This window comes from Empedobacter sp. UBA7620, assembly GCF_002484185.1.
In the GTDB taxonomy this organism is placed as follows: domain Bacteria; phylum Bacteroidota; class Bacteroidia; order Flavobacteriales; family Weeksellaceae; genus Empedobacter; species Empedobacter falsenii_C.
Window position 1 is genome coordinate 1 of record NZ_DLJI01000031.1, and the last position, 115,343, is coordinate 115,343.

At 31.5% G+C, this 115,343-nt stretch carries 114 protein-coding genes, 1 pseudogene and 1 riboswitch (1 of these 116 running past the window's edge); of the genes and pseudogenes, 77 read left to right on the top strand and 38 right to left on the bottom strand.

Features of this window, described 5'->3' with window-relative positions:
* Positions 1–35: 35 nt before the first annotated feature.
* The 12 genes from tssD to B2217_RS06530 all read left to right on the top strand — a co-directional run bounded on the left by tssD (position 36) and on the right by B2217_RS06530 (position 12,521).
* Complete coding sequence (tssD, locus tag B2217_RS06475; protein WP_180904904.1) at positions 36–443, top strand: type VI secretion system tube protein TssD; 408 nt, start codon at positions 36–38, stop codon at positions 441–443.
* 186 nt (positions 444–629) lie between these two features.
* Complete coding sequence (locus B2217_RS06480; RefSeq protein ID WP_407932831.1) at positions 630–2,780, top strand: type VI secretion system Vgr family protein; 2,151 nt, start codon at positions 630–632, stop codon at positions 2,778–2,780.
* A 4-nt stretch (positions 2,781–2,784) separates the two neighbouring features.
* Positions 2,785–3,852 carry a LysM peptidoglycan-binding domain-containing protein gene (locus B2217_RS06485; protein ID WP_180904902.1) on the top strand — a complete coding sequence of 356 codons (1,068 nt, stop codon included), beginning with the start codon at positions 2,785–2,787 and terminating at the stop codon, positions 3,850–3,852.
* A complete protein-coding gene (locus B2217_RS06490; protein ID WP_180904901.1) occupies positions 3,852–4,931 on the top strand; it encodes a DUF4280 domain-containing protein in 1,080 nt (359 codons plus the stop codon). The genes B2217_RS06485 and B2217_RS06490 overlap by 1 nt, the downstream gene beginning before the upstream one ends.
* Before the next feature lie 3 nt (positions 4,932–4,934).
* Positions 4,935–5,540 carry a hypothetical protein gene (locus B2217_RS06495; protein WP_180904900.1) on the top strand — a complete coding sequence of 202 codons (606 nt, stop codon included), beginning with the start codon at positions 4,935–4,937 and terminating at the stop codon, positions 5,538–5,540.
* Positions 5,541–6,143, top strand: a complete 603-nt coding sequence (locus B2217_RS06500; RefSeq protein WP_180904899.1) for a hypothetical protein — start codon at positions 5,541–5,543, stop codon at positions 6,141–6,143.
* A 38-nt stretch (positions 6,144–6,181) separates the two neighbouring features.
* Positions 6,182–6,805 (top strand): hypothetical protein, encoded by a 624-nt coding sequence (locus B2217_RS06505; protein WP_180904898.1) that lies wholly within the window; start codon positions 6,182–6,184, stop codon positions 6,803–6,805.
* A gap of 196 nt (positions 6,806–7,001) precedes the next feature.
* A complete protein-coding gene (locus tag B2217_RS06510) occupies positions 7,002–7,529 on the top strand; it encodes a hypothetical protein (RefSeq protein WP_180904897.1) in 528 nt (175 codons plus the stop codon).
* Between the two features lie 743 nt (positions 7,530–8,272).
* The gene (locus B2217_RS06515) at positions 8,273–9,736 is read left to right on the top strand and encodes a helix-turn-helix domain-containing protein (RefSeq protein ID WP_291122216.1); all 1,464 of its coding nucleotides are present in this window, start codon (positions 8,273–8,275) and stop codon (positions 9,734–9,736) included.
* Between the two features lie 157 nt (positions 9,737–9,893).
* Entirely contained in the window at positions 9,894–10,760 is an 867-nt protein-coding gene (locus tag B2217_RS06520; RefSeq protein ID WP_180904895.1) for a C1q-like domain-containing protein, read from the top strand.
* Between the two features lie 10 nt (positions 10,761–10,770).
* Positions 10,771–11,574 carry a hypothetical protein gene (locus tag B2217_RS06525; protein ID WP_180904894.1) on the top strand — a complete coding sequence of 268 codons (804 nt, stop codon included), beginning with the start codon at positions 10,771–10,773 and terminating at the stop codon, positions 11,572–11,574.
* A 5-nt stretch (positions 11,575–11,579) separates the two neighbouring features.
* Positions 11,580–12,521, top strand: coding sequence for a hypothetical protein (locus B2217_RS06530; protein WP_180904893.1), 942 nt, complete (start codon positions 11,580–11,582; stop codon positions 12,519–12,521).
* Positions 12,522–12,678: 157 nt separating this feature from the next.
* Here B2217_RS06530 and B2217_RS06535 read toward each other — a convergent pair whose 3' ends face one another.
* The 15 genes from B2217_RS06535 to B2217_RS06600 all read right to left on the bottom strand — a co-directional run bounded on the left by B2217_RS06535 (position 12,679) and on the right by B2217_RS06600 (position 30,022).
* Entirely contained in the window at positions 12,679–14,403 is a 1,725-nt protein-coding gene (locus tag B2217_RS06535) for a HAMP domain-containing sensor histidine kinase (RefSeq protein WP_291122217.1), read from the bottom strand.
* Positions 14,400–15,530 (bottom strand): sensor protein KdpD, encoded by a 1,131-nt coding sequence (locus tag B2217_RS06540; protein ID WP_291122218.1) that lies wholly within the window; start codon positions 15,528–15,530, stop codon positions 14,400–14,402. Before B2217_RS06540 ends, B2217_RS06535 begins: the two co-directional genes overlap by 4 nt.
* Entirely contained in the window at positions 15,531–16,604 is a 1,074-nt protein-coding gene (locus tag B2217_RS06545) for a porin (protein ID WP_291122219.1), read from the bottom strand.
* Positions 16,604–17,170 (bottom strand): potassium-transporting ATPase subunit C, encoded by a 567-nt coding sequence (locus tag B2217_RS06550; RefSeq protein ID WP_291122220.1) that lies wholly within the window; start codon positions 17,168–17,170, stop codon positions 16,604–16,606. Before B2217_RS06550 ends, B2217_RS06545 begins: the two co-directional genes overlap by 1 nt.
* 80 nt (positions 17,171–17,250) lie before the next feature.
* On the bottom strand, positions 17,251–19,266 hold the full coding sequence (gene kdpB, locus B2217_RS06555; RefSeq protein ID WP_291122221.1) for a potassium-transporting ATPase subunit KdpB: 2,016 nt from the start codon (positions 19,264–19,266) through the stop codon (positions 17,251–17,253).
* A gap of 3 nt (positions 19,267–19,269) precedes the next feature.
* Positions 19,270–20,964, bottom strand: a complete 1,695-nt coding sequence (gene kdpA, locus B2217_RS06560; RefSeq protein ID WP_180904887.1) for a potassium-transporting ATPase subunit KdpA — start codon at positions 20,962–20,964, stop codon at positions 19,270–19,272.
* Positions 20,965–20,982: 18 nt separating this feature from the next.
* Positions 20,983–21,060, bottom strand: a complete 78-nt coding sequence (gene kdpF, locus B2217_RS16970) for a K(+)-transporting ATPase subunit F (protein ID WP_084106879.1) — start codon at positions 21,058–21,060, stop codon at positions 20,983–20,985.
* Positions 21,061–21,150: 90 nt separating this feature from the next.
* Positions 21,151–21,441, bottom strand: coding sequence for a DUF7674 family protein (locus B2217_RS06565; protein WP_114999274.1), 291 nt, complete (start codon positions 21,439–21,441; stop codon positions 21,151–21,153).
* Between the two features lie 367 nt (positions 21,442–21,808).
* Positions 21,809–23,143: a sigma-54-dependent transcriptional regulator gene (locus B2217_RS06570; RefSeq protein ID WP_180904886.1), complete on the bottom strand. Its 1,335-nt coding sequence runs from the start codon at positions 23,141–23,143 to the stop codon at positions 21,809–21,811.
* 159 nt (positions 23,144–23,302) lie between these two features.
* Positions 23,303–24,889 (bottom strand): ribosomal protection-like ABC-F family protein, encoded by a 1,587-nt coding sequence (abc-f, locus tag B2217_RS06575; protein ID WP_180904885.1) that lies wholly within the window; start codon positions 24,887–24,889, stop codon positions 23,303–23,305.
* Between the two features lie 197 nt (positions 24,890–25,086).
* Positions 25,087–25,293 carry a (4Fe-4S)-binding protein gene (locus tag B2217_RS06580; protein ID WP_180904884.1) on the bottom strand — a complete coding sequence of 69 codons (207 nt, stop codon included), beginning with the start codon at positions 25,291–25,293 and terminating at the stop codon, positions 25,087–25,089.
* 29 nt (positions 25,294–25,322) lie between these two features.
* Positions 25,323–26,717: a sensor histidine kinase gene (locus tag B2217_RS06585; RefSeq protein WP_180904883.1), complete on the bottom strand. Its 1,395-nt coding sequence runs from the start codon at positions 26,715–26,717 to the stop codon at positions 25,323–25,325.
* Positions 26,710–27,393: a response regulator transcription factor gene (locus B2217_RS06590; RefSeq protein ID WP_180904882.1), complete on the bottom strand. Its 684-nt coding sequence runs from the start codon at positions 27,391–27,393 to the stop codon at positions 26,710–26,712. Before B2217_RS06590 ends, B2217_RS06585 begins: the two co-directional genes overlap by 8 nt.
* A 3-nt stretch (positions 27,394–27,396) precedes the next feature.
* Complete coding sequence (locus B2217_RS06595; protein WP_180904881.1) at positions 27,397–28,284, bottom strand: diacylglycerol/lipid kinase family protein; 888 nt, start codon at positions 28,282–28,284, stop codon at positions 27,397–27,399.
* Positions 28,274–30,022 (bottom strand): LTA synthase family protein, encoded by a 1,749-nt coding sequence (locus B2217_RS06600; protein ID WP_180906852.1) that lies wholly within the window; start codon positions 30,020–30,022, stop codon positions 28,274–28,276. The genes B2217_RS06595 and B2217_RS06600 overlap by 11 nt, the downstream gene beginning before the upstream one ends.
* 413 nt (positions 30,023–30,435) lie before the next feature.
* On the opposite strand from B2217_RS06600, the gene B2217_RS06605 reads away from it, so the two are divergent.
* The 5 genes from B2217_RS06605 (at position 30,436) to purM (ending at position 38,628) form a co-directional block, all read left to right on the top strand.
* Positions 30,436–30,681, top strand: a complete 246-nt coding sequence (locus B2217_RS06605; RefSeq protein WP_038332385.1) for a hypothetical protein — start codon at positions 30,436–30,438, stop codon at positions 30,679–30,681.
* Positions 30,682–30,875: 194 nt separating this feature from the next.
* Positions 30,876–30,974, top strand: a riboswitch (purine riboswitch).
* 104 nt (positions 30,975–31,078) lie between these two features.
* Positions 31,079–34,786, top strand: a complete 3,708-nt coding sequence (locus B2217_RS06610) for a phosphoribosylformylglycinamidine synthase (protein ID WP_280045340.1) — start codon at positions 31,079–31,081, stop codon at positions 34,784–34,786.
* Between the two features lie 547 nt (positions 34,787–35,333).
* Positions 35,334–36,056: a phosphoribosylaminoimidazolesuccinocarboxamide synthase gene (purC, locus tag B2217_RS06615; RefSeq protein ID WP_038332381.1), complete on the top strand. Its 723-nt coding sequence runs from the start codon at positions 35,334–35,336 to the stop codon at positions 36,054–36,056.
* Between the two features lie 19 nt (positions 36,057–36,075).
* Positions 36,076–37,581: an amidophosphoribosyltransferase gene (gene purF, locus B2217_RS06620; RefSeq protein WP_280045341.1), complete on the top strand. Its 1,506-nt coding sequence runs from the start codon at positions 36,076–36,078 to the stop codon at positions 37,579–37,581.
* A 54-nt stretch (positions 37,582–37,635) separates the two neighbouring features.
* Positions 37,636–38,628 carry a phosphoribosylformylglycinamidine cyclo-ligase gene (gene purM / locus B2217_RS06625; RefSeq protein ID WP_280045342.1) on the top strand — a complete coding sequence of 331 codons (993 nt, stop codon included), beginning with the start codon at positions 37,636–37,638 and terminating at the stop codon, positions 38,626–38,628.
* A 66-nt stretch (positions 38,629–38,694) separates the two neighbouring features.
* On the opposite strand, the gene B2217_RS06630 is transcribed toward purM, so the two are convergent.
* The 7 genes from B2217_RS06630 to B2217_RS06660 all read right to left on the bottom strand — a co-directional run bounded on the left by B2217_RS06630 (position 38,695) and on the right by B2217_RS06660 (position 44,623).
* Positions 38,695–39,840, bottom strand: coding sequence for a DUF6620 family protein (locus B2217_RS06630; protein WP_280045343.1), 1,146 nt, complete (start codon positions 39,838–39,840; stop codon positions 38,695–38,697).
* Between the two features lie 13 nt (positions 39,841–39,853).
* On the bottom strand, positions 39,854–40,873 hold the full coding sequence (locus B2217_RS06635; RefSeq protein ID WP_180904877.1) for a hypothetical protein: 1,020 nt from the start codon (positions 40,871–40,873) through the stop codon (positions 39,854–39,856).
* Positions 40,873–41,121: a hypothetical protein gene (locus B2217_RS06640; protein WP_180904876.1), complete on the bottom strand. Its 249-nt coding sequence runs from the start codon at positions 41,119–41,121 to the stop codon at positions 40,873–40,875. Before B2217_RS06640 ends, B2217_RS06635 begins: the two co-directional genes overlap by 1 nt.
* 6 nt (positions 41,122–41,127) lie before the next feature.
* Positions 41,128–41,328 (bottom strand): hypothetical protein, encoded by a 201-nt coding sequence (locus B2217_RS06645; RefSeq protein WP_180904875.1) that lies wholly within the window; start codon positions 41,326–41,328, stop codon positions 41,128–41,130.
* A 19-nt stretch (positions 41,329–41,347) separates the two neighbouring features.
* On the bottom strand, positions 41,348–42,331 hold the full coding sequence (locus tag B2217_RS06650) for an SPFH domain-containing protein (RefSeq protein WP_180904874.1): 984 nt from the start codon (positions 42,329–42,331) through the stop codon (positions 41,348–41,350).
* Between the two features lie 80 nt (positions 42,332–42,411).
* Positions 42,412–43,494, bottom strand: a complete 1,083-nt coding sequence (locus B2217_RS06655; RefSeq protein ID WP_180904873.1) for a hypothetical protein — start codon at positions 43,492–43,494, stop codon at positions 42,412–42,414.
* A gap of 22 nt (positions 43,495–43,516) precedes the next feature.
* A complete protein-coding gene (locus B2217_RS06660) occupies positions 43,517–44,623 on the bottom strand; it encodes an SPFH domain-containing protein (RefSeq protein WP_180906851.1) in 1,107 nt (368 codons plus the stop codon).
* A 165-nt stretch (positions 44,624–44,788) separates the two neighbouring features.
* On the opposite strand from B2217_RS06660, the gene B2217_RS06665 reads away from it, so the two are divergent.
* From B2217_RS06665 to purD, 6 genes are all read left to right on the top strand, one after another.
* Positions 44,789–46,468: an AAA family ATPase gene (locus tag B2217_RS06665; RefSeq protein ID WP_180904872.1), complete on the top strand. Its 1,680-nt coding sequence runs from the start codon at positions 44,789–44,791 to the stop codon at positions 46,466–46,468.
* Between the two features lie 128 nt (positions 46,469–46,596).
* Positions 46,597–47,097, top strand: a complete 501-nt coding sequence (locus B2217_RS06670) for an FKBP-type peptidyl-prolyl cis-trans isomerase (RefSeq protein ID WP_180904871.1) — start codon at positions 46,597–46,599, stop codon at positions 47,095–47,097.
* Between the two features lie 159 nt (positions 47,098–47,256).
* A complete protein-coding gene (gene purN, locus B2217_RS06675; RefSeq protein WP_180904870.1) occupies positions 47,257–47,817 on the top strand; it encodes a phosphoribosylglycinamide formyltransferase in 561 nt (186 codons plus the stop codon).
* Positions 47,818–47,906: 89 nt separating this feature from the next.
* Entirely contained in the window at positions 47,907–49,418 is a 1,512-nt protein-coding gene (gene purH / locus B2217_RS06680; protein WP_180904869.1) for a bifunctional phosphoribosylaminoimidazolecarboxamide formyltransferase/IMP cyclohydrolase, read from the top strand.
* 102 nt (positions 49,419–49,520) lie between these two features.
* Complete coding sequence (locus B2217_RS06685) at positions 49,521–49,880, top strand: four helix bundle protein (RefSeq protein ID WP_180904868.1); 360 nt, start codon at positions 49,521–49,523, stop codon at positions 49,878–49,880.
* A gap of 49 nt (positions 49,881–49,929) precedes the next feature.
* Positions 49,930–51,222, top strand: coding sequence for a phosphoribosylamine--glycine ligase (gene purD / locus B2217_RS06690; RefSeq protein ID WP_180904867.1), 1,293 nt, complete (start codon positions 49,930–49,932; stop codon positions 51,220–51,222).
* A gap of 58 nt (positions 51,223–51,280) precedes the next feature.
* On the opposite strand, the gene B2217_RS06695 is transcribed toward purD, so the two are convergent.
* From B2217_RS06695 to B2217_RS06705, 3 genes are read right to left on the bottom strand one after another with little or no spacing between them, the layout of a single operon-like run.
* Positions 51,281–51,667, bottom strand: coding sequence for a hypothetical protein (locus B2217_RS06695; RefSeq protein WP_180904866.1), 387 nt, complete (start codon positions 51,665–51,667; stop codon positions 51,281–51,283).
* Positions 51,667–51,888, bottom strand: a complete 222-nt coding sequence (locus B2217_RS06700) for a VF530 family DNA-binding protein (protein WP_038332359.1) — start codon at positions 51,886–51,888, stop codon at positions 51,667–51,669. Before B2217_RS06700 ends, B2217_RS06695 begins: the two co-directional genes overlap by 1 nt.
* 51 nt (positions 51,889–51,939) lie before the next feature.
* Positions 51,940–52,884, bottom strand: coding sequence for an ADP-ribosylglycohydrolase family protein (locus tag B2217_RS06705; protein ID WP_180904865.1), 945 nt, complete (start codon positions 52,882–52,884; stop codon positions 51,940–51,942).
* Positions 52,885–53,092: 208 nt separating this feature from the next.
* Here B2217_RS06705 and B2217_RS06710 point away from each other — a divergent pair, with 208 nt between their 5' ends.
* From B2217_RS06710 to B2217_RS06730, 5 genes are all read left to right on the top strand, one after another.
* On the top strand, positions 53,093–53,989 hold the full coding sequence (locus B2217_RS06710) for a DnaJ C-terminal domain-containing protein (protein WP_180904864.1): 897 nt from the start codon (positions 53,093–53,095) through the stop codon (positions 53,987–53,989).
* A gap of 4 nt (positions 53,990–53,993) precedes the next feature.
* Complete coding sequence (locus B2217_RS06715) at positions 53,994–54,251, top strand: chaperone modulator CbpM (RefSeq protein ID WP_125349027.1); 258 nt, start codon at positions 53,994–53,996, stop codon at positions 54,249–54,251.
* Positions 54,252–54,318: 67 nt separating this feature from the next.
* On the top strand, positions 54,319–55,233 hold the full coding sequence (rlmF, locus tag B2217_RS06720; RefSeq protein ID WP_114999549.1) for a 23S rRNA (adenine(1618)-N(6))-methyltransferase RlmF: 915 nt from the start codon (positions 54,319–54,321) through the stop codon (positions 55,231–55,233).
* A 111-nt stretch (positions 55,234–55,344) separates the two neighbouring features.
* Complete coding sequence (locus B2217_RS06725; RefSeq protein WP_180904863.1) at positions 55,345–55,860, top strand: c-type cytochrome; 516 nt, start codon at positions 55,345–55,347, stop codon at positions 55,858–55,860.
* A gap of 89 nt (positions 55,861–55,949) precedes the next feature.
* On the top strand, positions 55,950–56,282 hold the full coding sequence (locus B2217_RS06730) for a hypothetical protein (protein ID WP_180904862.1): 333 nt from the start codon (positions 55,950–55,952) through the stop codon (positions 56,280–56,282).
* 66 nt (positions 56,283–56,348) lie between these two features.
* Here the strand turns inward: B2217_RS06730 and B2217_RS06735 are convergent, their stop codons facing one another.
* A complete protein-coding gene (locus B2217_RS06735) occupies positions 56,349–57,428 on the bottom strand; it encodes a TerC family protein (RefSeq protein ID WP_180904861.1) in 1,080 nt (359 codons plus the stop codon).
* 111 nt (positions 57,429–57,539) lie between these two features.
* Here B2217_RS06735 and B2217_RS06740 point away from each other — a divergent pair, with 111 nt between their 5' ends.
* From B2217_RS06740 to B2217_RS06770, 7 genes are all read left to right on the top strand, one after another.
* Positions 57,540–59,294 carry a glycoside hydrolase family 3 protein gene (locus B2217_RS06740; RefSeq protein WP_244957955.1) on the top strand — a complete coding sequence of 585 codons (1,755 nt, stop codon included), beginning with the start codon at positions 57,540–57,542 and terminating at the stop codon, positions 59,292–59,294.
* Positions 59,295–59,338: 44 nt separating this feature from the next.
* Positions 59,339–60,424: a serine hydrolase domain-containing protein gene (locus B2217_RS06745; protein ID WP_291122222.1), complete on the top strand. Its 1,086-nt coding sequence runs from the start codon at positions 59,339–59,341 to the stop codon at positions 60,422–60,424.
* Positions 60,425–60,447: 23 nt separating this feature from the next.
* The gene (gene bshA, locus B2217_RS06750; RefSeq protein WP_180904859.1) at positions 60,448–61,584 is read left to right on the top strand and encodes an N-acetyl-alpha-D-glucosaminyl L-malate synthase BshA; all 1,137 of its coding nucleotides are present in this window, start codon (positions 60,448–60,450) and stop codon (positions 61,582–61,584) included.
* A gap of 47 nt (positions 61,585–61,631) precedes the next feature.
* The gene (locus tag B2217_RS06755) at positions 61,632–62,801 is read left to right on the top strand and encodes a hypothetical protein (protein ID WP_180904858.1); all 1,170 of its coding nucleotides are present in this window, start codon (positions 61,632–61,634) and stop codon (positions 62,799–62,801) included.
* Positions 62,802–62,855: 54 nt separating this feature from the next.
* Positions 62,856–63,464, top strand: a complete 609-nt coding sequence (locus B2217_RS06760; protein WP_280045345.1) for a hypothetical protein — start codon at positions 62,856–62,858, stop codon at positions 63,462–63,464.
* 189 nt (positions 63,465–63,653) lie between these two features.
* Entirely contained in the window at positions 63,654–66,092 is a 2,439-nt protein-coding gene (gene lon, locus B2217_RS06765; RefSeq protein ID WP_180904856.1) for an endopeptidase La, read from the top strand.
* Positions 66,093–66,178: 86 nt separating this feature from the next.
* A complete protein-coding gene (locus B2217_RS06770) occupies positions 66,179–67,957 on the top strand; it encodes a WG repeat-containing protein (protein WP_180904855.1) in 1,779 nt (592 codons plus the stop codon).
* Between the two features lie 46 nt (positions 67,958–68,003).
* On the opposite strand, the gene B2217_RS06775 is transcribed toward B2217_RS06770, so the two are convergent.
* Genes B2217_RS06775 through rlmD form a run of 4 tightly spaced genes read right to left on the bottom strand, consistent with a single transcriptional unit; the run spans position 68,004 to position 70,951 of the window.
* Positions 68,004–68,243, bottom strand: a complete 240-nt coding sequence (locus B2217_RS06775) for a hypothetical protein (RefSeq protein ID WP_038332337.1) — start codon at positions 68,241–68,243, stop codon at positions 68,004–68,006.
* Between the two features lie 15 nt (positions 68,244–68,258).
* A complete protein-coding gene (locus tag B2217_RS06780) occupies positions 68,259–68,945 on the bottom strand; it encodes a DUF6048 family protein (RefSeq protein ID WP_180904854.1) in 687 nt (228 codons plus the stop codon).
* Positions 68,899–69,516: a DUF6452 family protein gene (locus tag B2217_RS06785; RefSeq protein WP_180904853.1), complete on the bottom strand. Its 618-nt coding sequence runs from the start codon at positions 69,514–69,516 to the stop codon at positions 68,899–68,901. The genes B2217_RS06780 and B2217_RS06785 overlap by 47 nt, the downstream gene beginning before the upstream one ends.
* Before the next feature lie 16 nt (positions 69,517–69,532).
* Positions 69,533–70,951 carry a 23S rRNA (uracil(1939)-C(5))-methyltransferase RlmD gene (rlmD, locus tag B2217_RS06790; RefSeq protein ID WP_280045346.1) on the bottom strand — a complete coding sequence of 473 codons (1,419 nt, stop codon included), beginning with the start codon at positions 70,949–70,951 and terminating at the stop codon, positions 69,533–69,535.
* Positions 70,952–71,371: 420 nt separating this feature from the next.
* Between rlmD and cysD the strand changes: the two genes are divergently transcribed.
* The 7 genes from cysD to B2217_RS06825 all read left to right on the top strand — a co-directional run bounded on the left by cysD (position 71,372) and on the right by B2217_RS06825 (position 80,083).
* Positions 71,372–72,280 (top strand): sulfate adenylyltransferase subunit CysD, encoded by a 909-nt coding sequence (gene cysD, locus B2217_RS06795; RefSeq protein WP_180904851.1) that lies wholly within the window; start codon positions 71,372–71,374, stop codon positions 72,278–72,280.
* A gap of 51 nt (positions 72,281–72,331) precedes the next feature.
* Positions 72,332–73,567: a sulfate adenylyltransferase subunit 1 gene (locus tag B2217_RS06800; protein WP_180904850.1), complete on the top strand. Its 1,236-nt coding sequence runs from the start codon at positions 72,332–72,334 to the stop codon at positions 73,565–73,567.
* A 197-nt stretch (positions 73,568–73,764) separates the two neighbouring features.
* The gene (cobA, locus tag B2217_RS06805; RefSeq protein ID WP_180904849.1) at positions 73,765–74,577 is read left to right on the top strand and encodes a uroporphyrinogen-III C-methyltransferase; all 813 of its coding nucleotides are present in this window, start codon (positions 73,765–73,767) and stop codon (positions 74,575–74,577) included.
* On the top strand, positions 74,567–76,225 hold the full coding sequence (locus B2217_RS06810) for a diflavin oxidoreductase (RefSeq protein ID WP_180904848.1): 1,659 nt from the start codon (positions 74,567–74,569) through the stop codon (positions 76,223–76,225). The genes cobA and B2217_RS06810 overlap by 11 nt, the downstream gene beginning before the upstream one ends.
* 19 nt (positions 76,226–76,244) lie before the next feature.
* On the top strand, positions 76,245–77,897 hold the full coding sequence (locus tag B2217_RS06815; RefSeq protein WP_180906849.1) for an NADPH-dependent assimilatory sulfite reductase hemoprotein subunit: 1,653 nt from the start codon (positions 76,245–76,247) through the stop codon (positions 77,895–77,897).
* Positions 77,848–78,651 carry a DUF2490 domain-containing protein gene (locus B2217_RS06820; RefSeq protein ID WP_180904847.1) on the top strand — a complete coding sequence of 268 codons (804 nt, stop codon included), beginning with the start codon at positions 77,848–77,850 and terminating at the stop codon, positions 78,649–78,651. Before B2217_RS06815 ends, B2217_RS06820 begins: the two co-directional genes overlap by 50 nt.
* Positions 78,641–80,083, top strand: a complete 1,443-nt coding sequence (locus B2217_RS06825) for a TSUP family transporter (protein WP_180904846.1) — start codon at positions 78,641–78,643, stop codon at positions 80,081–80,083. The genes B2217_RS06820 and B2217_RS06825 overlap by 11 nt, the downstream gene beginning before the upstream one ends.
* 58 nt (positions 80,084–80,141) lie before the next feature.
* Here B2217_RS06825 and B2217_RS06830 read toward each other — a convergent pair whose 3' ends face one another.
* Complete coding sequence (locus tag B2217_RS06830) at positions 80,142–80,924, bottom strand: hypothetical protein (protein ID WP_180904845.1); 783 nt, start codon at positions 80,922–80,924, stop codon at positions 80,142–80,144.
* A gap of 355 nt (positions 80,925–81,279) precedes the next feature.
* Between B2217_RS06830 and B2217_RS06835 the strand changes: the two genes are divergently transcribed.
* The 3 genes from B2217_RS06835 (at position 81,280) to B2217_RS06845 (ending at position 83,879) form a co-directional block, all read left to right on the top strand.
* The gene (locus B2217_RS06835; protein ID WP_180904844.1) at positions 81,280–81,435 is read left to right on the top strand and encodes a hypothetical protein; all 156 of its coding nucleotides are present in this window, start codon (positions 81,280–81,282) and stop codon (positions 81,433–81,435) included.
* A 63-nt stretch (positions 81,436–81,498) separates the two neighbouring features.
* On the top strand, positions 81,499–83,199 hold the full coding sequence (locus tag B2217_RS06840; protein WP_180904843.1) for a tetratricopeptide repeat-containing sensor histidine kinase: 1,701 nt from the start codon (positions 81,499–81,501) through the stop codon (positions 83,197–83,199).
* Positions 83,200–83,213: 14 nt separating this feature from the next.
* A complete protein-coding gene (locus B2217_RS06845) occupies positions 83,214–83,879 on the top strand; it encodes a response regulator transcription factor (protein WP_180904842.1) in 666 nt (221 codons plus the stop codon).
* Here the strand turns inward: B2217_RS06845 and B2217_RS06850 are convergent.
* Together B2217_RS06850 and B2217_RS06855 are read right to left on the bottom strand one after the other, a co-directional pair.
* Positions 83,876–84,787: a LysR family transcriptional regulator gene (locus B2217_RS06850; RefSeq protein ID WP_180904841.1), complete on the bottom strand. Its 912-nt coding sequence runs from the start codon at positions 84,785–84,787 to the stop codon at positions 83,876–83,878. The two genes, B2217_RS06845 and B2217_RS06850, sit on opposite strands and share 4 nt — an antisense overlap.
* A gap of 12 nt (positions 84,788–84,799) precedes the next feature.
* A complete protein-coding gene (locus tag B2217_RS06855; protein WP_180904840.1) occupies positions 84,800–85,186 on the bottom strand; it encodes a hypothetical protein in 387 nt (128 codons plus the stop codon).
* A 92-nt stretch (positions 85,187–85,278) separates the two neighbouring features.
* Between B2217_RS06855 and B2217_RS06860 the strand changes: the two genes are divergently transcribed.
* Positions 85,279–85,893 carry an NAD(P)H-dependent oxidoreductase gene (locus B2217_RS06860; protein ID WP_180904839.1) on the top strand — a complete coding sequence of 205 codons (615 nt, stop codon included), beginning with the start codon at positions 85,279–85,281 and terminating at the stop codon, positions 85,891–85,893.
* Between the two features lie 48 nt (positions 85,894–85,941).
* Here the strand turns inward: B2217_RS06860 and B2217_RS06865 are convergent, their stop codons facing one another.
* The 3 genes from B2217_RS06865 to B2217_RS06875 all read right to left on the bottom strand — a co-directional run bounded on the left by B2217_RS06865 (position 85,942) and on the right by B2217_RS06875 (position 87,368).
* Complete coding sequence (locus B2217_RS06865; RefSeq protein ID WP_180904838.1) at positions 85,942–86,598, bottom strand: SCO family protein; 657 nt, start codon at positions 86,596–86,598, stop codon at positions 85,942–85,944.
* The gene (locus tag B2217_RS06870; RefSeq protein WP_180904837.1) at positions 86,591–86,887 is read right to left on the bottom strand and encodes a YHS domain-containing protein; all 297 of its coding nucleotides are present in this window, start codon (positions 86,885–86,887) and stop codon (positions 86,591–86,593) included. The genes B2217_RS06865 and B2217_RS06870 overlap by 8 nt, the downstream gene beginning before the upstream one ends.
* Before the next feature lie 169 nt (positions 86,888–87,056).
* Complete coding sequence (locus tag B2217_RS06875; RefSeq protein ID WP_291122223.1) at positions 87,057–87,368, bottom strand: hypothetical protein; 312 nt, start codon at positions 87,366–87,368, stop codon at positions 87,057–87,059.
* A 248-nt stretch (positions 87,369–87,616) separates the two neighbouring features.
* On the opposite strand from B2217_RS06875, the gene ppk2 (B2217_RS06880) reads away from it, so the two are divergent.
* The 4 genes from ppk2 (B2217_RS06880) to rplS all read left to right on the top strand — a co-directional run bounded on the left by ppk2 (B2217_RS06880) (position 87,617) and on the right by rplS (position 90,546).
* Entirely contained in the window at positions 87,617–88,423 is an 807-nt protein-coding gene (ppk2, locus tag B2217_RS06880) for a polyphosphate kinase 2 (protein WP_407932333.1), read from the top strand.
* A 17-nt stretch (positions 88,424–88,440) separates the two neighbouring features.
* Positions 88,441–89,259 carry a polyphosphate kinase 2 gene (gene ppk2 / locus B2217_RS06885; RefSeq protein WP_180904835.1) on the top strand — a complete coding sequence of 273 codons (819 nt, stop codon included), beginning with the start codon at positions 88,441–88,443 and terminating at the stop codon, positions 89,257–89,259.
* A gap of 17 nt (positions 89,260–89,276) precedes the next feature.
* Positions 89,277–90,080, top strand: coding sequence for a polyphosphate kinase 2 (gene ppk2 / locus B2217_RS06890; RefSeq protein ID WP_180904834.1), 804 nt, complete (start codon positions 89,277–89,279; stop codon positions 90,078–90,080).
* Positions 90,081–90,195: 115 nt separating this feature from the next.
* Positions 90,196–90,546, top strand: coding sequence for a 50S ribosomal protein L19 (rplS, locus tag B2217_RS06895; protein WP_019975296.1), 351 nt, complete (start codon positions 90,196–90,198; stop codon positions 90,544–90,546).
* A gap of 79 nt (positions 90,547–90,625) precedes the next feature.
* Here rplS and B2217_RS06900 read toward each other — a convergent pair whose 3' ends face one another.
* Together B2217_RS06900 and B2217_RS06905 are read right to left on the bottom strand one after the other, a co-directional pair.
* Positions 90,626–91,492: a cupin-like domain-containing protein gene (locus B2217_RS06900; protein WP_180904832.1), complete on the bottom strand. Its 867-nt coding sequence runs from the start codon at positions 91,490–91,492 to the stop codon at positions 90,626–90,628.
* Positions 91,493–91,576: 84 nt separating this feature from the next.
* The gene (locus B2217_RS06905; RefSeq protein ID WP_180904831.1) at positions 91,577–92,818 is read right to left on the bottom strand and encodes an NAD(P)/FAD-dependent oxidoreductase; all 1,242 of its coding nucleotides are present in this window, start codon (positions 92,816–92,818) and stop codon (positions 91,577–91,579) included.
* Between the two features lie 88 nt (positions 92,819–92,906).
* Between B2217_RS06905 and B2217_RS06910 the strand changes: the two genes are divergently transcribed.
* From B2217_RS06910 to B2217_RS07040, 27 genes and pseudogenes are all read left to right on the top strand, one after another.
* On the top strand, positions 92,907–94,421 hold the full coding sequence (locus tag B2217_RS06910; RefSeq protein WP_038332296.1) for an HAL/PAL/TAL family ammonia-lyase: 1,515 nt from the start codon (positions 92,907–92,909) through the stop codon (positions 94,419–94,421).
* A 3-nt stretch (positions 94,422–94,424) separates the two neighbouring features.
* On the top strand, positions 94,425–95,156 hold the full coding sequence (fabG, locus tag B2217_RS06915; protein WP_291046923.1) for a 3-oxoacyl-ACP reductase FabG: 732 nt from the start codon (positions 94,425–94,427) through the stop codon (positions 95,154–95,156).
* Positions 95,157–95,161: 5 nt separating this feature from the next.
* Entirely contained in the window at positions 95,162–96,388 is a 1,227-nt protein-coding gene (locus B2217_RS06920) for a beta-ketoacyl-[acyl-carrier-protein] synthase family protein (protein ID WP_291122224.1), read from the top strand.
* Position 96,389: 1 nt separating this feature from the next.
* Positions 96,390–96,638 carry an acyl carrier protein gene (locus tag B2217_RS06925; protein ID WP_038332291.1) on the top strand — a complete coding sequence of 83 codons (249 nt, stop codon included), beginning with the start codon at positions 96,390–96,392 and terminating at the stop codon, positions 96,636–96,638.
* Between the two features lie 5 nt (positions 96,639–96,643).
* Complete coding sequence (locus B2217_RS06930) at positions 96,644–97,513, top strand: lipid A biosynthesis acyltransferase (protein ID WP_291122225.1); 870 nt, start codon at positions 96,644–96,646, stop codon at positions 97,511–97,513.
* Between the two features lie 50 nt (positions 97,514–97,563).
* Positions 97,564–98,475 carry a dialkylrecorsinol condensing enzyme DarA gene (locus B2217_RS06935; RefSeq protein WP_180904825.1) on the top strand — a complete coding sequence of 304 codons (912 nt, stop codon included), beginning with the start codon at positions 97,564–97,566 and terminating at the stop codon, positions 98,473–98,475.
* Between the two features lies 1 nt (position 98,476).
* Positions 98,477–99,616, top strand: a pseudogene (locus tag B2217_RS06940) (beta-ketoacyl-ACP synthase III).
* A 3-nt stretch (positions 99,617–99,619) separates the two neighbouring features.
* Entirely contained in the window at positions 99,620–100,060 is a 441-nt protein-coding gene (locus B2217_RS06945) for a hypothetical protein (protein ID WP_180904824.1), read from the top strand.
* Between the two features lie 4 nt (positions 100,061–100,064).
* Positions 100,065–100,520, top strand: coding sequence for an ABC transporter permease (locus tag B2217_RS06950; RefSeq protein WP_180904823.1), 456 nt, complete (start codon positions 100,065–100,067; stop codon positions 100,518–100,520).
* Positions 100,517–100,921 (top strand): hypothetical protein, encoded by a 405-nt coding sequence (locus B2217_RS06955; RefSeq protein WP_180904822.1) that lies wholly within the window; start codon positions 100,517–100,519, stop codon positions 100,919–100,921. The genes B2217_RS06950 and B2217_RS06955 overlap by 4 nt, the downstream gene beginning before the upstream one ends.
* Positions 100,905–101,906: a BtrH N-terminal domain-containing protein gene (locus B2217_RS06960; protein WP_180904821.1), complete on the top strand. Its 1,002-nt coding sequence runs from the start codon at positions 100,905–100,907 to the stop codon at positions 101,904–101,906. Before B2217_RS06955 ends, B2217_RS06960 begins: the two co-directional genes overlap by 17 nt.
* Positions 101,907–101,912: 6 nt before the next feature.
* Complete coding sequence (locus B2217_RS06965; protein ID WP_180904820.1) at positions 101,913–102,638, top strand: ABC transporter ATP-binding protein; 726 nt, start codon at positions 101,913–101,915, stop codon at positions 102,636–102,638.
* A gap of 1 nt (position 102,639) precedes the next feature.
* Positions 102,640–103,917: an ABC transporter permease gene (locus B2217_RS06970; RefSeq protein ID WP_280045355.1), complete on the top strand. Its 1,278-nt coding sequence runs from the start codon at positions 102,640–102,642 to the stop codon at positions 103,915–103,917.
* Positions 103,892–104,329: an acyl-CoA thioesterase gene (locus B2217_RS06975; protein ID WP_180904818.1), complete on the top strand. Its 438-nt coding sequence runs from the start codon at positions 103,892–103,894 to the stop codon at positions 104,327–104,329. The genes B2217_RS06970 and B2217_RS06975 overlap by 26 nt, the downstream gene beginning before the upstream one ends.
* Positions 104,302–105,450 (top strand): beta-ketoacyl-[acyl-carrier-protein] synthase family protein, encoded by a 1,149-nt coding sequence (locus B2217_RS06980; RefSeq protein ID WP_180904817.1) that lies wholly within the window; start codon positions 104,302–104,304, stop codon positions 105,448–105,450. The genes B2217_RS06975 and B2217_RS06980 overlap by 28 nt, the downstream gene beginning before the upstream one ends.
* Positions 105,443–105,982 carry a 3-oxoacyl-ACP synthase gene (locus B2217_RS06985; protein WP_180904816.1) on the top strand — a complete coding sequence of 180 codons (540 nt, stop codon included), beginning with the start codon at positions 105,443–105,445 and terminating at the stop codon, positions 105,980–105,982. Before B2217_RS06980 ends, B2217_RS06985 begins: the two co-directional genes overlap by 8 nt.
* Positions 105,983–106,011: 29 nt before the next feature.
* Complete coding sequence (locus tag B2217_RS06990; protein WP_180904815.1) at positions 106,012–106,269, top strand: phosphopantetheine-binding protein; 258 nt, start codon at positions 106,012–106,014, stop codon at positions 106,267–106,269.
* Positions 106,269–107,465 carry a beta-ketoacyl-[acyl-carrier-protein] synthase family protein gene (locus tag B2217_RS06995; protein ID WP_180904814.1) on the top strand — a complete coding sequence of 399 codons (1,197 nt, stop codon included), beginning with the start codon at positions 106,269–106,271 and terminating at the stop codon, positions 107,463–107,465. The genes B2217_RS06990 and B2217_RS06995 overlap by 1 nt, the downstream gene beginning before the upstream one ends.
* Positions 107,462–108,451 (top strand): beta-ketoacyl synthase chain length factor, encoded by a 990-nt coding sequence (locus tag B2217_RS07000; RefSeq protein WP_180904813.1) that lies wholly within the window; start codon positions 107,462–107,464, stop codon positions 108,449–108,451. The genes B2217_RS06995 and B2217_RS07000 overlap by 4 nt, the downstream gene beginning before the upstream one ends.
* Entirely contained in the window at positions 108,448–109,218 is a 771-nt protein-coding gene (locus B2217_RS07005; protein WP_180904812.1) for a polysaccharide deacetylase family protein, read from the top strand. The genes B2217_RS07000 and B2217_RS07005 overlap by 4 nt, the downstream gene beginning before the upstream one ends.
* Positions 109,208–109,834, top strand: a complete 627-nt coding sequence (locus B2217_RS07010) for a LolA family protein (protein ID WP_394368123.1) — start codon at positions 109,208–109,210, stop codon at positions 109,832–109,834. Before B2217_RS07005 ends, B2217_RS07010 begins: the two co-directional genes overlap by 11 nt.
* Positions 109,812–110,435, top strand: coding sequence for a DUF3261 domain-containing protein (locus B2217_RS07015; RefSeq protein ID WP_180904810.1), 624 nt, complete (start codon positions 109,812–109,814; stop codon positions 110,433–110,435). The genes B2217_RS07010 and B2217_RS07015 overlap by 23 nt, the downstream gene beginning before the upstream one ends.
* A gap of 56 nt (positions 110,436–110,491) precedes the next feature.
* The gene (locus B2217_RS07020) at positions 110,492–110,863 is read left to right on the top strand and encodes a 3-hydroxyacyl-ACP dehydratase (RefSeq protein WP_038332261.1); all 372 of its coding nucleotides are present in this window, start codon (positions 110,492–110,494) and stop codon (positions 110,861–110,863) included.
* Positions 110,863–111,345: a hypothetical protein gene (locus B2217_RS07025; RefSeq protein WP_180904809.1), complete on the top strand. Its 483-nt coding sequence runs from the start codon at positions 110,863–110,865 to the stop codon at positions 111,343–111,345. Before B2217_RS07020 ends, B2217_RS07025 begins: the two co-directional genes overlap by 1 nt.
* Positions 111,346–111,348: 3 nt before the next feature.
* The gene (locus tag B2217_RS07030; protein ID WP_280045356.1) at positions 111,349–112,533 is read left to right on the top strand and encodes a DUF2062 domain-containing protein; all 1,185 of its coding nucleotides are present in this window, start codon (positions 111,349–111,351) and stop codon (positions 112,531–112,533) included.
* Entirely contained in the window at positions 112,526–114,955 is a 2,430-nt protein-coding gene (locus B2217_RS07035; protein ID WP_180904807.1) for an MMPL family transporter, read from the top strand. Before B2217_RS07030 ends, B2217_RS07035 begins: the two co-directional genes overlap by 8 nt.
* Positions 114,888–115,343: the 5' portion of a lysophospholipid acyltransferase family protein gene (locus B2217_RS07040; protein ID WP_291122226.1), read on the top strand. Its footprint extends 840 nt past the window's final position; the window shows 456 of its 1,296 coding nt (coding positions 1–456); it begins with the start codon at positions 114,888–114,890; the stop codon falls past the right edge of the window. Before B2217_RS07035 ends, B2217_RS07040 begins: the two co-directional genes overlap by 68 nt.

The window sequence follows — 115,343 nt, forward strand, 5'->3', positions numbered from 1 at the left end:
AAAATTAAAATAAATCAATCTTAAAATTTACAACTATGGCTAACAATTCAAGAGGAGTCTTAAAATTCAACGGTGGTGAGGATCAAAAAATCATCAAATTAGATTATCAAGTATCAAGAACTACTGATGTTTCGGGACGTGTAGCTTCTGATCCATCTAATGCTTTAATCAAAGTAACAGTAGAAGCAACTGAAAGTTCTACGATTTTGGAGAGTTTATTAAACGGAAAATATAAACCAACTGTTGGTGATATTACGTTTAATAAAGCACACGAAGAAGGTGTTTTAATCAACTTGAAGTGGGAAAACGGTTACGTTATTCAACACGAATTAAATTTTGATGCATTAAACGACAACAATATGTTAATTTCATTTGTAGTGAGTGCAGAGAAAATCGATTACGGAACAGCTTCTTACGACGGTGTTTGGCCTTCAGCTCGATAATTTATTTCAATCGAAAATCGCATAAGTTTACTAACCAACCAACTTATGAAAATTTGAAACTCTTGGTGCGATGCGAAGGCTGCATCAGGAGTTTTTTGTTTGTAAATGAGATGTTTTAACAAAAAATTAATGCATTCTCATTCCTTAATTGTATAATTTTAAGCTAAATACCTAAACTCTATTACTATGTTTCAAGATGATAAACTTCCAAAAAATAAACCATCTGTTGATCCATCTAAACTAAAAGATGATGCAATAAATGCTTTGGACAACAAAATAACGTCGCAAGTTGATGCTAAAATTGCAAAAGTAACGGATGGAAAATTGAATCAATCGTTTGAAAAAACACAAGATTATTCGAAAATGTTCATGAATCAACCGATTGTTCCCAATGCGAAAACGTATGTGGACAAGGATTTATGGGGAAATCAACCTACTTCAAAAATATACAATGCGAAAACAATTCCTGAACATGATATACTGGGAATTAATCGTGTTGTAAAGCTTAGTTTGGTGATTGAAGGTGAAATAATCAATTTTTTCAAACATTTCAAATTGGTTCAAAGTGCAAAAAAACACCATGAATTTTCGCTAGAATTAGCGCATGATGTATTGGGTGATGCAGAGAATTACCGCTTGGAGAATGCACAGAAATTTTTAGGAAAAAGATTAACTGCAATTTTTAGATACAGCGGAGTTGAGGATAGTCCAGAACGTGTTTTTGTTGGTGTCATTACCGAAGTTGGTTTTGTACAAGAACAAGGGAGTTTAGGAAATATTCTGTTAACAGGTTATAGCCCAACAATTTTGCTAGATGCAGCTCCTCACACTCAAAGTTTTGGTGGAACAGATTCAATCAGTCTAAATAGTATTGCAGATCAAGTGATCAAACAAGGGATAAGCAAAAGTAAATTTGATTACCGCATTGCAGCAAAATATGGGAGTATTACCTATTCTACGCAATATGAAGAGACCCATTATAATTATTTGGCGAGAATGGCAGAAGCTTATGGTGAGCAGTTTTTTTATGATGGAGAGGTCTTACATTTTGGAGAACTTCCGCCTCAACAGAAACCAATTACTTTAACATACGGAAGTAGCGTAAATGATATAAAAGTGAATATGCGTGCCCAACATATTAATCCTTCATTTTATGGCTATAATAGTAGTAAAAATGAAAAATTAACGACAGGAACTTCACAAATTAGACATACTTCTGATATTGCAAAACGAGCTTACTCTATTTCAGAACAAACGTTTAAAACACCCTCGCTACGTGTTGCCCCAATCAAAGCAGCGACTTTCTTAGATATTAGTGCTTCTCAAAAAGGGACAGCTGGTAGTAAGGCAGTTGATGTTTTTGTGACGTCTGGTACCACGACGATTCCATTTTTATATCCAGGTTGTATTGCAGATATCGAAATGCGTCAAACAGATACAAATAGAACCTCTTATTTTACTAAATTAATGATAACCGAAACGACACACGAAGTTGATGCACGTGGTTATTACAACGGAACTTTTGAGGCGATTGCTGCGGATACAGGATTTTTACCTCGTCCAGAATTTAAGATGCCGAGAGCCGAAATTCAAGTAGCGAAAGTAACTTCGAATACTGATCCTAAAAATCAAGGACGTGTACAGGTGCAATTTGATTGGCAAAATGGCTATGATAAATCAGAGTTTATTCGTGTGATGACACCTGATGCTGGAGGAAGTGATAAAGTAAAAACAAACCGTGGCTTTATGGCTATTCCAGAAGTTGGTGATCAAGTAATGGTTGCTTTTCAACATCATCATCCTGATCGTCCTTTCGTAATGGGTGGTATGTTCCATGGAAAAGTTGGCGGCGGCGGTGGTCAAGGAAATAATGTGAAAAGTTTGAGTAGTAAAAGTGGTAACATTATTTGTCTAAACGATGGAGCAGGTATCGAAATTAAAGATAAAGCAGGTAATCATGTTACTTTAAGTGGAACAGGAAATTTAACGACTGAAATAAGTGCTGATTGTACTGATAATATAGGTGGAAATCAAACTATAAATATTACAAGTGCAAATAGAATTAACATTGGTACAAATAGTGTTGAAAATGTTGGAGAAAAAGGAACTTCAACTTTTGCAAGTAGTTCGGGATATTATTATGTTAAGAGTGAAACCGCAACTTTATTAAAATCAGGTGAAAGTTCCATTATATTAACAAAAGATGGAATCATTAAAATAAAAGGAAAAGCAATTATTATAGAAGGTACTGATCTTGTAAGTATTAATGGAAAAGGAGCGAAAGCATTATTTAGTACATCTACAACAATTTCAGGAAGTCAAGTTGATATAAATTAAGAGAATGGAAATTATAGAATACGAAATACAACAAGACGATACATTAGCATCAATAGCAGAAAAGCACAATATTACTGTTGAAGAATTGGTTAATTTTCATAATCAACATTGTGGGATTACGCAACAGATTATTGGAAATGAGATACCGTTTCATGTTATGCTAATTTTGATAAATGATTTTATAAATGAAGATATTTCAGAATCTAATACTAATGTTCAGATTGCACACGATTATCAAGCAAGATACAGATGTGAGCAGTCTGTTATGACTTATGTAGGTGATATTATGATGAATCATGCGGACACAAAACGAGAGTTTTTTGTAAATAAGTATCAAGAAAATGGAGAAAGTTTAGTAAAGGTAGAGTTGATAGAAAATATTATTGAAACCTATCCTGAGCAAATGAATGAAGCTGTAGAATTGATGTCTGATATAGATCTTATAGCATGTAATTTAGAGACAGGTTTAGATTCTCATTCTGGTAAAATAAAATATATCAAAAATTACAACGAAGTTTTAGAAAAATGGAAAAGACATAAGAATAATCTAGCTTCTAAATACAGTTATTTAAGAAATCCCACTTCAAGTAATGATCTTAAAACTTTTATTACTATTTATGATGATATTTTTAATCATCAAGAAAAACTAATATCATGGGTAAATACCAAAATGTTTTTCGATTTATTTTTTGACAAATACTTAGTAACCAATAAGAAATTAACAGATGACTTTAAAAGAACTGCCTACTCTCAGCTTTTTGAAGGCTTGCCTGTGCAGTTAAATTTTAGACAAGATATAATTGGCGAAACCCCCGAAACTATAAATCTTCGTAAAGTAAGCGAAATGCAAGATGGAGGATACGATATAGACTCTTTTAAGAAAATATATACCGAAAAATTTTTACCACTCGTAAAATACAAATTCTCTGAATTTAAACTAAGTTGTAGGGAAAACTCAACTTATGACCTTGTTGATAGATGGATTACCAAGTCTGATGTTACCATTATTGAAGAAATAAAAAATAATGTAAAGATTATGATAACCTACAAACTAACCAAAATAGAAGCATAATGGCAGAATCTTATGTACCACAAGATACAATGGCAATTTGTACCATGATGACCAATGGCGCACCGCAGATGATAAAAACTACTACACCTAGTAACGTTATGTATAGCACCAAAACACAGCCCTTCTTAACCATGTCCGATAATAAATTAGGTGGATCTTTTGCCTGTAAAAAGCCTGCAAAACTTTGGGGTGGGTTACAAACCTTAGCATTAGGCATTGCCCTTGGTGCAGCAATAGTGCTTACAGGTGGTGCCGCAGCAGTGGTTATTATTGCTGCTTGCGCAGTAAGTGTTGTTGCAGGAGGTGTTGCCCTCTTTAAAATGGCACACGATTGTGATGCTACTTTAAGCATAAAATGGAGTGAATCTCATAAAAAAGTTCGTTTTAATCAAGATTTTGCTCTCCTTAATCGTTCTTTTTTAGATTGTCCGCAAAAAGGTAAAATTACAATTATCATGGATCCTGTAATAGCACAAAAAGCAGCAGATTTTATCACAAACAACAATACCAAAGAATATTTATGGCAAGCAGGCAGCCAATTTGTAATGGGGTTTATTGGCGGGGTTACAGCGGGTACAAGTGCAGTAGCAGTTGGTGTTTCTGCGATAATATCTGGGGTAATGTATTTTCCGAGCGAGTGGCTTGGTGACACCGATTGGGGTGGCGAAAATGTAGCTACTGCAAGTACGGCTTCTGCTATGGCAACCGACGGGGTAACTGCTACAACGGGTGCAGGTCTTTCTGCAGCAGGTGTTACAACCGAAGTTGGTGGTACCATTATCAATAAAAATGTAGGTAATGCAGTGGGTGGTGCAGTGCAACATGCAGCAGGAGAAGCTACAGGTAATGTATCGCAAAGTTTAACAGGTGCTTTGCGTAATTATATAGGGCATAGTGGATTAAAAGCTGATAAATACCAAGGTTACAAAGGAATAGCCGGTTTTATAGCCAATATTGCCATTGGTACCTATGCCGATAAAAAAGAAAATAAATTGGCTGATGAAACAAAAAGAGTTGCAGAAGACTTTAATGAATCTGATAAGAGTAATGGTATTAATGTAATTGCTTTAGATGTTTAAAATATGAAAACACTATTAAAAATATTAGGAGGAATTATTATAATTTTACTACTCAATTTTTTAATTAACTTATTTTTTGTTAGTAAAAATAAAGGAGAAAAGTATGTTGAACAATATAAAAGTTTATCAAAAGAATTAAAAGTAAAAGTAAATCCAGTTTTTTTTGCAGGTAGAAATACACAGGATAGTTATTTTAAAGGAACAGCTTTTTTTAAGGGTTTATATGGAGGTTATTCTGGGAAAATAATTAAGGATGATTATAGTGGGCGTTATTTCAAGATAATACGTTTCGATCCTTATGGTGATAAATTTTATTTAGCACAATCTGCTAAAATCGACAACAAAGAACTTATTGTAAAAGTTGATCCTTTGCAATACAATGATAAGACTTTTGGCACCAAAGAAAATCCTATTTTAGTTTTTTGGTATGAAGGTGCTAACGAAAAGCTAATGACAGATATACGCACGGATGAAAAAGATAGTGATGGGTTTTATATTAATAAAGATGTACAATTATCCCCAACCGAAGAAGAATACCGTTATAATGTAACGCAATATTTAACGTATGTAATGCCAAAGGAAGAATTCAAAAAACGTTTTAAAAACTAAGTGAAATCACTATTAAAAATATTGGGTGGAATTGTTGTTATCTTATTATTAAATTTTTTGATTAATTTACTTTTCGTAAGTAAAAATAAAGGTAAAGATTTTGTTGAAACATATATCAAAGAATCCAAGAAAATTAGAATTAGAGTTGATAGTAAAGATTTTTCAGGTAAGTTTACTCATGTTAGTTATTTTAAAGGAACAGTTTTTTTTAAAGGACTCTATGGGAATAGTCAAGATGAAATAGTTTTAGATAATATTAATCATAAATATTATAGAATAATGCGCTTTGATCCTTATGGTGATAAATTTTCATACGCACAAACCTATAAAATCGACAACAAAGAACTTATTGTAAAAGTTGATCCTTTGCAATACAATGATAAGACTTTTGGCACAAAGGAAAATCCTATTTTGGTTTTTTGGTATAAAGGCGCCAACGAAAAGCTAATTATGAATATGGATATTGACGAATTGGATGAAGATGGTGTTTACAAACAAGCACCAACATTAATATCCCCAACCGAAGAAGAATACCGTTATAATGTAACGCAGTATTTAACGTATGTAATGCCTAAGGAAGAGTTCAAAAAGCGTTTTAAATAGGACATCTAAAAAAATAAACTATTTTTCCCAACAAGTAAATGAAAACAATTGGCTATTTTTTAGGGTTACTTATTGGTGCACCGCTGGTATTTTTCTTAATTAGTTATATCTTTTTAAGACCACGAAATATAGAAGAAATTCAAATACTAAATTATATTGATAATTCTGAAAAAAAATTATTGAAAGAACCGATTCCATATTTAAGTAAATATGATGGAGATGATGAAAGATTAGGTGGTAGTACAATTAGTAAAACAACTTATTTTAGTAATCGTAATATGTCATACTTGAGAGGAGATTCGTATATATTTTTTTCTAAAGAATTAAATAAATATGTACAAACATTGGTTATAAGTGAAGGTGCTTATTTAAATAAAGAATTACTTGATTTTGGCAATTCAAAAAAAAATAAAAATGTTTATCCAGATATTATTTTTTACTATAATAAAATACAAAATGAAGACCCTAGTTATGGTACGATAGACAAGCCTTTGCCTATTTTACACTTCAGAAGTGCTAATCCAGCTCTTCGATCAATGCGGAAAGAAAATAAAGATACAGATGAAGCGTATCTAAAAAAAGTTTACGAAGAAAACGTGAAGTTATATCTTCAATATTTTATAGACAAAGAAGATTTCAAGAAACTTTTCCCAAAAGAATAAATGAAAACAATTGGGTATTGTTTTTAAGGATCTAGTATTGTTGTTTTACAAACATCTTATTTATATAAAACTCTTAAAAATAACCTACAATATTTAGCGTATCATTTAAAGCTATAATAATAAATGAACCCAAAGAAATTAGAATATCTATGAAAATTTTATTTTTTAATAGTCGTTTAGAAAAGCAGAATTATAAATGAATGTTCAAAAACAAAGTATAGGAAAAGCATATTATCATCAGCAAATGATTAAAATGACGTATGCTTATCTACCAATATTTTCACTTGTTGTTTTAGTGTGTTCTGCTTTTGAAAAGTTAAGATTCTTTTTATATCTGGCAGTGGTAGGAGCAACTTATGGATATATACTCAATCAAATGAAGAAAAAACATTTTTGGATTGAGTTTAGAGAAAATGATATCATGGTGGATAAGACTTCTTACAATTTTAAAGATATAGAAAGCTATCATCTCTCTTTACCTTTGAATGAGTTATTAATGTTAAGAATAAGAACAATAGATAAAAAATATCTAGCTGTCTATGTTGATAAAGATTTAAAACAAACTATTGAAATGTTTTTTAATAAACATTTTATAATATCCCATAAAACTAATCATGATAATTATCTACAATACGGACATTTAATATTTTCTCTTTTATGTATTTTTTTATGTGGAATGATGTATGCTCTTTATAATCTTATTTATTATAAAATATTAAATTAATCTTTATGAGTAAAGTTTATATACCTAAAAATACTTGAGTTGTTTGCACCATGCAACAAAACTCTACTCTTAAAAAAAATCCTATATAAATCTTATTAGACAATCGGTAGGAAAGATTATTGATTTGGAATAGATATTCAACCGCCAATTGGCGGTTTTTTTTATTTAAAATTTAAAGGTTAATTGCTAAAAATAATACGAATGAAAAAAACTATTTTAGAAGTAAAATGAAATATCTTTAATATTATATATTTAATTAAGATTTATCGTTATATGACTTCTTGTACAAAACTACGTTATGATTTCACGATTATCAATTATGATGAGAATAACATAGAATGTAGTAAAATTAACCTTTAGAGAAACAAGTTAAGTAGGAGTGACGAATGACGAACCTAATTGGTTAATGGAGGTTGTATGCCTTAAAATTATTTTTTTATGTATCGGTTGTGTATCTTTGCTATATTGATTCTGTATCAGTTGTATATCCATTTCGTATGATTTGTTCGATGCTCGTGTATCGATGCATGGATTACCTTTTAGTCAAAAAAATACCTATTCAACTAAAAGAATAGATTTATTACATAAAGGTTTACTGAAAAAGTGATTCAAAATTTGTTTTCATTAAAAATAAATTAGAGTTACTTTGAATATCGAAAACGAAGGTTCCTTTGGCATATTTTATGAAATACTAAAGTTATCTTTCTACTATTACATATTTATAAAAAACCTAAAGCTTATATATGAAAAAGACTCTTTACTTTTTTATGGTATTATTCTGTTCTGTAATTTCTGCTCAAAAATCTGAATATATTTATGAAAAACTGCGAACAGAATTAACTACTTCTCCTAATGAATTCTTTAAAAATATTGAAAAAGAAAAATTAAATGCATTAGCCTCGCAAGATTTAAAATTGGTAACAAAGCTAGATTATTTGAAAGGTTTTGGCTATTATTTGAATAATAATGCCGATTCATGTGTCTTCTACGCGAATGAAGCTATAAATAGAGCAGAGCATATTTCTTATATAGAAGGAGAAGCAATGGGATTGCGACTTCTGGGGACTCAGTATGCGAAAATGGGATTGTTAAGTGAGTCTGATTCTGCTTTAGATAAAGGGTTGGTATTAATAAAACATCTAGATAATGAGGAAGCAAATGATTTAATAGGAAGTCTGTTTGCTTCAAAACTTGTTTTAATGGATGATACTGTAAATCTAGAAGAAAAACTAAATGTTGCTAAAAAATCTATCGATTCTTATGAACGTTTAAAGTCATTAAAGAGGAAAAAAGAAGTTTTGCCATCTGCTTATACAAATGTAAGTTATATGTATACAAAATTGGAAAAGTACGATTCTGCATATAATTACTCAAAAAAAGCTATATCTATAGTAGATCCTTCTGATAAGTATATGAATGCAGCAATATATCATGATTTAGGTTTGATTTTTTTGAGAAAACATGAGTATAGTAAAGCGATAAATTACTTAGAAAAAGCATTGGATTATTGTAAATCAACAGACTTTTTAAGTAAGAAACAAGAAATTCTAAAAAGATTGGTTGAAGCTTATACTGGGTTAGGAGATTATAAGAAGGCAAATGAAGTGAACGAAGAGTTTATGGAATTGACTCATGAAATAGATAAGTCAGCAAAAACTGCTGTAAGTTCAGTTGTTCAACAAAAAAATTCTAAAATAAATAGTTTGACAAAGTATGAAAAACTGTTTTATATTGGTTTAATCTCCTTTCTACTTGTAACTGTTTCAACAATAATTTGGTTTTATACTAAAAGAAGAACTAAAATTTCAGATGATAATTCTATTGATTTAACTGAAAAAGAAGATTCGTTTTCGATTAATGATTCAACAAAAAATAAAATTATTGAAGAATTGAAGAAATTCGAAAAAGAAGAAGGCTTTATCGATCAACATATTTCTTTATATCATTTGTCTAATAAAATAGGATGTAATACAAAATATCTTTCACGTACAATTAAAGAAGAATACGGAAAGAGTTTCTCAAACTATATTAATGAACTTAGAATTGAATATTTACTCGAAAAGTTGAAAAATGAAGAATCTTTTCTAAATTATAAAATAAGTCACTTATCTAAGTTAGCTGGTTTTTCATCTGATCCTACTTTTATAAAGGCATTTCAAAAGAAAACAGGAATGAACCCTTCCGAATATTTAAAACTGAATAAATAATTAGAGTGTTTATTTATAGTTGTTTAGGTTTTTAAAAATAAGAATATTTAATTTAAATATTGAAAGAATTCTGAATTTTTAAAATATGTGAAATGACAAAACCATTATATTAATTAACCATAGTTTTGTAGGATCAATTTAAAAACCAAATCAACCAATGATCAAAGACCTTAAAAAAAGATTACTTCTTTTATTTTTTTTTGGTAGTACTTTCAGTTTATTCGCTCAGATAGGAATTAATACAAAAGATGTAAAAGGGGCATTTCATGTGGATGGAAAGATAGACAATTTTAGTACACCTACTAATGAACAAGCCAATAATGACTTTGTAGTAACAACGAATGGAAATATAGGAGTAGGGACGATAACACCTGTTACAAAACTTGATCTAAGATCAACTTCTAACTCTAATAATGCTTTGGGTATTGGTTTTACATCTAGAACAGCAGAGTCAGTAGGAGCAGGAGTTATTCGTTATGTTAATACTTCTGGAGGAAAGTTGCAAATTTCTGATGGTATTCAATGGATGGATATTTATTCTGTTCCAAAGAAATCGTTTGTAGTGGCGAGAATTAGGACTGCAGATAAAGCAATTAAGTTTACTTATAATACTGCAACTATAATCGCTGGTTGGGAGATTACAAATGATATTTCTAATAATTTTAATGCTACAACTGGTGAGTTTGTTGCTCCTAGAGATGGCGTTTATACTTTTAGTTTTGCTTATGATTTTGTTCAAGAAGGGAATGCATTCTTGGCAAATAGTTCGGTTGAGAGTCAGTTTGTGAAAAATACTAATGTAATTGAAGTAAAATGTTTAAAAACATATGGTAAATCAACAAGAGGAGCTCAAGCTGGAGGAAGCTGCGTAAGTAGTATGAAATTAAAACAAAATGATAAGGTAGTTGTAAAATTGCTACAAAAGATTGACAACTCTACGAGTGGAGGGAGAGGTCTTCGCTCGGATGCTGTAGTAAATAAGCCCAATTTTGGATTCAATAATTTGACAATTGTAGAGCAGTAAAATATAGCATATGAAAAATATTTATTTAATTCTTAGCTTTCTGATTACAACAGCTCTTTTCGCGCAAGTGGGAGTGGGAACAACTAATCCTCAACAAGTTTTACATATAGACGCTTCAATGAATAATGATAGTTCTACTCAAAATATTTACGAAGATGATGTCGTTGTAACAGCAGAAGGTAAATTAGGTGTTGGAACTATAAATCCTATAACAAAAGTTGATTTAAGAAGTAAGACGCTAACAGATAATGTGATAGCTATAGGTTCTACTACACAAACGGCTACTCAAGCAAAAGAAGGTGCTTTGCAATACAATGGTAATTTAAAACTTTCTGATGGTACAAATTGGATAAATCTTCCTGGTAAATCATTAAATGCTTTGGTATACGCTAATAACTCTTCTAATCAATCTTTAGCAAATAATACACAAGTTTTAATAAAAAGTTGGACAAAACAAGAGGATGTAACCAATAGTTTGGATGCTGTAACTGGAATTTTTACAGCTCCTAAAGACGGAGTTTATGTAGTAAGTTTTAATGCAGCTTTGTCATCTGCTGCTATTCCTAATAATAGTTATATCGAAATACATTTAAAATCTAATGCAAGTCAAGGTGTTCCTGAATATAGATGTTTAAACTCTTATCCAGGATTCTCAACTGGGAATGCAACGAATATCAGTTCTATAAACTGTACAGGTATTTTTTATCTGAAAAAAAATGAGACATTATCACCTAACATTTTCCATACTTTTGGCGGGAGTCGAAACTTAATTAATGATGCAAGTTATAATACCTTAACAATTTACGGCTTATGAAAAATATGATTATATTTTTAACATCCTCTTTTTTCGTTCTTTCTATAAATACGAATGCACAAATAGGAGTAGGGGTAGAACAACCAAAAGGAATTTTGCATATTGATCCTTTAAAAAATACAGTTAACACAATTTCAAGTGCAACAGATGATTTTTTAGTAGAAAATATAACAGGAAATATAGCGATAGGAAATAACCTGCCTAAGGTTAAATTGGATGTTAGAGGAGCTACAGAAAGTGCTATAGGGTTAGGAAATACAAGTCAAACAGCAATAGAAGCAGAAGAAGGAGCGATTCGATACAACACAGAATCTAAAAAAATACAATATTCTAATGGAATAGAATGGAATGATGTAATTATTAATCCAATTGAGAAATCAGTATTTATCGCGACTAAAAATTCGCAAGAAGTGGTGTGTTATGAACAGGGAGGTGTAAGTCCAGGAACCTATAACGGTATGCCACATCGTACTCCTTGTTATCTAACATCATGGACTCAGAAGTATAATAATTCCAATGGTGGAGGAACTTTTAATCCTGCTACTGGAGAGTTTACAGCAAAAAGAGATGGAGTTTTTACAGCAACTTTTACATTTGCTTTAGAGTCAGGAAGAATAAGGGCTTTGAATGGTTCTAGTGCTGCTATTGATAATAACCAAATTGAAGCTATTTGGAGATTAAAGGACTCTAATAATGTGGAAATAAATGCAGTTAAATGTGCTAATAATTTCCCTAGTGATAGTAGAAATAATACAAATGATGCGGGGAGTGCACCTGCTGCATCTAATTGCACAGCGAGTTTTTATATGCTAACAGGACAAAAAATTAGACCTGAAGCTTGGATCGATTTAGATCCTGGTCAACAAAAGTTATTCAATTCTACAGCATCGGGAAGTGGAGCTACTTTAAATTCATATTATAATAACATGACTATTATAGAGAACTAAGTATTATAGAACTTAGCCCTTAAAACTTTGACTAGAATAATATAAATTATTTAAAAACGTAAAAGAATATCAAGTCTACTGTTGAAGTAACTCTTGGCTTGCTATAAGCTTGAACACTGGTTCAAGCTTTTTTGTTTTCAAACCAAACGAATAGATTTTATGAATATTCTTTTTGTGATAATCTCATCACGAATTCGCTTCCAACACCATATTCGCTAAATACATCCAACGTTCCTTTTTGAGCTTCAATAAATTCTTTGCTAATAGCCAATCCCAAACCTGTACCTTCTTTGTGAGTGCCTGGTACACGAAAATAGCGATCGAAAACTTTTGGTAAAAATTCGGTAGGAATCCCAATTCCTTCGTCTTTAACTTTGAAGGATGTTTCGGTTGTTGTTTGTTCAATAGTAATCCAAATTCGAGCATTTTCGTGAGAATAATGTATTGCATTTGAGATTAGATTTGATAAAACCCAAGCTGTTTTTTCAAGATCTACTTGTATAGATTCTAAGTGATTTGGAATATTTGTTTCTATGATTAAATGCTTTTGTTCAGCTAAAGTTTGATTGGCTTTAACCGCATTTTCTACAATTTCGATAGGGAAAACTTCTGTTTTATTCATTTGAATAGAACCGCTTTCTATCTGTGTTAAGTTGAGAAGTTCTTTAGTTATACGCAATAAACGATGTACATCATCGTCAATACTGGTTACCAAATCATTTTGTTCTTCGTTTAGTAATCCTATTTGCTTATTTCGAAGTAATTGCAAACTCATTTCCATAGATGAAATAGGCGTTTTAAATTCATGCGAAACTGTAGCAATAAATCGTGTTTTGGCTGCATCTAGTTCTTTAAATTCGGTAATGTTTCTAAGAATGATCACATGTCCAACAACTTGTTTTATCGTTTCTCCTGTTGGAATTATTTCGATGTGAAAAATTTCTTTGGTAAAAAATTGTTCTTTTTCATCCACTACAATTTGCAAAGGTTTTTCGTCTTTTATAATTTCTGTTTCGATATTTTGTAATAGCAATCGAATCAAATCATTATGCAAAGCCAAATCTTTACCTGCCTTATTTACCATTTGTTTAGCAGACAATCCTGTTACTTTTACAGCTTCATTATTTGCGAAAATTACTTGCATTTGTTCATCCAAACCAATTACAACATCGTGCATATTATTAATCAGCGTTTCCATTCTTGTTTTTTGTTTTAGAATAGTTGCTAAATGACTTTCATTGTATTCTTCTAATTTAGAAGCCATGGTGTTAAAAGATTGTGCTAAATCTCCAAACTCATCTTTTTTGTCTAAATACACACGCTCTTTGTAATTATTCGAAGCAATTTCCTTGATACTATTCGTCAATTTCTGAATAGGATTTGCAATATTAGACGGAATTTTAATCAAAGAATTAAAGGCTATAAAAATACATGGGATACCTGTGAAAATGATTAATAAAATAGCTTGATTAGCGGTTTTTTCTGCAAATTCACTTTTAATTTCTATGGCTTGCATATTCATTTCCATCATTTCTAAAAGTGAGATTCTAACATCTTTTAATAGTTCTGGAGAATGATTTCCTTCTTTATAAGCATCAAATTTATCTCGAATCTGTTGATTCAATTCTTTTTCACCTTGTTCTGTTGCGTTTAATTCTTGATTTGCTAATTGCTTTTCAAACGATTTGAAATTAAAGTTTTCCGCATCATTTAAATTTCGCATCATACTTTTTGCATAAATCAATGAGTTGTAATTATCATGCAAAATATTTTGTGTATCATTTTTCAATGAATAAATAGACGTAGTTGCTACAGCTGCCAATAATACAATCAATAAAAACAGCAAGCCTAATCCTAAGCGAAGTTTAGTTTTAATTCTCATTTTGATAAAATAATCACATCAACATGTAACGAAGATAGTTTTTTTAGTAATTGATTAAATACATTCGTAGCCAAAATAATTTGGATTAAATTTAACTTTGGTTTTCCCAAGCAAACAGTGGTAATATTACGCAATTCAATTTGTTGAATGATAGCTGTAGAGACCTGTTTATTTTTTACCTTAACAATTTCAGCACCTAATTCGGTTGCTAATTTTAAATTATTAATAAGATGACGTTGCTTATCTAAAGCAATTTTATTAGGATGTTCTTTTGGCGTTTCTACATACAACACAAACCAACGTGAATTATAATATCCAGCTAAACGAGCAGTTTTTCGAATAACAGTTTTGGCATTTTTATCATTGGTGCTAATACACGCCAGAAAACGCGAAGGTTTTGCATAAACAGACGAAACATATTCAGTTTCAACCTTTTTTTCTACATGTGAAGCAACTTCTTTTAAAGCCAATTCACGTAATTGTAAAATATTTGAAGGAATAAAAAAGTTGTTTAAAGCCGTTTGAATTTTATCTTTCGGATAAATTTTTCCTGTTTTTAATCGTTCAATTAAATCATCTGCAGTTAAATCTATATTTACAATTTCATCTGCTTGTTCCAAAATTATGTCAGGAATTCGTTCCGAAACATCAATTGTTGTAATTTCTGAAATACTATTGTTCAAACTTTCTAAATGTTGAATATTTACAGCAGAAATAACATTGATACCAGCGTCTAAAATTTCCATAACATCTTGCCAACGTTTTGCATGTTTGCTTCCAAAAACATTCGAATGTGCCAATTCATCTACAATAACAATTTCTGGTCTTTGTCTTAAAATTTCTTCCAAATCCATTTCTTCGACAGATTTACCTTTGTAGTAAATTATTTTTCGTGGAATTATGGTTAATCCTACAACAAGATTTTCTGTTTCAACACGTTTATGCGTTTCGATATATCCAATTTTTACATCGATTTTATTTTTTTGCAATTCGTGCGCTTCTTGCAACATTCGATACGATTTTCCAACGCCAGCGCACATTCCAATATAGACCTTAAACTTGCCTCGTTTCGATTTTCGAATCAAGGCAAGAAAGTCTTCTGCTGTATGTTGTGTTTCTTTTTCCATTTATAATTTTAATGCTAAGGAAGTTGTGAAAAATGTTTCATTTGATACATTTTTATCATTTCGAAAATAGATATCATCTTTACTCGAAAAACTTCTAATTTCTGTTCTCCACATCAAATTATTTGTAAAATAATGATCTAAATTCAAAGAAAAGCCAACTGTTTTGAAACCATTTTGTGTATTCGTTGAGATTATTACACCTTTTTCATCAGCATAATATTCGGCACGTGCAGTTGCAGACCATTTTTCATTAAATGTATATTGCCCAACTAAAATAGGACTGTACCAAATATTATAACTATCTGATCCTTTCGATTTTTGTTGTGCGCCAATATCAAAGCCTGCGGTTATTGAAAGCTTTTTAATAGGTTTAAAAACAGCATAAAGATTATGGAAATAACGCATTTGACGCAAAGAATCAGGAGTATCGCTACCAATAAACGAACTGCTGTTGATCGAAAATTTTTCATTTGGTGTGTAAGTAATTTGATGTCCAAAAGCTGGTGTAGAATTACCATCAAGACGCTTGATACGTTGCCAACCATTTAAATAATGCAAACTCATTGCCCATTTGTTATTAGGCGAAATATAACTCAGCTTAATGCCAGTTGAAAAATAAGGTGAATTCTCTGCCTGAATACTTCGTGTAAGTGTTGCTACATTAGAACCAATCGCACTTTCAAATCCAATGTGAGAAGGCATAATACCTGCATCTAGCCACAAGTTTTTATTCTTTGAAAGTTTGACACCGATATTTGCTTCGTAAATATTTCTTAAACCATCAGGTTCTGCAGCAAGATTTGATTGTGTATAAGTTCCTGCCATTAAAGCAAGATTTCCTCGAACTCGTTCATCAGTATATTGCAATTGAATTGTTCCGAAGTTTAAATTCACCTCATTGTGTCGATTAAATGAATACAAATAATTAGGAAGCTGATTGTTTTTTGGTTGATTAAAATCGTAGGTATAATAAACTTCTGCATAGCCAGAAATTTTTAATTTCTGAATAGAATCGTTTTGAGCTTGAACATTTAAACCCAAAATAAAAGCACCAAAAGCAAGTGTTTTTTTCATTATTTCGATAATTTATCCAATTCGATATTCAATTTTAACGCATTGATTTTATCAGGACCTAAACTACCTAATAAAGATTTTTCAATTTGGTTATCAATCAATTCTTTTACTTTTTCGGGATCTAAACCTCGTGCTTTTGCAATTCGATCAACTTGTACAATTGCTCCTTGAACTGAAATATTAGGATCTAAACCACTTCCACTAGCCGTAATTAAGTCTACAGGAACATCTTCTTTTTTTACCGTTGGATTTTTTTGAAGAAAATCATTTAAGCGTTTTTCAACTTCTTGCAAATATTCTTCATTATTTGAACCTTTGTTACTTGCTCCAGAACCTGCTGCATTGTAATTTACAGTAGATGGTCGTCCCCAGAAATAATGATCCTTTGAAAACGATTGTCCAATATTTTCGTAATAGTGCTGATTGTTTTTATCGGCAACTAAAAAACCTTTTCCTTGATTTGGAGAAAGTTGGGCAATTCCCCACATAGTTAACGGATATAGTACCATTAAAAGGAACATCAAGCTAAATGTCAATAAACTTGCTTTTATACTATTTTGTTTCATTTTGTATTAGTTTTTAAAATTGCTGTTTTTGAATTTATTAATAGAATATTGAACTCCTTCAAAACAGCACATTACAATAATTAAAAGAATATGGAAATAAAGATGTCGATTAGTTTTATCCCGATAAATGGAACGATTATTCCTCCAATTCCATAAATCAGTAAATTTCTTCTCAAAAGTGCACTTGCTCCAATTGGTTTGTATGGAACACCTTTTAATGCTAATGGAATCAAGAAAGGAATAATAATCGCATTGAAAATAACAGCCGATAAAATAGCTGTTTCGGGACTGTGTAAATTCATGATATTCAATCCTTGTAAGGCTGGAATTGCTGTAATGAACAAAGCAGGTATGATGGCAAAATATTTTGCTACATCATTCGCAATACTAAAGGTTGTTAAGGTTCCGCGTGTCATTAATAATTGTTTTCCGATTTCAACAACTTCAATTAATTTGGTTGGATCATTATCTAAATCCACCATATTTCCTGCTTCTTTTGCTGCTTGCGTACCACTGTTCATCGCTACACCAACATTAGCTTGCGCTAAGGCAGGTGCATCATTTGTACCATCGCCCATCATCGCAACCAAACGACCTTCGGTTTGTTCTTTTTTGATGTAATTCATTTTATCCTCCGGTTTTGCTTCCGCAATAAAATCATCCACACCTGCTTTTTCCGCGATAAATTTTGCAGTCATCGGATTATCACCTGTTACCATAACCGTTTTGATTCCCATTTTACGTAAACGTGCAAAGCGTTCTTGAATTCCAGGTTTGATAATGTCTTGTAATTCAATTACTCCTAAAACTTGCTCATTTTGAGAAACAACTAAAGGCGTTCCTCCATTTTGAGCAATTTCATTGGCTTTCATTTGAATTTCGTTTGGAAAAGAATTTCTTGCATTTTCAACCAAATTTTTGATAGCATCTACAGCTCCTTTACGAATGCGAGTTTGATCAAAATCAATTCCTGAACAACGTGTTTCTGCACTAAAATTGATAAAAACAGGATGTTGAATTGCAAATTTTAATGGATCTATTTGAACTAATTCTACAATTGATTTTCCTTCAGGAGTTTCATCACTCATCGAACTAAGAACTGCTGCTTTTTCTAAAGCTTCCATTTCTATTCCAATTGCAGGATATAAAGCCGTCGCCTTACGATTCCCGATTGTAATGGTTCCTGTTTTATCCAATAATAAAACATCTATATCGCCTGCTGTTTCCACTGCTTTTCCACTTTTTGTAATAACATTTGCACGCAAAGCTCTATCCATTCCAGCAATTCCGATTGCGGATAATAAACCTCCAATAGTGGTTGGAATTAAACATACAAATAATGAGATTAAAGCGCCAATGGTAATGGGAACATTTGCATAATCAGCGAATGGTTTTAGGGTAACCATAACTATGACAAATACTAATGTAAAAGCAGCTAATAAAATGGTTAAAGCAATTTCATTTGGTGATTTCTGACGATTTGCACCTTCAACTAATGCAATCATTTTATCTAAAAAACTTTCTCCTGGTTGTGTCGTAACTTTGACTTTAATTCGATCCGAAAGAACTTTTGTTCCTCCAGTAACCGAGCTTTTATCACCACCAGCTTCACGAATTACAGGTGCACTTTCTCCTGTAATAGCACTTTCGTCGATCGTTGCTAAACCTTCTATAATTTCACCATCGGTTGGAATTATATCTCCAGCTTCACAGATGAACATCATATCTTTGATTAGAGCAGAGGATGAAATCGTTTCACCATTTTCTAATTTTGCAGGCGTTTCTTCTCGTGTTTTACGTAAACTGTCGGCTTGAGCTTTTCCTCTTGCTTCGGCAATTGCTTCAGCAAAATTGGCAAATAACAATGTAAAAAGGAGTAAGATGAAAATTGAAAAATTATACCCAAAACTACCTTGAGATGTTTCACCTAAAAGAATCCAAAAACAAACTCCTAACATAATTGCAGTACCAATTTCTACAGCAAACATGACAGGGTTTTTATATAAAGTTGCTGGATTTAGTTTGATGAAAGCTTCTTTGAAGGCTGTTTGTACCAATGTTTTTTCAAATAAATTGGTTTTATTTTCTCGTGTCATTTTCTAAAATTTTGGAGTTGAAAAATAATCTGCAATGGGACCTAAGGTTAAAGCTGGAAAAAATGCTAAGGCTGCAACAATTAAGATGATGGCAAAAACAATACTTCCAAAAGTTGCTGTATCGGTTGCTAAAGTTCCTGAACCTTCTGGGACAAAATGTTTTTTTGCTAATAATCCAGCAATTGCAACAGGACCAATTATAGGTAAGAATCGTCCTAAAATCAATACAAAACCAGTTGCAATATTCCAAAATGGAGTGTTGTCTCCTAAGCCTTCGAAACCAGAACCGTTATTTGCAGCAGATGAAGTAAATTCATATAACATTTCACTAAATCCATGATACGAAGAGTTGTTTAAGGTTGATAGTGTTTCACTTGGTATTCCAGCAGCCAAAGCTGTTCCTACTAAAATCAAGAATGGATGTAAAAGGGTAATCATCATGGCGATTTTCATTTCTTTGGCTTCTATTTTTTTTCCAAAAATTTCAGGTGTTCTACCAACCATCAATCCACTAATAAATACCGCTAAAATTACAAATACAAAGAAGTTTAAAATACCAACTCCCACACCTCCATAAACACTGTTGATCATCATAGCTAACAATTCGTTCATTCCAGATAATGGCATTGTACTATCGTGCATAGAATTGACTGAACCTGTAGAAATAACGGTTGTTGCGATGCTCCAAAATCCTGAAGCGGCAGAACCAATTCGAACTTCTTTACCTTCCATTGCACCTAATGAATTATCAATACCGAGTTTTTCAATCATTGGATTTCCTTGCGATTCCATGTAAACATTCGGAATCGTTAAACATAGAAAGCCTACAGTCATTACACCAAACATCATCCAAGCGAATTTTCTGCGATTTGTATAAACGCCAAAGGCAAATAACATCGCCAACGGAATTAGCATTTGTGCAATCATTTCCGTCATATTACTTATATATGTTGGGTTTTCGAATGGGTGTGCAGAGTTGGTTCCAAAGAATCCGCCTCCATTTGTTCCTAGATGTTTTATGGCTATAAAAGCTGCTGCAGGTCCTCGAGAAACTTCCACTTTATTTCCTTCTAAAGTCATCATTTTATCTTTTCCTTCAAATGTCATTAGAGTTCCTTGAAAAATTAAGATTGAAGATACAATTACACATAATGGCAATAAAATACGCGTAATAGATTTGATGAAATAGGTATAAAAATTACCTAAAGTTTTCGTTGTTTTTTGTCGAAAAGCTTCAAATAATGTAACTGCTGCTGCCATACCAGTTGCTGCACTCACAAATTGTAAAAACATCAGCCATAATTGTGCTAAATAACTTACGCCTGTTTCTCCTGAATAGTGTTGTAAATTACAATTCACCACAAACGAAATAATCGTATTGAAAGCCAAATCAGGGCTCATACTTGGATTTTTATCTGGATTAAAAGGCAACAAACCTTGTGTCATTAATAGAATAAATCCAATGACAAACCAAATCAAATTAATCGTTAACAATGCACTTAAATGTTGTTTCCAATTCATCTGCTCCTCTGAATTGATACCTGATATTTTGAATAACAACTTTTCTATTGGGGAAATTAATCGGTCTAAAAAAGTTGGTTTATTGAGATACACTTTTGCAATGTAATTTCCTAACGGAATGGAAAGAGCGATCGCAACTAAAAATTGTACGATAACGCCAAATATTTCTGAATTCATTTTTACGAATAATTAAGTTTAAAATTTTTCGGGTTTTAATAGCACATATACTAAGTAAACAAACAAAGCAATAGCGATGAGTAATAAGAAAATCATGGTGAATGAATTATATATTATCAAAAAAGTCAATGGATTTGAAGAATACTCCAAAACATAAAATCCCAGCTAATAGTAATACAATTGTTATCATATTCCTGAATGATAAATTTGTTTAACATATTCTGATTTCAAATTCATTGGAAACAAATTCAAAAACTGTTTTCGGTTTTTGAAATCCGCTTCAATCATCAAAGTAACGGGTAGTATAAACAGATTATTGATGTATGTTTTACCCAAATCATTTGTTTTTGAAAACAATTTTCCTACACTATAACATAGCTGTTTTACACGTGCTGGATTATTATCTAAAATGTTTTGCAGTACTTTACTTTTAAGTTCTTTGACTTCATCTAATGAAATCGTTTGTTTCATTTTCATTTTGTAGATTTTTAAATTTCTCTACATAAGCCAATCAAAATGCCAAAGCAATTAGAATTAATTAGACGAAACAAAATCAATACGTTATGTTTTTATGGTTTTTTACTCAAATAAAAAACCCTTCCAAAATGGAAGGGTTTATTTTCATTATGATAAAGTATTTTATATCTGTTTTTCATTTTGAACAAAAATTCGTCAGTTCGAGTTATTTTCGTTTCGATAGAATAAGAAAATAGTATCGAGAACTTAGACGAATATATACCTAAAACCATCTTACTTCTCGATATAAAATTCTTTTCAGAATTTCACTCGAACTGACGGTTTTATTGATAAAATTATCAAAATATATAATGGTCAGTATTCTAAATTAATTCAGTTCATATTCGGCTATTTTTCGATAAAGCGTTGTTAAGCCAATACCTAATAATTCTGCCGTTTTTGTTTTGTTTCCTTTTGTAAATTTTAAAACTTTCTGAATATGTTTTTTTTCCATTAAAGCTAATTCTAATGAATTTTCGTTCTGATCAATTTCGCTTGTTTGAATAAATGAAGGAAAATCATTTGTAGAAAGTTCTTCATTTTCCGACAAAATAATAGCACGTTCGATCGTATTTTTTAATTCACGAATATTTCCCGGCCACGAATATTTTTTTAGAAAAAGTAAAGTTTCCTGATTGATAGATTTTATATTTTTTTGATAATACTGATTGAAGTGTTTTATAAACTGATTCACGATTAGTTCGATATCCGAAACGCGTTCACGTAAGGAAGGTAACTCGATATGGAACACAGAAATTCGATAAAATAAATCTTCGCGAAATGTTCCGTTTGCAATTTCCTTTTCCAAATTTCGGTTAGTGGCTGCAATAATTCGTACATCAACTTTTGTAGGTTTTGTTTCGCCGATTTTAATAAACTCACCCGATTCTAAAACTCGCAATAATTTTGCTTGTAAATCCAAGGCCATTTCGCCAATTTCATCTAAAAAAATAGTTCCTAAATGAGCTTCTTCAAACAAACCTTTTTGATCTTTCATTGCGCCTGTAAATGCACCTGCTTTATGACCAAATAATTCACTTTCTAATAAGTCTTTACTAAAAGCAGAACAGTTAATAGCAACAAAATTTTGGTCTTTTCGCAAACTTGATTGATGTATGGCTGTCGCAAAAACTTCTTTTCCAGTTCCTGTTTCTCCGGTTAAAAGAACGGTAGCATTTGTTGGTGCAACTTTTTGAGCTAATTGTAAAGCTTGTTCAAAAATTGGAGATTTACCCAATAATAAATTACTGTCTAATTTTGTTGATGTTGTTTCTTGAGAAATTTCATTCTCTTTATTATATTTCACACGATCCAAAGCTCTATACAACAAGGGTAAAATACGATTGTTATCATCCCCTTTTGTAATATAATCAAAAGCTCCGTTTTTAATAGCTTGAACGCCATCAGGAATATTTCCATAAGCTGTAAGCAGAATAATTTCTATCAAAGGAAATTTTTCTTTGACTTCTTTTGCAAACTCAACACCATTACCATCAGGTAATTTTACATCACATAAAATAACTTCAGGAGTAAGTGTTTTAATTTTCTTAAGCCCTGATTTTAAATCTTCTGCTTGATGTATTTCAAAACCTTCTAATTCGAGAATTCGAGCTAGGAGTGTTCTGATTTTTGTTTCATCGTCTATGATTAAAATTGAATGCATTTTTATTACTTGTGAACAACGAAGGTATTGTTTTTATGCATATAGCTTTTATAAACTCATTATTTTTTTCTTCTTTCAACTTTTTCAAAAATTTCAAAAACGCATCAAATGTAGGATTGAGTAACTTTTGAATCTATTGGAAGGAAGTTGATTATTTTTTTATAAATCAATCGTCCGCTCTATTTTTATTTGCTCCAAAAATGCTTCGTCGTGTGATACAACGATTAGCGTTCCTTGATATTCGTTTATGGCTTTTGTCAAAATTTCAATGTTCTGAATATCTAAATTATTGGTAGGTTCGTCCAAAATAATAATGTCAGGAGCTTTGCTGTTTATTGTTAAACAACAAAGTAATAAACGCATTCTTTCACCACCACTCAATGTTAAGCAAGGTTTCTCCCAATCATCTTTTGAAAACAAAAATCGGTTTAAACGAATCTTGATTTCGTGTTCTTGTAATGCTGAGGTATTAAATTGTTGTGCTTGCTCGTAAACTTCTAGTTTATTATTAAGTAACGAATAATCTTGGTCAATGTAAATGGATTTATTTTCTGCTCGATAAATTGTTCCTTTTTGCGGTTTTATCTTTCCTAAAATAAGCTTTATCAACGTAGTTTTTCCTGAACCGTTTTTTCCTTTTATTGCAATGCGTTCACGACTTATAATCTCAAAATTTAAGTTATTTTCCCAAATCAGTTTATCGTTATAACCAAAGTTAATGTTAGTTGCAGTAAGTAAAACTTTTCCTTTGTGCAAGTGAGAATGATCAAAACCAAATTTCATTTTATCTAAAGGAGATAGAGAGGAGCGAAGCGTTTGTAAATCCTGAGAAATTCCATTAATTTTTTCTGTATGAACACCTTTTAATTTTGATGTACTATTTTCGGCATTATTTCGCAAAGTGTTCATCATTATTCGAGCAACACCTGATTTTTCTTGTTTACTTTTTCCACGATTATCCAATTTTTGTTGCCGTTCTAAAGTATCTCGTTCTTTCTCTTTGGCTTTTCGCAATGCTTTTTCTTTACTTTGAATATCTTGACTCAAGGCATTGTTTTCAATCTGTTTTTGAGCTTTATAAAAGTCGTAATTTCCACCATAAACTTTAATCCCGTGTTTACTTAACTCATAAACACTATTTAGAAGGTTTAGAAGTTTTCTGTCATGGCTTACGATGATTAACGTGCTTTTTGTATCGAGAACTAGATCGTATAAAAGTTGACGGCTTACATTATCGAGATGATTGCTAGGTTCATCCAATAAAATTAATTCGGGCTGATGAATGGAAATTCCAGCTAAAAAAACCTTTGTTTTTTGTCCACCACTTAGAGTTTCCATTTTTTTGGATAAGTCTAAATTATTGAGTTGCCAATAACTTAATGCTTCATTGCAACGGTCTTCGATTGTCCAATCATCATCGAGTGAATTGAAATTATCTTCACTTGTGTTTCCGTTTAAAATTTCGTGCAATGCACTTAATTTATCTTCAATTTTCAGTACTTGAGCTATTGTTAACTGATCGAATTGTCCGAAAATTTGTGGAACATAATAAGGTTCGGTTTCAATGTTTATTATTCCGTTTGATGATTGACTTTTTTTGGCGATAATTTTCAATAAAGTAGATTTTCCTACTCCGTTATTACCAATTAAAGCAATTTTTTCTTGATTTTGTACTGTTAAATTAATGTCGCTAAACAGTATATCCTTGTTTGGATGTTGATATGAAATATTTTGTAAAGTAAGCATAATTCCTTTCTTTAGAAGTGAAACAATACAGCAACCGTTTTGAGGTTGTTGTTCTGATTTGTCTGAAAGAAATTATTTTTTACATTGTATCTTACTTAAATTTTGATTCTGCGAATATACGAAGTTTATTTAATTAATAAGAAATCAGAGGGAAGCTAAAGATTAGCTACATAGGAACATTAAATACTGATAAAATTTTACTTCTTTATACTCAACGCGCCTGAAGGACATTGGTGAACTTGTTTGATAAGTTCATCACTACTTGCATTTTCTGGTTTTAGCCAAGGTTTTTCTTTCGGATTATATACATTTGGAAGTAGTTTTACGCAAATACCTGCATGTTGACATAATTCAGGCTTCCAGATTATAGTAATTTCTCCGTTGGTATATTCGTGTTGGTTCATTTTGATATTTTTAGATGAATTGAAGTTACTTAAAAATTTTCAATATTCAACGTTAAAATAATTTTAGTTCCAATATTTTGCTTACTCTCAATTCGCATTTTAATATCAGACATTTTAGCTAATTGTGTTGCAATATTTAGTCCTAATCCAGAACCAGAAATATGGAGTGTTGAATCATTTTTAATTCGGAAAAATCGTTCTTGAACAAATTTTAAATCTTCTTGATTCATTCCAATTCCATTGTCTTCAAAAATCAATTCATAGCAATCATTTTCGATGTTAGAAAGAATTGTGATTTGACCTTTTAAGTTCGAATATTTTATGGCATTTGATAAAATGTTATCTATAATAATCTCAAAAAATTCTTGGAAATTATCAATTTCATAAGCTTGAAGTTGTTCCGTATCGACAGAAATTTGTTTTTCTTGTAACAAAACATCAAAACGTTCAATTGATTTTAAAACTTCTGATTTTAGTTCAAATAATGAAGTTTTTAGCTCCAAACTATTATTTTCGACACGAGAAAGCAATAAAAATTGTTCCACCAAACGATCCAAACGATTCACTTGTTTCAATGTGTAATCTATTTTTTCATTATATTGTTCAGGCGTACGTTCGCGTCGAATCAAAATTTCCAATGTTCCTTTTATAATTGCTAAAGGTGTTCGAAGTTCATGTGAAGCGTCAGCCGAAAACTGTTTAGCTTTTAAAATTTGAAACTCTAATCGATCTAACAGTGAATTTATTGTCGCTGAAAGTTGAAATAATTCATCTTTATTTTTAGGTAATTGAATACGTTCTGAAAGATTATTTTCTGTGATAGACTGCGCTGTATGAATCACATTGAAAACAGGTTTAATCGATTTAGCAGCAATAAAACGAGCTAAAAGAAACGTCAATAAAACCGAAATAGGAAAGATAATAAGTAAGGCAGTTTTCAAATAATCTAGCGCTAATTGATTGTGTTTTGTTGAAACGCCGACGACCAAATATCCCACAACTTCGCCGTGATGAATCAATTTTGCTTGAGAAATTAATAACTGAATTGAATTGTATTCAGCGTAAAAAGGCTTATTTTCTGGTTCTTCATTGTTCCAATCCAATTGATTTTGCACCATATTTGGAGAGCTCTCAATTAATTTGAAATTTTTATTATAAATCGAGATAAAAACAGGATTCAGTGCAATGTCTGTATGTTCAACTTCTTCCCATTCACGTGGTTGAACAAAGTTCTCTAATGTTGGTTCGTGTAAAACATAATCAACGTGACTATTGATTTCTTCCTCCAACGTTTCGTACATCGTTTTGTTAATACCTCGGTTTACAGAAAAATAAATTAAATAAAATATAATCAGTAAAATAACCGAAAAAGTAAGACTGTAGAAAAGCGCAATTCTATTTTTTACTGAAAATTTTTTAAGCATCTTTCGAAATGTAACCAACGCCACGAATAGTATGCAAACGCGGATCGTCTTTTTTTAGATTCAATTTTTTACGAATCGCATTAATAAAAACATCAATCACACTTGTATCATATTCAAAATGAATGTCCCAAACGTTTTCAATGATTTCTTTGCGTGTACAAATTCGGTTTTTATTCTTGAAAAGATAAGCTAAAAGTTGAAATTCTTTTAGTGTTAATTCAACTAAATTATTGTCTAAAAAAGTTTGATGCGTTTCTGTATTTAATGAAATATTTCCGAAATTCAAAAGATTATTCGATTCATTTTGACGAAGATAAACGTTGATTCGTGCTACTAATTCATTGAAATCAAATGGTTTTTTGATGTAATCATTTGCACCAGTATTCAAACCTTCAATTGTATCTTGAACTGTATCTTTCGCTGTAATGAAAATAATGGGCGTTTTTTTATTTGGATTTTCAGTAGATCGCGTTGTTTGACAAACTTCTAATCCAGAAATATTTAACATCATCCAATCCAATAAAATAACATCAAATTTCTCGTTATTTATTTTCACTAAGGCATCTTCGCCGCTTAAACAGTGCGTTGGCGATAAATTTTCTTCTTCTAAACCTTGAAGCATAAAATTGGCAATTCCCAATTCATCTTCAACAATTAAAACTTTTGGTTTGTTCATTTTCTAATTTGGAACAATAACATTTAAAGCATTCGGGATAATCGAAACTTCAATAGAATTTTGGTTAAAAATAACAGCTTCACCATCAACTTGTGCAATGGTTTTTGTTTGTTTGGAATTGAATTTTACTGAATTAACTTGCAATACTTTTGCTTGCTTCATTTTTTCAATTCGTTTTCCTAAAACATTCGCCGAAAACTGAATTTGTTGGATAAAATTAAGCTTTTTTACCGCAAGAAAGTCTAATTTTCCATCATTTAATTTTGCATTGGGCGAAAATGAGATGCCGTAACCCGCTTCGTTAGAGTTGGAGCAGAACACAAAATAGAAATCATCATCTAATGTATGTTCGTTGTCTAATTCGATGCTAAATTTTTTCGGTTGAAAGTTGAAAATTGCTTTTGTACTGGCGGTTACATATCCCAAAAAGTTTCTTGTTTTGGTTTGTGCGTAATTGTTAATCACATCTGCATCAATTCCCAATCCCATATTGCTGAAAAAGTATTTTTCGTTGATTTTTCCTGCATCAATTTTATTGATTTTTGCATTCAGAATCATTTCAAAAGCTTTTTCAGTAGATTTAGGAATATGCAAATTAGCAGCTAATCCATTTCCAGAGCCAATCGGAATAATTCCCAAAGCAACATTGCTACCAACCAAAGCTTGAGCGACTTCGTTTATTGTTCCGTCGCCGCCACAAGCTACTATTATATCAGGATTTTTTGTGAGAACTTGATTCGTAATTTCGGTTGCATGACCAATACTTTCAGTCAAAAATGTTTCGAAATCAATATTTTTCTGACTAAAATAACTTTGAATTTCAGTTTCAATCATTCGTCCTTTTCCCTTTCCAGCAATTGGATTGATGATAAAAATGATTTTATTTTTCATTTAATAAATGATTGCTAAATAAATAATCGGCTGTTTGATAATTAGATATGATAGAACGCTCGAAAATAGGATCAACCTTTGTATCAATTAAATTTTTATCAATCCATTTGTATTGATTAATTTTCTTTTGATCGGATAAAATTGAAACATCTTCTCCTTTTTTCATTCCTAATTTAATATACGTACCAACAAAAGAACGCGATTTGTATTGCGGATCGAAAATGTCTTTTCCATAGAATTGAGATGTATACTTCCAATTAAACAACGAAAATAACGTTGGGAAAATATCAATTTGAGAAACTTCTTTTGTGACATTTTCGTTTGCATGCGATTTCAAATTATAGATAAATGCAGGAATGTGATGATTTTTTACATCAATTGCATCTTTACCCGCGCTACTTGCACAGTGATCGGCAATAAATACAAAAACGGTATTACTGAACCAAGGTTTTGTTTTCGCTTTTGTAATTAAATCTCCAATCGCATAATCGGCATATTTCACCGCACCAGGACGACCAGTTCCAGACGGAATATCAATTTTTCCATCTTCGTATGAATAAGGTTTGTGGTTAGAAGTAGACATTACGAAAGCAAAAAATGGTTGTTTTGTTTTGTATTTTTCATCGGCAACTTTGATTACTTTTCTGTAAATATCATCGTCTGCAATTCCCCAAGCATTTTCAAAAGTAACTTCATCATCATTAATATTGAAACGATTGGTGTTGATTTTATCACTCAAAACACTACCACGACCACGATCGTAAATATCAAAACCATTTCCACCATAAAACGCATTCATATTATCAAAATATCCATCGCCACCATAAAAGAACATATTGTGATAACCTTTTGCTTTGAAAACGTTCGAAATAGTATATAAGTTTTGATTATCAACACGTTTCACAATACTGTTTCCAGGAGTAGGAGGAATTGATAATGTAACAGCTTCCATTCCGCGTACTGTACGCGTTCCGTTGGCATACATATTCGAAAAATAGATGCTGTTATTTGCAATATCATTAAGGTTTGGAGTGATTGATTTTCCGTTGAATTGCTCTTGCAAAAATGAAGCGCTCATACTTTCCATCAATACAAAAATCACGTTTGGTTTTTGCTCTGCTTGTGACGGATTACTTGCTAAAATTGTTCTTCGTATTGGATTTTTGAATTGTTGATCGAAAACAGTTTTCGAATCTTGCAATTCAGATTTCATTACTGCAAAAGCATCTTCAATCGGAATAGATTTATAATGTTCGTCGTATTTTAAGTGATTATTTCGGAAAGCTGAAAAGAATGAAAAGATTCCAGCTTTAGAAATTTCATTGTTGTATCGGTTTTCAGAAGTTGAACTACTATCGTTGTTTAAAAGGAATAATGAACCAACCGCAAGTAATAAATTGAACACAAAAACGCCAACTTTTTGACTTGTTTTTGGTTTGTTATGAAATGTATTGTAGAAGAAATAACCTTTTTTTGTTGCGAAAATTGTCAAGCCTGTAATCAACACAATTCCGCCAATTAAAACAGGTAATGGATATGATTCTTGAATGTTTTTGACAACTTCGTATGTATAAATTAAATAATCGACTGCAATAAAATTGAATCGACTTTTGAATTCGTCCCAAAATGTAACTTCGGCAAAAAATGTAAAATAAATGATTACCAAATACAATGTATAAACGAAATACACGAAAATTCGATCAAATAAAGAATTGACGAATTTGTTTGGTAAAATCATAAAATAAAATGATAAGAATAACGTGAAACAGCTTACAACACTAATGTCGTACACTAATCCATAAAAAATAGTGTGTAATAACGAGCCGATATTCCAATCGAAATCGCTTTTTACCCAAATCGCAAAAATTAGGNNAGGCGTAGAATAAATGAAATTAGAATAAATAACGAACTGAAAAATAGTAAAATACTGTAACGTCCTTTTAAATTATTTGTAAACATTTTGTTTTTGAATTATTGTTCAAATGTCTTGATATTTAATAGATTATTAACATGGAAAAGTGAATCTTAAGCGAATCTTAAGTTTGCGATTCTTGAATGAAAGATAGAAGCTGAAAACGTTAATAATTCGTGAAAAAATGGTTTTGATTAGAAATAGTTGTAAATTTGTAATTGGTTTATAAAGTAGGTATAATGGAAGAGATATTAATCAATGAAAAAGAAGAAAAGTTTTTAACATATTGGGAGAAAAGATTCTCTACAATTTTTAAAGACAATACAAGTTGGACAACTTTGTTTATGACAGTTAACAAAGCTACTTTTCCAGATTCATTAAATATAGAAACGTTTTGCAAAAAGTTTATGCAAGATTTCAATATGAAATTATCATATAAATATGATGAATCAGACAACGAATACGATTTGACAATTACAAGATAATTACGGAAAACGAAAAATCCTTATCAATTTTGATAAGGATTTTTTTTGTTGTAAAAAGGGACATTTGATTGATAATCATGCTTAAATTTTAAGAAAAATATTTAACCAAAAAATTAAATAAAATATTGTTGATTTAGATTTGATTTTACTAATTAAAATGTTTAATTTTGCAGTTCACTTTTAAAGGTGATTTAGTTTTTAAAGTTTACAACATTTGTATAGCTCATAATAAGGTTGAGCGTCTCTACGGCAGACCATAAAAAATTGCCACTACAAATGAATTTTTTTTCTACAAAATGAGTCTTGAACCACTCTTGTTAGAAAATAGTTTGTTTGTTGATGTAGATGATACAAATGGTTTAAACACATTAAACCAAATAGTACAGCAAACAATACAATGAACCACAGACTTTTCATTCAGAAGAAATCGAATTTTGACGTTATCAGTCAGAAGACTACAATAGAACTCAAAAACCTTGTACCTACAATTGTGTGCAAGGTTTTTGTTATTTATGATCTATTTAATATAGAAGAAAGCCAATTACAAGAGGTTCAAAATAAGGTGTTTGTCGATCCTGTGACAGACGTTGTTTTCAAATACGTAGAAGACGCAGTTAACGAAAGTATTCCTTATTCTAAAAACTATTTTGCAACCGAATTTTTACCTGGTCAATATAATCAACGCGATGATTCTTCGGAACAATGTTTAGTGTTGATGAATGTTGAAAATGTAACCGTAAAATCTGGTTTATTATATGTTTTCAATGATGATTTGTCTGCAGAAGATTTAAAGAAAATAAAAGATTACTTAATCAATCCAATTGAGTCGCGCGAGAAAGATCTTTCTAAAATGGAAATTCCAGCTAATCCAGAAGCGACAGAAGTTCCAATTATTGAAGGTTTTATTTCTGCTGACGAAAATAAACTACAAGACATTTACAACCAATTTGGGTTATCGTTAGAGATGGATGATTTAGTTTTTATTCAAGACTATTTCAAATCGATTAATCGTAATCCAACCGAAACTGAGTTAAAAGTTTTAGATACATATTGGTCTGATCACTGTCGTCATACAACTTTTGAGACGGAGATTACAGATGTTCAATTTAATTCTAAATTTAACGAAACACTTCAAAAAACATTCAATTATTACCAACAAGTTCGTCAAGAATTAGGAATTACAAAACCAATTCGTTTGATGGATTTAGCAACTGTGATGGGAAAATATCTTTCTCGTACAGGAATTGTGAAAAATATTGATGTTTCAGAAGAAATCAATGCATGTTCTATTGTCGTTCCAATCGATGTAGATGGAGTTGAGGAAGAATGGTTATTACAATTCAAAAACGAAACACATAATCACCCAACAGAAGTTGAGCCATTTGGTGGAGCTTCGACATGTGTTGGTGGAGCAATTCGCGACCCTTTGAGTGGACGTTCTTACGTTTTCCAAGCGATGCGTATTACAGGAGCTGCAAATCCTTTAGAAAAGATTGAAGATACGTTACCAGGTAAATTACCACAACGTAAAATCTCGAAAGAAGCAGCAAACGGATATAGTTCATATGGAAATCAAATTGGTTTAGCGACAACTTTTGTGAAAGAAATTTACGACGAAGGGTACAAAGCAAAACGCATGGAAGTTGGTTTTGTGGCTGGAGCTGTAAAAAAAGAATATGTCCGTCGTGAAGAACCAGTTGCAGGTGACCGAATTATTTTATTAGGTGGAGCAACAGGTCGTGATGGAGTAGGTGGAGCATCAGGGTCATCTAAAACACACGATGGTTTAAAATTAGACGATTTATCAGCAGAAGTTCAAAAAGGAAATGCAATTGTTGAACGTAAAATTCAACGTTTATTCCGTAATCCAGACGTTTTAGCATTAATCAAAAAATGTAACGACTTTGGTGCGGGAGGTGTTTCTGTTGCAATTGGTGAAATTGCACGCGGAATTAATGTTAATTTAGATTTAGTCCCACTGAAATATGCTGGATTAAACGGAACAGAATTAGCGATTTCTGAATCTCAGGAACGTATGGCTGTTGCGGTTGAGGCAAAAGATGTGGAAACATTTATCGCATTAGCAAAAGAAGAAAATCTTGATGCGACTTGTGTTGCTGAGGTAACGGGAGATGATACAATGACTTTGGTTTGGAAAGGAACAAAGATTGTTGAATTAGACCGTAAATTTTTAGATACAAACGGTGTTCGTAAACAAGCTAAAATCGAAGTTACGGACGAAGAATATACAAACCCTTTTGAGAATAAAGCTTTCAATAAAGAAGCGTTTATTGAAATGATGCAAGAGTTAAATCATGCGTCGCAAAAAGGTATGGTAGAAATGTTTGATAACAACGTTGGTCGTTCTACTATTTTGAATGCTTTTGGTGGACAAACAATGGATACGCCAGAAGATGTTTCAGTACAAAAATTCCCAACAGACGGATTTACAAATGCGGTTTCTATCGCATCATTTGGTTACAATCCTACAATTTCGCGTTGGTCAAATTATCACGGAGCTTATTTTGCGGTAATTGATTCGATGACAAAAATTGTTGCTGCTGGTGGAAATTACGCTGATATTCGTTTAACTTTTCAAGAATATTTTGAAAAATTACGTGATGAAGCAACGCGTTGGGGAAAACCATTTGCAGCTTTATTAGGAACGATTGAAGCTCAAAAACAATTCGGAATTCCTGCAATTGGAGGAAAAGATTCGATGTCGGGTTCTTACCAAGATATTGATGTTCCGCCAACGTTAATTTCTTTTGCAGTTGCGCCTTCTAAGGCTGAAAAAATTGTACAAGGAACTTTAGTTGAAAAGAATTCTAAACTTTCAGTTTTTATTCCAACATTGACTGAAGACTATTTAATCGACGAAACAAATACAAAAGCTGTTTTTGATTTTATCGGAACAATTAATGATGATGTAAAATCAATGATGACGGTTAAATTTGGTGGAATTGCAGAAACTGTAGCGAATATGGCTTTTGGTAATGAAATCGGATTTGAAATCAAGACTGATTTAGATTTAGGAAAATATTATCCAGCTTCGATTGTGATTGAACATTCAGAAGAATTAAATATTCCTGCTGAAATTGCTCAAAATTACCACGTTGTAGGTCAGACAAATGATTCAACTTCATTCAACTTTAATGGAGAAGAAATCAATTTAATTGAATTGAAACAACAATGGAAAGAAACATTCAATTCATTGTTTCCATATAAATCAACTTCTGAAACAGTTGTTGAAGAAAAAGATTTGAAAGCTGAACAAATTTGTTTTGCCTTCGCAGATCATAAAGTAGAAAGCCCGAAAGTATTTATTCCAATTTTCCCAGGAACAAACTCAGAATATGATTCAGCAAAAGCATTCCGTAGAGAAGGAGCAATCGTTTCGACTTTACCTTTCCGTAATTTAACACAACAAGATGTTGAAGAATCAGTAGATGCTTTTGTAAATGAAATCAATCAAGCCAATATTTTCTTTGTACCAGGTGGTTTCTCAGCTGCTGATGAGCCAGATGGATCAGGTAAATTTATTGCAACGGTTTTACGTAATGAGAAAATCAAAAATGCAATTCACAATTTATTGGAGCGTGATGGACTGGTTTTAGGAATCTGTAATGGTTTCCAAGCCTTGATTAAATCAGGATTATTGCCTTATGGACGTATTCAAGATTTAGAAGAAGATACACCAACATTAACGTTCAACGAAATTGGTCGTCACATTACACAATTAGCGAAAGTGAGAGTGAATAAATCGCATTCACCTTGGTTGAAAGGAATGGAAGGACAAGAATTCTGGATTCCATTTTCTCATGGAGAAGGTCGTTTCGTAGCAAATGAGGTTGAATTAGAAAAGTTAATTGATAAAGGACAAATCGCTACTCAGTTTGTTGATTTGGATGGAAAATTAGCAGGTAAAATGCCTTATAATCCAAATGGATCTACGTTTGCGGTAGAAGGAATTGTATCGCCTTGTGGAAAAGTTTATGGACGAATGGGACATCCAGAGCGTTACGAAGAAGGATTATTCAAGAACATTCCAGGAAATGGATATATGAATATCTTCAAAAATGCGGTAGAGTATTTTAGAGGGTAGATTATAGATATGAGATATTAGAAGTTAGATATGAGAAAATTTAACTTCTAAAAATTAAATAAAAAATGTCATTTAGAGTTTGTTGAGGAATCTAAAAAGATTTTTCATTACGCCAAGGCTTCATTCAGAATGACAATTGAAGAATAAAGTTTGAGTCATCCTGAACTCGTTTCAGGAACTCATTCTAAAAGAGTGAGAAGCTGAACTAAATTCAGCTTGACATTGAATAAAAGTAAGGAATTTTGAAGTTAGAGATTAGTTAGAAAAAAATCTAAATACTAATATCTAACATCTAAATACTAAAAAGAAACAAACAACAAACTAATACCAATTTCGATCCTGAACCAATCGAAATTAATCTCGAAAGTTAACCTTGAACAAGTTAATTTTCAAAACAAACAACAAACACGAAGTGGACTTTTTCATTTCAAACAAAACAAAAAAACAAACTTTAGAAGTTCGTTTTTAGAATTTCGAAATTAGAAAATAATAAAACTAATTTCGTATTTCGAATCTCGATTTTCTAATGAAAAAACAAACAACAACGATGAGCTTAACAAAAAAAGACTTCATTTACGAAGGGAAAGCAAAACAAGTTTACTCAACAGAGGAAGCAGACAAAGTAATTGTGTATTACAAAGATGACGCGACTGCATTTAATGCACAAAAGCGTGGAACTGTTGAGGACAAAGGAGAAATGAACAACAAAATTTCGACTTTAATTTTCAACTATTTGATTGAAAAAGGAGTTAAAACTCACTTCATCGAGCAGTTGAATGATCGTGAGCAATTGGTGAAAAAAGTATCAATTATTCCAATTGAAATGGTTGTGCGCAACTATGTTGCTGGGTCTATGGCTCAACGTTTAGGCTTAGAAGAAGGAGCGAAATCTCCAGTTACAATTTTCGATATCTGTTACAAAAAAGATGAATTAGGAGATCCATTAATCAACGATCATCATGCAGTTTTATTAGGTGCTGCAACATATGATGAGTTGGATGAAATGTATACACAAACTGAAGTAATTAACGAAGCATTGAAAGAATTGTTCTTAAAAGCTGGATTAATTTTAGCTGATTTTAAAATTGAGTTTGGTAAAGATGTTGATGGTAATATCATTTTAGCTGACGAAATTTCTCCTGATACATGTCGTTTATGGGATGTTGAAACAGGTAAAAAATTAGATAAAGACCGTTTCCGTCGTGATTTAGGTGATGTTTCAGAAGCTTATCACGAAGTATATAATCGTTTGACAGAAGTTTTAAAATAAACATTTTTTTCATTCTATAATGATTGATAAAAAATTACATAAAAGCCAATTAAAAGCTGAATATTTAACGAATTTCTACGAAAGAAATTTATTAAAAAAATATGCAGCCGATACTGTGGATAGTGTAAACGAAGAATGTGGTGTTTTTGGGGTTTATTCGCCAAAAAACATCAACACTTATTCTATTGCGCAGTTTGGTTTATTTGCGCTTCAACACCGTGGACAGGAAGCGTGTGGTGTTTCTTTCTTGAAAGATGGAAACATCAAAACGGTGAAAAAAACAGGTTTGGTATTAGACGTTTTCAAAACAATGGAAGCCGAAATTGAAGAATACCAAGGAAATGCTGCGATTGGACATACACGCTACACAACTGCTGGAGGTGGAAGTCGTCGTAACATTCAGCCACTTTACACGTACAATATTTACGGAAAACCTCATTTCTCTATTGCTCACAACGGAAATTTAATTGAAGTTGAAGCATTGAGAGCTGAATTAGAAGCAGAAGGTTTACCATTTTTAGCAACTTCGGATACGGAGGTTTTATTACGTTCTATTCAAAAATATTCGCATTTAGATATTGTAGAAGCTATTCAGAAAGGAACAGAAAAAGTAAAAGGAGCTTATTCGGTTTTGTTATTAGCGAATAATCAAATGGCTGCTTTTCGCGATCCAAACGGAATTCGTCCTTTATGTTTAGGTAAATTGGATGATGCGTATGTTTTCTGTTCAGAAACATGTGCATTAGATGCTGTCGGAGCAGAGTTTATTCGTGATGTAGAGCCAGGAGAATTGATTGTTGTAAATGAGCAAGGTTTGAAATCTTATTCATTAAATCAACCAACGCAACGTAATATTTGCGCTTTTGAGTACATTTATTTTGCACGTCCTGACTCGAATATCGAAGGAAATGAAATCTACGATTTACGTGTAGAATCTGGTCGAAAATTATACGAACAATCTCCTGTTGATGCCGATATTGTGATTGGTGTTCCAGATTCTGGAATTCCGTCTGCAATTGGTTATTCAGAAGCTTCGGGTATTCCTTACGAACCAATTTTGATTAAGAATCGTTATATGTCGCGTTCGTTTATCGTGCCATCGCAAGAAATGCGTGAGCGTGTGGTAAACTTAAAATTGAATCCTATCAAAAATAAAATCAAAGGAAAACGTTTGGTTGTTTTAGATGATTCGATTGTACGTGGAACAACTTCGAAATTATTAATCAAAATCTTAAAAGAAGCAGGAGCAAAAGAAATTCATTTTCGTTCTGCTTCGCCTCCAATTATTGCACCTTGTTATTTAGGAATTGATATGCCTTCTAAAGCAGATTTAATTTCAGGAAATAAGTCAATTAAAGAGGTTGAAGATTATTTGAATGTCGATTCGTTAGATTTCTTAACGGTTGATAATCTGATTGATTTATTAGGAAGTAAAGAACATTGTTTTGGATGTTTTACAGAAAAATATCCTGTAAATTATTCTAATGAAGAGTGTAAAGAGGTAAAACCTTTGCATATAGATTAATAAGTTATACGAATTTCGAATCTCGTATTTCGAAAAACTAAATCATAATTAAAAATGAGCAATACATATAAACAAGCCGGAGTAGATAAGGAAGAAGGTTATCAAACGGTATCGAAAATTAAAGATGCAGTTGCAGCAACACACAATGCAAACGTGTTGAATGGAATTGGAAGTTTTGGTGCATTTTACCAATTAGGAGGTTACAAAAATCCTGTTTTGGTATCAGGAACCGATGGTGTAGGAACTAAACTACGTGTGGCTTTAGATTCTAAAGTTTACGATACAGTTGGGATTGATTGTTTCGCAATGTGTGCAAATGATATTTTGTGTCATGGTGCAAAACCATTATTTTTCTTAGATTATTTAGCTTGTGGAAAATTAGATTCTGATATCGCAGCAGAAATTGTAGGTGGAATTGCACAAGCGTGTAAAGAAACTGGAACAGCATTAATTGGTGGAGAAACAGCAGAAATGCCAGGAATGTACCAAGTTGGTGATTATGATGTTGCAGGATTTTGTGTTGGAGTGGTAGAGCGCGACGAAATTATCGATGGTTCTAAAATAAAAGCTGGACAAGTAATTATTGCGTTACCATCAAGTGGTTTCCATTCGAATGGATTCTCTTTGGTTCGTAAAGTTTTCCCAGATTTTAACGAAGAATTTGAAGGTAAACCTTTGTTCGAAACATTATTAGTTCCAACAAAATTATATCAAAATGATATTTTCAAAATCAAAGATGCTGGAATCGAAATGTCTGGAATTGCTCATATTACAGGAGGTGGATTAATCGAGAATGTTCCTCGTATTATAAATGACGGTTTGACGGCTGTAATAGAAAAAACAAAAATAAATGTACCAACAGTGATGCAAGAATTAGCAAAACGCGGAGGAATTGCAGAAAACGAGATGTTTGGAACATTTAATATGGGTGTCGGAATGGTTGTCATCGTTGACCAAACTGACGCTGAAAAAGTATTGAATATTATTGATGGAAGTGCGTTGATTGGAGAAATTCAAGAAGGTGCTGACAAAATTATATTGAAATAGTAGATTAAATAGTTTAAAAAAGCCGGATAAGATCTCTTATCCGGTTTTTTTGTTTTAGGTAGAATATTAAAACTCGATATCATCAGCGATTGTTCCGCCCATTTCGTTTTGAAATTGTTTTAAATATTCTTCTTTCTTTTCCATTTGATAAGTAATCATCGAAGAATAATTACCAGAACGAGTCCAAATAACAGCTTGAGCTTGAAAATCTACAATTCCGATTCCGTATTTATCTAGAATATATTGCGCACCATCTTTTCCAACTTCTATTGCAGCATCTCTTTCGGCAGCTAAATCATAAAAGAAATGTTCGTCCGTTTTCAAACGTTCTAAGTTTGGATTTGAAGCTGTATCAGCAGAAAGATTTCCGTTATTTCCTAATGTTGGATGTTCATCAATTTTTGTGAAATATTGGCTATATAAGGTCATTACAGTCATTTCTGTATCTTGTTCCATACGTTGATTCCAAATCAAACTTGCTTCGTCCCATTGCGGTTTATCAACTCCCAAAGCTTTCAAAACATCAGTTTCAGGAACATTAGAACCAATTTTCACAACTCCTGCAGCATAATCGTACAAAGAAATTCCATGAATCGGCTCTAACAAAGGATTATCTTTTGAATCTTCAAGCACTTTTGCGTCATGTTGTTGATACATTTGTTCAATTCCAATATCCGAATTTTTATCATCATATTTTTGCACAAACTTTTCTAACTGATCATTAATACGATCATACAAAGCCATTTTATTGTTTTCAGCTCTGTCATATAACTCTTGTTGATTTGGGGCATCCGTTAAAAAGGCTTCTGCATATTTCTCAAAATCATTTTCGATGTTTTTTATTTTATCATCAAAATATGCAATAGCATGTTGTTGCAAAGAATCATCGCCTTCGTAAGGTCCCATTTTACGCACTTGCTCTTTATATTTTTCAAGATCGATTTTCCAAATCGAAATCGAATTTTCAACTTTTTGACGATTATTAGAATTTAAAGCATTGTAAAAATTCTCGTAATTGTCTACATAATGTTCATCAATTTCTGGAATGATGTTACTATAATCGATGTAATCTTCAAAATAAATAGGTTCTGGTTGATAAGTACTTTCTGCAGATTCATTCTCTGAATTTGACGATTGCGTTGTGTTATTTTCTTGTAAATTTTCAATTGCTTCTTCTGCTTTATTGAAAATGCTTTTTAATTTTCCGAACATAGTTTTGAGTTGTTTAATTATAATTATTTTGTTGTTTTAATGATTGATAATGGTTTTCTAAATCAGTCAGAATTGTAGTTTTTTCTACAGCTTCTTTCATGAAATTCATACTGAGTAATTCTTTGTTTAAAAGTGTTTCAAAAGCAAGTTGATCTATTTTTTCTAAATCATTTATAGTCGAATTTTGATTGATAAATTTTGTTCCAAATTGATCGATAATACTTTGATAAAAAGCCGCTTCTGTTTCCGTTTCATGCTGAAAAGTTTGTACAAAATCATTAATTTCTCTTTTATAAACTTCTTTGTAAGAATCGGTTAATTCTGGAATTAGATTCTTTTTGATAAAGAATTGTTGTCTTGCATGTTTTTCATTGTTCAAAAATTTTTCAAAAACTGAATTTCCAGGAATTGGATAATCTAAAATCCCTGTTTTTTCTGTCGCAATTTCTCTTGCCAAATCAGGTAAAAGTGACATTCTCGTTGACGGAATAAATGTGTTTTGCGTTTGACAAAATTCGCATGTAACATAAGCAGAAACAAAATAGACTTTCTCGATTTTTAGGTTCGCTCCACATTGCGCACAACAAAAATTGTTCTTCGTTGTTTCGTATTCTACTAATAATTTTTTGAGTTTATCTTCAGAACTTTCAGCTTTTACTTGACTAAAAATATTTCCCAAAATCGAATCAATTTTATCATCAAAATCATCTAACAAAAGCGAAGTTTCATAAATCTTAGCATCATGAGAATACATATAATCATCTGCTCTTACATCTTTATCTGAGTAATAATATGAAAAAGATTTTTTCTCAATTTGCTCTTTGAAAACTTCTTTAGCTTTAACTTTTAATGTTTCATATTGCCCTGTAATTCCAGCTTTGAAATGAATAAATCTTAATTCATCCAAATCATTTATTTGTTGTCCAGCTTCTATCGTTTCAGTTTCTAATTCCAAAGCACGCTGTTCTAATTTCAATAAAAAGCTTTTGAAACGATCAATTAAGTTGTCTAATTCTACAAAATTATTTTCCATTATTCTTTCGAATTATCTGAGGTTTTAATATGTATTCCATCGTCCAATTTTCCACTAATAAATTCGTAATTGCAATAGGCGCATTTGGTAACACCATCTTGTTTTGCACGACCAGCACCGCAATTTGGGCAATCTACAGTTTCTAGCTTTGATTGATTTTTCATGAAATCTCCTCCAAGATTCGTTTGATTCTCTGCTTGAAGTTTCAATTTTTCAATCAATGATAATTTTGGCTTTTCGTCATTCATATCATTTTAATTTGCGATATTTTCTTCTTGTTTTCTTCCCATAAAATAGAGAATAGCACCAACGATAACGAACGCAATTTTAATTCCCCACGCAACGCCTTCGCCCCAATTGTAGATCCAAGCCAAAAGACGAGGAACAGCATTAAAAAAGTTCAAAACGATTGCTAATAATCCAAAAATAGCCATGTAAGTTCCAATAGTTTTCATAAAATTTAGTTTTTAGTGGTTATAATTTATCTAATAATTCAGCTTTTTTTGACTGATATTCAGTATCTTCAATCAAGCCTAAATCATAGATTTCTTTTAATTTTTTTAGTTTATCTATAACAGATTCTTCTTGATTTTGAGTAGGTTGTTGAGGTGTGTTCTGTTGAATGTTTTGTTGCGTAATTCCTTGCATCATCAATCCAAGCGCAGCTGTATCTTGCACACTTTGTTGCATCGGATTTCCATCTTTTCCAATCGCTAAAGAAGTATTGAATTGTTGAAACTTGTTCATATCATCAATCATATTCATACTACTTATTTTATCAATATTGTCGTTTACTTCTTTTGGTAAAGTCGCCGAACTAATGGTAAATTGAGTAACATCGATTCCGAATTGCTCGAAATGTGGAGCGATTAACGGTTGTATTTTTTGATTAAGCGCAGTCAAATTTCCCGCAATATCAAGCGCAGAAATATTTGCTTGAGCCAAAACTTCGGCAAAAATAGGTGCGATAAAATCACGTAATTGATGCTCTAATTCGAAAACAGTCAGGATAGGAAAAGTTCCTGCATATTTTGAAAAGAATTTTCTGACATCAGAAATTTTAATATTATAACTTCCAAAAGCTTTGATACGAATTGGACCAAATTGTGGATCACGAAGTAAAACAGGAGCAGGAGTTCCCCATTTTAAATTGACAAAATCTTTCGTCGAAAAATAATAGACGTCTGCTTTAAAAGGTGATTGAAAACCATATTTCCAACCTTTTAATTTTGATAAAATAGGAATATTTTCGGTTGCTAAAGAAAATGTTCCCGCTGAAAAATCATCTGCAAAAACCCCTTGATTAAGAAATAATGTGGCTTGGCTTTCTCTTACGATTAATTTCGCGCCATTTTTTATCTCCTTGTCTTGATCAGGAAATTTTAGCATCAACAGATTTGGATCTTGTTCTATCCACTCGATAATTTCGATAAAAGGTCCGCTTGATGATAAATTCATGGTAGTAGTTTTTTTGAGTTGTTGTATTACAAAGTTGTAAAATCGTCACTCAAAAAAACTCACTAATTTTAGCTAAATTGTTATCTAAACATCATTATTAAAATTAGTAATACAATGATTACGGCAATTACCGTAAATACAATTTTAATGGTGCTGTAAGGTCTGTCTCCAGCTATTTGACCCGTCATTCCGTTGATATAGAAGATGTAGTTTTTGTTATTGTACAAAAAAGAACTAACATAAATTGGCAATAATATGTGTTTGAATTTTATTTTATCAAATTTTGTGAACATGTCATTTATGCGTTGTTCATCTCCGCCGATATCACGTTTCACACTTTCTCGTTCGTATTGAATAAAGATATTTTTTGCCCTCGCGTAACTATCTTTCAAATCAACTTGATATTTTTCGGTAATATAACCTTCGAGATAATTCTGGTCAATTTTTACAACAGCTTTCGGATTCCAACCTCTTTGTACATTGCTTAAAATGGTAGGATTAAGACTTTTGGTTCCGCAAACCAAAACGTCATCATAAAAATTGTTTACACTGCCCGCTTTATAAGACCAATCGACACGTCTTATTTGCCTTCTATTTTTTCCAGGACCAACTGTTTCGTAATATGCATCACCGCGTTCGCCTTTGTAATCTGTAAAAGTTTCTGTGTCAAATGTCCAAAACGGAACATAAATTCCATTGATATTATCTGCTGATAAAATTGCTTTTTTTAGATTGTCTGGAGCAAACCAAAAACCATTTACCCAATTTTTCAGAATATCATTTATTTTGATTTTATCAACCTGAAAAGGCAAAACATAACTTGGTTTTATATATCGTTCTTCGTGTATATTTTCTTCAACTAAAGGCGAACCACAATACGGACACATCATCGAACGCAGATTTTCGTCTACGGTTGGTGTCGCTTTACAATTGTTGCAGGTTATAACTTTTGTTTTATTAAATTCTTCTTTTTCGTAGGTTTTGATAAAACTTTCAAAATCAATTTCATTTAATATAAAATTCTCTTGTTTAATCTCTTGCGTGCTATTGCAATAGGTACAAACCAGCAAATTTGTTCCAGCCTTGTAAACCATTGGTGCGCCGCAGGATTTGCAAGAAGTGGAAGCTGTATTATTTGCTTTATAAATTTCTTCGGTAGCCAAGTTTTCTTTTTTTAGTTGAGAATTATGCTTGAGGTAATGGAGGAGGAGTTTGACCAAATAATGAAGTTAATTCGCTCTGATTTGCGGCACTTTCCCAATTTGCCATACCAGTTTTCCAAACCAATGTGTCTTTTGTAAGTTGTCCATTTGCAATCATTTGTTTCAAAGTTGTCAAATCGAATGGACCAGTTTGTTGACCATTATTTGCAACAAAAAACGAAACTGAAGTTGACGAAATAGGAGGAGGCGTTTGATTTTGATTTGATTGATTATTATTTTGAGCGAAACCTTGCGTAAATTGATTTGCCATCGCAAAACCAGCACCCATTCCAACGCCAGCACCAGCTAATCCAGATGGATTATTTGCTGCTGCTTCCATTGCTTTTGCAGCTTTTAGTTGAGCAAATTTGTTCAAATCTATTTTATCCAAACGACTCAATTCGAAGATTTCTTTCTTGATTTCTTCTGGCATCGAAATATTTTCGATCAAAAATTTAGTCACATCAATTCCATAAGCTCCAAAATCATCCTTCATATAATTGAAAATTGCTTCGGATAATTCATTCAAATTTGCAGCATAATTTTCAATTGGTAAATTTGCTTCGCCGATTGAATCTGTAAATCGAGTAACAATCACGCTTCGCAATTGTTCATTGATTTGCTCTGTTGTAAAAGAACCAATTGTTCCAACAATTTCTTTGATAAATTTTCCTGCATCCGAAACTTTAAATGTATATGTTCCAAAAGCTCGAACTTCTATCATACCGAAACGTTCGTCGTTTAGAATAATAGGATTTTTAGTTCCCCAACGTTGATCCAGAAAAGTTTTTGTACTAACAAAATAAACTTCTGCTTTAAATGGACTATCAAAACCATATTTCCAACCTTGTAAAGTCGATAAAATAGGAAGATTTTGAGTGTTTAGCGTATAAGTTCCTGGCGAAAAAATATCTGCCAATTGTCCTTCATTAATAAAAATAGCCAATTGCCCTTCACGAACAACCAATTTTGCATTATTTTTTATTTCGTTTTGATAACGTTCAAATCGATGAACAATCGTATTTTGATTATTATCTAAAAATTCGATAATATCGATAAATTCACCTTTTATTTTTTTGAAGAAATCCATCATTTGAATTGATTTAGTTTGACTTAGTTATAAATCTAAAGTATAAAAATTTAATTAATATTTACATCATTTTTTTTAAGACTTAAATATTTATCATTTCCTTACTTCATTCAATCTTTGTATCTTTGCAGTTCATTCAAAAAACTCCAAATTCACTCATAAGTTATGCAACAATCTAAGGCTTTGGCAATTCTAAAATCTGGTCGAAATGTATTTTTAACAGGTTCTGCGGGTGCCGGAAAAACTTATGTGTTAAATCAATACATTCAGTATCTTAAACAACATGGCGTTCCTGTTGCTATAACAGCTTCTACGGGAATTGCAGCAACGCACATGAATGGTCAAACGATACATTCATGGGCTGGAATTGGAATAAAAGATTATGTTTCGGATCGATATTTAGCTTCGCTTCGCGACAAGAAATATTTTCGTGATAAAATGGACAAAGTAAAAGTCTTGATTATTGATGAAATCTCGATGTTGCACCGAAATCAGTTGGATGCGGTTGATTATGTATTGAAATTTTTCAAACAAAATGATGAACCTTTTGGAGGTGTCCAAGTTATTTTTTCGGGAGATTTTTTCCAGTTGCCACCGATTGGTGAAGAGTGGGAAGAATCGAAAGATAAATTCTGTTTTATGTCAGATGCTTGGGTGCAATCGAAAGTACATATTTGCTATTTGACAGAACAATATCGTCAGACAAATAATGCGTTAAATGATATCTTAAATGAAATTCGCTCTGGAAATATTTCGCAAAAAACGGTTGATTTATTAGAATCTCGAATCGAATATTTTCCAGATGAAATAGATTCACAAACGCGTTTGTATACACATAATATGGATGTAGATCGAATCAACAAAGGTCAATTGATTAATATTGATTCTTCTTCCAAAATATTTGAAGCAAAAGTTGCGGGAAATCCAGCTTTGGTTGAGGTTCTTAAAAAATCTGTTTTAGCAGAAGAAATTTTAGAATTGAAGATTGGAGCAAAAGTGATGTTTGTTCGTAACAATTTCGAAGTTGGTTTTGTAAACGGAACGCTTGGAAATGTATCAGGTTATACCGAAAAAGATGAGCCAATTATCAAAACGTTAGATGGAGAATTTTATGTTGTAAAACCAGAAACTTGGGCGATAGAGGACGAAAGCGGAAAAGCGTTGGCTTCATTCACACAAGTTCCGTTGCGTTTAGCTTGGGCGATTACGATTCATAAATCACAAGGAATGACGTTAGATTCTGCGTTTATAGATTTGTCGAAAGCGTTTGAAAAAGGTCAAGGGTATGTTGCACTTTCACGTTTACGAGATCTCAATTCGTTGATGTTACATGGTCTTAATCAAACGGCTTTAGAAATTGATTCGCTTGCGATGAAGGCTGATAGACGTTTTCAGGTTTTATCGAATGAAATGGATGAGTTTTTAGACGAAAAAGAATTGCAAAATTCTTGGGCTGCTTTTATTCGATATTCTGGAGGAACGTTGGATAAAAAGCAAATCGCGAAGAACATCGAAAAGAATAAAACCAAAGAAAAAGGACAAAAGAAATCTACTTACGAAATCACACTAGAATATGTGAAAGAAGGGTTGACGTTGGAACAAATTTCAGAGAAAAGAGGGTTAACTACTTCAGCAATTGTCGATCATATTGGTAAAATCAAAGAAAGTGAACCTGATTTGGATTACTCAAAATTTAAACCTTCTGATAAAATTATTGATAAAGTTCGATTGGCTTATAGTGAAATCGAATTTGAAGAGAATAAAGTTTTAAAACCAATTTACGATTATTTTAATGGTGAAATTGGTTATGAAGACATCAAAAAAGCATTACTTTTTATTGATTAAATAAAAATTGTCAGTTCAAAAATCTAAATAACTGACAAAATTGGTCAAATTATTCGAAAGGAATAATTGTTGTTAAAAGATAAGTATTAAAAATGAACGCTTTTTTAAGCATCCATAACTTACAATTTATGTCAATAGAAAACAACAATGTAGTTTCAGTAAACTACTCATTACATACCATCGAAGCGAATGGTGAAAAAGTATTTGTAGAACAATCAAATGCAGAAGAACCATTAACTTTTTTATTCGGAGCTGGAATGATGATTCCAAAATTTGAAGAAGAATTAAAAGAATTAGCAGTTGGTGATAAAAAATCATTCGTAATTACTCCAGCAGAAGGATACGGTGAAAGAGTAGAAGAAGCTGTTGCTCAATTACCTTTAGATATGTTCAAAGAATCTGGATTACCACCAGTTGGAGCAATTTTACCTTTAACTGATGATGCAGGAAATCAATTCCGTGCTTCAGTTGTAGAGGTAACAGAAGATGCTGTAATTGCAGATTTGAATCCTCCAATGGCAGGAAAAACATTAGAATTTGAAGTTGAAGTTTTAAATGTTCGTCCAGCAACTGAGGAAGAATTATCTCACGGACACGCACATGGAATTGATGGAACTCAAGGTCACTAAAAAATATTTTCAAAAGGCTATTTCGATAAGAGATAGCCTTTTTTATTTTTAATTGTGAATAAATCATTAATAAATAGATTAAATCCAAGTTATATTTTTCGGCTTGCTTCAACTAAAATCTTATCTTTGTAAAACAAACAAGATTACTTACAAACAAACATGAAAATAGCTGTATTTGTTTCCGGTGGCGGAACAAATCTTCAAAATATTATTGATGCAGTTGAAGACGGAACGTTACCAAATGTCGAAATTTCGATGGTAATGGCAGACCGCGACTGTTATGCAATAGAACGATCGTTGGATAAAGATATCCGAACGTATGTCTTAGATCGAAAAACTTTTTCGGAAGATGCCGAACATAATTTAGAAGGAGAAGAAATCGACTTAATTGTTTTGGCAGGTTTTTTAACCATATTATCTCCAGAATTTACCACGAAATGGGGCGCGAAAATGATTAATATTCATCCTGCATTATTACCAAAATTTGGTGGAAAAGGAATGTATGGAGCAAAGGTTCACAAAGCGGTTTTAGAAGCTGGCGAAAAAACATCAGGAGCAACTGTACATTTTGTGACTGCTGGTGTAGACGAAGGACAAATCATTTGTCAAGGAACTTTTGAGATCGAAGAAGGTGACGAAGTAGCAGATTTACAGCGTAAAGTTGCTGAGGTAGAAAGTGAAATCTACATCAAGGCAATCAAGCAAATCAGCGAAGCATAAAATATAGAATGCCTCAATGTCGTGTACATTGAGGTTTTTCATTTCCAATAAAATAGTAAACAAACAATAAACTTTAAAAACTAAACACAATGCAAAAACAAGCGCTAATCAGTGTTTCGGACAAGTCAAACTTGTTAGAATTTGCAAAATTCTTGGTTGAGCAAGACTACAAAATCTTATCAACTGGAGGAACTTACAAACATTTACAAGACAATGGAATTGAAGTTACAGAAGTAAAAGATGTAACTGGTTTTCCTGAGATTTTAGATGGTCGCGTAAAATCTTTACATCCTGCAATTCATGGTGGTATTATGGCGCGTCGTTCGGACGAAAACCATATGGCAACAATTGCAGAACATGGAATTAACCCAATCGATATCGTTATTGTAAATCTTTATCCATTCTTCGAAAAGATGAATACAGGTCTTTCTGAAGCAGAGATGATTGAATTTATTGATATTGGTGGACCATCAATGTTACGTTCTTCTGCAAAGAATTTTTATGATGTAACGGTTGTAACGGATGTGAATGATTATGAAGTTGTGATGAATGAAATTCGCGAGAATGGTTCAACTTCTATCGAAACGCGTAAATTATGTGCTGGTAAAGTATTCAACTTAACTTCTGCTTACGATGCGGCGATTTCTACTTACATTTTAGGAGAAGATTTCCCTCAATTTTTAGAGTCTTCTTACGAAAAAGTGATGGATTTACGTTACGGAGAAAATCCACATCAAAAAGCGGCTTATTATGTTGATAAAACAAAAAATGGTGCAATGAAAGATTTCGAATATTTACAAGGAAAAGAACTTTCTTTCAATAATATTCGTGATATGGATTTGGCTTATAAAGTGGTTTCAGAATTTGAAGAAATAACTTGTTGTGCAGTGAAACATTCAACACCTTGTGGAGTGGCGATTGGAGATAATGTTTTAGAAGCTTATGAAAAAGCTTATGAATGTGATCCAATGTCAATTTTTGGTGGAATTATAGCTTTCAATAGAGAGGTTGATGGAAAAACTGCGGTTGAATTAAATAAAATTTTCTTAGAAATTGTGATTGCGCCTTCATTTACAGAAGAAGCATTAGAGATTTTCAAACAAAAGAAGAATTTACGAATCATCAAAGTCAAAAATCCTGTTTCGGATAAAGTAACTTACGTAAAAGTTGATGGAGGATTAATTGTTCAGTCTACAGATAATCAGTTTTCAACAGATCTTAAAGTTGTAACAGAAGCTCAACCGACAGATCGTCAAATGACAGATTTAGTTTTTGCTCAAAAAATTGTAAAATGGGTAAAATCTAACGCGATTGTTGTAGCGACGAATGGTCAAGCTTACGGAATCGGAGGTGGCCAAACGAACCGTATTTGGGCGGCTCAACAAGCGATTGCACGTGCAAAAGAAAAAGTGGAAGAAGATTTAGTATTAGCTTCAGATGCATTTTTCCCTTTCCGTGATGTAGCAGATTTTGCAGCAGAAAATGGAATTAAAGCAATTATTCAACCAGGAGGATCAATTAAAGATCAAGAATCTATTGATGCTTGTAACGAACGTGAAATTCCGATGGTTTTCACAGGAATGAGACATTTTATGCACTAATTGATAATTAGTTAATCTGCTAATTTGAAAATTCGTCAATTCGAGTGTTTTTGTAGAAAATGTATCGAGAATAGAATTTTCAATTATAATTAAAAACTAAAAGTGAATAATGAAAATGTTTTGAAAGATAAGAGTTATAATTTTGCTTTAGAAATTATTAAACTTTCAAGAAATATTATTCAAAATAAAAGTGAATATATTTTAGGAAGACAATTAATGAGATCCGGAACAGCAATTGGTGCTCTTATTCGAGAAGCTGAATTTGCTCAATCAAAGAAAGATTTTATCAATAAAATGAGTATTTCGCTAAAAGAGGCAAACGAATCGTTATATTGGTTAGATTTATTAAATGATTCAAATTTGATTGAAAATAATATATATACAAATCTGAAAAAACTTAATTTAGAATTAATCGCAATATTAGTCAGCTCTATTAAAACGGCTAAAGCGAATTTAGATTAAATTTATTTTTCAATTTTCACTATTCATTTTTCATTTAAAAATTAAAACAATGGAACAAAATAATAACGCAAACCGCGAATCGCAAACTGCAACTCGCATCTTAGTAATCGGTTCAGGTGGTCGTGAACACGCAATTGGATGGAAATTTGCTGAGGACTTCAAACAAAAAGGTCAAGAAGCAGAATTATTCTTTATTCCAGGAAATGCAGGAACAGCACAAATTGGAACTAATGTTTCGGTTTCTTCGATTGAAGAAATGAAAAATTACGCGAAAGAAAATCAAATCGATTTAACTTTTGTTGGTCCAGAAGCTGAATTAGCAGAAGGTATCGTTGATATTTTTCAGAAAGAGAATTTAAATGTTTTCGGACCTCATAAAGCTGCTGCGCAATTGGAAGCTTCTAAAGCTTTTGCGAAGGATTTTATGGATAAATATGGTGTGAAAACAGCAAAATATAAGAATTTTCAAGGTCCAATGTTGGCGATTGATTATTTGAAAACACAAGAGTATCCAATTGTAGTGAAAGCCTCTGGTTTAGCGGCTGGAAAAGGAGTGATTATCTGCCAAGATTTTGAAGAAGCTAAACAAGCTGTTTTAGAAATTATGGAAGATAAAACCTTTGGTGATGCAGGAAACGAAGTGGTTATCGAAGAATATTTAGAAGGTTTTGAAGCTTCTATTTTGTCTTTCTTTAACGGGAAAAAAATCGTTCCATTTGTTTCGGCAAAAGATCACAAGAAGATTGGTGAAGGTGAAACTGGTTTGAATACTGGTGGAATGGGCGTTATCGCTCCAAATCCATTGTTTACAGACGAGCATTTCAAAATGTTCGAAGAAGAAATTATGGAGCCAACAAAATGTGGTTTAATCAAGGAAGGATTGGAGTTTGCTGGCGTTATTTTCTTTGGATTGATGATTACGACAAAAGGAGTTTATTTGTTGGAATATAACCTAAGAATGGGCGATCCAGAAACGCAAACAACTTTACCTTTGTTAGAAAATGATTTGGCTGAGGTTGTAAATAAAGCAATCAAAGGAGAAGATTTTGACTTGACTTTCAAAAATCAACATGCGTGTTGTGTGGTTATGGTTTCGGGAGGATATCCAGGAAATTACGACAAAGGTTTTGAGATTCGTGGTTTAGAAAATGTAACTTGTCCTAATTTTATTGCTGGTGCAAAATTATCAGGAGAACAAATTTTGACTTCTGGTGGACGTGTAATCAACATAGTTGGATTAGGAAATACATTAGAAGAAGCACGTGAAACTGCTTATGAAAACATCAAAAAAGTACATTTTGATTACGAATATTATCGAAATGATATTGGAGTAATTCAATAAAAAAATACAGTTTATATTATTAAAAAATGCGTTTCATTTGAAACGCATTTTTTTTAATTTATTCTGAAAATTCGACGTGATAAACATCGCTTTTATTTCGATTTATTTTTCGGTATTCAAAGCCTCCAGCTTGCGGAATAATTTCGACCAAATCAAATGATTGACAACTTTTTGGCAAACCATTGAAAATTAATGTGAAATGAAGAGATGAACCTTCTTCGATATACGTCCAATTTGGATACATCGTAATTCCGTCTGCAAAAACCAATTGACAACGTTTTCCTGATTGATTATCAATAATAAAAGTAGAAGGCCAAATACGTGCAGCATTTGCATATTCGTCTGCAGTCATACAACAATGTATAATAACCTGACTTTCCTCTTCGATATTAGTTAAGAGTTCTGAATCAATAAAAATCTTTTCTTCAAGAATAGTTGCACTCATTATTTTGCAATTTTTTTGATGTACAATTCTTCTACTTTTGCACGTGCCCAATCTGTTTTTCGAAGAAATTTCAACGATGATTTCAAACTTGGATTATCATTAAAACATCTGATGTTAATTTGATTTCCCAAACCTTCCCAACCGCCATAATAAATCACTAATTCTTCGATAATATCGTCTAAACGTTTTCCGTGTAATGGATTATTTTTTTGACTTTCCATTTTGCAAATTTACGAAAATGTTTTTGGTGAATTTAGAATAGTTCAACCTTTCTAAAATTCATATTTTTCTTCCAATTGTTCTGCTAAATGCAAAATATCATCCACTCGCGCCAATTGTTCAATCCAATTGGTCGGAATTGTTTCTGCATCATAATAAATTCCTGCAATTCCACCAGCAATACAAGCAATTGTATCGGTGTCATGCCCTAAATTCACAGCTTTCAAAACACAATCTTTATACGAATCTGTATGCAATAAACACCAAATAGAAGCTTCTAAACTATCCATAACATAACCAGTTGATTTAATTTCATCTTCTTTTAAATCAATTAGTTTTCCACTTAAAATTCGTTCGAAATATTGAAATTCGTTTTTATAAATTTCATTTTCTTCTAAGAATAATTTTAACCAAAAATTCGTATTCAGATAAGCTTCTTCTAGATTTTCGGAATCCAAGACATTCAACGCAAATTCAATATAATAAATACACGCCAAAACAGAACGATTGTGCGCATGCGTGATAGAAGAAACTTCTTTGACAATTTCACAACGTTCATCAATCGATAAATCTTTTGTGAAAATTGCTAAAGGAAGAATACGCATTAACGACCCATTTCCATTATCAGATTCGTCTGTAGAACCAGCTTCGGTTGGATTTTTTACAACTCGTAAACGATTTATTGCTTTTCGTGTAGAAATTCCCACATCAAAGACTTCTCCGTCAGCCGTCCAATAACCTTCATGCATCCACATCTGAAATTTTTCTGCAATATCATTTACATTATAACCATTACACAACGATTCTGCTAGACAAAACATCATCGAACTATCGTCAGAAAAAGTGCCTGGAGGCATATTGTATGTTCCATAACCCATCATATCTGTCACGGGATTTTGTTGTAAATATTGCCTGCTTTTAAATTCAACAGGAACTCCTAATGCGTCACCAACCGCCGATCCAATTAATATATTTTTCGAAAAATTTCTTCTATTCATAACCTTCTTTTATAAATGAAAAATAATTGTTTTTTTTGAATATATCCAAATTATTTTTGAAAATGAATAAATTAATCATAATAAATTTATTCATTTTAGATAAAATATTAAAAATTTTATAATGAATAAAAAGAATAAGTCGTATTGTCAGTTTTGAAAAAATTGGAACTGATTTTGATTAAATTATGACACAAACTTATTAATTACTATGGCTTTTATAGATTATTATACAACATTAGGTCTGCAAAAGACCGCATCACAAGATGAGATAAAAAAAGCTTATCGGAAATTGGCACGTAAGTATCATCCCGATCTTAATCCAAATAACGATGAAGCTGCACAGAAATTTAAAGAATTAAACGAAGCAAACGAAGTGTTGAGCGATCCAGAAAAACGTAAAAAATACGATAAATACGGAGAAAATTGGCAACATGGTGAAGAACATGAGAAAGCTCGTCAACAACAACAGCAACAATATCAATATAGTAATAGCGATTTTGATGGGACTGAAGGTTTTGGTGATTTCGATGGCTATTCAGATTTTTTCAGTTCGATGTTTGGACGCGAAGGTAGAAGTAGATCAACAGGTTATAAAGGGCAAGATGTAAATGCCAGTTTGACACTAAATTTGACAGATACATTGACTTCGCACAAACAAACTTTTGCGGTGAATGGTAAAAATATTCGAATTACAATTCCTGCTGGAGTAGAAGATGGACAAACGATTAAGGTAAAAGGTCACGGAGGAAAAGGTTATAACAATGGACCAAATGGAGATTTGTATATCACGTTTCATATCGAAAATAATACATCCTTTGAGGTCAATGGAGCAGATTTATCTACAATAGTTGAGATTGACTTATATGATGCGATTTTGGGTGGAGAAGCGATGATTGATACTCTTTCTGGAAAAGTAAAAGTCCCGATAAAAGAAGGAACAGAGAATAATAAAAAGGTGAAATTAAAAGGAAAAGGTTTACCAATTTATAAGAAAGATGATCAATTTGGAGATTTGTATGTGACATTTTCTGTAAAAACTCCAACTAATTTATCAGCAGAAGAGAAAGAATTATTCGAGAAATTACGTTCACTTAAAAAAGCTTAAAACCATGAAAAATGTAACGATATCTGTTATTCAGTTTAGTAAATATCATCAGATTGAACCTCAATTTGTGATTGATTTGTACAAAAATGATTTGGTTGTTTTGCACGAACGTAACCAAGAATATTTTATCGAAGAAAATGATTTAAAATTAATCGAACGATTTATTGAATTTCATTATAATTTGGGCGTTAATTTAGAAGGTTTAGAAGTGATTCATCATCTTTTGAAACAAATCGAAACGCTACAAAAACAATTAAAATAAACTAATTCAAAAACAACCTTTGCAGAAAACTGCAAAGGTTGTCTTATTTTTGCATAAATATTTTTGTATGGATACTCCCGAAAAGAAGAGTAAATTAAAAAAATTACATTCGCGCAATCGTCATTTAGCGCCTTATAATTTCGAAAAATTGTGTGCGATTTATTCGCCACTTTCCAAATATATCAAACCCAATAAAGAGAACGAACCAACGATTAATTTCTCGGATAGAGAAGCTGTAAAAGCGTTGAACAAAGCGTTGTTGAAAACATATTATGACATTGATTATTGGGAATTGCCAAAAGATAATTTGTGTCCGCCAATTCCTGGTCGCGCCGATTATATTCATTACGTTGCCGATATTTTGGGCGAAAGTTTTGATGGAGTAATTCCGCGTGGAAAAGATGTAAAAGTCTTGGACGTTGGTGTTGGTGCGAATTGTATTTATCCGATTATTGGAAATTACGAATACGATTGGAACTTTGTTGGTGCAGAGTTGGATTATGCTTCTTTCAAAAATGCGGAAGAAATTGTGAAGAAAAATGCTCGATTACGTAATAAAGTTGAGATTAGAATGCAATTTAATCCGAACAATATTTTCAAGAATATCATCAAACAAGGCGAGAAATTTGATATTACAATTTGTAATCCTCCATTTTTTAGATCGAATCAAGAAGTGATGGAGCAAACAATGCGTAAACTGAAAAACTTGGGTCAAAAATCTGATCAAAAACCAATTCAAAACTTTGGTGGAAATAATTCTGAGCTATGGTGTAGAGGAGGAGAGCGTCTGTTTATCACGAAAATGATAAAAGAAAGTGCAGACTATAAACATCAAGTAAAATGGTTTACAACATTGGTTTCTAAGAAAGAAAATGTTCGAATTTTAGAAGGAATTTTAAAACGTGAAAAAGTAAGAGATTACCGAATTGTAAATATGCAACAAGGGAATAAAATTTCGCGTTTATTAGTTTGGAGATTTTAATTGATTTATTTTTAATTCATTAAAGGTTTTATTTAAAATTATTCCAAATTTTTCTGAAGGGTTTATTCGGTTTAAGATTTGTTTTACCTTGTATAAACAAAATTATTACAAATGAAAACAAATAGAATAATGGCTTCTTTGGGAGTTTTAGCGTTGATGTTTAGTATCTTTTCGTTTACAACTTCTCGCCAAATTGACACAGGAAAAGCAATTTCAAGTTCAGAATGGAAAAACCTAAAAGTTTTACCACAAAACATTTCGGAAGATAGTTTGAAAGGTTTGATGCGTGGATATAATGCTGCTTTAGGTGTGAAATGTAATTTTTGCCACGCCGAAAATCCAGATACGAAAAAGATGGATTTTGCAAGTGATGCAAAAAAAGAAAAAGAATTTGCACGTCATATGATTGTGATGACACGTGATATAAACGCAAAAAATTTCAATTGGGAAAATGCAAAAAATCCTGAAATGATTAATGTTGTAACATGTGTAATGTGCCACAGGGGAAACGAAAGTCCTACAAAATCATTGATTGAGCCTGTAAACGTTGAGTTGAAAAACGTGAAAGATGTTGCAAAAGAAAAATTAGCTCCAGCATCTGGATCAGCGAAAGTTGAGAAAAAATAAAGAATAGAAATATAAGCTCCATTTTTGGAGCTTTTTTTATAAATTTAAGCTTGTTAACATTGTTGATATGATTAAATTTTTATGCATTCTTGTTCCTTTATCAATATTTAGTTGTAATAAAACAGAAAGAAAATTTTCAAAATGACCCAGTTACAAAAAATGGTTCTAAAGATTTAATAGTAAAAAAATATTATCATGGTTTTGGAAAGTATTCTCATCCATTATATTTATATGATGAGTTTAAAATGAAAGATTCAACTAATGTTAAAAAAGCTTATTGTATTGGATATTATAGAGATAATAGATTAGTCAAAATTGAAAAATATCTTCATCAAAATTTTGAATTTGGATTTATTTATAATTACAATCAAAATGGAGATTTAGAAAAAGTTATTAATTTACCAATTGAAGATAAAAAGTGAGATGTATAAAATTTAAAAAAGCCATTCGTAAGAATGGCTTTTTTAAATTTATTTCGAAGGAATAATCTACTCCTTAACCTCTGATTTATTCGAAATTAGCGACCAAATAATTGTTGTTAATAGAACTCCACCAATGATTGATAATGAAACTGTCGATTCGAAATGATAGAATGGCATAATAATCATTTTAATTCCGATAAAGCTCAAAATAATTGCTAAACCATAATGTAGTTTATTGAATTTATCCATTGAATTTGCCAACAAGAAATACAATGAACGTAGTCCTAAAATGGCAAAAATATTAGATGAATATAAAATAAATGGATCGTCTGGAGCAACAGCGAATATAGCAGGAATACTATCTACAGCGAAAACTAAATCAGTTACTTCAATTACCATTAAAGCGACGAAAAGTGGTGTTGCCATTTTAATTCCATTTTGTACAGAAAAGAATTTATCTCCATCAAAATTTGGTGTAACCTTAAAGAATTTGTGTACCAGTTTAACACCAAAATTTTGCGATAAATCTTGGTTTTCATCATCATCACTTGATTTCCAAGATTTGATTCCAGCAACGATTAAGAAGAATCCGAACAGTGTTAAAACGACATTTGGACGGAAGAATTGTTTTGCTGCAAAATTTGCATGAGTAGCTTCATCACCAAGATTAAAGTGCCAATCTCCAATTGAGAAAGCTGGTAAATAAGTCATTTTAATTAATTCAACTCCTGCAAAAATAAAGATTGCTCTAAAAAGAAGAGCACCTAAAATTCCCCAAAAAAGGACTTTATGTTGATATTCTTTCGGAATTTTGAAGAACCCAAAAACAAGGATAAAGACGAATAAATTATCCACGGATAAGGCTTTTTCTATCCAATATGCTGCCTGAAATTGCGAAAATTTATTGATGGCAAATGCATGTCCATCTGCTTCTTTAAAAACGAAATAAATTACACCACTAAAAATCATCGCCAAGGAAATCCAAACGACAGTCCAAGTAAGCGCTTCTTTGTTCGAAACCGCGTGCGCATTTTTATTAAAAACACCTAAATCAAGTAACAACATAATAATTACTGCAACCCCAAAAACAGTTATTAGTCCAGGATGATTCAACATGCTATCCTGTACAACACTGAAAATACTCATATAAATTTATTTAATTTGACAATTTACTATAAATTTACCAATCCTAACTCGATTGGCCTTTAAAAAATGTTTCTAAAAAAGAAAAAACAAGCAAAATTAATTTATTCCGGAATGAAAAGAGTAATCGCATACGTATTCTTAACAATTATTTTACCTATAGCTTCGAAAGCGCAACACGTTTCGCCATTGTACAAAGATTCTATTCAGATGAAATGGGTGGATGAAAAGTATAATTCTATGTCGTTGGAAGAGAAAGTAGGTCAGTTATTTATCGTTGCTGCCTATACAAACAGAGATGCGGTGCATGAGAATGATATTCAAAAATTAATTGAAGAAGAACATATCGGAGGATTAATTTTTATGCAAGATCAAGCGGCTCATCAAATTGAGTTGACAAATAAATTTCAATCGATTTCTAAAATTCCATTATTGATTGGTATGGATGCAGAATGGGGATTGGCAATGAGATTGAAAGGAGTGGAGCGTTTTCCTTGGAATATGACGCTTGGCGCTTTACGCGATAATAAATTGGTTTATCAAGTTGGAAAACAAATTGGTATACAAGCGAACAGAATGGGCGTTCAGTTTAATTTTTCGCCTTCGGTTGATGTCAATGTTAATCCAAATAACCCAATTATTGGAAATCGTTCTTTTGGTTCAAATCCTGATCGCGTTGCAGAAAAAGGAATTGCTTATATGGATGGAATGCGTGCACAAAACGTGTTATCGTCTGCAAAACATTTTCCTGGACATGGAAATACAGACCAAGATTCGCACAAAGTTTTACCTTTAATTCCAGATAATAAAGCAGATTTAGAGAAATATCACATTGCACCTTTCAAAAAAATGATTGATGCAGGTGTACAGTCAATTATGGTGGCACATCTAAATGTTCCAGCTTTAGAACCAGATCCAAAAATGCCTTCAACGTTGTCAAAAAATATCATTACAGATTATTTGAAAGGCGAGTTACAATTCAAAGGAATTGTGATTACAGATGCCTTGAATATGGATGGTGTGGCAAAAATGTTTCCTGCTGGTGATGTAGACTACAGAGCATTTGTGGCTGGAAATGATATTTTGTTGTTTTCGCAAAATGTACACGTTGGGAAACAAAAAATTATTGATGCAATTAATAAAGGTCAGATTTCTGAAGCGCGTTTAGAAGAAAGTGTGAAGAAAATTTTGATGGCGAAATATATTACAGGTTTAAATGAGGTTAGAACTTTAAATCCTACAAATGTGTTAGAAGATTTAAATTCTCCAACAAATTTAGCTTTAACAACAAAGATATTTGAGAAAGCTTCGACAGTTGTAAAGAATGAACACAAACTTTTACCAATTAAAAAATTGAATCAAAAAATTGCTTTTGTTCCGCTTGAACAAACAGATTATGATCAATTTTTGACACATTTACAAAAATATACAAATGTTGAGTTAGTGAAGATTTCAAATCCAAATCAAATCAATTTATTGAATGATTATGATGTGATTATTTCTGGAGCGTTTTTATCGAATGAAACGGTTTACAAACCTTATAAATTGTCCGATAATTCGAAAGCAATTTTGAAAGCGTTACCAAAAGACAAAAAGAAAATCTTTTCGTTATTCACAAGTCCTTACGGGTTGAAAGATTTAGATTTATCAAATTTAGACGCGGTTACAGTTCATTATCAAAATACAAAAGATGCGCAAGCAGCTGCTGCACAAGTTATTTTTGGAGCAATTGATGCAGATGGAACGTTTCCAGTAGATATCAATCAAAATTTGAAAGAAGGACAAGGAATTGTAACAAAACACATCAAACGTTTGGGATTTACTGCACCTGAAAATGTGAATTTAGGAAAAAAAAACTCTCAGAAATAGATAAACTTGCCGAAGAAGCAATTGCAAATCATTACACGCCTGGAATGCAAATTCTAGTCGCAAAAGATGGAAAAATCGTTTATGATAAAAGTTTCGGAACACAAGATAAAAATTCTTCAAAAAAAGTGAAGTGGACAGATTTATATGATGTCGCTTCGGTAACAAAGGTGACGGCGACGTTGCCTTTGTTGATGTTGGAGGTAAACGAAGGAAAATTAAACCTCGATCAAACAATTGGAGAAATTGATAATGATGCGAAGAATTCGAACAAATCTTCTTTAAAAATTCGTGAAGTATTAGCGCACCAGGCTGGTCTTAAACCTTGGATTGGTTTTTACAACGAAACTGTCAATGTAAAAAATGCACGATTATATTTAGATTTCTATTCGAGAAAGCAAGACGAAGAACATCAAATAAAAGTTACAGATAACATTTATATTATCAATTCTATAAAAGATACGATTTACGAAGATATTTATAAATCATCTTTAGGTCGTAAATCATATGAATATTCAGATTTAGGCTATTATATTTTCAAGAAAAAATTAGAAAAAGATTTTGGGAAAAATCTGAATCAATTGACACAAGAGAAATTTTATCAATCATTGGGAATGTATCGCACAACATTCAATCCAAAGGAAAAATTTAGTTTAGAAGATATTATTCCAACCGAATATGACAAAACCTACAGAAATCAACTCGTTCATGGTTTTGTACACGATCAAGGAGCTGCAATGATGGGCGGAATTGCTGGTCATGCTGGTTTATTTTCCAACTCGATTGATTTAGCAAAATTGATGCAAATGTATTTGAATGGAGGCGAATATGGTGATGAGGTTTATTTGAAGCCAGAAACTGTGGCGGAATTCACCAAACAACAATTTCATGGGAATCACCGTGGAGCTGNNGGTTTTGATAAAATGCAACATATTTCTAAAGTTGGTCCATCAGTCGAAAGTTTTGGTCATACAGGTTTTACAGGAACTGTGGTTTGGGCTGATCCTCAGTATAATATTGTGTATATATTTCTTTCGAATCGTGTCAATGAAACTGTCGAGCCAAATTATCTTTCCATTAAAAAAGTGCGAGAAAATATTCGACAGGTAATTTATGAAGCAATTTTACCTTAAATTTGTCTAAATAAAAATAGCGAATGAAAATAGGAATTGTATGCTATCCAACCTATGGAGGAAGTGGAATTGTGGCAACAGAACTGGGAATGGATTTAGCGGAAAAAGGTCATGAAGTACATTTTTTTAGCACAAATGTTCCTGCGAGATTAAACATCAAATTACCAAATATATACTTTCATCGAATTCATGTCGAAACGTATCCATTGTTCCAATATCAGCCATATGATTTGGCGTTGAGTACAATTTTGTATGATAAAGTTTTGCATTACGAATTAGATTTGGTTCATGTACATTATGCGATTCCGCATGCGTATGCAGCGTATTTTACGAAGCAAATGTTGGCGCGAAAAGGCTATAAATTACCAATTGTAACAACCTTACACGGAACGGATATTACATTGGTTGGTAAACATCCTGTGTATAAAACGGCTGTTGAATTTTCGATTAACGAATCGGATGCCGTAACATCGGTTTCCGAAAGTTTGAAACAAGATACTTTATGTGCATTTGACATTACAAATGAGATAGAAGTTGTGCCAAATTTTATTGATAATGATCAATATTTACCAGAGAAATGTGTGTGTTGTCGTGATAATTTTGCGCAACCAAAAGAGAAAGTGATTTTGCATACTTCGAATTTGAGAAAGGTAAAACGTATTGAAGATGTAATTGGAACGTTTAATTTGATTCAGAAACAAATTCCATCGAAGTTGATTATTGCTGGGGAAGGACCTGAATGGGATATGGCGGATCAAATGATTCAAGATTTTGGGATTCAAGATAAAGTAAAAAGTCTTGGAATGGTAAGTGACTTGAATGATGTTTTGAAAGCCGCAGATTTATTCCTTTTACCATCCGAACAAGAAAGTTTTGGTTTGGCAGCGCTTGAAGCTATGGCAGCAAGTGTTCCGGTTATTTCGTCGAATGCAGGCGGAATTCCAGAAGTAAATATTGATGGACTTACTGGTTTTGTTTGCCCTGTAGGAGATATCGAAATGATGGCAGAAAAGGCAATCTATATCTTAGAAGACGATAAGCGTTTGGCAGAGTTTAGTCATCAAGCAAAAGAACAAGCAATACGATTTGATAAAACGAATATTCTTCCGCAATATGAAGAACTTTATCGCAAAGTCATCGCAAAATCTAAAATCGGGTAAATCCCGATTTTTTTTATTAGATTTATTCTTTTATTAAAACTGCATTTATGAAGAATAATATACAATTTAAACTATTCATACTATTCATATTTCTAACGAAATTTCTTTCTGCGCAAGACACTATTTATTATGATCAAGATTGGAAAAAAACTACAAAAAATAATAGTTCTTATTTTAGACCATTACCATTTAAAAAAAGTGGAAATGTTTATTTAGTAAGAGATTATTATAAAAACGGAAACTTACAAATGCAGGGTTATATCCTTAATAAGGATGATGATTCAAGTTTTGTAGGAGATGTTTTTTATTATAGAATGGATGGATTAGATAAAAGGGTGACAAGTTTTATCAATAATTCTAAAACTAAAGAACTAATTTATTATAATAATCAAGGAAAGCTATGGCAAAAAGTTTTATATAATGATGCAGGAGAAATTTCAAAAATTGAGATTTTTAAGGATGAAAAAATAGTTACTTCAGGGATAATCGAAAATAAAAAATTAGAAGGTAATTTTATCAGAATTCCATCAGATTTTTATTTAACTCCTGAGATTATTAAAAATGGACCAATTATGATTGGAGGTTCCTCAAATCCAGAATTTCGTACACTTCATAACTTTTCTCAAATTATTTTCTGGGAAAATGGGAATAAAGCTAAAGAGGTTAAATACAGTAGGAAATCAGATGCTTTATTTGATATTTCGACTACGTATTGGGATGAAAATGGTGTATTAGTTCCTGAAGAATCTATAGATCGAAAAGGTTATACAACTAATGTGTATTTTACATATTATTTAAAAAACGGATTTGCAAAATCGTATGAGATTAAAAGAAAATCATATGCGAAAACTTTCGTTACTATAGAAAATTATGATATGGATGGAAATTTAATTCAGAAATTAATTTATAAAAATGAAAGACCTTATGATGGGGTTTTTGTTGATTATAAAGATGGAGTATTTTTAAAAACAGCTACGCTAAAGGAAGGGATTTATATTGACGAACTTATCGTTAAAAATCGTGATAATATAGAATTATCGAGAGGGATTTATAAAGATGGTAAACCTTTTTCAGGTACGTTTATAACAGATGTATACGGTGAAAAAGGTTTCTCTTATTATCTTATAAATAATTATGTTGATGGTGTAATTAGTGGTAAACAACAAGAATTTGATATCTATTTTAAATTATTAAAAGAATATGAGATTAATAGTTAAAAGAATAAAAATCGGTTAATTTTCTATTTTTATACTTTCAAACTAACTCAATCTATGTTACAAAAAGTCACTTTTCCTAATCCATTTGGATTTTCAAAACCTACAAAAGAAGAAGTTTTATCATTGCAAAAGAAGTATAATTTTTCTGATGAATATGCGACTTTTTTATTGGAGCAAAATGGATTTAATGATTTACTCTTTTTTGATGCCGATTATAACAATTTTACTATAAATTATACTGGCGAAGAACCTTGGCAAATGTTTGGTGGTTTATATGGCTTGAATTCTGATTCAGGTTATTATGATTTGATAGAAGCGCAAGCTTATACTATTTTCGAATCGATATTTTTCAAAATTGGAACAGATCCTGGAGGAAATGAATTTGTTGAGGTTTTACAAGGCGATAAAAAAGGTTGGATTGGTTGCATCGATCACGATTTATATATTACGCATGATACGTTAAACTCATTTCTCGAAGAAGTTGAAGAAGAAACAGATTACGAAAATTTGAACCAATTATCGCTCGAAGAATTGACTGAAATCTTGATTTCTGAAGATTTTGGAATGATGAATTTTCATGCAAAATCAATGCATCAATTCCTTACAGATTGTTTTATAATTAAAGATCAAACCATCTTGATAAAAGATTTAGAAGCAAAATAATTATTTATCCTCATTATAAACCTTTATTGAAAAACTGACAATATATTTTATTGGCACAACGTTTGTCTTATTAATACTCGCTTTTCTAAACGCTTCAAACAAGAACTATATCGTAGTTTTTTTGAAATTATGAAAAGCTTTCGTCAGTTAAAAATAGTTTTACTGACACTTTGAACGTACAAAAAAATTATGAACATAGACAATTTGTCATTAGCACAAGTAATGGAAGAAGAAATCGAATTAATTCCTTTGATGAGTAAAGACGAAGAAAGTAAGCTAAATAAGCAAGATATTTCTTCGGTATTGCCTATTTTATCGTTAAGAAACACTGTCTTATTTCCGGGTGTGGTTGCGCCAATTACCGCGGGTAGAGATAAATCTATACAACTTTTAACACAAGCTTACAAAGAAGATCGCATTATTGGAGTGCTTTCGCAGAAAGAAATTGCTGTGGAAGATCCTACACAAGACGATTTGTATACAGTTGGTACAGTTGCTAAAATCATGCGAATGATAAAGTTGCCAGATGGAAACATTACGGTGATTTTGCAAGGGATGAAGCGCTTCAAAGTCAAAGAATTTGTTTCAGATGATCCTTATTTCAAGGCAGAAGTAGAAATTTTGACAGAAAAAGTTCCAACTTCACGCAACAAAGAATATCCAATTATTATTGAATCAATTCGCGATTTAGCTTTTCAGATTGTAGAAGAAAATCCAATGTTGCCTTCGGAAGCTGCAGGAGCTATAAAAAGTATTGAAAGTAATACGTTTTTAATCAACTTTGTCGCGTCTAATTTGACGTTAAGTTTAGATGAAAAACAGTTGTTGTTAGAGATTTCTGATATGAAACTTCGTGCAATGGAAGTGATGCGTTTTATGAATGTTGAGCTTCAGAAACTGGAGTTGAAGAATACAATTCAGAATAAAGTTCGCAAAGAATTAGATCAACAACAAAAAGAATATTTCTTAAATCAACAAATCAAATCGATTCAAGAGGAGTTAGGAGGAAATTCGACAGAAGAAGAAATCAATGAAATGCGCAAACGTGCTTTAACGAAAAGTTGGAGCGAAGAAGTAGCGAATCATTTTGATAAAGAAATTAATCGTCTTTCTCGTCTAAATCCGCAAATGCCAGAACATAATATTCAGCGCAATTACCTTGAATTTATGTTGGATTTACCTTGGAATACCTTAACGAAAGATAACTTTGATATCAAGCATGCAAAGAAAATTTTAGATCATGATCATTATGGTTTAGAAGATGTAAAAGAACGTATTTTGGAGCATCTTGCAGTCTTGAAATTGAAAGGAGATATGCGTTCGCCAATTCTTTGTTTATATGGACCTCCGGGTGTTGGTAAAACATCGTTAGGGAAATCTATTTCAGAAGCGATTGGACGCAAATATGTACGTATGTCGTTGGGTGGTTTACATGATGAATCAGAGATTCGCGGTCACCGTAAAACCTATATAGGAGCGATGCCAGGACGAATTTTACAGTCAATTAAAAAATCTGAATCGTCTAATCCAGTTTTTGTTTTAGATGAGATTGATAAAATGACAGCGAGTGCGCATGGAGATCCTTCATCAGCAATGTTAGAGGTTTTAGATCCAGAGCAAAACTCAACTTTTTATGACAATTTCTTAGAAATTGGCTACGATTTATCGAAAGTATTTTTCATTGCGACTGCCAATAATATTGGAGATATTCCAAGTCCGTTACGCGATCGTATGGAGATGATTAATATTGCAGGTTATACAATCGAGGAAAAATCTGAAATCGTAAAACGTCACCTTTTACCAAAACAATTAACAGAACATGGCTTGAAAGAGAAAGATGTTGTGTTAGGTAAAAAAGAAATCGAATATTTGATTACGGGTTATACACGCGAATCTGGAGTTCGTAAATTGAATCAAAAAGTTGCGAAATTAGTTCGTTCGGCTGCAAAACATATTGCGTTGGAAGAAGAATTTAATGCTAAATATTCAATTGAAGATATTTCGAAAATCTTAGGCCCTTCTATTACGCCAGACCAATACGAGAACAACGAAGTTCCGGGTGTTGTGGTTGGTTTAGCTTGGACAAGTGTTGGAGGAGATATTTTGTTTATCGAATCTATTTTATCGAAAGCGAAAAATGGAGGGCTTTCGATTACAGGAAACCTTGGAACTGTGATGAAAGAATCTGCGACAATTGCGTTAGAATATATCAAAGCGCATGCGGATGAATTAGGTATCAAACCAGAAGTGTTCGAGAATTATAAAGTCCATATTCACGTGCCAGAAGGAGCAACGCCAAAAGATGGACCATCTGCCGGAATTACAATGTTGACGTCTTTGGTTTCGTCTTTTACACAACGAAAAGTGAAAGCAAAATTGGCAATGACAGGAGAAATCACACTTCGTGGAAAAGTTTTACCAGTTGGTGGAATTAAAGAGAAAATTTTGGCGGCGAAACGTGCAAATATCAAAGAAATTATTTTATGCGAAGACAACCGAAAAGATATCGAAGAAATTAAAGCAGAATATGTAAAAGGAATGACTTTCCATTTTGTAAAAGAAATGAAAGAAGTTTTGGAAATCGCTTTAACAAATCAGAAAGTAAAAGGAGCAAAGGTTTTGGATTAATGTGAAATCTTCTCAAAACAAAAAAAAGGAACTCAATTAGAGTTCCTTTTTTTTTGTATATTAATCAAAGAATTAATACTTCGAATATGCGTGTAGCTTTATTATTTATCTTAATATTCTTATCTGAACTTTGTTTGTCTCAAGTACAAAATAAAACGGAGATTTATTCAAGAATTTCTGAAAATGATTATTGGGGTTATGTTGATAATAGAACAAAAGAAATAAAAATTCCACTTGGTAAATATAAATTTATGAATCCTCTAGATCAAGAAAATATGATTCTTGCTAAGAAAGATGATAAAGAAGGTTATATTGATATTAATGATAATATTTTAATTCCTTTTATTTACAATGATCTAAGTGTTTTTTCTGATAATGGTTTAGCAATTGCTCAAATTAAAGATAAGTTTGGTGCAATAAATAGAAAAGGAGAGGTTGTAATTCCATTTATTTATGATCGATTAAATTATTTTTACAAATCAGGATTAGCAGTAATTATAAAAAATGGAAAATATGGATTTGTAGACAAAACAGGAAAAGAAATTGTGTCATCTATTTATAATTCTGTTGATCAATCTATGAATGATAGTATTTTATTTGTAAAGAATAAGGAAAAATGGGCAATTTTTAATAATGAAGGAAAACAATTAACTGATTATATATTTGATAATCATGCAGAGGAGGTTATTGTGAAACCTAAGAATAGTTTTGGAAATGGAACTACATATTTTATAGATGGTTCTATGAAATTGTCGAAGAATGGTAAAATTGGATTTTTAGATAAGAATTTAAAAGAAGTATTAGAGTTTGGGAAATATGATAATATTTTAATTTTCAATCAAAAAGGTTTAGCAATAGTTGAAGATAAATCTAAATATGGAATTATAAATTCTAAAGGACAAATTGTTTTAGATATTATTTATGATTCAATTTCAAATGATGGATTTTATGGAAATAAATTAGAAACTTATGTTATCAAAAAGGAAGGTAAATTAAAATTACTTTCTAAAGATTTAATTTCAATTTCTGGTGACAAATGGTTGAAAAGTATAAATTTTCGAGAAGCTGTTGTAGAAAATGATCAATATATTTTATTGTTTGAAGTTGAAGACTTTAATAAGAAAAAAGGAATATTAACTTCTGATGGACGAGAATTGGTGAAAATAGAAAACGAAGACGTTTTTTTAGTAAATGAAAATAAAATTGCTGTGATAAAAAAGAATAAAAAGATTTATTTGTTCAATATTATTCAAAAAACACTTTCAAATACTGAGTTTACAAATTACTATCATTCAACTGATGAGGGATTTATTATTTTAAAAAAGAATAAATTATTTGGAGTTGTTGATACTTTGGGAATTACTAAAATTCCACCAATTTATGGAGCAATAGAAGCTGTCTATAATAGACAAAATAATTTTATCGTTAAAAAAAATAAGAAATTTGGAATTATAGATATTAATCAAAAAATAATTGTTCCAATAGAATATTCTTCTATTTCTAATTGGGTAGAATATGGACCTGAAGAACATATTGTTACTAAAAATGGTTTATCTGGTTTGATAACTCGAGAAGGAGAGGTTTCAATACCTTGTATTTACAAAGATTTTAGTTATGCAAACGGTTATTTTTTTGTTAGTAAACAAAATAAATTTGGAGCTGTAGATAAGTCGAATAATCAGTTAATTCCATTTGAATATGATGAATTGAAATTTAATTGGAGTGATTTTTATTTTAATTATGAGAATAAACCAATTACTATAGCTGTTATAAAAAAAGGAGAGAGAATGTTAATTGATCTGAAAAATAATATAATTAAAACGAATTTATCTCAAGAAGAATGGGATAAGTTTGGATTGTATTAGCCAAAAAGGAACTCTAATTGAGTTCCTTTTTTTTTTGTATATAAATCTATAACCAAATAAAGTTTTTAGCTTTTTCACTTTCTGGATCAAACCATTCATCACTTATTTCTTGAAAAATTGGTTTTCCATTTTGATCTATTTTGATTTGAATCAAATCTCCAATAGGTGCTCCATGTAAATATCTTAATCGACCTAAAGAATCGAATTTTATTTTGTTATCATGAAGTAACTTTTCATATTTTGGAAAAAGAGAAATGTTATCTTTTGTTATTCTAATTTGATTCATAACAAAGTTTTAATCTTACTTTATTTTATAAGCAATTCCCCAAAAAACGGGCATATTAAAAGGACCGCTGTATTTTCCGTAACCTGGAATAACCAAAGGATCAATTCCTTGATCTTTTTTACCACCAATATAAGCTGCAGGATGCAAAGCTAATTCACCATAAAAATTTTTGAAAATCTCTACACGTCCACCAACCACAGCTTCTATCCAATAACTGCTTACATTCGCTTTTGGCAAACTTCCTGTTCCTGTAATCTCATTCGATTGTAAATCTCTAATCGGATAACTATTGATGGTTTGCGAATATTTAGAATACGCAATTCGTCCACCAATGTAAATTCCGTTCGATTGATTTTCTACATCTTGCGTTATAAACCAGTTTGCACCAAGTTTTGCAAAAACGCCGTCAACATCAACATTCCAATTGATTTCATTAAACTTATTTTTCTCGAAACCAGCTTCTATAACAGCATGCCACTTATTATTGATTTGATAAGAAGCATAAGCGCTAACACCTTTTTTATCGTTGAAAGCAGAAACAATCGGATTGAAAACATCTACACCGATAAAAATATCATGGTGTTTTTTCTTTGGAATAGAATCTGTAACGGAAACTTTTGTCGAATCAGTTTTATTTTCTTGACCAAATGCAAAACTAATTGCGCTCGTTAGCAAAAAGCTTAATAACAGTTGTCGAACCATCTTTAATTTCAGTATTTACAGTTTCTATTTTCTTTATCCAATTTCCAGCTCCATTTGCAGTTTTCGTCACCAATTTTACATCAACTCCTTTAAAAGTTAATCCAAAACCACAAGCTTTAGAAGTATAGCCATTTCCAAGTGTATCGTATTTTAAAATCAATCGATCACGTTTTGCAGGGATTGTTCTGATGACTTTACCCGTTATAGAATCTTTTACATCTATATCTGGACCTTGCGCTATAGTATAATAAATTTCTTTTTTTGAATTATTACGCAAAGCAATTCCGAAACTCGTTTTTCCTAAAGCAGAATTTTTTTCGATTAAGACAGTATCTTTACTCGTTCCTGTAGCTTCTCTAATTCCTTTTGTAATCGAATCATTATAAACATACGCCCAATAATAAATCGAATCTTCTAAAGGAACATTTGTTCCATCATAATACATATCAGCAACCATGCGAGGAACATCACCTTCGTCAGTACAAATATCATCGTCTTCGCAACTATAAAATGCTAAAGAAATTATAGAAGCGAAAATTGAATAAGCCAGAAAACGTTGAATATTTTTCATTTTTTTTGATTGAATTTTAAATTCGCTCTAAAAGTACAATATTTTCTACATGATGTGTTTGCGGAAACATATCAACTGGCTGAACTTTAACAATTTTATATTGATCTTTCATCAATTCTAAATCGCGCGCTTGTGTAGCAGAGTTACACGAAACGTAAACAACACGTTTTGGATTCATGAACAAAATATTTTCAACCACTTTTTTATGCATTCCATCACGTGGAGGATCAGTAATAATTACATCTGGAATTCCGTGTTCGTTGATAAAATCTTGATTCAATACATCTTTCATATCACCACAATAGAAATCGCAATTATCAATTCCATTGAATTTTGCTGCCGCTTTTGCTGCATCAATCGCTTCTTGAACAGATTCTACACCAACTACTTTTTTAGCTTTTTTCGAAACGAATTGCGCAATTGTTCCAGTTCCTGTATATAAATCGTACACTAATTCATCTCCAGTTAAATCTGCAAAATCACGTGTTAATTTATATAATTCGTAAGCTTGTTCTGGATTGGTTTGATAAAAAGATTTTGGACCAATTTTGAAATTCAAATCTTCCATCTTTTCCATAATATGATCTTCTCCAGCAAAAACTTCGATATCTAAATCATAAACAGAATCGTTTTGTTTCGGATTAATTGCATACAATAAAGAGGTGATTTCAGGGAATTTATCTTTCAAGTTTTGTAAGAAAGCTTCACGATTTTCTTTTTCTTCACGGAAAAATTGAACTAAAACCATTACTTGTCCATTCTGAGAAGTACGAATCATTAATGTTCTTAATAAACCTTCTTGATTTTTTAAATCGAAGAAATCTAAGTTATGTTCTAATGCAAAACGTTTTGCTTCAACACGAATCGCATTCGAAGGATCACGTTGTAAGTGACATTTTGTAACATCCAAAACTTTAGACCAAGCACCAGGAATATGGAATCCAACTACGTCACGGTCGTCAAATTCTTTCCCAGACTGAATTTCTTCTAACGTTAACCAACGTGCATTAGAAAAAGTAAATTCTAATTTATTACGGTAAAAATATTGTTCTTTAGAACCTAAAATTGGAACAATTTCAGCATCTAAATCTTTGAAACCTCCAATACGAACCAAATTGTTAACCACTTCGTCGTGTTTAAATTTAAGTTGCGCATCATAGCTCATATCTTGCCATTTACAACCACCGCAAACACCAAAATGCTCACATTCTGGCTGAACGCGATAAGGAGATTTTGCGTGAATTTCGATTGCTTGTCCCTCTAAATAGCTGCTTTTTTTCTTCAAAACGTGTACATCTACAACGTCTCCTGGAATCGCACCTTTTATCAGAACCGTTTTTCCTTCCTCTGTTTTACCAACTGATACACCTTTTGCACCAGCACGTAAAACTTCTATATTATTTAATATGATTTTTTGTTTCGCTTTTCTTGACATTTTGCAAAGGTAAGGAAGTCGTCGAAATATTCAATTTTTTATCTTTTTTTGGAATCAATCTTTGTATTTTAAATAATATTTTTATTTTTACAATATAAAATCTATCGGTTTTATAGATTATTATTTTGTTTGATAAATTTATTTAGAATAATTTTCATAAAATAGTGTAAAAAATAGGTTTGTTATTTAAATTATTCTATTAATTATGTTTATTTAGAAAAATAATATAATTTTGAAATCAGAAATGAAACAAGAAAAAATGAAAAATTTAGTATTTAATATGTCAATGTATATGTGTCGCTCTTTACAAGAGGAGGAATATGTTGTGATGTATTAATTACGAAAATAATAATTCATGAACTCCTCCAAAATTTTGAGGAGTTTTTTATTGTCAAAAAATAAGTTAGAAAGTTAGAAAGAATGTCAAGTCAAGAAAAAAATTATTTAAATCAGCTAGAAGACGAAGCAATCTACATTTTGAGAGAAACAGCTGCTCAATTTGAGCGTCCAGCATTGTTATTTTCAGGAGGAAAAGATTCGATTGTTTTGATTCATTTAGCTTTGAAAGCCTTTCGTCCAGGGAAATTTCCTTTTCCTTTGGTGCATGTAGATACAGGACACAATTTTCCTGAAGCGATAAAATTTAGAGATTATTTGGTCGATAAAATTGGCGAAAAATTGATTGTTGCCTCTGTAGAAGATGCTATAAAAAAGTATAATCTGAAAGAAACTGCTGGTCGTTTTCCTTCTCGTAATGCCTTGCAAACGTATGCGTTGTTAGATGTAATCGAAGAAAATGAGTTTGATGCATGTATTGGAGGAGCGCGTCGTGATGAAGAAAAAGCACGTGCAAAAGAACGTATTTTCTCGGTTCGTGATGATTTTGGTCAATGGGATCCGAAACTTCAGCGTCCAGAATTGTGGAATATTTTGAATGGAAGAATTGAAAAAGGACATAATGTACGTGTTTTTCCGATTAGCAATTGGACAGAATTAGATGTTTGGAATTACATCAAACAAAATAACATCGAATTACCAAATTTATACTTTGCTCATGAACGCGAATGTATTGTTTACAATGATAAATTAATTGCGACTTCAGATTTTATTCAGCCAAATGCAGATGATAAAGTTGTGATAGAAAAAGTACGTTACAGAACGGTTGGTGATATGACGTGTACAGCGGCTGTACCTTCGGATTCTTCTACGATTGACGATATCATTACTGATATTATTAACACAAGAATTAGCGAAAGAGGACAAACTCGTTTGGATGATCAATTGTCAGAATCAGCGATGGAAGACCGTAAAAAACAAGGTTATTTCTAAGTCAAAATTTTTTTAAACAAAACTCTATAATATCTATAGGAATTAAGTAAAATGAATACATTAAAATTTATAACAGCAGGAAACGTAGACGATGGTAAAAGTACTTTAATAGGGCGTTTACTTTACGATTCGAATAGTATTCACACCGATCAATTGGGTGTTTTAGAAAAACGTAAATCAAATGAAGACGACGAAATTGATTTGTCTTTGATTACAGATGGTTTACGTGCCGAGCGCGAACAAGGAATTACAATAGACGTAGCGTATAAATATTTTTCGACTGCAAAACGAAAATTTATTATTGCTGATGCGCCTGGACATGAGCAATATACACGAAATATGATTACAGGTGCTTCAAATTCAGAGTTGATTATTATTCTGGTTGATGCACGAAAAGGAATCACTTCTCAAACAAAACGTCATGCAAGCATTGGTTCGTTAATGGGAATTAAAAAAGCAATTATCGCGATTAACAAAATTGATTTGGTTGATTATTCGCAAGATATTTTCGAAAAGATAAAAAATGATTTTCAACAAATTCAAGATCAATTGAATTATGATGAAGTAACTTTTATTCCAGTTTCTGCTTTGGTTGGCGATAATATTGTCGAAAAATCTGCGAAAACGCCTTGGTATAATGGTGAAACATTATTGCATCAATTGGAAACAGTTTCGATTGAAACAGATAAAAATTTAGCAGCGCGTTTTCAGGTTCAATGGGTAATTCGCCCAAAAGATGAAGAACATCACGATTATAGAGGTTATGCGGGACAAATTTTGAGTGGAGTTTATAAAGTTGGGGATTCTATTAAAGTTTATCCATCAAATATCGAATCAAAAATTGTTAAAATAGAACGTCATTTGGAAGAAGTACAACATGCTGAAGCAGGAGAAAATGTTGTGATTCATCTCGAAAATAATATAGATATCAGTAGAGGAGACTCAATTGTAAAAACTTCCGAAGAACCGCAAACGACAAACGAACCAAAGGCTTGGATTTGTTGGTTAGACAATAATGCATTGCAACAAGGAAAAACGTACGTTTTGCAGCATCGTTTTCATTCGGTTCGTGCAAAAATCAAAGCAATCGATCAACAATGGGATATTAATAATTGGGAATTTATTCCATCTGAAGAAATCAAGTTAAATGATATTGGACAAGTGGTTTTGAAAACAAATCAACCTTTATTTTTCGATTCTTTTAAAGAAAATATTCATACAGGAAATGCCATTTTGATTGACGAAACAACGAAAAATACAGTCGCTGCTTTGATGTTTATTGATTAAAATTCGTCAGTTCGAGTGATTTTTAGAAATGAAATGTATAAAAATTGTATCGAGAACTAAGATGAATTTTATTTTCCATAATTTTTTATCGATACAAAATTCCACTCGAATTAATGGTTTCATTGATAAAATTATCTAAAAGCACAAAGGTTTAATATATCAACTCAATCTTATCAATCAACTAATTTATTACAAACATGCAAACAACAATAGGAAAAGTAATTTTGGCTGGCGCTGGTCCTGGAGATCCAGAATTGGTGACGCTCAAAACGTTAAATTATATCAAAAAAGCAGATGTTATTTTGACAGACCGCTTAGTTTCTCCAGTGTTAATAGACGAATATGCGTCGAAAGATGCGTTGGTTATTTATGTCGGAAAACAATGTTCGAAAGGCATTCATACGCCTCAAAAAGATATTAACGATTTGATGATTGAGTTTGCAATGCAAGGAAAATTAGTGGTTCGATTGAAAGGAGGTGACGCTTCGCTTTTCTCTAATATTTTGGACGAATTAGAAACCTTGAAAAAAAATCATGTTCCGTACGAAATAATTCCAGGTATTTCGGCTGCTTTTGGTGCTGCCGCTTACACGGGAATTCCGTTGACAGCACGCAATCATTCGAAAGGAGTTCGCATGTTGACGTTGTGCGATTTGAAATCTATTGAAGATAAACAATGGAAAGATTGGGCAAAAACATCGGATACATTGGTTTTTTATATGAGTGGACAACGTTTACAAACTTTAGCCGATCAGTTAATTTTGAATGGAATTGATACCGAAAAAGGTTTAGCAGTTATTCAACAAGCGACAACTCCAGATCAGAAAACACAAGTTTTTACTTTCGAAAATATTGTAGAAAACCATTTACCGACCTTCGATTTTGTACCAACTTTAATTATCGTAGGTCATGTTGTCAATTTGCATCAATCATTCGCTTGGTTTGATGAACAGCCAACTTCTAATTCATATTTTGATAACCATAAAACAACAATTTCTTATGCTAGCTAACGAAAAATTGAACTTAGTAAAAAGTTTAGTAAAAGAATTATCACGTGACGAAATTATTTGGACAAATGGTTATTTGGCTGGATTAGTTGCGAATCAGACACAAGATGAGCCGAAAGAACAAAAGGTTTTAACCTCAATCAAACCTACAATAATCTATGGAACTGAAACAGGAAATGCGAAGAAATTAGCCAATCAATTGCTTGGAATTTTTAAGAAGAATAAAATTCAAGCCAAAGCAATTGATGCGTTTCAATATCCACTCGAAAAAATTGAAAAAGAAGAGTTTTTAATTCTAATTTTTAGTACGCAAGGAGATGGAGATTTACCTCAAAATGCGCAAAAATTCTATGATAATTTGAGCAATTCTGACCTAAAATTGAATCAAACAAAGTTTGCTGTTTTTGGTCTGGGCGATACGTCTTATCCGTTTTTCTGTAAATCAGGAGAAGAAATCGATGAATTATTTGGAAAACTAGGCGCACAACGCGTTTTCGATTTGGTAAAAGTAGATTTAGATTATCAAGAAATTGCCGAAAATTGGTTTGCGGATATTTTAAAAACTATTCAATCAGAAGGAAGTTCAATGGTTGTACAACCTCAAAAATTGCAAAGTTCTTCTACGCAAAAAAAATCGTATGGAGGAATTGTAAAGCATAAAGTTATTTTGAACGATAGAGGTTCGAATAAAGAAACCTATCATATCGAAATAGCAGTTGATGAGCAAGTCGATTACGAACCAGGTGATGCTTTGGGTGTTTATCCAAAAAATAATCAAACCGAAATTTTAGAGATTGCAAAGCTTCTCAATGAAGAAAATCGCGCTCAAGAACTTGAAGAAAAAAATATTAGAGCACTTTCTAAAAAATCAATCGATCAATTTGCAACAATTTTGAATGTAGAAATTCTCGAAACTAAAATTGATTTAATTGATTTGTTGATAAAATATTATTCGTCTGAATCTACAATAAAATTTGATGATATTTTAAATCTTTTGCATCCAATTGCACCACGTTTATATTCGATTTCATCATCGAATGAAGCACATGATAATGAAATTCACTTAACGGTTAGTCTGAATACTTTTTTAGTTTCAGATCTACAAAAAACTGGATTATGTTCTCAGTTTTTAGCAGATTTTGAGCAAGGTAAATCCATAGAATTTTACATTCATAAAAATAAAAACTTCAAACTTCCAGATGAAAATCAATCGGTGATTATGATTGGTCCGGGAACAGGAATTGCACCTTTTCGTAGTTTTTTGACACATCGTGATGCGATTGGTGCAGAAGGTAAAAACTGGTTGTTTTTTGGTGAGCAACATTTTGTTTCGGATTTCTATTATCAAACTGAAATTCAGGAATGGCTTTCGACAGGAGTTTTAAGCAAATTAGATACAGCTTTTTCGAGAGATCAAAAACATAAAATTTATGTACAAGATCGAGTGAAAGAACAAGGAAAAGAGCTTTACAATTGGTTAAAGGATGGTGCTTATTTGTATGTCTGCGGTCAAAAAGACGGAATGAGTACAGATGTAGAAAGTGCTTTGATCGAATTAATTGCAAAAGAATCAAATCAAGATGAGGTTTCAGCGAAAAATTTTCTAGAACAATTAGAAGAAGAAGGTCGCTACCAAAAAGATGTCTACTAATCAACCAACAATTAACAAAATGAGTATAGAAAAACAATCTCCTATAGAAGGAATTAAAATAAAAAGTGACGGACTTCGCGGTACGTTAAAAGAGAGTATAGAGCTGGATAATCACACTGGAAATGTACGTGCAGATGACGAAGCTTTGGTGAAATTTCACGGAATGTATGTGCAAGATGATCGTGATAGACGAGAAGAACGTGCAGAAAAAAAGTTAGACAAATTGTATTCATTTATGATTCGTTTGCGTATTCCGGGTGGAATTATTGACGCTGATAAATGGTTGGCAATTCACGAAACTTCTGAACAATATGGAACAGGCGTTTTGAAAATTACAACGCGTCAAACCATTCAATTGCACGGAATTTTGAAACATCAATTGCGTCCAACTTTACAATCGTTTGACCAAGCAAAGTTAGATTCTATCGCGGCTTGTGGCGATGTAAACCGAAATGTAATTGCGAGTTCTCATCCGTTGGTTTCGCCAATTCACGCTCAAATTCATACATATGCAGATAAATTATCAAAACATTTGTTGCCTAAAACACAAGCGTATTATGAGATTTTTGTGGATAATGAAAAGATTTACGAACGCGAAACAGAGAAAGATGATTTGTACGAAGATCGCTATTTACCTCGAAAATTTAAAATTGCAATTGCTATTCCGCCAACTAATGATGTAGATGTTTTTGCAAATGATTTGGGACTGATTGCGATTATCGAAAATAATGAATTGAAAGGTTTCAATATCGCTGTTGGTGGAGGTTTGTCTACAACTCACGGAAATCCAAATACATATTCGCGTTTAGCAACCGAAATTGGTTTTGTTGATTCTGAAGAAAAAGTGTTGAAAGTTGCTTATGAAGTGTTGACTATTCAGCGTGATTTTGGGAATCGTGGCGATCGAAAATTAGCGAGACTAAAGTATACAGTTGATAAATTAACGGTAGATGGTTTCAAGTCTGAATTAGAAAAACGTGTTGGTTTTAAATTAGAGCCTTCTCAGCCATATCAATTTACGGAGCGTTCTGATATTTATGATTGGCGACAAGTGAATAATGGAACGTGGTATTACACTTTATTTGTGGAGAATGGAGTTGTACAGCCTAATCAGAAAGCATTTTTACATGAATTGGCTTTATTAAATATCAATAATTTCATTTTTACAGCGAATCAAAATTTATTGTTAGGTGAAATTTCGACTGAGAATAAAGCTAAAGTTGAACAGCTTTTAGAAAAATATTTTATTCACAAAGATATTAGTGAGCTTCGAAAAAATTCGATGGCGTGCGTGGCTTTACCAACTTGTCCATTGGCTTTGGCGGAAGCACAGCGTTATTTACCAGAATTAGTGACTAAAATAGAGCCTTTGTTAGAAAAACATCAACTTCAAAATGATGATATTTCTATTCGTATGACGGGCTGTCCAAATGGTTGCGGTCGTTCGTATGTTTCGGAAATTGGTTTTGTAGGGACTTCTGCTGGACATTATAATTTGATGTTGGGAGGCGATCGATATGGTGTTCGTTTGAACAAAATTTACAAAGAAAAAGTAAATGAAACTGAGATTTTGAATGAGTTAGACCAAGTTTTCGAAAGTTATACAAAAGAAAAAATAGACAATGAAACATTCGGAGATTTTACCTATCGAAAATATTTTTCGGTTAATTAAAAAACTGATGATTTTCGGATGTTTTTGTTTTGTATCGAAAAGTTTTGCTCAGAAAAATGTAACTCATCAAAATTTGTTGTGGTATGGTTACTATAATACGTTGGTGATAAACGAAAAATATTCGATTTTGAGTGAAATTCAAGAACGTCATTTTATAGATCCAAGTGCTCAACATCAATTGATTTTTAGATCAAATTTGCAACGAAAACTTGATGAAAATTGGAATGTTTCTGGTGGAATAACTTATTTTTTGCAAAGTCCAAATGATCCAAATTCCGAAAGTGATTTGATTGTTCCAGAAATTGGACCTGATATTGGTTTTGGTTATCAACAAAAGTTAAAAAAAATTACAATTAATCATCGTTACAAGGCTGAAGCAAGATTTTTTCATGATACAGAAAATGACGAATTGACAGGAGGTTTTCGTTTTTCTAATCTTCGATTTCGTTATCAATTAGGTATCGATATTCCTTTGGTTAAAGATCATAAAACCAATAAAAATAAATTGGTTGCGAAAATAAAAGATGAAATAATGGTTAATGTTGGACGAAAAATCGTGAAAAATACATTCGATCAAAATAGAATTTATGGTGCGTTGAATTATTCCTTTCATCCATCATTTTCCATAGAATTAGGATATATGAATTGGTATCAACAACGGAGTAGTGGGGTTGATTTTTATAACAGAAATATTTTCCGTTTATCGCTGTTTCATCAAATTTCGCTAAAACAAAATAAGAACAATGAAAAATAATTTATTTCCGATATTTTTAAAAACAGAGCATTTGCGCTTCCTGATTGTTGGAGGAGGAAATGTAGGATTAGAAAAGGTTTCGACGCTAATCAAACAAAATCCTTCGATCAATTTGAAAGTTGTAGCAAAGGAATTTAAACAAGAATTGAAAGATGTTTTTTCGCAATATCCATCAATTAAATACGAAACTCATACGTTCGAATCGAGTGATTTGGAAGATATAGATTTAGTGATTGTCGCAACCGATAATAAAGAAACTTCGAGAGAAGTGAAGCAAAAAGCAAATGCAAAAGGAATTTTGGTTAATGCAGCTGATCAGCCAGATTTGTGTGATTTTTATTTAGGTTCGATTGTGAATAAAGGTCATCTTAAAATTGCGATTTCCACTAATGGACAATCTCCTGTTATGGCAAAACGTTTGAGAGAGTATTTTTCTGATGTCATTCCAGATTCAATTGATGAAAACATTGAAAGTTTAAATAAAATTAGAAATAATCACAAAGGAGATTTTAATCAAAAACTAACCGATTTGAATCATTTAACTTCTTCATTTGAAGGAAAAAAATCGACTAAAAAATACAAATGTTTAGTGACCGAAATTACATTGATATTTTTTGCATTATTCTTAGGATATGCTTTGTCATCAATCGTAAGTTTTTCGGAAGCGAAAGATTTTGTGATTCACATTCCAAATGTTTTTTACATTATGTTGGCGGTTGGTTTTTTCGCTCAAATGGTCGACGGAGCCGTTGGTTTGGGATATGGTGTAACGTGTTCCACAAGCATGATGTTGTTTGGTGTTAATCTGCCTTCAATAAGTGGTAGTATTCATACTGCCGAAATGTTTTCGAGCGGAATTAGTGGTTTTTCGCATTATAGATTTGGAAATGTAAACAAAAAATTATTGTTGGCATTGGCTATTCCAGGCGTTATTGGAGCAGTTTCGGGATCATTATTATTGGTTTATTTGGGGAATAAATACGAAACCATTACTTACGGAATATTGGCTTCGTACACCTTAATCATCGGAATTCGATTAATTATTTTAGCATTCAGAAAAAAAATCGAACGCAAAAAAGTAAAACGAGTTGGGTTTTTAGGATTTGCAGGAGGATTTTTAGACGCCTTTGGTGGAGGTGGTTGGGGACCTGTCGTGACATCAACTTTATTAGCAAAAGGAAAAAAATCGAACTTAGTAGTAGGAACAGTTAGTTTAGCCGAGTTTTTTGTGACACTCTCTGCATCGTTGACTTTTTTTGCAGCTTTGGGCGTAAGTCATGGTTTTATCATTGCAGGTTTAATAATTGGAGGAGCTTTAGCAGCGCCAATTGCAGCGAAATTAGCAGGCAAAATACCTCAGAAAGTAGCTATTTTGGCTGTAGCTTTTTTAGTGATCACATTTAGTATTCGTATTCTTTTTAAAATTTTCTAAATTTTATATATCATTTCTAACAATCAAAACACTCTTCATCTCGCATGTTGAGTGTTTTTTATTGTTCATTATTTAAGACATATTTAGTTAAAATATATTTTGTGACAGGTTTCAATGTTTTACCATTTTCGGGATGTAAACCGTAATTTGTATAAAATTCTACTTCACCATTTTTCTTTGTATACCAAACTTTATCAAGTGCATTTTCAAAATTTAAAGTATCAGGTTTTGTGATTTTCTTCAATTGAAAAACAGTTTCGTTATATGGAACAGCATTCATTTGTGGAGAAGTTTCTTCGCATTCGATTTTTTCATAATGATTTTCTTTCCAAATCATACAAGACGAATTTTGATTGAATGAATTAAGAAATAATCCTCCACTAGCCAAAATAGTTGCAATGCCACTTCCAGCAATTATTTTATTTCGTTGAAGTTTTATTTTCTCAAAGAAATTATTCTTTTTTGATGGAAGATTAATTATTGATTCTTCTTCAGAAATATTATCATCTATTATTGGTTCTACCGATGCGATTTCTTCTACATTAACTTCTTTTTCATCACTTTTTGTCAGCTGATTTTTTTGATTAAAATCTCCAAAACTTTCATAATCGATATAATGTGCAAGAATATTTAATAAATCAGGACTTATTTCCTTCTTTAAATTATTTTCTTTCACGAAATCATCAAAATGTCGAGAGAAAGATTTGCTTGTTATAGGATAATTATAATCATCTGAAATTACTTTTTCTAAATGAACAGACATTCCATTTTTACTTGAACTCCCACATTCATTTTTTGCTTTCTCAAAAACTTTTTCGAATAGATCTTTTTTCGTAGACATTTCACTTTTAATTCTTTTACAAAGTAGACAAATTTTGGACAAAATAAATTACGGTTTCCCGTAAAACGGGCTGTCCAATAATTGTCCAAAACTTGTCCATTGTTTGTCTAACAGCGACTTTGTGTTCTGTATTTACTTTGCAATAGAAATCAAAACAAAAACAAAAAACTTGATTTCTGAAAACGTAGTCTCGAAAATAGTTGAGGTGATTTGAAGGGAAGCATTTTTCCTGAATTGTTCTCAAGGCTACAAAAAACTTCCCACTAAAGAAGCGCTTCTTTTTTTCTCGTGTACACTACTCGCAATCTGTTTTGTGAGGAAGAGCACCTATATCAAAAAATTAAAAATTTAAGCTATGTTACAATTATTATTCGCTTTATTGGGATTCTTTTTTCCAAATCAAAATGCAAACACAATTTCACAAGATCAACATCCAGTTGTACAAACTTCATCAGATAGTATAGATGGTGATACAAATGGTGAAACAGGAAGTACACCTCCAAAAAAATAAACTAAATGCGGATAGAGAAATCTATCCGTTTTTTATTTAGCTTTATTGAGTAAATACAATGATTTGAGAAAAATTTTATTTTTTGGTATTATACTTCTAATAACTTCATGTCAACAATCTAATAACAAAGAGATTGAACGTGATAATTTAGATAATAAAGCTTACGATACAGCTTGGGATTTTTATGAAAAAGAGGTGTATGATAGTGCTTATGTTTATTTTAATAAAGCATATTCAGAGTTTATTAAGAATATGAATAAGAATCAAGCAGCGAAATGTTTGATTAACATGGGATATATAAGTTATTATAAAGGAGATTGGTTTGGTAGTCAAGAATTGAATATAGAGGGAATAAAATTATTAAATCCTCAAATAAAAAGTGAAAAAGAAACGTTGTCAAGTGCATATAATAGTTTAGGACAGAGTACTCACGAATTAGGAATTTATAAAGAAGCTATAAATTATTATAAAAAAGCAATAGATTTTTCTACAGAAAAAGATGTTTATATTATCAATCAAAATAATATTGCAAATAGTTATCGTTATGATAAGCAGTATGATGAAGCTATAAAGATTTACCAGGAATTACTAAAAGATAAGAATACAACTGAAAATCAAAAAGAATATGCGCGAATTATTGATAATTTAGGATACACGAAATGGTTAAAAGACAATAAATCAAATGTTATAAATGAATTAAATAAAGCGTTAAATATTAGATTAAAGGAAAATGATTTGTGGGGACAAAATGCAAGTTATGCGCATTTAACAGATTATTTTTCAAATTTGGATCATAAAAAAGCATTGGATTACGCTCATAAAAGAAAACAAATTGCTTTCGAAAATAAGAGTGTAGGCGATAAATTAGAAGTTTATCAGCAACTAATTTTATTAGAAAATCCTACAAATGCAAAACAATATTTTGAAGCTTACCAAAAGCTAAACGATAGTATTCAGTTAGAACGTAACAGAGCGAAAAATCAATTTGCGTTGGTGCGTTATGATTCGGAGAAAAATCGTGCAGATTTTTTGAAAGCCGAAGCAGAAAACGAAAAGAAGAAAAATGATATTTTAAAACTTTATATTCTAATCGGTTTATTGATCGTCCTGTTTGTTTTTGGATATTTTTTGTACAGAAAAAGAAAGCAAAAATTAGAGCAAGAGAAAGTTTTGTTGCAACAAGAAAAGGTTTTGGAAGTCAAGAAAACGGAACTGAAATATTCGAAGAAAGTACACGATAAAGTGGCGAACGGAATTTATCATGTGATGTCTGATATTGAGAATAAATCAGAATTTAATCGTGATGAAATCTTAGATAAATTGGAAGTTGTTTATGAAATTTCGCGCGATATTTCTTATGACAAAATCGATGAAAATCAACAAGAAAATTTTGCCGAAAAATTAGCACAATTGATAAGTTCTTATGATTCGGAACAAGTCAAAATATTTTTGATTGGAAATGAAAAAGAACTTTGGAAAAAAGTAAAAGATTATGCTAAAACAGAGGTTTTCTTGGTGATGCAAGAATTGTTGACAAATATGAAAAAACATAGCGAAGCTTCACGAGTTATATTAAATTTTAAAGAAGAAAATCAGCAAATTATCATCAATTACTCGGATGACGGAATTGGAATTTCGGATTTAAAACCTAAAAATGGTTTGCAAAATACGGTTTCACGTATTTCTAATCTAAACGGAGATGTTATTTTTGAAACTGAAAATGTGAATGGTCTAAAAATTAAGATCAAATTTCCAATTCAATAACCTAAATAAAAAGTATGTTTAAAAAAGTATTAATTGCAGAAGATTTTGAGAGTTTTAATATTTCGGTTCAGAAAGTTTTAAAAGATTTACATGTAGAAAATCCTGATTATGCTTTTTATTGTGATGATGCATTCTTGAAAGTAAAAAAAGCATTACACGACAATCAACCTTATGATTTATTGATTTCTGATTTGTCTTTTGAAGAAGATCATCGCGAGCAAAACTTGAAAGGAGGAAGAGATTTAATTGAAGCAGTAAAAGCGATTCAGCCAAATTTGAAAGTGATTGTTTTTTCGGTAGAAAAGAAAGCGGATATGGTAGATAATCTTTTCAAAGAATACCATATAGATGGGTTTGTGGCGAAAGGAAGAGAAGATTCTAAAGAGTTGAAAAAAGCGATACAAACTGTTTTTGCGGGCGGAATGCATTTGGAATTGGATATGAAACGTAGTATAAAACAAAAAAATACGTATGAAATTACTTCGTATGATGTCACGTTAGTTTCTCTGCTTTCGAATGGAATTTTGCTAAAAGATATTTCAAATCATCTAAAACAAAATAATATTAAACCAGCAAGTCAAAGCAGTGTAGAAAAGAGATTGGGCTCATTAAAAGATTCATTACAAATTTCAAGTAATCATCAATTGGTTGCATTTTTTAAAGATTTGGGAAGTATTTAACCCAAATCTTTACACCATTTATCTACAAAAATCTGTTGCAATTGCTCAATTTCTTTTTCGTAAATCGTATTTTTTCGGGAACCAAAATAGAGTGTATTTTCCAACGGTTTTTCACCTTGCCAAACCAATTTTATTTTACCAGAATTTAGTGCTTCTTGACATAAAAAGTCAGGAACAATAGAAAAGCCATTTCCATCACTCAAACAACGAATAATAGAACTGATATTTGGAACGATATAATTAGGTTTGAAATCTGGATGTTCTTTAAAATTTTCCATCCAAAAATGTTTCAAATGCTCTATATCGGCGGCTGTGCTGTACCAAAGATTGTTTTTTAAGTCATTTTTTAGAGCTTTATAATCTTTGTGGTTTAAACTTTTTTCGATTGAAGTTAAATCTGTATTGTTTCCTGCGATCAAAATTATTCTTTCTTTCGAAAAAGGATGATAACAAAGATTTTTGTGGGTACTTTTTTGAGGTGTGATAACCAAATCTAATAAACCATTATCCAAATCTTGATGCATCAATTTATAATCTCCAAATTTGATGATTAGGTTAAAATCTAAATCAGAAACATGCTCTTCTAATGTATATTGAAAAGTTTCAAAACACATTCCGATGCTGATTGTTGCACGATCTTTATCAGCTCGTTTATGAAAATGTTGCTCCGCAGCAGCTAATTTTTGAATCGGTTCTAAAATAAAATTATACAAAATTTTTCCTTTTTCAGTCGGAACCATTTTTCGCGCCGATCGATCAAATAATTTGTAGCCCGTATAGGCTTCTAACGAATTGAGATGTAAGCTAACACCAGGTTGCGAAATAAATAATTGTTGCGCTGCAGCAGATAAAGTTCCAGTTTCATAAATTGCTTTAAACGTTCTGAACCATTCAAAATTTGATTGCATAATTTCTAAATTTTAATTTTCGTCATAAGGTAAATCCTCAGGATTTACATCAATATAATCGGGTTTTGGTAAGGTCGAAAGTCGATACGCTTTTATCGTTTTCAACTCCAATAAATTTGCTTTTACAATACGATGCATTCCGTCCATCAATTTTCCATCAGGACAAATAATTATTGGATAATTTAAGTCTGAATCATTAACCAATTTTATATGTTGTGTGATAGAACGACATGTCGGAGAATCTCCTTCTTCATTATACCAATAGGTTTCTTCAAACTCTTTTATTTTAGTCAAATCAATATTTTCGATTTCTAATTCCTTTGTTAGAGAAATTAGATTGTCTACATCCCACGCATATAATTTGTTATCAATTGTTCTAAAATGATATTGTTTTCTCATTCTATAATAATTATGATACAAATATATAATTTGAGTTATTTTAATAATAGAAAAACTTGTCGGAATTTTGTCTTATCAAAAAAGAAAATACAATGAAAAATGTTTTTATCATAAACGGCGGTCTTAAATATGCACATTCAGGCGGAAAGCTAAATCATTCTATTACAACTTGGTCAAAAGAAGTTTTAAAAGATTTAGGATTAAATATTCGAATAACAGATATTAATGATGAATTTGACCCAAAAGAAGAAGTTGAGAATTTTAAATGGGCAGATTTGATTATTTATCATGTGCCAATTTGGTGGTTTCAAGTTCCTTTTCGATTAAAGTTTTACATAGATGATGTTTTTACAGCAGGACACAATAATGGAATGTACGCAAGTGATGGCCGTTCACGAAAAAATCCTGCAATTAATTACGGAAAAGGTGGATTGATGCACGGAAAAAAATATATGGTAACAAGTACTTGGAACGCGCCAGAAGAAGCTTTTACGTTAGAAGGTGAATTTTTTGAGCAAAAATCTGTTGATGAAGGTGTTTTATTTGGATTTCATAAAATGAATGAATTTACAGGAATGACAAGATTGAATAGTTTCCACTTTCATGATATCGAGAAAAATGCAACGCTAGAGCGGATTGAAGCTTATCAAAATGAATACAAATCATTTTTGAAAGCTGAAATAGAGGATGAGTTTGCTGTGATTTAGAAAATTATAATTAAAACAAAACCCTCCATTTTAGGAGGGTTTTAAATTTTATTCTGCAAGAAGTTTTTTAATATCTTCTTTTAAAAATTCTATTTCAGGATGGTATTTTCCACCAAGAGAAGGTTCTTTTCCTTCAGGGTCTTTATAATTCAGTCCCGAATAAAACAACATTGGAACACCCATTTTATCATATCGACTTCTGATATTTCCTTGTTTATCAACCAATGCAAGTTTTCCACTATGATTTAGACCTTCGGCAGTTGTTTCATCTTTTCCAACATAAATATTGAATTTATCCGAAAGTTGTTCAATATTTTCTCGATTCGAAGTTAAATAATGCCAATTCGGAGATTTTACACCAATTTGTTTTGCATATTCTAACAATCGAGCAGGTGTATCTCGTTTTGGATCAATCGTAACCGAAATAAAACCAAGGTTTGCATCATTTATTTCATCTTCTATCGAACGTAAATTATGGCTCATCACAGGACAAATCGTTGGACAACTTGTAAAGAAAAATTCTACAACGTACACTTTTCCTAACATATCACGATTTGTAATCGTTTGATTATTTTGATTCGTCATCGAAAATTCTGGAACTTTCATTACGGTGTAAAGTTCGTCTTTTGGCTTATTTTTTAACCAAAAAACAGTTCCAATAACGCCTAAAATAATAACAATAACGGCTATTAATTGTTTATTCATGAATATGTTTTTCTGGATTTTTTAGAAATTCTTCTTTGCACATTGTCGAACAAAAACCATACGTTTTTCCTTGGTAATTAGCTGTATCACTCAAATGTTCCGCAGTTTTCATTCCGCAAATTGGATCAACTTCGTTCACAACCGCAACATCCAATTTAGTTGCTGCTTTCATTTCTTCGTGAGAAACATGTTTTACTTCAAAATTCTCTTGTTTTGGTTGCTCTTTGTTACAAGAAAATAATGCAAACCCTACTACGATTAAAGTGAATATATTTTTTAAGTTTTTCATTTTAAATTGTTTATTTGTTTTTAATTAAATTAAAATTCGTCAATTCGAGTGATTTTTAGAAATATTACTTCGATAAACTAAGTACAAGTATTTCTAAAAATTGTATCGAGAATTAAGATGAATTTTATTCGAATTGACGGTTTTTTTCATCGAAATCTAGAAATAAAAACTAAACAATTGGCGGATGAAAAACTAAACGAATAATATAATCAGAATTAATATCTAGATAATAATCAGTTGATAATTTATTTTTTTGCGTAAAATATTTTTTTGGAGAAATAATTTGTTTTTGAGGAACAATCGCATCTAAAATTTTGACCGAATTTTTGACAAAATGATTTTCTGACTGATTCTTTTCACTTTTCGAAATTTCATCTTTCAAATAGCAAAAACCATTACAAAGTAATTCAGGTTTTTCTCGATTTTCACAAAGTTCATTTGCGATTTCTTCATAATTCAAAACATAATCTATCACCGGCATTAAAGGACGAAATGCGATAGAAAATATGAGTGATATGAAAAATAATATGCGCAAAAAACTAATTTAGTGACAAATTTAACCAAATTGATTGAGGTTGAATATGATAAAATTTATGATTTTAAAAGAAAGATTTATCATAATCTTCACTTTTATGTTCTGTAAAATTTTTACCTTAAAAAAGATTTTACAATCTATAAATATTTATGAAAAAAAGTAAGATTTTAGATTTTACAACAACCGAAGAATTGATGAGCTTTTTAGTTGAAAATCAAGAAGAAAATCCTTTATATAAAAATGTTCTCAAGAAATTTGAATACGAAAATGAATTATTAAAACTGCAATCAGAATTAGTAAATCTTCAAAATTGGATTTCGACAGAAAAGAAAAAAGTTGCAATTATTTTCGAAGGACGAGATGCTTCAGGGAAAGGAGGAACAATTCGCCGTTTTCGCGAGCATCTTAATCCGCGTTCTATGCGTGTTGTTGCATTGAATAAACCTACAGAAGTCGAGCAAAATCAATGGTACTTCAATCGTTATATCAAAGAATTACCAAATGCTGGGGAAATTGTTTTTTTTGATAGAAGTTGGTACAACAGGGCGGTTGTAGAGCCAGTTATGGGGTTTTGTACAGAGCAACAATATGAGCAATTTATGGTGCAAGTTTCGGAATTTGAACATATGTTGTACGAATCTGGGACATATATTATCAAATTGTGGTTTTCTGTGACGAAAGAGGAGCAGCAAGCACGTTTTGATTCGAGGTTAAATAATCCGCTTAAAAAATGGAAATATAGTCCAGTTGATGCAAAAGGACAGGAACTTTGGGACGAATTTTCGCATTATATCAATCAAATGTTTACGCGGACACACAACTCTTTTTCGCCTTGGATTATTGTCAATGCAAATGATAAAAATGCGGCAAGATTAGAATCTATTCGTTATGTGCTTTCTTTGTTTAATTATAAAGGAAAAGAGGATGCTGAAGTAAATTTGATGGTGGATCCAAATGTGATTGAGCGTTATTATCGAATGGTAAAAGAACTGAATCATTAATTTTAAATAGTAAGAAAATGGAGTTAAAACCGAAAGATTTAAAATTAATCGAAACCAAAAAAGGTCTTGTTGGACTTTTGCAATCTGATCATGGGAAATTGAATTTTGCGAAAGCCTTGCGTACTGTAAAATATGAAAATAGGATAGAGCAATTACAAGAAGAATTGATAAAATTACAAACTTGGGTAGCCGAAAATAAACGGAAAGTAGTGATTGTTTTTGAAGGCCGAGATGCAGCTGGAAAAGGTGGCGCAATTCGTCGAATTGTAGAACATTTAAACCCTCGTGAGCATAGAATTATAGCACTTCCAAAGCCTAATGAAGTAGAACGTGGACAATGGTATTTTCAACGTTATGTTCGTCAACTTCCTCGTGAAGGAGAAATAGTCTTTTTTGATCGTTCTTGGTATAATCGTGCTGTTGTAGAACCTGTTAATGGTTTTTGTTCTAATGACGAATACGAAACGTTTATGAACGAAGTGAATGATGTCGAAAAAATGTGGATTAATTCAGCAATATATTTGATTAAAATTTATTTTTCGATTACAAAAGAACAACAAGCAAAACGTTTTGCAGATATTGTAAATTCACCAACCAAACGATGGAAGTATAGTTCTGTTGATCAAAAAGCGCAAGATTTATTTGATGTTTATTCCGCTTATAAAGATGTAATGTTTGAGAAAACAAATACAGATGTTGCTCCTTGGAAAATCATTGATGCCAACAAAAAGTACAAAGCTAGAGTAGAATCGATGGAATATATTTTGTCTAAAATACCTTATGAAGATAAAAATAAACGTATTTTGAAACATCAAAACTTAGAAGAAGAAAATTAATCATCAAATCTATAATTATGGCCGAATTTGATTTAAACGATTTAGAAAAAATAAATAATAAGCAAGAAATCATTGATTTTTTGGTTAAACATGATATTATAAAAGAAAAGAAGTTCAAAGAACAACTTGCTTATGAGAAAGAACTGAAGGAACTTCAAGAAAAATTGTTAGAAATACAATCTAAAGTTATTCAGGAGAATAAACGTGTATTAATTATTTTCGAAGGTCGAGATGCGGCTGGAAAAGGAGGAACAATTTCGAGAATAACAGAATTTCTAAATCCAAAAAAATATCGTGTTGAAGCATTACCAAAGCCGACCGAAATAGAACAAGGACAATGGTATTTTCAACGATATTTTAAAGAATTACCAAATGCAGGAGAAATCGTTTTTTTTGATCGTTCTTGGTACAATAGAGCGGTTGTCGAGCCAGTTTTTGGATTTTGTACAGAAGATCAACATTCAAAATTCATGAAACAAGTTGTAGAAGTAGAGAAGCTTTTGCAAGATGATGGAATTATTCTGATTAAAATTTTTCTTTCAATTTCGAAGGAAGAACAAGCAGAACGATTACAAGAGCGAAAAGATGACGAAATGAAACAGTGGAAATTAGGAGCATTGGATCAAAAGGCACAAGAGTTATGGGACATTTATACCAATTATATCGATAAAATGTTTCAACAAACAGGAACAGAAAGTTCGTCTTGGCTAGAAATTGTGACAGATGATAAAAAAGCTGCTCGACTTTTAGCGATGAAATCAATCATTGCTAAATTAGAAAATAAAACTTTTGAAAATGAATTAGTAAAAATTCATTCATAAAAGAAAGAGAATCATTTGTATAATCAAGATTTTTGATTAATTTTGCACCCACATTGTTCAACCTCTGACGAAAGACGTTTAAGTTGCTCAATTCTAATAAATTGAAATTATAATAATGGAAAATTTAGTAAAATACGTACAAGAGAAATACGTAGCTAAAAAAGAGTTCCCAGCTTTCGCAGCAGGTGATACTATTACAGTTTATCAAGAAATTACAGAGGGTGGAAAAACTCGTGTTCAGTTCTTTAAAGGGGTTGTTATCCAAAGAAGAGGACAAGGAACTACAGAAACTTTCACAATCCGTAAAATGTCTGGAGATGTTGGTGTAGAGCGTATCTTCCCAGTTAACATGCCAGCGTTACAAAAAATTGAAGTAAACAAAAAAGGTAAAGTTCGTAGAGCTCGTATCTTCTACTTCAGAGCATTACGTGGTAAAAAAGCTCGTATCAAAGACGCTGCTTACTAAAAACTGCTTTTTTAGGAAAAATATAAAATCCGTTCGATTATCGAACGGATTTTTTTATTTTAATAATTTTTTAAAAATCTTATTTCTCTATCCCATAATACTTATGACTTTTCTTTATCGCCCATTTTTCTTTGAAGTTAATCCATTTTCCTTGAAATAGTTTACGCATTAATTTATCGGTGTAACGCATAATAAAAACATGATAAACTGTATTCATTACTTGGAAAAACTCATTAGGAAAAGCACGTAAAGACATTGAGAATCCTGCTTCTAAATAGCGATTATAATGCCAATAACCACGCGGGATAAATAGCGCATCACCGTGATTCATGACAAAATCAAAACCTTTTGCGTGTTTTAAAGCAGGGAATTTTTCGTAATCGGGATGATCATAATCGATTTCGTAAATGGTATGTACCGAAAGTGGTACTTTATATAAAGCTTTGGATTGTTTTGGATCAAACAATAAAATTTGTTTATCTCCTTGAAATTGAAAATGAATAAAATCGGTCATATCTACATCATAATGCATCAAAACTTTTGCTTCACTTCCTCCAAAAAAAAGAGTAGGTAAACGCTCAAAATACTTTAAACCAAGATCAGGGTAAGTAAAATTTTTGAGTAATTCGGGAATTTTATCTTTGATAATAAAAAAGAAAATTCTTAAATCAGAGGGCTCTTTTTTGATTAAATCCACATACTCATTAAACTTCATATGCGTTGCAGGAGTATCCGAGCTTTTGTTAGCATCAGCAGGTTTGCTGTCATATAAAGGCACAATTTGTTCTCCAGCTTTTTCTTTGATATAATCGAGATTCCATTTGTCAAAATCCTTCCAATTCTTCGCATAACCTTTCAATAACAAAGGTTTTCTTTTTTTGAGATAATTTTTGATAAAATCTTCTTTCGAAATTGATTCAACTGTATCAATAGCTTGAAATTGCATACGTTTTAAAGTATTGGATTACTCAAAAATAGAGAATCTATCTGAATTAAAAACAAAAAAGCCAACATATTGTTGACTTTTCATTTATTCTGTTTCTTTAACCATTCGAATCAGATGCGCCATATTCCGGATGACGCTATAATGTTTTTTAACAAATGGATTTTCTTTGTTCCAAACATATCCTGCTAAAACAGCACAAATTTTTTCTTTGACATCAGGATTTTCAGGTTGATGGAAAAATAATTCTTGCAAATTTCCGGTATACCATTCTTGTACATAAGTGGTAAAAACATCGATTCCTTCTTTCATATAATCTTCGTAATCGGTTTGCCAATCAACTTTTTCACCATTTATTTCTTTAATAGCAAGTTTCGCAGCTTTCAAACCACTTTCTGTTGCGAAACAAACGCCAGAAGAGAAAACAGGATCTAAAAACTCGGTACTATTTCCTGTTAAAACATAACCATCGCCAAACATTTTAGTTACCGCAGCAGAATAATTTTTTAACCAAATTGGATTAAATTCAAATGGTAAATTACCAAAGCGATTGACGTAAAAATCGGATTTTTGAATTGCATTTTGCAAAGCTTCCGTTGTATCTTGATTGGTTGATAATTGATTAATATAATCTGTTGGGCCAACGATTCCGACACTTGTTTTTCCATTCGAAAAAGGAATTACCCACAACCAAACTTTTGTTTCGATAATATCAAATGAAATCTGCGTTCCCTCTCGACCTTTAGGGCGACGAACATCATCAATATGCGTGAAAATTGCTGAATGAGGATTTAGTTTTGATGGGCTATCAATATTTAATAATCGTGGTAAAACACGACCATATCCACTCGCATCAATTAAAAATTTTGCATTGATTTGATAAGTTTCTCCATTTTGTTTTTTAACAGTTGTAATCGAGTTTTTTCCTTCAAATTGAACATTAATTACCTCTTCATTAAAACGTAAATCAGCACCTTTGTCTATAATTGCATCAGCTAAAGTCATGTCAAAATCAGCGCGTGGAACTTGCCAAGTCCAATCTTTTCCTTTACCAAATTTTTTACTGAAATCGAAAATACAAATCTGTTCACCTCGAATAAATCTCGCACCAGGTTTTACTTCGAAATTTTGTTTCTCTAAATATGGTAACAATCCAGCTTCTTCGAAATGATCCATAGAGCGAGGGATTAAACTTTCACCTACAACAATTCTCGGAAATTGAGTTTTTTCTAAAACAATAACTTTAATGTTTTTTTCTCTTAAATAGGCTGCTGCAACCGATCCCGAAGGTCCTGCACCGATGATTAAAACATCTGTATTTTCAATCATGACTTTTTGTATAGTTTTTTAATTATTTTTGCAACTGATTGAGGGAGTAAATAACCAAAATCGATAAATCTTTTACCTAATCAATAACATGACAAAATTAACAATTGACACTATAGAAAACATACTTTTTGAGAATAAAAAATTATTGCTCGATAAATCAACATTTGATCGTGTGGAGAATAGTTTTAAATTCCTGAAAGAATTTTCAAAAAATAAAATAATTTACGGCGTAAATACAGGTTTTGGACCAATGGCACAATATCGTATTGAGGATGAAAATACAATTCAGCTTCAATATAATCTAATCAGAAGTCATTGTACAGGAATTGGAGAACCGTTGACGTTAGACCAAACAAAAGCTGCGGTTATTGCACGTTTTAATACGCTTTCGTTGGGATATTCTGGGATTCATCCTTCAGTTTTAGTATTGATGCAAGAATTAGTAAACCGTGATATTTTACCTGTCATTTATCAACATGGAAGCGTTGGTGCTAGTGGAGATCTGGTTCAATTGGCGCATTTGGCTTTGACATTAATTGGAGAAGGAGAAGTTTTTTATAAAGGAGAAATCAAATCGACGAAAGAAGTGTTTGAACTTGAAAATCTTCAACCAATAGAAGTTCATATTCGCGAAGGTTTATCAATTATGAACGGAACTTCGGTAATGACGGGAATTGGAATGGTAAATTTGATTAAAGTTAATCAATTAATTAATCTTTCGATTACGTTAAGCTCGATGATGAATGAAATTGTACAATCTTTTGATGATCATTATTCAAAACCGTTGAACGAGGCTAAACAACATGTTGGTCAACGTTATGTGGCGAATAAAATGACCGATTTTTTGAATGATAGCAAATTAGTCAAAAAACGTGCAGACGAATTATATCAAGAACGTACTGAGAAAATTTTTGAAGAAAAAGTACAAGAATATTATTCGTTGCGTTGTGTTCCTCAGATTTTAGGACCAATTTATGATACTTGGAATGCCGCGAAAGAAGTACTAGAAAATGAAATAAATTCGGCGAGTGATAATCCAATTATCGATGTTGAAAATCAAACTGTTCATCATGGAGGAAATTTTCATGGCGATTATGTTTCATTAGAATTGGATAAATTAAAATTGGCTGTTACGCGTCTATCAATGCTAAGTGAACGTCAATTAAACTATTTAGTCAATCCAAAAATCAATAATATTTTACCACCTTTTGTCAATTTAGGAACGCTTGGTTTTAATTTCGGTTTGCAAGCTGCTCAATTTACGGCGACTTCTACAACAGCTGAAAATCAAACACTTTCTACGTCAATGTATGTGCATAGTATTCCAAACAACAATGATAATCAAGATATTGTGAGTATGGGAACAAATGCGGCTACGATTTGTGCAAAAGTGATTGATAATACGTTCGAAGTGTTGACGGTTCAGAGTATGGCTGTAACGCAAGCGATAGAATTTCTACAAATACAAGATAAATTATCTTCGAAAGGGAAAGCATTTTATGATTCGATTCGTAAAATTGTTCCTGTATTTAAAGAAGATGAGGTGATTTATCCTTATCTTAAGGAAGTTAAAAAATATTTACTAAATAATAAAGTAAACTAAAGCATGAAATGTGCAATTGTAACAGGTGGTTCTCGTGGAATTGGAAAAGCAATTTGTTTGAAAATTGCCGAAGAACATGATTATCATCTTTTGATAAATTATAATTCGAATGAAGCTGCTGCGTTAGAGACTTTGAAAGAAGTTGAAGCATTAGGAGGAACAGGAGAAATTTTAAAATTTGATGTGGCTGATGCAAATCAAACGCAACAAGTTTTAACCGAATGGACAGAGAAAAATACAGATGCAATTGTAGAAGTTATTGTAAACAATGCAGGTATTACGAAAGACAATTTGTTTATGTGGATTTCTCAAGAAGATTGGTCAAATGTGATTAATACAAGCTTGAATGGTTTTTACAACGTAACTCATTTCTTTATTAATCCATTATTGAGAAATAGATTCGGAAGAATTGTTAATATAGTTTCTGTTTCTGGTTTGAAAGGAACGCCAGGACAAACAAACTATTCTGCTGCAAAAGCTGCTGTGATAGGTGCTACGAAAGCATTGGCACAAGAAATAGCAAAACGTAATGTAACTGTGAATGCTGTTGCACCAGGTTTTATCGAAACGGATATGACAGATGAATTGGATCAACAAGAATTAAAGAAGTTGATTCCAGCAAATCGTTTTGGAAAAGCCGAAGAAGTTGCTGATTTGGTAAGCTTTTTGGTTTCTAAAAAATCGAGTTATATCACAGGAGAGGTTATTAATATAAATGGAGGAATTTATTCTTAGATAAAATGAGTCAAAGAGTAGTAATAACAGGAATGGGCATCTATTCTTGCTTAGGAACATCATTAGAAGAGGTAACAGAATCTTTGCGTCAAGGAAAATCAGGAATTATTTTTGATGAAGTACGCAAAGAATTTGGCTTTAAATCAGCTTTGACGGGAACTGTTCCAGTACCAGATTTGAAACCTTTTTTGAATCGTCGACAACGAATTACAATTGGTCAAGAAACAGAGTTCGCTTATATGGCAACTTTAGAAGCGTTGAAAAATGCTAATTTGACGGAAGAGTATATCAAGACTAACGAGGTCGGAATTATATATGGAAACGATAGTGTTTCAAAAGCAATTATTGATGCAATAGATATTGTTCGTGAGAAAAAAGATACTGAATTAATTGGTTCTGGAGCGATTTTCAAGTCAATGAATTCTACTGTAACCATGAATCTTGCAACAATTTTTGAGTTGACTGGAATTAGTTTTACGATTAGTGCAGCTTGTGCAAGTGGTTCGCATTCGATTGGATTAGGTTATATGATGATCAAAGATGGTCTGCAAGATATGATTATTTGTGGAGGAGCACAGGAGATTAATAAGTATGCAATGGCAAGTTTTGATGGTTTGGGTGTTTTTTCCGAAAATGAAGCAAATCCTACACAAGCTTGTCGTCCTTTCGATAAAAATCGTGATGGATTGGTGCCGAGTGGAGGTGGAGCAACATTGATTTTAGAAAGCTATGAATCCGCAGTAAAACGTGGTGCGCCAATTATTGCTGAGGTTTTGGGTTATGGTTTTTCGTCGAATGGTGGACATATTTCTACGCCAAATGTAGATGGGCCAGCAATTGCAATGAATAGAGCGTTGAAACAAGCAAAAATTTCTGCTGATGAAATTCAATATATCAATGCACATGCGACTTCTACGCCAGTTGGTGATGCGAACGAAGCAAAAGCGATTGACCAAGTTTTTGGAAAAACGAAACCTTTTGTAAGTTCTACAAAATCGATGACGGGACACGAATGTTGGATGGCAGGAGCAAGTGAGATTATTTATTCTAACTTAATGATGATGAATAAATTTATTGCACCAAATATTAATTTCGAAGAAGCAGACGAAGATTCAGTTAAATTAAACATTGTTAAAGAAACCTTAAATAAAGAATTTGATGTATATTTGTCGAATTCTTTTGGATTTGGTGGAACGAATTCTGCCTTAGTAATTAAAAAATTTAACTCCTAATATGGTGAAAAGTAAAATCGCTGAAAAATTAAATGCTATCTTAATTGATGAATTTGAAGTTGATCCTTCTGTGATTTCAGAGGAAAAAAATATTAAAGAATCTTTAGATTTAGATAGTTTGGACTATGTTGATTTAGTGGTAATCATTGAATCTAATTTCGGTGTGAAATTAATTAAAGAAGATTTTCAAAATATGATAACTTTTGAAGATTTCTATGCAATTGTAGAACAAAAGTTAGAGAATAAATAACAGATATGAAACAATGGGATGGTCGTTCTAAAGGAACGGTCCTGGGATACAAAATATTTGTCAACGTTATGAAAAAGCTCGGAATTAAGGCTGCTTACTCAGTCTTAATTTTTGTAGCTTTTTATTATTTTATAACGGCTTATAGCAGTAACAAATCTATTTACGAATACTTTCGTTATCGATTAAATTTTTCGGTTTTCAAATCAATTTTAAGTGTTTACAAAAGTTACTATACTTTTGGACAAGCCTTGATTGATAAAACAGCGATTAATGCAGGTTTACGTAACAAATATTCGTACGAATTTGATGGAATAGAATTATTAAGAAATCTATTGAATCAAAAACAAGGCGGAATCTTAATAAGTGCACATGTTGGTAATTTCGAAGTTGCTGAACATTTTTTTGCAGATATTGACTTTGATTGTCAAATTAATTTGGTTACAACAGATTTAGAACGAAATGTTATCAAAGAATATTTAGAAAGTATTTCGAAGAAACCTTCGGTAAAGTTTATCTTGATTCAAGAAGATTTATCACATATTTTCGAAATTAATAATGCGCTTAGTCGAAACGAATTAATTTGTTTTACGGGAGATCGTTATTTTGAAGGAAATAAAACGATGTCAGAAGTTCTTCTTGGAAAAGAAGCAAATTTTCCTGCAGGACCATTTTCTATTGCTTCTCGCTTGAAAGTGCCTGTCGCTTTTGTGTATGTTATGAAGGAAAAAAATCTACATTATCATTTATATGCGCGTCAAGCAAATTTCAAACATCGTGATGCAAATGCACTTTTGAAAGAGTTTTGCGTCAATCTTGAAACTATTGTAAAAAAATATCCTTACCAATGGTTTAATTATTTCGATTTTTGGAAGTAAATTAGAGCAGAATATGAATTTTCAAACCACTAAAAAACCTAAACCTTTACATGAAATGCAAAGTATTAGTTGTTTATTACTCGCAGTCAGGACAGTTAAAAGAAATTGTCGATCAAACAACATATGATTTAGTTCAAAACCAAGATATTAATTTAACGAAATACAAAATAGAAATGGAAGAGGAGTTTCCTTTTCCGTGGGATTTTTATTCTTTTTTTAATGCTTTTCCAGATAGTTTTCTTCAAAAAGATAAGAACATTAAACCAATTCCGACAGAAATCTTGAATCAGAAATATGATTTGATTTTACTGTATTATCAAGTTTGGTTTTTATCGCCATCTATTCCAATAAATTCGTTTTTAAGGGATAAACAAACACAACAAATTTTAGAAAATTCTAAAATAATTACAATTAGTGGTTCGCGAAATATGTGGTTCTTGGCACAGGAAAAAATCAAAACAATCTTGAAAGAACGCCAAGCAAAATTAGTTGGAAATATTGCATTGGTCGATCATACGCCAAATTTAGTAAGCGCCATGACAATTGTAAATTGGATGTTTTCGGGCGTTAAAAAACGAATGTTCAATTTATTGCCTTTGCCAGGAATTAGTGAAAAAACTATTCAGGAAAGTAGAAGATTTGGTAAAATTATTCTAAATTCAATCCAAAATAATAATTACTCTAATCTACAAGAAAACTTAATTCAATCTGGAGCCGTTGAGGTAAAACCTTTTTTAGTTTCTGTGGATACAAAAGGAAATCGAATGTTTAAAGTCTGGTCTAAAATTATTGATTCTAAACAAGGTATACAGCGAGAAAAGTATTTGAAATTCTTTTATTATTATTTAATTTTAGCTATTTGGATAATATCTCCACTAGTAAATTTGTTATATATTATATTTTATCCGTTCAACTATTTTAAATACAAAAAACAGGTAAAATATTTTCAAGGAATAGAATAATATGCAAAATGTATATATAACGAAAACGTCGAAGTTTTTGCCAAATCAACCAATTTCAAATGATGAAATGGAAGATTTTTTAGGAAAAATTAATCAAATTCCTTCAAAAGCTCGTAGAATCGTTTTAAGAAATAATGGAATCAAAACGCGTTATTACGCTCTCGATAAAACTGGAAATGTCACACATTCTAATGCCGAATTGACGAGTAATGCAATAACAAATTTATTTGATGCACAGTTTACAAAAAATGAGGTAGAAGTGTTGTCGTGTGGGACTTCAACGCCAGATTTGTTGTTGCCTTCTCATGCAGCGATGGTGCATGGTTTATTGCAAAATAATGTTTCGATAGAGTTAAATTCTTCTTCGGGAGTTTGTAATTCGGGAATGAATGCGCTGAAATTTGGCTATCTTTCAGTAAAGTCGGGTAATTCTAAAAATGCAATTTGTTCAGGTTCTGAGCGAGTTTCTACATAGATGAAAGCTGAAAAATTTGAGCATGAACTTGAGAATTTGAAAGAATTAGAAGAACAACCAATTATAGCATTTAAAAAAGATTTTTTACGTTGGATGTTATCGGATGGTGCCGCAGCTTTTTTATTGCAAAATCAACCAAACGAAGATTCTATTTCGCTTAAAATTGAATGGATGGAATCTTATTCTTACGCGCACAAATTGGAAACGTGTATGTATGCCGGAGGTGATAAATTACCAAATGGAGAAATGAAACCTTGGAGCGATTTCTCTTCGAAAGAATGGTTGAAAGAATCCGTTTTTTCATTGAAACAAGATGTCAAAATTCTGAATGATAATATTTTGATAAAAGGTGTAGAAAGCATGAAAGCTGCAATGGATAAACATCAATTATCTTCAAATGAAATTGATTATTTATTGCCGCATGTGTCGTCAAATTATTTTGTTCAAGGTTTATATGACGAATTTTGTAAGAAAGACATTCATATTCCGTTAGAGAAATGGTTTATGAATTTAAGCAAAGTTGGAAATGTGGGTTCAGCGTCTGTTTTTTTGATGCTTGACGAACTTTTTCAAGACGGAAACCTTAAAAAAGGAGATCGTATTATGCTTTGCGTACCAGAAAGTGGTCGTTTTTCGTATTCGTACGCTTATTTAACAGTCGTTTAAAAAATGAATAAAATACAATTACCCAATCATACGATAGAATTTATCAAACAATTGATTCCACAACGCGAACCAATTATAATGGTAGATGCTATTTTTGAATATGAAGAGGGAAAAGTTGTTGGAGGCTTAACGGTCAAAAACGATTCGATTTTTGTCAAAAATAATCAATTGATAGAATCTGGAATTTTAGAACACATGGCACAAACAGTTGCTTTGTATACAGGTTATCAATTTTATATTCGAAATGAATCGGCTCCAACTGGATATATTGGCTCGATGAAATCAATAGAGATTAATCGTTTGCCAAAAGTGAATGAAAATTTAACAACAACAGCAACTATTTTGCACGAAGTAATGGGAGTGACTTTGGTTTCGATTGAAACAAAGATAGAAGGAGAAGTAATTGCAAAAGGAGAGATGAAAACAGTGATTGCAGAAACATAATTTTATGAAAGTAAATCAGCAAATTGATATTCAACAATTTCTTCCGCATCGTGAACCAATGCTTTTTGTAGACACGATTTCTTGGATTGAGAAAACCTATGTTGAAGCTTTATTTACGATAAAATCGGATCAATTATTTATTCAGAACGAATATTTTACTGAAGTCGGTTTATTGGAAAATATGGCGCAAGTTTGTTCGACAATTATCGGACAAAACTATTTTATCAATTTTTCTGATGTACACAAAGGCGATGTAATCGGCTTTATTAGTACGATTAAACAAGCCGAAATTATGCAATTACCAAAAGTTAATCAAACCATTATAACAAAAGCAACGTTGTTAGAAGTTTTTGATTACGATGAATTTACAATTAGTTTGATGCAAGCAAAAGTTATCTTGAATGACGAAGTAATTGCGATAGCTACAATGAATTTAATGCTTCAAAACCATAAAAAATGAAACAATCAGAAGTACCACAAGATAAAGGACATCTCAAGGATTTCAACGAAGTTTATTACGCAATTGATGAACAGGGAGAGTTTTCTCAAACATTGAGTGCGGGTTGGGAAGCAAAAAATATTGTTCAATCCGAAACTTTAAAAATTTTGGATGAACGCACAGAGGAAGCAAGACAAAAAGTAATGGATGGAAAAGCAAGTCCAATTTTATATTTCATGGAATTGAAACGCATGGATTGGGAAATTTTGTCTAATTATGTCGGAATTTGGAAGATTTTTGTCAAAAGACATGCAAAACCAACTGTTTTCTCAAAATTAAAAGAATCAACACTAAAAAAATATGCCGAAGCTTTTGAAATTTCGGTTGATGAATTAAAAAACTTTGATGGAAACCATAACTGATTTTAAACATTTTCAATCAGCACATTGCGAAAATGGAGTTGCCTCCAACTTATTAAAAAATAAAGGAATTGAGATTTCAGAACCGATGATTTTTGGGATTGGTTCTGGTCTTTTTTTTGTGTTTTTACCTTTCTTAAAAGTTAATCATGCGCCTGCGATTAGCTATCGTCCAATGCCAGGAATGATTTTTAATCGTGCAGCTAAGAATCTTGGTATAAAGGTTAAACGTCATAAATTTCGCTCTACAAAATCAGCTCAGACTTTCTTAGATGAGCAACTTTTAGCCAATCGACCTTGCGGTTTACAGGTTGGTGTCTACAATTTGACATACTTTCCTGAAGAATATAAATTTCATTTTAACGGACATAATTTAGTTGTTTTCGGAAAGCAAGATCAAACGTATTTAATCAGTGATCCTGTGATGCAAGAAACGACAAAATTGACTGAAAATGAGTTAGAAAAAGTTCGTTTTTCGAAAGGAGTTTTAGCACCAAAAGGACATTTATATTATCCTGAATTTATTCCAGAAAATATAGATTTTGAGAAAGCAATCAAAAAAGGAATCAAGAAAACGTGTCGCGAAATGTTAGCGCCAGTTCCGATTGTTGGTGTTCGTGGAATTAGAATGGTTGCGAAACGAATCAAAAAAATGCCAAAGAAAATTGGGAACGCAAAGACAAATTATTTTCTGGCACAAATGATTCGAATGCAAGAAGAAATTGGAACAGGAGGTGGTGGTTTTCGATATATTTATGCTGCTTTTTTACAAGAAGCTTCGCAAAAATTGAATCAACCAAATTTGAATGATTTTGCCTTAGAAATATCTGAAATAGGAGATAAATGGCGAGATTTTGCTCTGAATGCATCAAGAGTTTATAAAAAACGGAACAATTCGCAAGATATTTACGATGTGATTTCGGATCAATTATTGGAATTAGCCGATTTGGAAGAATCGTTTTTTAAACGTTTAAGAAAAGCAATTTAGCCACAGATGATTGAAATTGAAAAACTATATAAAAAATATAAAAATTCTGATGTTTTTGCGTTAGAAGATTTTTTTTTGACGATAAAACAGAACGAAATTCACGGTTTACTTGGTCCAAACGGAGCAGGAAAAACAACCTTGATGTCGATACTTTCTGGATTGATTAAACCAACTTCTGGTAATGTTGTGATTCAGAATTTAAATCAAAAAACAGATTTAAAAAAGATTCAGAAAATCATTGGAATTGTTCCGCAAGAATATGCATTGTATCCAACTTTGACGGCAAGAGAAAATTTAGAATTTTTTGGGAAAATTTATAAAGTTCCTTCAAAAGAATTACACGAAAAGATTCATCTTTTGACTGAAAAAGTAGGAATGAATAAGTTTTTAGATATAAAAATTGATTCTTTTTCGGGAGGAATGAAGCGTCGTATTAATTTATTGGCAGGAATTCTTCATCAGCCAGAAATTCTCTTTTTAGATGAACCAACTGTTGGCGTTGATATTCAATCAAAAATTGCGTTATTGGATTATTTACAAGAATTGCATCAGCAAGGAATGTCGATCGTTTACACATCGCATCACATGGCAGAAGCCGAAGATTTTTGTACGCAAGTTACGATTATGAATCAAGGAAAATCGATTGTAACAGCTGAACCGAAAGAATTAATCAAGCAAGTAAATGCGTATAATTTGGAGGAAGCTTTTGTTAATTTAACTAAATTATCTTGATATGTTGAGCCAACTTTTAGCATGTATTAAGAAAGAAATTTTGTTACTCATTCGCGATATTGGCGGATTGGTGATTCTTTTTATTATGCCTTTGATTTTGGTTATTACGGTGACTAAAATTCAGAAAAGTACTTACGATTCTTTTGCAGAAGCGAGTATTCCGGTGCTATTTATTGATCATGATCAAGATAGTATTTCCGCACTTGTAAAAAAACATATTTCAAATTCAGGAAATTTAAAAATTGTAACTGAATTAAATGGAAAAAAATTAACGGAAGATGAACTAAAAACTGAAGTTTTTAAAGGTAAATACCAAGTAGGAATTGTAATACCAGCGCGATTGTCAAAAGATTTGAATTATAAAATCAATCAAAATGTTGAGAAAATTCTGAACGAATTTGCTTTTGATAGCACGCAAGTGAAATATAATCAACAAGTTAATCCAAAGACGATTAAATTATACTTTGATCCCGCGACTTCGCTGGCTTTCAAAGAAAATGTGTCGAATGTTTTGGATAAATTAATTACAGATACCGAGAATAAAAGTATTTACAAAGCATTTCAACAAGAAATGGGATCTGATGATTTAGGCTTTCAAAATGAGAAGTTTATTCATTTTCAAGAGATTGTTCCTGAAGATTCTAAATCAGTTTTGAAACCAAATGTTACACAACATAATGTGCCAGCATGGACATTATTTGCGATATTTTTTATCGTAGTTCCGCTGTCAATCAATATTGTAAAAGAGAAAAGTTTAGGAACACACATTCGATTATTAACAAGTCCAATGCCTTATTCTGTGCAAATTATAGGTAAAACGATTACGTATTTAATCATAAGTTTACTACAATTTACCATGATTTTATGTGTCGCTAAATTAGTTTTTCCATTAATTGATTTACCAGGTTTCAAAACGGATGGCATATTATTTTCGATTTACGGATTAACTGTATTCGCTTCTTTAGCAGCAATTGGATTAGGACTTTTAATTGGTACAATTGCGAAAACTCAAGAACAATCTGCACCTTTTGGAGCGACTTTGGTGGTTATTTTAGCTGCAATAGGCGGTGTTTGGATTCCAGTTTTTGCGATGTCAGATTTTATGCAACATTTCGCGAAAATATCACCGATGAATTGGGCACTTGATGGCTATTATAGTTTAATCCTGAGAAATCAATCTTTTCTTCAGATAGTTCCGAATATTATTTTGTTAACTTTGTTCTATATTATTACCTTGTTTGCCGCTATATATTATGATAAGTTCAGAAGAGAAGATTAAAACATTAGTACATAATTCCAATTTCGCAGTACGATTTAATGAAACCGATCCGTTGGGAATCGTGTGGCATGGGAATTATATTACGTATTTTGAAGATGGAAGGGAAGCTTTTGGGCGTCATTTTGGGATTAGTTATTTGGATATTCAGAAAAGTGGATTTGTAACACCAATTATTAAGTCGATTTGTGAACACAAATTTCCGTTGAAATATGGTGATATATGTAGAATAGAAACGACTTTTGAAGATACTTTGGCAGCAAAAATGATTTTTAAATTCAAGATTTTCAATCAAGATGAAAAGTTAGTTTGTATTGGAGAAACAATTCAAGTTTTTTTAGACAACGAAGGAGATTTAATGTTAACATTACCACCATTTTTTGAAGAATGGAAGAAAAAAGTAGGATTGTTGTAATGGAAAAAGTTTACATTAATCGTGCGAATATTTTAACGCCTTTCGGAAATTCTATTCAAGCGAATTGGAATGAATTAGTGAAAGGAAATTCTGCTGTTTCTGAAATTGATTCTTTTGGACATTTAAAAAATTTTTATGCTGGAAAAATTGATGATGAAATTTTCTTAAATTTAAAAGAGCAAGTTGAAGATAATCAGATTTATACTCGATTAGAATTATTTGGGATTTTAGCTCTTCAATCTATTATTGATAAATCCAAAATTTCACAACGAACTGCTTTTGTAATTTCAACAACAAAAGGTAATATTGATCAACTTTTTGATTCGTTAGAAAAAGCTTCAATTCCAAATTTTGCAAAGAAGATTGCAAACTATTTTGGATTTAAAACTGAACCAATTATTGTTTCAAATGCTTGTGTTTCGGGAGTTTTAGCGGTTAATATAGCAAAGCGTTTCATCGAAATGGATGAGTTTGATGATGCATATGTTTTGGCTTTGGATGAGTTGACAAATTTTGTTTTGACAGGTTTCAATTCATTTCAAGCAATGGATTTTGAGTTGTGTAAACCATTTGACAAAGATAGAGTAGGTGTGAATTTAGGTGAAGCTGCCGTTTGTGTTTATCTTTCTAAAAATCAAGAAAAGAATAGTTTTCAGATTTTGGGTGAAGCTTCAATTAACGATGCAAATCATATTTCTGGACCATCTCGAACGGGTGAAGGCTTGGTGTTGAGTATAGAGTCGGCGATGAAGGAAGCGAATATTTTATCAAATGAAATAGATTATATTTCGGCTCATGGAACGGCCACTTTGTATAATGATGAAATGGAAGCAATTGCTTTTAATCGTTTACAAATGGAATCGATTCCGACAAATAGTTTTAAAGCTTTTTATGGACATACATTAGGCGCTTCTGGATTGTTAGAATTGATTATTTCGATGAAGCAATCACAAGAAAATTTGATTTTGAAAAGTCATAATTTCAATGAATTAGGAGTTTCAGTTCCATTAAATGTTTTGAAAGAAAATCTTCAAAAAGAAGTCAATATTATTTTGAAAACTTCATCTGGTTTTGGAGGAAGTAATGCTGTAATTATTCTAAAAAAAGTTCAGAATGACTAAAGTTGAGATTAAAAACGAACAAGTTTGGTTGAATGATGAACTTTATTTTGAAGATTCTTCAGGAGATTTTGGTATATTTTCGAAAAATTTCTTCAAATCTTTCGAGATTGATTATCCAAAATTTTATAAAATGGATCATCAGAGTGAATTAGCTTTTTTAGCTGCCGAAATTTTATTGAAAGATGAAAATACATTGAACGAAAATCAAGATATTGCATTGGTTTTTGCAAATCGAAATTCGAGTTTAGAATCAGATTTGAAAGATCAACAAAGTATTCAATCTACGGATGAAATTTTTCCGAGTCCAGCAGTTTTTGTTTACACATTAGCAAATATTTGTTTGGGTGAGGTGAGTATTCGTCATCGATTGAAAACCGAAAATGCTTTTTTTATTTCGGAAAATTTTAATGAAGAACAATTAAAAAAGTATGCGAATTATTTAATTCAAAAAAATAAAGCAAAGAAAGTTGTTTTGGCTTGGATAGATTATTTACAAGGTGATTACGAAGCGAAAATGTACTTAATAGATTAAAAACAATATTAGTTAACAATAAAAATACTATGGAAAATTTAATTAACGATTTGAAAGTTAAAATCATTGAAATTTTAAATCTTGAAGATGTATCAGTAGAGGATATCAAAAATGATGATCCTTTATTTGGAGATGGTTTGGGATTAGATTCAATCGATGCTTTGGAGTTGATTGTTTTATTGGATAAAGAATATGGAATCAAAATTACAGATCCAAAAGAAGGAAAAACGATCTTTCAATCGGTAGGAGTAATGGCAGATTATATTGAGAAAAATAGAACAAAATAATGCATAAAAAAGTTGCAATAACAGGAATGGGAATTATTTCGGCAATTGGTAAAAATGTCGAAGAGAATTTCGATTCATTAATTCATCAAAAGCATGGCTTATCACGCCTCGAAAATTTTGATTCTATTCATAAAAATGAAATTTTTGTAGGAGAAATTAAATTATCGAACGATGAATTAGCAACTTTTTTAAATTTATCTCCAGAGAATAATTTCTCTCGAACAGTGATGTTAGGACTAATTGCTGTGAAAGAAGCTCTGCAAAATGCAGGAATCGAAAACGTAAATGAAGTCAGAACTGGATTGATTTCTTCGACAAGTGTGGGAGGAATGGATAGGACAGAAAATTACTTTTTGGATTATGAAAATTTGCTTGAAAAACAAAAGTACATTTCGAGTCATGATGCTGGCGCTTCTTCCAATCAAATTTCAAATGAAATCGGTTTGAAAGGCTTTGTTTCGACAATTAGTACTGCTTGTTCTTCGGCTGCGAATGCGATTATGTATGGCGCGCGCTTGATTAATTCAGGTAAATTGGATCGAGTGATTGTTGGCGGAACGGATGCATTGTCAAAGTTTACCATGAATGGATTCAAAAGTTTGATGATTCTGAGTGATGAATTTAATCAACCTTTTGATGAAAATAGAAAAGGTTTGAATCTTGGTGAAGCAGCTGCTTATTTGGTTTTAGAATCAGAAGAATTTGTTCGAAAATCAAATAAAAAAGTCCTTGGTTATTTGATTGGTGCAGGAAATTCGAATGATGCATTTCATCAAACAGCTTCTTCTGAAAATGGAGAAGGAGCGTATTTGGCGATGAGAAAAGCATTTGAATCAGCAATTATTCAACCAACTGAAATCGATTATATCAATGTTCATGGAACTGCAACAAACAATAATGATTTAACAGAAGGACGAGCTTTGAAGAGAATTTTCGGAGAAAATGTACCAAATTTCAGTTCTACAAAACCATTCACAGGTCATACATTGGCTGCTGCTGCGAGTGTAGAAGCAGTTTTTAGCTTGTTGAGTCTTCAACATAATCTTGTTTATCCAAATCTTAATTTTCAATCTCCGATTGAAGAGTTGAATATCTTTCCTACCACAAAACTGGTAAAGAAAAATATTAAATATGTGTTATCAAATTCGTTTGGTTTTGGAGGAAATTGTTCAACTTTAATTTTTTCTAAATCATGAAAGAAGTATTTGTAAACGGATTAGGTTTTGTAAATTCGCAATTTATAGATGAAATTACGAATGATTTTCTTCCTTTAGAAACTTCCATTACAAAGGCAAAATCACCTTCTCTTAAAGATATGATTTCGCCAGCGATGAGCCGTAGAATGGCTTCTGGAGTAAAAATAGGAATTTATTCTTCTCTAAAAGCTTTGAATGATGCAGGAATTGAACAACCAGAGGCAATAATTACAGGAACGGCTTTAGGTTGTTTGGTAGATTCTGAAAAGTTTTTGACAAATATTATTCAAAATAAAGAAGAGTTTTTAACTCCAACGGCTTTTATTCAATCTACGCATAATACGGTTGGCTCTCAAATTGCTCTGCATCTTGGTTGTAATGCATACAATTTTACGTATACAAATGGTTTTAATTCCTTTGAAAATGCGCTTTTAGATGGTTTTTTACAAGTAGAAAATCAAGAAGCAAATAACGTTTTGGTTGGTGGAATTGATGAAATTGGAGAACGAACGTATCAATTGTTACAATTAATTGGTGAAATAGAATCAAAAGATAATCAAGGAATTAAATATAGTGAAGGCGCACATTTTTGTGTTTTATCTAATAAGAGAAATGAAAACTCTTATGCGAAAGTTTTAGATGTTTTTATTTTAAATCAATATGAAGATTTGTATTCCGAAATTCTAAAATTTATTCAATTGAATCATATGAATTTAACCGATATTGATACGATTATTTCTGGTGAAAATTTATTGAATATTAATGATTTAAATAAAATAGAGTTATTTGAATACAAAGAATTTATTGGAGAGTTTGGAACTTCTTCTGCTTTCGGATTTGTGTTAGGATGTGAATTGCTGAAAAATCAAATTTTACCAAATCAATTCAAAATGAATGATGTAAAAGCTGAAAGTTATAAAAATGTACTTTTGGTGAATGGGCATAAAGGCCAGGATTTAAGTTTAGTATTGCTTCAATCGATATGAACAGAGTTGCTACAATCCTTTTTGTAATTATACTAATCTGTTTATCAATTGGTTGTTTTACAAAAGGTTTGTCTTTTTTTTATTTATTGATACCTTTTTTTGTTTGGTTAACATTGACAATTTTTGGTGCTTTTGAAATTCGATTCAACTATTTTTTGAAAGCTTATTATCGAGGGAATAATCATACTGAAAAAATAATTTCTCTAACTTTTGATGATGGACCAACAGAATTTACGCCGAGAATTTTATCGATATTAGAACAAAATAATGCAAAAGCAACTTTTTTTTGCATTGGTAAACAAATCGAAAATTATCCTGAAATTTTTCAAAAAACTCATCAGTCAGGGCATTTGATAGGAAATCATACTTTTCATCATTCTTCTAAAAATGGTTTTTATTCTGCTGAAAAAATTGTTGAAGAAATCGTTTCTACCAATCAACTTATTAAAGAAAAAATAAACGTTACAACTAAAATTTTTAGACCACCTTTTGGTGTAACGAATCCACATATAGCAAAGGCTTTAAATAAAACACAACATAATGTAATTGGTTGGAATATTCGTTCTTTGGATACGGTTATCAATGATGAAAAAAAATTATTGAACCGAATTACTCGTCAAATAAAGCCTGGTTCTATTATTTTGATGCATGATACTTCGGACAAAACGGCGAATGTTTTAGAGCAATTATTTGTATTTTTACAAAAGGAAAATTATAAAGTAGTTCCGTTAAATGAACTCTTGAAAATTGATGTATATGAAAACTAAAATCTTCATTTTATTTGCTTTTTTTCACTTGACAATTTTTGCGCAAGAAAGTAAAATGAGTAATGTTGAAATTGAAAATTTCAAAAAAGATATTATAACTGATTCTAAGAAAATACAGACGTTGACGGCTGATTTTACACAATATAAAGTGATGAGTTTCTTGGATAAACCAATTGTTTCGAAAGGGAAATTGTATTTACAAAATCCGAAAGCGATGCGTTGGAATTATACTCAACCGATTGATTATAATGTGATTTTTAACAATGGAAAAATCTATATTAATGATGAAGGAAAAAAATCGAGTGTAGATTTGCAAGGAAATAAAAAATTTGAAAAATTAAATCAATTAATTGTAGGAAGTGTAAGTGGAAATTTGTTTGATACAAACGATTTCATTATAACTTTTGCGAAAACTGATAAATCTCGAATTGCGAAATTGCAACCAAAATTAAAGGATGTAAAAAAGTACATCAAAGAAATTCAGTTGACATTTTATTCTGGTCAATCAACGGTTACAGAAGTTAAATTAATTGAACCTTCGGATGATTACACAAAAATTTTATTTACCAACAAATCTTTAAATAAAACAATCAATGCGTCTGTTTTTAATCCTTAGTTTTTTCATTTTAACTTCTTGTGGTACGGCTTACAAAATTGCTGATATACAAGAACAACAAAAGGATGAAAGGGAGTTTTTGAACCCATATTTTAGTTCAATTGATAAAGAATATAGTTACCGTTTCAAGATTACGTTCATGAAAAAGGAAATGAAAGGTAATTTTGTTGTGAAAAAATTGGGTTATAACTCGCATCGTGTGGTAATGACGTCTGATTTTGGGAATACGTTATTTGATTTGTCAGTCACAGACCACGATTATACCTTGAATTATGCGATGCCAGATTTGAATAAAAAAATGGTTGTAAAAACTCTTGCAGATGATTTACAAGCTATTTTTAAAAATGATTTTCAAGTTGATGAGCGTATAAAAACGACAAATCAAACGATTTTAAAATCAAAAGAAGTGAGTTTAATTTTTGCTAAGAATGAATCAAATTATTTTCAAGAATTGGTTCATTTAAAGAATAATAAAATAAAAACAATTAACCAATTTTCGACAGATTTAACAGATTTTCCAGAACAGATTTCAATTAAACATAACCACTTCAATTTAAGTATTACACTTACAAAAGTAAATATACAATTAGAGGAAGAATAAACTAACGTACAAATCATCTTTTTTTAGATTATATTTGTAATTCAAAACTATTACAAATGCTTATTCCTAATCTATATACCATTAAAAATACTGAAAAAATTGATGAAAATAATTTTAAAGTTCAAATTGAATTGAATCCAAATCATCAAGTTTTCGAAGGTCATTTTCCAAATAATCCAATTACACCTGGTGTTTGCATGATGCAGATTATAAAGGAAATAACAGAAGGTTTTGTTTCGAAAGATTTGTTTTTGTCTAAAGTTTCGAATGTGAAATTTATGGCGACAATAAATCCGTTTATCAATCCTATTTTGGATTTGAGTTTGAATGTTGTTTGTGAAAATAATGAAGTGAAAGTGAAAAATTCTTCATTTTTTGAAACGACAAATGCGTTGAAATTTAGTGCAATTTATAAAGTTTTGGATTAATGAAAACTCTATTATCTATCTTTTTATCGGTTTCATTTTTCTTTGGATTAACTTTATCCGAATTGAGAACAGATTTTGAAAACGCTTCGAAATCATCAAATAATGTATCTATTTTGTATAATAAATTAGATGATTATTCGGGTGATAATCAAACAATTATTGCATATAAAGGAGCCTCTAAAATTCTGAAAGCAAGGTATATAAAAGATAAAGAAACAAAGAAACAATATTTTACGGATGGAGCAACTTTGATCAATAATTCGATAAAAAAGGACTCGAAAGATGTTGAAAACCGTTTAATTCGATTGATTGTGCAAGAGAATATTCCAAAATTTATCAAGTACAATCAAAATATACAAGAAGATAAAACATTCATTGTCGAAAATTATAGTTCTGCACCAAAAGAAGTAAAAACTTTGGTGAAATCTTACGCTAAAAAATACAATACTTTTACAGCGCAGCAGCTGAAAAAACTAAATTAATCAATGGATTTTTCGATTATTCGACATAAAATAGACGAACAAAAAGTTTGTGTACTTATTCCGACTTACAACAATCATAAAACATTGAAACGTGTGATTGATGGAGTTTTGGAGTACACGAATCAAATTATTGTTATAAATGATGGATCGACGGATTCTACTTCCGAAATTTTAAAAGATTATCAGAATCAGTTTATTGTAGTTGAACTCTCTGAAAATAAAGGAAAAGGTAATGCACTACGTATTGGTTTTAAAACTGCGCGAGAAAAAGGCTACCATTATGCATTGACAATCGATTCGGATGGTCAACATTTTCCGCATGATATTCCAAATTTTATTACAGAATTAGAGCAAAAAAATAAGCCTGTTTTAATTATTGGAAGTCGTCAAATGGAGCAAGATGGCATTCCGAAGAAAAGTAGTTTTGGAAATAAGTTTTCTAATTTTTGGTTTTGGTTTGAGACAGGAATTAAGCTGAATGATACACAATCTGGTTATCGTTTGTATCCATTGAAATTTATTCCGAAAAAGTTTTGGACAAATAAATTCGAATTCGAAATTGAAATCATTGTACGAACAGCTTGGAAAGGAATTGAGGTAACGAATATTCCAATTGATATTTTGTACGATCCAAACGAACGTGTTTCACATTTTCGTCCATTTCAAGATTTTACGAGAATTAGTATTCTGAATACTTTTCTGGTTTTTTTGACGATTTTTTACATCAAACCACGTAATTTTTTCTTCAGTTTCAAAAAAAAAAATATTCGAACATTCATTAAAGAGGATATCTTAGGAAGTAATGATAGTAATAAAGTAAAAGCGCTTTCAATTGCTTTGGGGATTTTCCTTGGAATTGCACCATTTTGGGGCTTTCAAACTTTTTTATCCATTTTTTTAGCATCAATGTTTCGCCTAAATAAAGTCATCAGTTTCTTTTGTTCCAATATTAGTATTCCGCCAATGATTCCGATAATTATTTATCTTTCTTTGTTGACAGGTGGATTTATTTTGCAGGACAATTTTCATTTGGATTTGAGTTTGGTTTCTTTCGAAATTATTAAGAAAAATCTTCTTCGTTACATTGTAGGAAGCCTGGTTTTAGCAACTTTTTGTAGTATTGTTAGTGGAATTGTAAGTTATTTTTTATTAACTTATTTCAGTCAAAAGACAATTAAGAATGCATAAATTTTTCTATAACATATTTTTAAAAATCAGAGCGAATAAATGGTTGAGTGTATTATTTTTTATTCTCTTTTTAGTTGGTTGTGCTTTTTTTGCAAATCGACTAAAATTTGAAGAAGATATTACGCGAATCATTCCGAAAGATGAGAAAAATGATGCAATAGCAAAGGTTATTGCTCAATTAAAATTTACGGATAAAGTTGCGGTGATTATCGAAAAAGAAAAAGCTGGAACATTGGATGATATGACGGCTCAGGCAACTGATTTTTTAGATAGTATTCAACCGTTAAATAACTATTATAATGACATTCAAGGGCAGTATGATTTAGATAATTTTGCTTCGACTTTTGATTTTGTTCATCAAAATTTACCACTTTTTTTAGAGAAAGAAGATTATAAAACGTTAGAGCGAAAATTGTCTAAAGATTCGATAGCTTCTATTGTTGAAAGTAATTATAAAAGCTTGATTACCCCGACTGGAATTGTTTCGAAAGAGTTTATGTTGAAAGATCCGCTTGGATTGACTTTTGTTGCGTTAAATCGTTTAAAAGAAAAGAATTTGACGGATGATTTCGAGGTTTACAATGGATTTATTGTAACGAAAGATCATTCGAAATTATTTCTTTTTATCAATCCTAAATTTTCAGGAAGTGAAACAGAACATAATACCGAATTTGTCAATCGTTTAGAGGAAATTCAACAACATTTAAATCCTGAATATAGCGGGAAATCAACATTAAGTTATTTTGGTTCAAGCTTTATTGCAGTTGCGAATGCAAAGCAAATTAAACAAGATATTATTACAACTGTTTTGATTTCGATGATTACATTAATGGTGATTTTAATGGTTTTTTATCGAAAAATTTACATTCCAATAATTATTTTTATTCCTTCCGTTTTTGGTTTTTTCTTTGCTTTGGCACTTTTGTATTTTATTCAAGGTACAATTTCTGCAATTTCATTGAGTATTGGAGCAGTTTTATTAGGAATAACGATTGATTATTCGTTGCATATCATGACGCATTATAAGCACAATAGTGATTCAAAGACTTTATTTAAAGAGATTACAAAACCGCTTATCATGAGCTGTACAACTACAGCGATTGCATTTTTGTGTTTACTTTTTGTGAAATCGGATGTGTTGAAAGATTTAGGAATTTTTGCTGGAATAACAGTTATTGTTTCTGGTGTTTTTTCTTTATTGATTATTCCACATTTATATCATCCAAAACAAGATGCGATTGAAAATAATTCTTCAATAATCGAGAAGTTAGCGTTCTTTTCATTTCATAATAACAAGATATTGATTGGTGCTTGTGTTCTTTTGATTATTGTGAGTTGTTTTACGTTTAATAATGTCAATTTTGATAAAGATTTATCTAAATTGAATTACGTTCCAACCGACCAAAAAATAGCCGAACAAAAGTTAGAGACTTCGTCTAATTCTATCTCAAAATCATTGTATGTTGTAAATTATGGAAATAATGTCGAAGATGTTTTAAATCAAAATATAGCGTTAACAAATAAGTTGCAAAAAGCAGAAGGTAAGGATGAGATTTTAAGTTATAATTCCATTCAATCGTTAGTTTTGCCAACTTCTGTTCAACAAGAAAAAATAAAAGACTGGGAAAATTTCTGGAATTCAGAGAAAGTGAATTTTGTGAAGAATGAATTTATCAAGGATGGAAAAAAATATGGTTTCAAAGAAGAAATTTATAATCAATTTTTCTCAATTTTTGATAAAGCATATCAACCTTTAAAATTAGAAGATTATCGCGCGTTTAATCCATCGCTTTTTGAAGAATTTGTTTCGCAAAAAAATGGTTTTTATACGATTTCTACTTTAGTCAAATTAAAGGAAGAAAGCCGAGAAAATTTCATCAAACAATATCATAATAAAGAAACAATTGTAATTGATCGTAAACAGTTAAACGAAAACTTTTTAGGAAACCTAGTAACAGATTTTAATAATCTTGTCAACTATTCGTTTATTGCTGTTTTATTAATATTGTGGTATTTTTTCCGACGTATCGAATTGGTGATTATTAGTGCGATTCCTATCGCATTATCAGGTTTGGTTACAGCTGGATTGATGGGACTTTTTGATATTAAACTTAATATTTTTAGTAGTATTGTTTGTACGTTGGTTTTTGGTCATGGTGTCGATTTTAGTATTTTTATGACGAGTGCTTTACAAAAAGAATATACGACTGGAAAAGATGAAATGCCTACTTATCGAACTTCGATTTTGTTAGCAGTTATCACGACAATTTTAGCAATTGGAGCGTTAATTTTTGCTAAATCCAGCTTTAAAATCAATCGCATCAGTTTCTTTGGTTGGAGTTGTAGCAGCACTAGTGATTACATTTATTTTCTACCCAATTTTATTTCGATTTTTTATTTCGAATCGACCAAAACAAGGTAAAAGTCCAATGACGTTGTGGTTGGCAATACAAAGTGGAATTTTCTTTATTTATTTTGGATTATTTGGTACAATAACGTCTTTGATCCTTCGATTTTTGATGCTTATTTTACCAATCACGAAAGAAAAAAAATATAAACTTTTTGGTTGGGGAATGTCAACTTTTATGAAATCTGTGTTGATGTTAAAACCAACGGTTGTCAAGAAAATTATTAATCCAAATCAAGAAGATTTTAAGAAACAGTCAATCATAATTGCGAATCACACTTCGTTCTTGGATACGTTGGCGATTGGAATGTGTACGCCTAAAATTGTTTTTTTGGTAAATGATTGGGTTTATAAATCGCCGATTTTTGGTGAAGCTGTGAAAATGGCTGGTTTTTATCCCGTT

Coding starts and splice junctions, on each gene's coding strand:
- tssD (WP_180904904.1), top strand. CDS start 36: ATGGCTAACAATTCAAGAGGAGTCTTAAAATTCAACGGTGGTGAGGAT.
- B2217_RS06480 (WP_407932831.1), top strand. CDS start 630: ATGTTTCAAGATGATAAACTTCCAAAAAATAAACCATCTGTTGATCCA.
- B2217_RS06485 (WP_180904902.1), top strand. CDS start 2,785: ATGGAAATTATAGAATACGAAATACAACAAGACGATACATTAGCATCA.
- B2217_RS06490 (WP_180904901.1), top strand. CDS start 3,852: ATGGCAGAATCTTATGTACCACAAGATACAATGGCAATTTGTACCATG.
- B2217_RS06495 (WP_180904900.1), top strand. CDS start 4,935: ATGAAAACACTATTAAAAATATTAGGAGGAATTATTATAATTTTACTA.
- B2217_RS06505 (WP_180904898.1), top strand. CDS start 6,182: ATGAAAACAATTGGCTATTTTTTAGGGTTACTTATTGGTGCACCGCTG.
- B2217_RS06510 (WP_180904897.1), top strand. CDS start 7,002: ATGAATGTTCAAAAACAAAGTATAGGAAAAGCATATTATCATCAGCAA.
- B2217_RS06515 (WP_291122216.1), top strand. CDS start 8,273: ATGAAAAAGACTCTTTACTTTTTTATGGTATTATTCTGTTCTGTAATT.
- B2217_RS06520 (WP_180904895.1), top strand. CDS start 9,894: ATGATCAAAGACCTTAAAAAAAGATTACTTCTTTTATTTTTTTTTGGT.
- B2217_RS06525 (WP_180904894.1), top strand. CDS start 10,771: ATGAAAAATATTTATTTAATTCTTAGCTTTCTGATTACAACAGCTCTT.
- B2217_RS06530 (WP_180904893.1), top strand. CDS start 11,580: ATGATTATATTTTTAACATCCTCTTTTTTCGTTCTTTCTATAAATACG.
- B2217_RS06535 (WP_291122217.1), bottom strand. CDS start 14,403: ATGAGAATTAAAACTAAACTTCGCTTAGGATTAGGCTTGCTGTTTTTA.
- B2217_RS06540 (WP_291122218.1), bottom strand. CDS start 15,530: ATGGAAAAAGAAACACAACATACAGCAGAAGACTTTCTTGCCTTGATT.
- B2217_RS06545 (WP_291122219.1), bottom strand. CDS start 16,604: ATGAAAAAAACACTTGCTTTTGGTGCTTTTATTTTGGGTTTAAATGTT.
- B2217_RS06550 (WP_291122220.1), bottom strand. CDS start 17,170: ATGAAACAAAATAGTATAAAAGCAAGTTTATTGACATTTAGCTTGATG.
- kdpB (WP_291122221.1), bottom strand. CDS start 19,266: ATGACACGAGAAAATAAAACCAATTTATTTGAAAAAACATTGGTACAA.
- kdpA (WP_180904887.1), bottom strand. CDS start 20,964: ATGAATTCAGAAATATTTGGCGTTATCGTACAATTTTTAGTTGCGATC.
- kdpF (WP_084106879.1), bottom strand. CDS start 21,060: ATGATTTTCTTATTACTCATCGCTATTGCTTTGTTTGTTTACTTAGTA.
- B2217_RS06565 (WP_114999274.1), bottom strand. CDS start 21,441: ATGAAAATGAAACAAACGATTTCATTAGATGAAGTCAAAGAACTTAAA.
- B2217_RS06570 (WP_180904886.1), bottom strand. CDS start 23,143: ATGCATTCAATTTTAATCATAGACGATGAAACAAAAATCAGAACACTC.
- abc-f (WP_180904885.1), bottom strand. CDS start 24,889: ATGCTTACTTTACAAAATATTTCATATCAACATCCAAACAAGGATATA.
- B2217_RS06580 (WP_180904884.1), bottom strand. CDS start 25,293: ATGAACCAACACGAATATACCAACGGAGAAATTACTATAATCTGGAAG.
- B2217_RS06585 (WP_180904883.1), bottom strand. CDS start 26,717: ATGCTTAAAAAATTTTCAGTAAAAAATAGAATTGCGCTTTTCTACAGT.
- B2217_RS06590 (WP_180904882.1), bottom strand. CDS start 27,393: ATGAACAAACCAAAAGTTTTAATTGTTGAAGATGAATTGGGAATTGCC.
- B2217_RS06595 (WP_180904881.1), bottom strand. CDS start 28,284: ATGAAAAATAAAATCATTTTTATCATCAATCCAATTGCTGGAAAGGGA.
- B2217_RS06600 (WP_180906852.1), bottom strand. CDS start 30,022: ATGATTTTACCAAACAAATTCGTCAATTCTTTATTTGATCGAATTTTC.
- B2217_RS06605 (WP_038332385.1), top strand. CDS start 30,436: ATGGAAGAGATATTAATCAATGAAAAAGAAGAAAAGTTTTTAACATAT.
- B2217_RS06610 (WP_280045340.1), top strand. CDS start 31,079: ATGAACCACAGACTTTTCATTCAGAAGAAATCGAATTTTGACGTTATC.
- purC (WP_038332381.1), top strand. CDS start 35,334: ATGAGCTTAACAAAAAAAGACTTCATTTACGAAGGGAAAGCAAAACAA.
- purF (WP_280045341.1), top strand. CDS start 36,076: ATGATTGATAAAAAATTACATAAAAGCCAATTAAAAGCTGAATATTTA.
- purM (WP_280045342.1), top strand. CDS start 37,636: ATGAGCAATACATATAAACAAGCCGGAGTAGATAAGGAAGAAGGTTAT.
- B2217_RS06630 (WP_280045343.1), bottom strand. CDS start 39,840: ATGTTCGGAAAATTAAAAAGCATTTTCAATAAAGCAGAAGAAGCAATT.
- B2217_RS06635 (WP_180904877.1), bottom strand. CDS start 40,873: ATGGAAAATAATTTTGTAGAATTAGACAACTTAATTGATCGTTTCAAA.
- B2217_RS06640 (WP_180904876.1), bottom strand. CDS start 41,121: ATGAATGACGAAAAGCCAAAATTATCATTGATTGAAAAATTGAAACTT.
- B2217_RS06645 (WP_180904875.1), bottom strand. CDS start 41,328: ATGAAAACTATTGGAACTTACATGGCTATTTTTGGATTATTAGCAATC.
- B2217_RS06650 (WP_180904874.1), bottom strand. CDS start 42,331: ATGAATTTATCATCAAGCGGACCTTTTATCGAAATTATCGAGTGGATA.
- B2217_RS06660 (WP_180906851.1), bottom strand. CDS start 44,623: ATGGATTTCTTCAAAAAAATAAAAGGTGAATTTATCGATATTATCGAA.
- B2217_RS06665 (WP_180904872.1), top strand. CDS start 44,789: ATGCAACAATCTAAGGCTTTGGCAATTCTAAAATCTGGTCGAAATGTA.
- B2217_RS06670 (WP_180904871.1), top strand. CDS start 46,597: ATGTCAATAGAAAACAACAATGTAGTTTCAGTAAACTACTCATTACAT.
- purN (WP_180904870.1), top strand. CDS start 47,257: ATGAAAATAGCTGTATTTGTTTCCGGTGGCGGAACAAATCTTCAAAAT.
- purH (WP_180904869.1), top strand. CDS start 47,907: ATGCAAAAACAAGCGCTAATCAGTGTTTCGGACAAGTCAAACTTGTTA.
- purD (WP_180904867.1), top strand. CDS start 49,930: ATGGAACAAAATAATAACGCAAACCGCGAATCGCAAACTGCAACTCGC.
- B2217_RS06695 (WP_180904866.1), bottom strand. CDS start 51,667: ATGAGTGCAACTATTCTTGAAGAAAAGATTTTTATTGATTCAGAACTC.
- B2217_RS06700 (WP_038332359.1), bottom strand. CDS start 51,888: ATGGAAAGTCAAAAAAATAATCCATTACACGGAAAACGTTTAGACGAT.
- B2217_RS06705 (WP_180904865.1), bottom strand. CDS start 52,884: ATGAATAGAAGAAATTTTTCGAAAAATATATTAATTGGATCGGCGGTT.
- B2217_RS06710 (WP_180904864.1), top strand. CDS start 53,093: ATGGCTTTTATAGATTATTATACAACATTAGGTCTGCAAAAGACCGCA.
- B2217_RS06715 (WP_125349027.1), top strand. CDS start 53,994: ATGAAAAATGTAACGATATCTGTTATTCAGTTTAGTAAATATCATCAG.
- rlmF (WP_114999549.1), top strand. CDS start 54,319: ATGGATACTCCCGAAAAGAAGAGTAAATTAAAAAAATTACATTCGCGC.
- B2217_RS06725 (WP_180904863.1), top strand. CDS start 55,345: ATGAAAACAAATAGAATAATGGCTTCTTTGGGAGTTTTAGCGTTGATG.
- B2217_RS06735 (WP_180904861.1), bottom strand. CDS start 57,428: ATGAGTATTTTCAGTGTTGTACAGGATAGCATGTTGAATCATCCTGGA.
- B2217_RS06740 (WP_244957955.1), top strand. CDS start 57,540: ATGAAAAGAGTAATCGCATACGTATTCTTAACAATTATTTTACCTATA.
- bshA (WP_180904859.1), top strand. CDS start 60,448: ATGAAAATAGGAATTGTATGCTATCCAACCTATGGAGGAAGTGGAATT.
- B2217_RS06755 (WP_180904858.1), top strand. CDS start 61,632: ATGAAGAATAATATACAATTTAAACTATTCATACTATTCATATTTCTA.
- B2217_RS06760 (WP_280045345.1), top strand. CDS start 62,856: ATGTTACAAAAAGTCACTTTTCCTAATCCATTTGGATTTTCAAAACCT.
- lon (WP_180904856.1), top strand. CDS start 63,654: ATGAACATAGACAATTTGTCATTAGCACAAGTAATGGAAGAAGAAATC.
- B2217_RS06770 (WP_180904855.1), top strand. CDS start 66,179: ATGCGTGTAGCTTTATTATTTATCTTAATATTCTTATCTGAACTTTGT.
- B2217_RS06775 (WP_038332337.1), bottom strand. CDS start 68,243: ATGAATCAAATTAGAATAACAAAAGATAACATTTCTCTTTTTCCAAAA.
- B2217_RS06780 (WP_180904854.1), bottom strand. CDS start 68,945: ATGGTTCGACAACTGTTATTAAGCTTTTTGCTAACGAGCGCAATTAGT.
- B2217_RS06785 (WP_180904853.1), bottom strand. CDS start 69,516: ATGAAAAATATTCAACGTTTTCTGGCTTATTCAATTTTCGCTTCTATA.
- rlmD (WP_280045346.1), bottom strand. CDS start 70,951: ATGTCAAGAAAAGCGAAACAAAAAATCATATTAAATAATATAGAAGTT.
- cysD (WP_180904851.1), top strand. CDS start 71,372: ATGTCAAGTCAAGAAAAAAATTATTTAAATCAGCTAGAAGACGAAGCA.
- B2217_RS06800 (WP_180904850.1), top strand. CDS start 72,332: ATGAATACATTAAAATTTATAACAGCAGGAAACGTAGACGATGGTAAA.
- cobA (WP_180904849.1), top strand. CDS start 73,765: ATGCAAACAACAATAGGAAAAGTAATTTTGGCTGGCGCTGGTCCTGGA.
- B2217_RS06810 (WP_180904848.1), top strand. CDS start 74,567: ATGCTAGCTAACGAAAAATTGAACTTAGTAAAAAGTTTAGTAAAAGAA.
- B2217_RS06815 (WP_180906849.1), top strand. CDS start 76,245: ATGAGTATAGAAAAACAATCTCCTATAGAAGGAATTAAAATAAAAAGT.
- B2217_RS06820 (WP_180904847.1), top strand. CDS start 77,848: ATGAAACATTCGGAGATTTTACCTATCGAAAATATTTTTCGGTTAATT.
- B2217_RS06825 (WP_180904846.1), top strand. CDS start 78,641: ATGAAAAATAATTTATTTCCGATATTTTTAAAAACAGAGCATTTGCGC.
- B2217_RS06830 (WP_180904845.1), bottom strand. CDS start 80,924: ATGTCTACGAAAAAAGATCTATTCGAAAAAGTTTTTGAGAAAGCAAAA.
- B2217_RS06835 (WP_180904844.1), top strand. CDS start 81,280: ATGTTACAATTATTATTCGCTTTATTGGGATTCTTTTTTCCAAATCAA.
- B2217_RS06845 (WP_180904842.1), top strand. CDS start 83,214: ATGTTTAAAAAAGTATTAATTGCAGAAGATTTTGAGAGTTTTAATATT.
- B2217_RS06850 (WP_180904841.1), bottom strand. CDS start 84,787: ATGCAATCAAATTTTGAATGGTTCAGAACGTTTAAAGCAATTTATGAA.
- B2217_RS06855 (WP_180904840.1), bottom strand. CDS start 85,186: ATGAGAAAACAATATCATTTTAGAACAATTGATAACAAATTATATGCG.
- B2217_RS06860 (WP_180904839.1), top strand. CDS start 85,279: ATGAAAAATGTTTTTATCATAAACGGCGGTCTTAAATATGCACATTCA.
- B2217_RS06865 (WP_180904838.1), bottom strand. CDS start 86,598: ATGAATAAACAATTAATAGCCGTTATTGTTATTATTTTAGGCGTTATT.
- B2217_RS06870 (WP_180904837.1), bottom strand. CDS start 86,887: ATGAAAAACTTAAAAAATATATTCACTTTAATCGTAGTAGGGTTTGCA.
- B2217_RS06875 (WP_291122223.1), bottom strand. CDS start 87,368: ATGCCGGTGATAGATTATGTTTTGAATTATGAAGAAATCGCAAATGAA.
- ppk2 (WP_407932333.1), top strand. CDS start 87,617: ATGAGCTTTTTAGTTGAAAATCAAGAAGAAAATCCTTTATATAAAAAT.
- ppk2 (WP_180904835.1), top strand. CDS start 88,441: ATGGAGTTAAAACCGAAAGATTTAAAATTAATCGAAACCAAAAAAGGT.
- ppk2 (WP_180904834.1), top strand. CDS start 89,277: ATGGCCGAATTTGATTTAAACGATTTAGAAAAAATAAATAATAAGCAA.
- rplS (WP_019975296.1), top strand. CDS start 90,196: ATGGAAAATTTAGTAAAATACGTACAAGAGAAATACGTAGCTAAAAAA.
- B2217_RS06900 (WP_180904832.1), bottom strand. CDS start 91,492: ATGCAATTTCAAGCTATTGATACAGTTGAATCAATTTCGAAAGAAGAT.
- B2217_RS06905 (WP_180904831.1), bottom strand. CDS start 92,818: ATGATTGAAAATACAGATGTTTTAATCATCGGTGCAGGACCTTCGGGA.
- B2217_RS06910 (WP_038332296.1), top strand. CDS start 92,907: ATGACAAAATTAACAATTGACACTATAGAAAACATACTTTTTGAGAAT.
- fabG (WP_291046923.1), top strand. CDS start 94,425: ATGAAATGTGCAATTGTAACAGGTGGTTCTCGTGGAATTGGAAAAGCA.
- B2217_RS06920 (WP_291122224.1), top strand. CDS start 95,162: ATGAGTCAAAGAGTAGTAATAACAGGAATGGGCATCTATTCTTGCTTA.
- B2217_RS06925 (WP_038332291.1), top strand. CDS start 96,390: ATGGTGAAAAGTAAAATCGCTGAAAAATTAAATGCTATCTTAATTGAT.
- B2217_RS06930 (WP_291122225.1), top strand. CDS start 96,644: ATGAAACAATGGGATGGTCGTTCTAAAGGAACGGTCCTGGGATACAAA.
- B2217_RS06935 (WP_180904825.1), top strand. CDS start 97,564: ATGAAATGCAAAGTATTAGTTGTTTATTACTCGCAGTCAGGACAGTTA.
- B2217_RS06945 (WP_180904824.1), top strand. CDS start 99,620: ATGAATAAAATACAATTACCCAATCATACGATAGAATTTATCAAACAA.
- B2217_RS06950 (WP_180904823.1), top strand. CDS start 100,065: ATGAAAGTAAATCAGCAAATTGATATTCAACAATTTCTTCCGCATCGT.
- B2217_RS06955 (WP_180904822.1), top strand. CDS start 100,517: ATGAAACAATCAGAAGTACCACAAGATAAAGGACATCTCAAGGATTTC.
- B2217_RS06960 (WP_180904821.1), top strand. CDS start 100,905: ATGGAAACCATAACTGATTTTAAACATTTTCAATCAGCACATTGCGAA.
- B2217_RS06965 (WP_180904820.1), top strand. CDS start 101,913: ATGATTGAAATTGAAAAACTATATAAAAAATATAAAAATTCTGATGTT.
- B2217_RS06970 (WP_280045355.1), top strand. CDS start 102,640: ATGTTGAGCCAACTTTTAGCATGTATTAAGAAAGAAATTTTGTTACTC.
- B2217_RS06975 (WP_180904818.1), top strand. CDS start 103,892: ATGATAAGTTCAGAAGAGAAGATTAAAACATTAGTACATAATTCCAAT.
- B2217_RS06980 (WP_180904817.1), top strand. CDS start 104,302: ATGGAAGAAAAAAGTAGGATTGTTGTAATGGAAAAAGTTTACATTAAT.
- B2217_RS06985 (WP_180904816.1), top strand. CDS start 105,443: ATGACTAAAGTTGAGATTAAAAACGAACAAGTTTGGTTGAATGATGAA.
- B2217_RS06990 (WP_180904815.1), top strand. CDS start 106,012: ATGGAAAATTTAATTAACGATTTGAAAGTTAAAATCATTGAAATTTTA.
- B2217_RS06995 (WP_180904814.1), top strand. CDS start 106,269: ATGCATAAAAAAGTTGCAATAACAGGAATGGGAATTATTTCGGCAATT.
- B2217_RS07000 (WP_180904813.1), top strand. CDS start 107,462: ATGAAAGAAGTATTTGTAAACGGATTAGGTTTTGTAAATTCGCAATTT.
- B2217_RS07005 (WP_180904812.1), top strand. CDS start 108,448: ATGAACAGAGTTGCTACAATCCTTTTTGTAATTATACTAATCTGTTTA.
- B2217_RS07010 (WP_394368123.1), top strand. CDS start 109,208: ATGAAAACTAAAATCTTCATTTTATTTGCTTTTTTTCACTTGACAATT.
- B2217_RS07015 (WP_180904810.1), top strand. CDS start 109,812: ATGCGTCTGTTTTTAATCCTTAGTTTTTTCATTTTAACTTCTTGTGGT.
- B2217_RS07020 (WP_038332261.1), top strand. CDS start 110,492: ATGCTTATTCCTAATCTATATACCATTAAAAATACTGAAAAAATTGAT.
- B2217_RS07025 (WP_180904809.1), top strand. CDS start 110,863: ATGAAAACTCTATTATCTATCTTTTTATCGGTTTCATTTTTCTTTGGA.
- B2217_RS07030 (WP_280045356.1), top strand. CDS start 111,349: ATGGATTTTTCGATTATTCGACATAAAATAGACGAACAAAAAGTTTGT.
- B2217_RS07035 (WP_180904807.1), top strand. CDS start 112,526: ATGCATAAATTTTTCTATAACATATTTTTAAAAATCAGAGCGAATAAA.